This is a genomic window from Pseudomonas sp. TREG-RG-20F-10-E-6-01, from assembly GCF_022662455.1.
In the GTDB taxonomy this organism is placed as follows: domain Bacteria; phylum Pseudomonadota; class Gammaproteobacteria; order Pseudomonadales; family Pseudomonadaceae; genus Aquipseudomonas.
Genome location: NZ_JAKNQP010000016.1, coordinates 1 through 95,658 on the forward strand (window position 1 = coordinate 1; position 95,658 = coordinate 95,658).

At 58.5% G+C, this 95,658-nt stretch carries 106 protein-coding genes and 4 tRNA genes; 75 read left to right on the forward strand and 35 right to left on the reverse strand.

The window, feature by feature from the left end; genetic code table 11:
* Positions 1 to 162 precede the first annotated feature (162 nt).
* The 49 genes from birA to bfr all read left to right on the forward strand — a co-directional run bounded on the left by birA (position 163) and on the right by bfr (position 35,591).
* On the forward strand, positions 163 to 1,122 hold the full coding sequence (gene birA, locus L8K08_RS27220) for a bifunctional biotin--[acetyl-CoA-carboxylase] ligase/biotin operon repressor BirA (RefSeq protein WP_242201303.1): 960 nt from the start codon (positions 163 to 165) through the stop codon (positions 1,120 to 1,122).
* A complete protein-coding gene (locus tag L8K08_RS27225; RefSeq protein ID WP_242201305.1) occupies positions 1,112 to 1,861 on the forward strand; it encodes a pantothenate kinase in 750 nt (249 codons plus the stop codon). The genes birA and L8K08_RS27225 overlap by 11 nt, the downstream gene beginning before the upstream one ends.
* Positions 1,862 to 1,869: 8 nt before the next feature.
* On the forward strand, positions 1,870 to 2,316 hold the full coding sequence (locus L8K08_RS27230) for a hypothetical protein (protein ID WP_242201308.1): 447 nt from the start codon (positions 1,870 to 1,872) through the stop codon (positions 2,314 to 2,316).
* Between the two features lie 142 nt (positions 2,317 to 2,458).
* Positions 2,459 to 2,543, forward strand: a tRNA-Tyr gene (locus L8K08_RS27235).
* 24 nt (positions 2,544 to 2,567) lie between these two features.
* A tRNA-Gly gene (locus L8K08_RS27240) sits at positions 2,568 to 2,641 on the forward strand.
* A gap of 26 nt (positions 2,642 to 2,667) precedes the next feature.
* A tRNA-Thr gene (locus L8K08_RS27245) sits at positions 2,668 to 2,743 on the forward strand.
* A gap of 161 nt (positions 2,744 to 2,904) precedes the next feature.
* A tRNA-Trp gene (locus L8K08_RS27250) sits at positions 2,905 to 2,980 on the forward strand.
* Positions 2,981 to 3,025: 45 nt separating this feature from the next.
* On the forward strand, positions 3,026 to 3,394 hold the full coding sequence (gene secE / locus L8K08_RS27255) for a preprotein translocase subunit SecE (protein ID WP_003194658.1): 369 nt from the start codon (positions 3,026 to 3,028) through the stop codon (positions 3,392 to 3,394).
* A gap of 9 nt (positions 3,395 to 3,403) precedes the next feature.
* Entirely contained in the window at positions 3,404 to 3,937 is a 534-nt protein-coding gene (nusG, locus tag L8K08_RS27260; protein WP_003176436.1) for a transcription termination/antitermination protein NusG, read from the forward strand.
* A gap of 117 nt (positions 3,938 to 4,054) precedes the next feature.
* On the forward strand, positions 4,055 to 4,486 hold the full coding sequence (gene rplK / locus L8K08_RS27265; protein ID WP_003176435.1) for a 50S ribosomal protein L11: 432 nt from the start codon (positions 4,055 to 4,057) through the stop codon (positions 4,484 to 4,486).
* On the forward strand, positions 4,486 to 5,181 hold the full coding sequence (gene rplA, locus L8K08_RS27270) for a 50S ribosomal protein L1 (RefSeq protein WP_003232403.1): 696 nt from the start codon (positions 4,486 to 4,488) through the stop codon (positions 5,179 to 5,181). Before rplK ends, rplA begins: the two co-directional genes overlap by 1 nt.
* A gap of 199 nt (positions 5,182 to 5,380) precedes the next feature.
* On the forward strand, positions 5,381 to 5,881 hold the full coding sequence (gene rplJ, locus L8K08_RS27275; RefSeq protein WP_010174464.1) for a 50S ribosomal protein L10: 501 nt from the start codon (positions 5,381 to 5,383) through the stop codon (positions 5,879 to 5,881).
* 78 nt (positions 5,882 to 5,959) lie between these two features.
* Complete coding sequence (rplL, locus tag L8K08_RS27280) at positions 5,960 to 6,325, forward strand: 50S ribosomal protein L7/L12 (RefSeq protein ID WP_010566858.1); 366 nt, start codon at positions 5,960 to 5,962, stop codon at positions 6,323 to 6,325.
* Positions 6,326 to 6,545: 220 nt separating this feature from the next.
* A complete protein-coding gene (gene rpoB / locus L8K08_RS27285) occupies positions 6,546 to 10,619 on the forward strand; it encodes a DNA-directed RNA polymerase subunit beta (RefSeq protein WP_053258275.1) in 4,074 nt (1,357 codons plus the stop codon).
* Between the two features lie 64 nt (positions 10,620 to 10,683).
* Positions 10,684 to 14,883 (forward strand): DNA-directed RNA polymerase subunit beta', encoded by a 4,200-nt coding sequence (rpoC, locus tag L8K08_RS27290; RefSeq protein ID WP_015886137.1) that lies wholly within the window; start codon positions 10,684 to 10,686, stop codon positions 14,881 to 14,883.
* 216 nt (positions 14,884 to 15,099) lie between these two features.
* Positions 15,100 to 15,471 carry a 30S ribosomal protein S12 gene (rpsL, locus tag L8K08_RS27295; RefSeq protein ID WP_002555494.1) on the forward strand — a complete coding sequence of 124 codons (372 nt, stop codon included), beginning with the start codon at positions 15,100 to 15,102 and terminating at the stop codon, positions 15,469 to 15,471.
* Between the two features lie 118 nt (positions 15,472 to 15,589).
* Positions 15,590 to 16,060: a 30S ribosomal protein S7 gene (gene rpsG / locus L8K08_RS27300; protein WP_002555493.1), complete on the forward strand. Its 471-nt coding sequence runs from the start codon at positions 15,590 to 15,592 to the stop codon at positions 16,058 to 16,060.
* Between the two features lie 30 nt (positions 16,061 to 16,090).
* A complete protein-coding gene (fusA, locus tag L8K08_RS27305; RefSeq protein WP_106580215.1) occupies positions 16,091 to 18,196 on the forward strand; it encodes an elongation factor G in 2,106 nt (701 codons plus the stop codon).
* 30 nt (positions 18,197 to 18,226) lie between these two features.
* Complete coding sequence (gene tuf / locus L8K08_RS27310; RefSeq protein ID WP_003176426.1) at positions 18,227 to 19,420, forward strand: elongation factor Tu; 1,194 nt, start codon at positions 18,227 to 18,229, stop codon at positions 19,418 to 19,420.
* 159 nt (positions 19,421 to 19,579) lie between these two features.
* The gene (gene rpsJ / locus L8K08_RS27315; RefSeq protein WP_003186070.1) at positions 19,580 to 19,891 is read left to right on the forward strand and encodes a 30S ribosomal protein S10; all 312 of its coding nucleotides are present in this window, start codon (positions 19,580 to 19,582) and stop codon (positions 19,889 to 19,891) included.
* 81 nt (positions 19,892 to 19,972) lie between these two features.
* Positions 19,973 to 20,608 carry a 50S ribosomal protein L3 gene (gene rplC, locus L8K08_RS27320; RefSeq protein WP_003194649.1) on the forward strand — a complete coding sequence of 212 codons (636 nt, stop codon included), beginning with the start codon at positions 19,973 to 19,975 and terminating at the stop codon, positions 20,606 to 20,608.
* Between the two features lie 12 nt (positions 20,609 to 20,620).
* Positions 20,621 to 21,223 carry a 50S ribosomal protein L4 gene (gene rplD, locus L8K08_RS27325; RefSeq protein ID WP_017135963.1) on the forward strand — a complete coding sequence of 201 codons (603 nt, stop codon included), beginning with the start codon at positions 20,621 to 20,623 and terminating at the stop codon, positions 21,221 to 21,223.
* Positions 21,220 to 21,519, forward strand: a complete 300-nt coding sequence (gene rplW, locus L8K08_RS27330) for a 50S ribosomal protein L23 (RefSeq protein WP_002555488.1) — start codon at positions 21,220 to 21,222, stop codon at positions 21,517 to 21,519. Before rplD ends, rplW begins: the two co-directional genes overlap by 4 nt.
* Before the next feature lie 14 nt (positions 21,520 to 21,533).
* On the forward strand, positions 21,534 to 22,358 hold the full coding sequence (gene rplB / locus L8K08_RS27335) for a 50S ribosomal protein L2 (RefSeq protein WP_003210080.1): 825 nt from the start codon (positions 21,534 to 21,536) through the stop codon (positions 22,356 to 22,358).
* A 16-nt stretch (positions 22,359 to 22,374) separates the two neighbouring features.
* The gene (rpsS, locus tag L8K08_RS27340; protein WP_002555486.1) at positions 22,375 to 22,650 is read left to right on the forward strand and encodes a 30S ribosomal protein S19; all 276 of its coding nucleotides are present in this window, start codon (positions 22,375 to 22,377) and stop codon (positions 22,648 to 22,650) included.
* An 11-nt stretch (positions 22,651 to 22,661) separates the two neighbouring features.
* Positions 22,662 to 22,994 carry a 50S ribosomal protein L22 gene (gene rplV, locus L8K08_RS27345; protein WP_003103908.1) on the forward strand — a complete coding sequence of 111 codons (333 nt, stop codon included), beginning with the start codon at positions 22,662 to 22,664 and terminating at the stop codon, positions 22,992 to 22,994.
* A 13-nt stretch (positions 22,995 to 23,007) separates the two neighbouring features.
* Positions 23,008 to 23,694, forward strand: a complete 687-nt coding sequence (gene rpsC / locus L8K08_RS27350; RefSeq protein ID WP_003176422.1) for a 30S ribosomal protein S3 — start codon at positions 23,008 to 23,010, stop codon at positions 23,692 to 23,694.
* Between the two features lie 12 nt (positions 23,695 to 23,706).
* The gene (gene rplP, locus L8K08_RS27355; protein ID WP_003232424.1) at positions 23,707 to 24,120 is read left to right on the forward strand and encodes a 50S ribosomal protein L16; all 414 of its coding nucleotides are present in this window, start codon (positions 23,707 to 23,709) and stop codon (positions 24,118 to 24,120) included.
* Positions 24,120 to 24,311, forward strand: coding sequence for a 50S ribosomal protein L29 (rpmC, locus tag L8K08_RS27360; RefSeq protein ID WP_002555481.1), 192 nt, complete (start codon positions 24,120 to 24,122; stop codon positions 24,309 to 24,311). The genes rplP and rpmC overlap by 1 nt, the downstream gene beginning before the upstream one ends.
* Positions 24,312 to 24,313: 2 nt before the next feature.
* A complete protein-coding gene (gene rpsQ / locus L8K08_RS27365; protein WP_003176419.1) occupies positions 24,314 to 24,580 on the forward strand; it encodes a 30S ribosomal protein S17 in 267 nt (88 codons plus the stop codon).
* A 23-nt stretch (positions 24,581 to 24,603) separates the two neighbouring features.
* On the forward strand, positions 24,604 to 24,972 hold the full coding sequence (rplN, locus tag L8K08_RS27370) for a 50S ribosomal protein L14 (RefSeq protein ID WP_002555479.1): 369 nt from the start codon (positions 24,604 to 24,606) through the stop codon (positions 24,970 to 24,972).
* Positions 24,973 to 24,983: 11 nt separating this feature from the next.
* Complete coding sequence (gene rplX / locus L8K08_RS27375) at positions 24,984 to 25,298, forward strand: 50S ribosomal protein L24 (protein WP_007896770.1); 315 nt, start codon at positions 24,984 to 24,986, stop codon at positions 25,296 to 25,298.
* A 22-nt stretch (positions 25,299 to 25,320) separates the two neighbouring features.
* The gene (rplE, locus tag L8K08_RS27380; RefSeq protein ID WP_003194642.1) at positions 25,321 to 25,860 is read left to right on the forward strand and encodes a 50S ribosomal protein L5; all 540 of its coding nucleotides are present in this window, start codon (positions 25,321 to 25,323) and stop codon (positions 25,858 to 25,860) included.
* Positions 25,861 to 25,873: 13 nt separating this feature from the next.
* Positions 25,874 to 26,179: a 30S ribosomal protein S14 gene (gene rpsN, locus L8K08_RS27385; protein ID WP_003176414.1), complete on the forward strand. Its 306-nt coding sequence runs from the start codon at positions 25,874 to 25,876 to the stop codon at positions 26,177 to 26,179.
* Positions 26,180 to 26,387: 208 nt separating this feature from the next.
* The gene (rpsH, locus tag L8K08_RS27390) at positions 26,388 to 26,780 is read left to right on the forward strand and encodes a 30S ribosomal protein S8 (protein WP_010566853.1); all 393 of its coding nucleotides are present in this window, start codon (positions 26,388 to 26,390) and stop codon (positions 26,778 to 26,780) included.
* A gap of 12 nt (positions 26,781 to 26,792) precedes the next feature.
* A complete protein-coding gene (rplF, locus tag L8K08_RS27395; RefSeq protein ID WP_003176412.1) occupies positions 26,793 to 27,326 on the forward strand; it encodes a 50S ribosomal protein L6 in 534 nt (177 codons plus the stop codon).
* 10 nt (positions 27,327 to 27,336) lie between these two features.
* Positions 27,337 to 27,687: a 50S ribosomal protein L18 gene (rplR, locus tag L8K08_RS27400; RefSeq protein WP_003186037.1), complete on the forward strand. Its 351-nt coding sequence runs from the start codon at positions 27,337 to 27,339 to the stop codon at positions 27,685 to 27,687.
* Between the two features lie 3 nt (positions 27,688 to 27,690).
* Positions 27,691 to 28,191 (forward strand): 30S ribosomal protein S5, encoded by a 501-nt coding sequence (rpsE, locus tag L8K08_RS27405; RefSeq protein WP_003176409.1) that lies wholly within the window; start codon positions 27,691 to 27,693, stop codon positions 28,189 to 28,191.
* A gap of 2 nt (positions 28,192 to 28,193) precedes the next feature.
* On the forward strand, positions 28,194 to 28,370 hold the full coding sequence (rpmD, locus tag L8K08_RS27410; protein ID WP_003176408.1) for a 50S ribosomal protein L30: 177 nt from the start codon (positions 28,194 to 28,196) through the stop codon (positions 28,368 to 28,370).
* Positions 28,371 to 28,373: 3 nt separating this feature from the next.
* On the forward strand, positions 28,374 to 28,811 hold the full coding sequence (gene rplO, locus L8K08_RS27415) for a 50S ribosomal protein L15 (protein WP_003176407.1): 438 nt from the start codon (positions 28,374 to 28,376) through the stop codon (positions 28,809 to 28,811).
* Complete coding sequence (gene secY, locus L8K08_RS27420; RefSeq protein WP_016969470.1) at positions 28,812 to 30,140, forward strand: preprotein translocase subunit SecY; 1,329 nt, start codon at positions 28,812 to 28,814, stop codon at positions 30,138 to 30,140.
* Between the two features lie 27 nt (positions 30,141 to 30,167).
* A complete protein-coding gene (rpmJ, locus tag L8K08_RS27425) occupies positions 30,168 to 30,284 on the forward strand; it encodes a 50S ribosomal protein L36 (RefSeq protein WP_002555468.1) in 117 nt (38 codons plus the stop codon).
* A 129-nt stretch (positions 30,285 to 30,413) separates the two neighbouring features.
* Positions 30,414 to 30,770, forward strand: coding sequence for a 30S ribosomal protein S13 (gene rpsM / locus L8K08_RS27430; RefSeq protein WP_024077676.1), 357 nt, complete (start codon positions 30,414 to 30,416; stop codon positions 30,768 to 30,770).
* Positions 30,771 to 30,800: 30 nt separating this feature from the next.
* Complete coding sequence (gene rpsK, locus L8K08_RS27435; RefSeq protein ID WP_002555466.1) at positions 30,801 to 31,190, forward strand: 30S ribosomal protein S11; 390 nt, start codon at positions 30,801 to 30,803, stop codon at positions 31,188 to 31,190.
* An 18-nt stretch (positions 31,191 to 31,208) separates the two neighbouring features.
* Positions 31,209 to 31,829, forward strand: a complete 621-nt coding sequence (rpsD, locus tag L8K08_RS27440; RefSeq protein WP_003210056.1) for a 30S ribosomal protein S4 — start codon at positions 31,209 to 31,211, stop codon at positions 31,827 to 31,829.
* Between the two features lie 22 nt (positions 31,830 to 31,851).
* Positions 31,852 to 32,853: a DNA-directed RNA polymerase subunit alpha gene (gene rpoA, locus L8K08_RS27445; protein WP_003176403.1), complete on the forward strand. Its 1,002-nt coding sequence runs from the start codon at positions 31,852 to 31,854 to the stop codon at positions 32,851 to 32,853.
* Positions 32,854 to 32,894: 41 nt separating this feature from the next.
* Positions 32,895 to 33,281, forward strand: coding sequence for a 50S ribosomal protein L17 (rplQ, locus tag L8K08_RS27450; RefSeq protein WP_003176402.1), 387 nt, complete (start codon positions 32,895 to 32,897; stop codon positions 33,279 to 33,281).
* A 241-nt stretch (positions 33,282 to 33,522) separates the two neighbouring features.
* On the forward strand, positions 33,523 to 34,971 hold the full coding sequence (locus L8K08_RS27455; RefSeq protein ID WP_145162697.1) for a catalase: 1,449 nt from the start codon (positions 33,523 to 33,525) through the stop codon (positions 34,969 to 34,971).
* 155 nt (positions 34,972 to 35,126) lie between these two features.
* Positions 35,127 to 35,591 (forward strand): bacterioferritin, encoded by a 465-nt coding sequence (gene bfr / locus L8K08_RS27460; RefSeq protein WP_015886133.1) that lies wholly within the window; start codon positions 35,127 to 35,129, stop codon positions 35,589 to 35,591.
* A 66-nt stretch (positions 35,592 to 35,657) separates the two neighbouring features.
* On the opposite strand, the gene uvrA is transcribed toward bfr, so the two are convergent.
* Positions 35,658 to 38,492 carry an excinuclease ABC subunit UvrA gene (uvrA, locus tag L8K08_RS27465; protein ID WP_119742783.1) on the reverse strand — a complete coding sequence of 945 codons (2,835 nt, stop codon included), beginning with the start codon at positions 38,490 to 38,492 and terminating at the stop codon, positions 35,658 to 35,660.
* Between the two features lie 178 nt (positions 38,493 to 38,670).
* Here uvrA and L8K08_RS27470 point away from each other — a divergent pair, with 178 nt between their 5' ends.
* Positions 38,671 to 40,065 carry an MFS transporter gene (locus L8K08_RS27470; protein ID WP_106580217.1) on the forward strand — a complete coding sequence of 465 codons (1,395 nt, stop codon included), beginning with the start codon at positions 38,671 to 38,673 and terminating at the stop codon, positions 40,063 to 40,065.
* Between the two features lie 9 nt (positions 40,066 to 40,074).
* Positions 40,075 to 40,602, forward strand: coding sequence for a single-stranded DNA-binding protein (locus L8K08_RS27475; RefSeq protein WP_010467282.1), 528 nt, complete (start codon positions 40,075 to 40,077; stop codon positions 40,600 to 40,602).
* Positions 40,603 to 40,711: 109 nt separating this feature from the next.
* Here the strand turns inward: L8K08_RS27475 and L8K08_RS27480 are convergent, their stop codons facing one another.
* Positions 40,712 to 41,620 (reverse strand): LysR family transcriptional regulator, encoded by a 909-nt coding sequence (locus L8K08_RS27480; protein WP_242201311.1) that lies wholly within the window; start codon positions 41,618 to 41,620, stop codon positions 40,712 to 40,714.
* Between the two features lie 101 nt (positions 41,621 to 41,721).
* Here L8K08_RS27480 and tam point away from each other — a divergent pair, with 101 nt between their 5' ends.
* Positions 41,722 to 42,483 carry a trans-aconitate 2-methyltransferase gene (gene tam, locus L8K08_RS27485; RefSeq protein WP_242201312.1) on the forward strand — a complete coding sequence of 254 codons (762 nt, stop codon included), beginning with the start codon at positions 41,722 to 41,724 and terminating at the stop codon, positions 42,481 to 42,483.
* 21 nt (positions 42,484 to 42,504) lie between these two features.
* Here tam and L8K08_RS27490 read toward each other — a convergent pair whose 3' ends face one another.
* Positions 42,505 to 43,068, reverse strand: a complete 564-nt coding sequence (locus L8K08_RS27490) for a cysteine hydrolase family protein (protein ID WP_242201314.1) — start codon at positions 43,066 to 43,068, stop codon at positions 42,505 to 42,507.
* A gap of 239 nt (positions 43,069 to 43,307) precedes the next feature.
* Between L8K08_RS27490 and L8K08_RS27495 the strand changes: the two genes are divergently transcribed.
* Together L8K08_RS27495 and L8K08_RS27500 are read left to right on the forward strand one after the other, a co-directional pair.
* Positions 43,308 to 44,417 (forward strand): DUF3182 family protein, encoded by a 1,110-nt coding sequence (locus tag L8K08_RS27495; RefSeq protein ID WP_242201316.1) that lies wholly within the window; start codon positions 43,308 to 43,310, stop codon positions 44,415 to 44,417.
* The gene (locus L8K08_RS27500) at positions 44,407 to 45,162 is read left to right on the forward strand and encodes an alpha/beta fold hydrolase (RefSeq protein WP_242201318.1); all 756 of its coding nucleotides are present in this window, start codon (positions 44,407 to 44,409) and stop codon (positions 45,160 to 45,162) included. Before L8K08_RS27495 ends, L8K08_RS27500 begins: the two co-directional genes overlap by 11 nt.
* 111 nt (positions 45,163 to 45,273) lie before the next feature.
* Here L8K08_RS27500 and L8K08_RS27505 read toward each other — a convergent pair whose 3' ends face one another.
* The 5 genes from L8K08_RS27505 to L8K08_RS27525 all read right to left on the reverse strand — a co-directional run bounded on the left by L8K08_RS27505 (position 45,274) and on the right by L8K08_RS27525 (position 50,592).
* A complete protein-coding gene (locus L8K08_RS27505) occupies positions 45,274 to 46,230 on the reverse strand; it encodes a lysylphosphatidylglycerol synthase domain-containing protein (RefSeq protein WP_242201320.1) in 957 nt (318 codons plus the stop codon).
* Complete coding sequence (gene clsB / locus L8K08_RS27510) at positions 46,220 to 47,482, reverse strand: cardiolipin synthase ClsB (RefSeq protein ID WP_242201322.1); 1,263 nt, start codon at positions 47,480 to 47,482, stop codon at positions 46,220 to 46,222. Before clsB ends, L8K08_RS27505 begins: the two co-directional genes overlap by 11 nt.
* Positions 47,479 to 48,255, reverse strand: a complete 777-nt coding sequence (locus L8K08_RS27515; protein WP_242201324.1) for an endonuclease/exonuclease/phosphatase family protein — start codon at positions 48,253 to 48,255, stop codon at positions 47,479 to 47,481. Before L8K08_RS27515 ends, clsB begins: the two co-directional genes overlap by 4 nt.
* Positions 48,252 to 49,178 carry a DUF72 domain-containing protein gene (locus L8K08_RS27520; RefSeq protein WP_242201327.1) on the reverse strand — a complete coding sequence of 309 codons (927 nt, stop codon included), beginning with the start codon at positions 49,176 to 49,178 and terminating at the stop codon, positions 48,252 to 48,254. Before L8K08_RS27520 ends, L8K08_RS27515 begins: the two co-directional genes overlap by 4 nt.
* A 211-nt stretch (positions 49,179 to 49,389) precedes the next feature.
* Complete coding sequence (locus L8K08_RS27525) at positions 49,390 to 50,592, reverse strand: MFS transporter (protein WP_242201329.1); 1,203 nt, start codon at positions 50,590 to 50,592, stop codon at positions 49,390 to 49,392.
* Positions 50,593 to 50,769: 177 nt separating this feature from the next.
* Here L8K08_RS27525 and L8K08_RS27530 point away from each other — a divergent pair, with 177 nt between their 5' ends.
* Positions 50,770 to 52,899, forward strand: coding sequence for a mechanosensitive ion channel domain-containing protein (locus L8K08_RS27530; protein ID WP_242201331.1), 2,130 nt, complete (start codon positions 50,770 to 50,772; stop codon positions 52,897 to 52,899).
* Positions 52,900 to 53,012: 113 nt separating this feature from the next.
* On the opposite strand, the gene L8K08_RS27535 is transcribed toward L8K08_RS27530, so the two are convergent.
* On the reverse strand, positions 53,013 to 57,260 hold the full coding sequence (locus L8K08_RS27535; RefSeq protein ID WP_242201332.1) for a DEAD/DEAH box helicase: 4,248 nt from the start codon (positions 57,258 to 57,260) through the stop codon (positions 53,013 to 53,015).
* 166 nt (positions 57,261 to 57,426) lie between these two features.
* On the opposite strand from L8K08_RS27535, the gene L8K08_RS27540 reads away from it, so the two are divergent.
* Positions 57,427 to 58,311, forward strand: coding sequence for a sugar nucleotide-binding protein (locus tag L8K08_RS27540; protein WP_145162653.1), 885 nt, complete (start codon positions 57,427 to 57,429; stop codon positions 58,309 to 58,311).
* A 168-nt stretch (positions 58,312 to 58,479) separates the two neighbouring features.
* Here L8K08_RS27540 and L8K08_RS27545 read toward each other — a convergent pair whose 3' ends face one another.
* The 5 genes from L8K08_RS27545 to L8K08_RS27565 all read right to left on the reverse strand — a co-directional run bounded on the left by L8K08_RS27545 (position 58,480) and on the right by L8K08_RS27565 (position 62,539).
* Complete coding sequence (locus tag L8K08_RS27545; protein WP_242201334.1) at positions 58,480 to 59,178, reverse strand: OmpW family outer membrane protein; 699 nt, start codon at positions 59,176 to 59,178, stop codon at positions 58,480 to 58,482.
* 95 nt (positions 59,179 to 59,273) lie between these two features.
* A complete protein-coding gene (locus tag L8K08_RS27550; protein ID WP_242201336.1) occupies positions 59,274 to 59,795 on the reverse strand; it encodes a DUF3299 domain-containing protein in 522 nt (173 codons plus the stop codon).
* A gap of 11 nt (positions 59,796 to 59,806) precedes the next feature.
* Complete coding sequence (locus tag L8K08_RS27555; RefSeq protein ID WP_242201342.1) at positions 59,807 to 61,072, reverse strand: ABC transporter permease; 1,266 nt, start codon at positions 61,070 to 61,072, stop codon at positions 59,807 to 59,809.
* A gap of 1 nt (position 61,073) precedes the next feature.
* The gene (locus tag L8K08_RS27560; RefSeq protein ID WP_145162641.1) at positions 61,074 to 61,784 is read right to left on the reverse strand and encodes an ABC transporter ATP-binding protein; all 711 of its coding nucleotides are present in this window, start codon (positions 61,782 to 61,784) and stop codon (positions 61,074 to 61,076) included.
* Between the two features lie 149 nt (positions 61,785 to 61,933).
* On the reverse strand, positions 61,934 to 62,539 hold the full coding sequence (locus L8K08_RS27565) for a DUF2796 domain-containing protein (RefSeq protein ID WP_242201343.1): 606 nt from the start codon (positions 62,537 to 62,539) through the stop codon (positions 61,934 to 61,936).
* 132 nt (positions 62,540 to 62,671) lie between these two features.
* Here L8K08_RS27565 and L8K08_RS27570 point away from each other — a divergent pair, with 132 nt between their 5' ends.
* A complete protein-coding gene (locus L8K08_RS27570) occupies positions 62,672 to 63,013 on the forward strand; it encodes a hypothetical protein (RefSeq protein WP_242201345.1) in 342 nt (113 codons plus the stop codon).
* Here L8K08_RS27570 and trxA read toward each other — a convergent pair.
* The 3 genes from trxA to L8K08_RS27585 all read right to left on the reverse strand — a co-directional run bounded on the left by trxA (position 63,010) and on the right by L8K08_RS27585 (position 65,117).
* Positions 63,010 to 63,882 (reverse strand): thioredoxin, encoded by an 873-nt coding sequence (trxA, locus tag L8K08_RS27575; protein WP_145162632.1) that lies wholly within the window; start codon positions 63,880 to 63,882, stop codon positions 63,010 to 63,012. The two genes, L8K08_RS27570 and trxA, sit on opposite strands and share 4 nt — an antisense overlap.
* 126 nt (positions 63,883 to 64,008) lie before the next feature.
* The gene (locus L8K08_RS27580; RefSeq protein WP_242201347.1) at positions 64,009 to 64,665 is read right to left on the reverse strand and encodes a 50S ribosomal protein L11 methyltransferase; all 657 of its coding nucleotides are present in this window, start codon (positions 64,663 to 64,665) and stop codon (positions 64,009 to 64,011) included.
* Positions 64,662 to 65,117 (reverse strand): YbaY family lipoprotein, encoded by a 456-nt coding sequence (locus L8K08_RS27585; RefSeq protein ID WP_145162626.1) that lies wholly within the window; start codon positions 65,115 to 65,117, stop codon positions 64,662 to 64,664. Before L8K08_RS27585 ends, L8K08_RS27580 begins: the two co-directional genes overlap by 4 nt.
* Before the next feature lie 139 nt (positions 65,118 to 65,256).
* On the opposite strand from L8K08_RS27585, the gene nrdR reads away from it, so the two are divergent.
* The 11 genes from nrdR (at position 65,257) to L8K08_RS27640 (ending at position 73,467) form a co-directional block, all read left to right on the forward strand.
* Positions 65,257 to 65,727 (forward strand): transcriptional regulator NrdR, encoded by a 471-nt coding sequence (nrdR, locus tag L8K08_RS27590; protein ID WP_164487963.1) that lies wholly within the window; start codon positions 65,257 to 65,259, stop codon positions 65,725 to 65,727.
* On the forward strand, positions 65,724 to 66,860 hold the full coding sequence (ribD, locus tag L8K08_RS27595) for a bifunctional diaminohydroxyphosphoribosylaminopyrimidine deaminase/5-amino-6-(5-phosphoribosylamino)uracil reductase RibD (protein ID WP_242201348.1): 1,137 nt from the start codon (positions 65,724 to 65,726) through the stop codon (positions 66,858 to 66,860). The genes nrdR and ribD overlap by 4 nt, the downstream gene beginning before the upstream one ends.
* Positions 66,861 to 66,908: 48 nt before the next feature.
* Positions 66,909 to 67,571, forward strand: coding sequence for a riboflavin synthase (locus tag L8K08_RS27600; RefSeq protein WP_145162620.1), 663 nt, complete (start codon positions 66,909 to 66,911; stop codon positions 67,569 to 67,571).
* Between the two features lie 15 nt (positions 67,572 to 67,586).
* Complete coding sequence (ribBA, locus tag L8K08_RS27605; protein ID WP_242201374.1) at positions 67,587 to 68,678, forward strand: bifunctional 3,4-dihydroxy-2-butanone-4-phosphate synthase/GTP cyclohydrolase II; 1,092 nt, start codon at positions 67,587 to 67,589, stop codon at positions 68,676 to 68,678.
* 88 nt (positions 68,679 to 68,766) lie between these two features.
* A complete protein-coding gene (gene ribE / locus L8K08_RS27610; RefSeq protein ID WP_003194576.1) occupies positions 68,767 to 69,243 on the forward strand; it encodes a 6,7-dimethyl-8-ribityllumazine synthase in 477 nt (158 codons plus the stop codon).
* Complete coding sequence (nusB, locus tag L8K08_RS27615; RefSeq protein WP_017135996.1) at positions 69,240 to 69,740, forward strand: transcription antitermination factor NusB; 501 nt, start codon at positions 69,240 to 69,242, stop codon at positions 69,738 to 69,740. The genes ribE and nusB overlap by 4 nt, the downstream gene beginning before the upstream one ends.
* 18 nt (positions 69,741 to 69,758) lie before the next feature.
* Positions 69,759 to 70,724 (forward strand): thiamine-phosphate kinase, encoded by a 966-nt coding sequence (gene thiL / locus L8K08_RS27620; protein WP_242201376.1) that lies wholly within the window; start codon positions 69,759 to 69,761, stop codon positions 70,722 to 70,724.
* A gap of 57 nt (positions 70,725 to 70,781) precedes the next feature.
* The gene (locus L8K08_RS27625) at positions 70,782 to 71,507 is read left to right on the forward strand and encodes a transporter substrate-binding domain-containing protein (RefSeq protein WP_145162611.1); all 726 of its coding nucleotides are present in this window, start codon (positions 70,782 to 70,784) and stop codon (positions 71,505 to 71,507) included.
* 129 nt (positions 71,508 to 71,636) lie between these two features.
* Positions 71,637 to 72,254: a GTP cyclohydrolase II gene (ribA, locus tag L8K08_RS27630; RefSeq protein WP_017135999.1), complete on the forward strand. Its 618-nt coding sequence runs from the start codon at positions 71,637 to 71,639 to the stop codon at positions 72,252 to 72,254.
* Positions 72,251 to 72,670, forward strand: coding sequence for an MFS transporter (locus tag L8K08_RS27635; RefSeq protein WP_145162608.1), 420 nt, complete (start codon positions 72,251 to 72,253; stop codon positions 72,668 to 72,670). Before ribA ends, L8K08_RS27635 begins: the two co-directional genes overlap by 4 nt.
* Positions 72,667 to 73,467: a cobalamin-binding protein gene (locus L8K08_RS27640; RefSeq protein ID WP_242201377.1), complete on the forward strand. Its 801-nt coding sequence runs from the start codon at positions 72,667 to 72,669 to the stop codon at positions 73,465 to 73,467. The genes L8K08_RS27635 and L8K08_RS27640 overlap by 4 nt, the downstream gene beginning before the upstream one ends.
* A 90-nt stretch (positions 73,468 to 73,557) precedes the next feature.
* On the opposite strand, the gene L8K08_RS27645 is transcribed toward L8K08_RS27640, so the two are convergent.
* The 14 genes from L8K08_RS27645 to L8K08_RS27710 form a co-directional block, all read right to left on the reverse strand.
* Positions 73,558 to 75,459: a TonB-dependent receptor gene (locus tag L8K08_RS27645; RefSeq protein WP_242201378.1), complete on the reverse strand. Its 1,902-nt coding sequence runs from the start codon at positions 75,457 to 75,459 to the stop codon at positions 73,558 to 73,560.
* 140 nt (positions 75,460 to 75,599) lie between these two features.
* Positions 75,600 to 77,498 (reverse strand): 1-deoxy-D-xylulose-5-phosphate synthase, encoded by a 1,899-nt coding sequence (gene dxs, locus L8K08_RS27650; RefSeq protein ID WP_242201379.1) that lies wholly within the window; start codon positions 77,496 to 77,498, stop codon positions 75,600 to 75,602.
* Positions 77,499 to 77,608: 110 nt separating this feature from the next.
* Complete coding sequence (ispA, locus tag L8K08_RS27655) at positions 77,609 to 78,496, reverse strand: (2E,6E)-farnesyl diphosphate synthase (protein WP_242201380.1); 888 nt, start codon at positions 78,494 to 78,496, stop codon at positions 77,609 to 77,611.
* Positions 78,493 to 78,735 (reverse strand): exodeoxyribonuclease VII small subunit, encoded by a 243-nt coding sequence (locus L8K08_RS27660; protein WP_003176346.1) that lies wholly within the window; start codon positions 78,733 to 78,735, stop codon positions 78,493 to 78,495. The genes ispA and L8K08_RS27660 overlap by 4 nt, the downstream gene beginning before the upstream one ends.
* Positions 78,736 to 78,820: 85 nt before the next feature.
* Positions 78,821 to 79,951, reverse strand: a complete 1,131-nt coding sequence (locus L8K08_RS27665; RefSeq protein ID WP_242201381.1) for a Fic family protein — start codon at positions 79,949 to 79,951, stop codon at positions 78,821 to 78,823.
* A 226-nt stretch (positions 79,952 to 80,177) separates the two neighbouring features.
* The gene (locus L8K08_RS27670) at positions 80,178 to 80,591 is read right to left on the reverse strand and encodes a hypothetical protein (RefSeq protein WP_242201382.1); all 414 of its coding nucleotides are present in this window, start codon (positions 80,589 to 80,591) and stop codon (positions 80,178 to 80,180) included.
* Between the two features lie 259 nt (positions 80,592 to 80,850).
* Positions 80,851 to 81,246: a hypothetical protein gene (locus L8K08_RS27675; protein WP_242201383.1), complete on the reverse strand. Its 396-nt coding sequence runs from the start codon at positions 81,244 to 81,246 to the stop codon at positions 80,851 to 80,853.
* Positions 81,243 to 81,389, reverse strand: a complete 147-nt coding sequence (locus L8K08_RS27680; RefSeq protein WP_242201384.1) for a polymorphic toxin type 47 domain-containing protein — start codon at positions 81,387 to 81,389, stop codon at positions 81,243 to 81,245. Before L8K08_RS27680 ends, L8K08_RS27675 begins: the two co-directional genes overlap by 4 nt.
* An 8-nt stretch (positions 81,390 to 81,397) precedes the next feature.
* Positions 81,398 to 81,547 (reverse strand): RHS repeat domain-containing protein, encoded by a 150-nt coding sequence (locus L8K08_RS27685; RefSeq protein WP_242201385.1) that lies wholly within the window; start codon positions 81,545 to 81,547, stop codon positions 81,398 to 81,400.
* Between the two features lie 169 nt (positions 81,548 to 81,716).
* Complete coding sequence (locus L8K08_RS27690; RefSeq protein WP_242201386.1) at positions 81,717 to 82,070, reverse strand: hypothetical protein; 354 nt, start codon at positions 82,068 to 82,070, stop codon at positions 81,717 to 81,719.
* Positions 82,071 to 82,106: 36 nt separating this feature from the next.
* Positions 82,107 to 82,334, reverse strand: coding sequence for a hypothetical protein (locus L8K08_RS27695; protein WP_242201388.1), 228 nt, complete (start codon positions 82,332 to 82,334; stop codon positions 82,107 to 82,109).
* Positions 82,335 to 82,470: 136 nt separating this feature from the next.
* Positions 82,471 to 82,851, reverse strand: a complete 381-nt coding sequence (locus L8K08_RS27700) for a MerR family transcriptional regulator (RefSeq protein ID WP_242201390.1) — start codon at positions 82,849 to 82,851, stop codon at positions 82,471 to 82,473.
* Positions 82,790 to 83,434 (reverse strand): NAD(P)H-dependent oxidoreductase, encoded by a 645-nt coding sequence (locus L8K08_RS27705; RefSeq protein ID WP_242201392.1) that lies wholly within the window; start codon positions 83,432 to 83,434, stop codon positions 82,790 to 82,792. Before L8K08_RS27705 ends, L8K08_RS27700 begins: the two co-directional genes overlap by 62 nt.
* A 275-nt stretch (positions 83,435 to 83,709) precedes the next feature.
* On the reverse strand, positions 83,710 to 86,877 hold the full coding sequence (locus L8K08_RS27710; protein ID WP_242201393.1) for a hypothetical protein: 3,168 nt from the start codon (positions 86,875 to 86,877) through the stop codon (positions 83,710 to 83,712).
* Positions 86,878 to 87,483: 606 nt separating this feature from the next.
* Between L8K08_RS27710 and L8K08_RS27715 the strand changes: the two genes are divergently transcribed.
* From L8K08_RS27715 to L8K08_RS27745, 7 genes are all read left to right on the forward strand, one after another.
* Positions 87,484 to 88,065, forward strand: coding sequence for a YjfI family protein (locus L8K08_RS27715; protein WP_145162716.1), 582 nt, complete (start codon positions 87,484 to 87,486; stop codon positions 88,063 to 88,065).
* A gap of 16 nt (positions 88,066 to 88,081) precedes the next feature.
* Positions 88,082 to 88,780 carry a PspA/IM30 family protein gene (locus L8K08_RS27720; protein WP_145162567.1) on the forward strand — a complete coding sequence of 233 codons (699 nt, stop codon included), beginning with the start codon at positions 88,082 to 88,084 and terminating at the stop codon, positions 88,778 to 88,780.
* A 57-nt stretch (positions 88,781 to 88,837) separates the two neighbouring features.
* The gene (locus tag L8K08_RS27725) at positions 88,838 to 89,398 is read left to right on the forward strand and encodes a rhomboid family intramembrane serine protease (protein ID WP_242201394.1); all 561 of its coding nucleotides are present in this window, start codon (positions 88,838 to 88,840) and stop codon (positions 89,396 to 89,398) included.
* A gap of 160 nt (positions 89,399 to 89,558) precedes the next feature.
* On the forward strand, positions 89,559 to 90,233 hold the full coding sequence (locus L8K08_RS27730; RefSeq protein ID WP_242201395.1) for a DUF2491 family protein: 675 nt from the start codon (positions 89,559 to 89,561) through the stop codon (positions 90,231 to 90,233).
* 15 nt (positions 90,234 to 90,248) lie between these two features.
* The gene (locus L8K08_RS27735; protein ID WP_106580265.1) at positions 90,249 to 90,677 is read left to right on the forward strand and encodes a DUF350 domain-containing protein; all 429 of its coding nucleotides are present in this window, start codon (positions 90,249 to 90,251) and stop codon (positions 90,675 to 90,677) included.
* Positions 90,678 to 90,695: 18 nt separating this feature from the next.
* A complete protein-coding gene (locus tag L8K08_RS27740) occupies positions 90,696 to 91,409 on the forward strand; it encodes a DUF1190 domain-containing protein (RefSeq protein WP_159960212.1) in 714 nt (237 codons plus the stop codon).
* 12 nt (positions 91,410 to 91,421) lie between these two features.
* Positions 91,422 to 92,579 (forward strand): glutathionylspermidine synthase family protein, encoded by a 1,158-nt coding sequence (locus L8K08_RS27745; protein ID WP_242201396.1) that lies wholly within the window; start codon positions 91,422 to 91,424, stop codon positions 92,577 to 92,579.
* 156 nt (positions 92,580 to 92,735) lie between these two features.
* Here the strand turns inward: L8K08_RS27745 and ycaC are convergent, their stop codons facing one another.
* The 4 genes from ycaC to L8K08_RS27765 all read right to left on the reverse strand — a co-directional run.
* Positions 92,736 to 93,368, reverse strand: a complete 633-nt coding sequence (ycaC, locus tag L8K08_RS27750; protein WP_242201397.1) for an isochorismate family cysteine hydrolase YcaC — start codon at positions 93,366 to 93,368, stop codon at positions 92,736 to 92,738.
* A gap of 312 nt (positions 93,369 to 93,680) precedes the next feature.
* Positions 93,681 to 94,769, reverse strand: a complete 1,089-nt coding sequence (locus L8K08_RS27755; protein WP_242201398.1) for a macro domain-containing protein — start codon at positions 94,767 to 94,769, stop codon at positions 93,681 to 93,683.
* On the reverse strand, positions 94,766 to 95,410 hold the full coding sequence (locus L8K08_RS27760) for a DUF4433 domain-containing protein (protein WP_242201399.1): 645 nt from the start codon (positions 95,408 to 95,410) through the stop codon (positions 94,766 to 94,768). Before L8K08_RS27760 ends, L8K08_RS27755 begins: the two co-directional genes overlap by 4 nt.
* The coding region (locus L8K08_RS27765; RefSeq protein WP_242201401.1) for a DarT ssDNA thymidine ADP-ribosyltransferase family protein at positions 95,407 to 95,658 on the reverse strand (252 nt) is incomplete at its 5' end. The genes L8K08_RS27760 and L8K08_RS27765, both read right to left, overlap by 4 nt.

Below are 95,658 nucleotides of genomic sequence, written 5' to 3' on the forward strand. Positions count from 1 at the left end.
TAAAGGCTCGCGATGCGTGTCAACGATAATGTGTGCTTTCCTGGTAGGCGCAGCCTCCAGTCTTCCCGCTACCTCCGGGCTATGGGCGCTAAATCCCGGCCTTTCTATGCAATGGCCTTACGCATGGCTATCATGCGTGCCTCATTGTGAGGCGATACTTGCATGCTGACGTTGTTAGAACTTCTGAAAGATGGCCGATTCCATTCCGGAGAAGCGCTGGGTGCCGCCCTGGGTGTCAGCCGCAGTGCTGTTTGGAAGCAGCTCCAGCACCTTGAGGCAGAGCTGAATTTGCCTATTCATAAAATTCGCGGCAAGGGGTATCAACTGGCTTCGCCACTGGTGTTCCTGAGCAAAGAAGAAATTGCAGTGAATGCCGCTTCTTTGGCATGGCCCGTTCACATCTCTGACTCAATCGACTCCACTAATGCTGAAGCGTTGCGTCTTGTCGACGCCGGCGTTGCTGCGCCATTTCTGGTGCTTGCTGAGCAGCAGACAGCCGGCAGGGGGAGGCGAGGTCGCACGTGGGTGAGTCCATTCGCTCAGAATGTCTACTACAGCCTTGTATTGCGCATCGAGGGTGGGCTGCGGCAGTTGGAGGGTCTTAGCCTCGTAGTGGGATTGGCGGTCATGCAGGCGTTGCGTGATTCAGGTGTGCAGGGCGCGGCACTGAAGTGGCCAAACGACGTCCTCGTAGGGCGCAAGAAAATTGCCGGCATCTTGCTTGAGTTAGTGGGTGACCCTGCAGACATCTGCCACGTGGTGCTCGGGATAGGCATTAACGTGAACATGCAGCAGGCTGCTGAGGTAGATCAGCAGTGGACCTCGGTGCAATTGGAAACATGCTCGCCTGTCGATCGTAATTACCTGGTTGCACGGCTAAGTCTACAGCTGCAAAGTCACCTGGAGCGCCACAAGGCCTTTGGCTTTACTGCGTTGCAGGAGGAGTGGGAGCGAAATCATTTGTGGCAGGGTAGGGCCGTGACTCTCATTGCGGGCGTCAATCAGATTGATGGGGTTGTGCTGGGGATTGATCACCAGGGCGCGCTGCGTCTGGACGTCGATGGTGTCGAGAAAATATATAGCGGTGGTGAGTTAAGCCTGAGGCTGCGCGATGATTCTTGAGCTCGACTGTGGAAATAGCTTTATTAAGTGGCGGGTACTCGAGGCGCAGAGCGCTGGCGCCCGCGCAGAGGGTGTTGTCGGTTCAGATCTCGCATTAATAGAAAGTCTGACCGCCATTCCGGGTCTGCTGCTGACACGATGCCGTCTGGTGAGTGTTCGTGCTTCAGAGGAAACTGGAAAGTTGGTTGAAGCATTGCAGGAGGCTTTTGGTGTCACAGTGTCTTGCGCTGCCTCAGCAAGAGAAATGGCGGGAGTGCGCAACGGTTATGAAGAATACGAGCGCCTCGGTCTTGATCGCTGGTTGGCAATGCTTGGCGGTTTCAAGTTGGCGCCGGGTGCTTGCTTGGTGCTCGACTTCGGTACCGCAGCGACTGCGGACTTTATCGCTGCTGATGGTGAGCATCTAGGAGGCTTTATATGCCCTGGAATGCCTCTGATGCGCAGTCAGTTGCGAACACACACCCGCAAGATCCGCTACGACGATGCCGCGGCTGAGCAGGCCATGGAGCGTCTTTCCCCAGGTCGAACCACTGTTGAGGCCGTTGAGCGTGGCTGCGCCCTCATGCTTCGAGGGTTTGTATTGACCCAGCTTGAGTTGGCTCGGCGCTATTGGGGGGATGATTTCACAGTTTTCCTGACGGGTGGGGATGCTGACCTGGTCTCGGATGCCGTACCGCAGGCTCGTTTTGTACCGGATCTCGTTTTTGTGGGGCTGGCGATGGCGTGCCCTTTGTCCTGAGGTTTTTTATGCGTTGGCTGTTTTTGCTCTTGCTCGTTCTCAATGCCTTCTATTACATCTGGCATCAACAAGAGGCGCCGTTGCGCGCCAAGGACGTTACGCCTCTGAGCCTCTATCGCGGCTCTCAGCAAGACATCCGGCTATTGAGTGAATCTTCTGATTCGGTTGTCCGCCGTGATCGGGCAAACGCCCCTGAGCCACAAAATACATGCTTATACATAGGTGGCTTTGCTGATAAGCGACAAGCGCAGTTGCTTGAGCAGCGTCTGATGAGCCTGGATATAAAGGTCAAGGTGCAACTGCTCGATGTGCCGGGCACTACCGGCTATTGGCTTCGTGTGTCCCCTGAAAGCAGGCGACTGGCCGATGATCTGTCCTTTGAAAACCTTGCTAAGGAATTCAATGAGTTAAAACATAAAATAATGTTGTGCGAAGGCGTTGCAACTGTCGAATAGTTTGCATAGAATGGCGCCCGCTTCGCAGTGAAGACCTTTACGGTCTACAGCGTGAAGCGAAGGTCAACGCAGCTAACCTCATATTTTTAATGAGAAAATGCTTGACAGAAGGCCGGCGTGATGTAGAATGCCGGCTCGCTTAGGAGGGGTTCCCGAGCGGCCAAAGGGATCAGACTGTAAATCTGACGTCTACGACTTCGAAGGTTCGAATCCTTCCCCCTCCACCATTTTTAGCGTGAGCTGCAAGCTCCGCGGGTATAGTTTAGTGGTAGAACCTCAGCCTTCCAAGCTGATGATGCGGGTTCGATTCCCGCTACCCGCTCCAAGTTTGCAGGTTGTGCACGGTGTTTTGCTCTTGTAGCTCAGTTGGTAGAGCACACCCTTGGTAAGGGTGAGGTCAGCGGTTCAAATCCGCTCAAGAGCTCCATATAACAAGGCAGATATGAAAATATCTGCCTTTGTTTTAACAGCTACCTCGGCTTGATGGTGTTTTGCCTGGCTTTGATGTTGGGTGGTTTCAAGTCTCTTGGGGTTGGTTGTTGTAAAGTCTTTTTCAGGCCTGCATAATGGTCGGCCTGATTTTGTTTTAGGTCAGTAGCTCAATTGGCAGAGCGACGGTCTCCAAAACCGTAGGTTGGGGGTTCGATTCCCTCCTGACCTGCCAGATTCACGTGGTGTGTCTGGCTTTCTTTTCACAGGATCTTCATAGATGACTCCTAAGGCTGAAGCTCAAAGCTCTCGTTTCGATCTGGTCAAGTGGCTTGCTGTAGTCGCATTGGTGGTCGTAGGCGTTGTTGGCAATCAGTACTATTCTGCTTCGCCGATCCTGTACCGCGTACTTGCTTTGCTTGCCCTTGCTGCTGTAGCTGCCTTTGTAGGCCTGCAGACTGCCAAGGGCAAGTCTTTCGCAGTCCTGGTAAAGGAAGCTCGCACAGAAATCCGTAAAGTCGTTTGGCCGACTCGCCAAGAAACCACGCAGACCACGTTGATTGTTGTGGCTGTTGTTCTGGTTATGGCGTTGCTGTTGTGGGGGCTTGATTCCCTGCTCGGCTGGCTTGTTTCCTTGATTGTTGGCTAAGGGTGTCCCGTGGCTAAGCGTTGGTACGTTGTGCATGCTTACTCGGGTTACGAGAAGCATGTCATGCGCTCTTTGCTAGAGCGCGTAAAGCTGGCAGGCATGGAAGATGGCTTCGGCGAAATTCTGGTTCCCACTGAAGAAGTGGTTGAAATGCGGAATGGCCAAAAGCGTAAAAGCGAACGCAAGTTCTTCCCTGGCTACGTGCTGGTTCAGATGGACATGAATGAAGGTACTTGGCACTTGGTCAAGGACACTCCTCGTGTCATGGGTTTCATCGGCGGTACTGCTGATAAGCCTGCTCCGATCACTGACAAAGAGGCAGAAGCAATTCTGCGTCGTGTTGCTGACGGCAGCGACAAGCCTAAGCCGAAGACGTTGTTCGAGCCGGGTGAGGTTGTTCGTGTCACAGATGGTCCGTTTGCTGATTTCAACGGCACCGTCGAAGAAGTTAACTACGAAAAGAGCCGGATCCAAGTGGCAGTGCTCATTTTCGGTCGTTCTACTCCGGTAGAGCTGGAGTTCAGCCAGGTCGAAAAGGTCTAGCTGAGCAAGCATCCCAACCCCGCAGCCCTAGGCTGTGGGGTTTTGTCGTCACTGGGATAAACGCGCAAGTAACCGGGGAGCCTTTCGAGGCGTTTGAACCCGTAATTGGAGTGCCTCATGGCCAAGAAGATTACCGCTTACATCAAGCTGCAAGTGAAGGCCGCTCAGGCCAACCCAAGTCCACCTGTCGGCCCAGCTCTGGGTCAGCACGGCGTGAACATCATGGAATTCTGCAAGGCCTTCAACGCCCGTACTCAGGGTCTTGAGCCAGGTCTGCCGACTCCAGTGATCATCACTGTATACAGCGACCGTAGCTTCACTTTCGAAACCAAGTCGACCCCGGCTTCGGTTTTGCTGAAGAAGGCTGCAGGTCTGACTAGCGGTTCCGCTCGTCCTAACACCGTTAAGGTTGGCACCGTAACTCGTGCTCAGCTGGAAGAAATCGCGAAAACCAAAAACGCGGATCTGACTGCAGCTGATATGGATGCAGCCGTGCGTACCATCGCCGGTTCTGCTCGTAGCATGGGCCTTAACGTGGAGGGTGTGTAATGGCTAAGCTGACCAAGCGCCAAAAGGCTATCGCCGGCAAAATCGAAGCAGGCAAGGCCTACAACTTTGTAGACGCTGCTGCCCTGCTGACCGAGCTGTCGACTGTCAAGTTCAGCGAGTCCGTTGACGTTGCTGTAAACCTGGGTGTTGACCCACGTAAATCCGATCAGGTCGTTCGTAGCGCTACTGTGCTGCCACACGGTACTGGCAAGACTGTACGTGTTGCTGTCTTCACCCAAGGCCCGGCAGCTGAAGCTGCTCTGGCCGCCGGCGCTGATCGCGTTGGCATGGACGACCTGGCTGCCGAAATGAAAGGCGGCGACCTGAACTACGACGTAGTTATTGCCTCCCCGGATGCAATGCGCGTTGTAGGTCAGTTGGGTCAGATCCTCGGTCCACGTGGTCTGATGCCTAACCCTAAAGTCGGCACCGTAACGCCAGACGTAGCTACCGCGGTTAAAAACGCCAAGGCTGGTCAGGTTCGTTATCGCACCGACAAAAACGGCATCATTCACACCTCCGTTGGCAAAGTCGGCTTCGATGCCGTCAAGCTGAAGGAAAACGTTGAAGCCCTGATCGCTGATCTGAAGCGTATCAAGCCAGCTTCCTCGAAAGGTATCTACGTCAAGCGCGTTACCCTGAGCACCACTATGGGCCCAGGTCTGGTCATCGACCAAGGCTCGCTGGACGTATAAGACACAAGTTGGCGCGAGAGATCGCGCTGATTGAAAAAATTGGGGTCCCTGCCTGGCGGGGGCTATCCAAGACCGTAGGCGGCGCAAGTCTTAAACCACAAGCCTACGCAGATGGTGCTCCCGGTTCCTTACCGAATCAGACACCAAAACGACATCCGGCTTCGGCCAGATGAAACGGTAACAAGCAGGAGTTAAACCCGTGGCAATTAATCTCGAAGACAAGAAGGCCATCGTCGCTGAAGTCAACGAGGCTGCCAAAGCTGCTCTGTCCGCTGTCGTGGCTGATGCCCGTGGTGTGACAGTAGGCGCTATGACCGGACTCCGTAAAGAGGCTCGTGAAGCTGGCGTATACGTACGTGTTGTACGTAACACCCTGCTCAAGCGCGCTGTTGCTGACACTGAATACAGTGTTCTCAACGACGTGTTCACCGGCCCGACTCTGATCGCGTTCTCCAAAGAGCATCCGGGCGCTGCTGCCCGTTTGTTCAAAGAATTCGCCAAGAGTCAGGATAAGTTCGAGATCAAGGCAGCTGCGTTCGAGGGCAAGTTCCTCGCAGCTAACCAAATCGACGTACTGGCAACACTGCCGACCCGTAACGAAGCTATTTCGCAGCTGATGAGCGTGATTCAAGGCGCTACCAGCAAGCTGGCTCGTACTCTGGCTGCAGTTCGCGAGCAAAAAGAAGCTGCCGCAGCCTAAGGCTGAGCACCTCCTTTCGCGTATTTTTGTTTATTTCGATGGCCGCGTAGGCCGTCCCCCAATTCAGGAAATACAGTAATGTCTATCTCCCAAGAAGATATCCTCAACGCCGTAGCTGAAATGTCGGTTCTGCAGGTTGTTGAGCTGATCAAAGCTTTCGAAGAAAAATTCGGCGTTTCCGCTGCCGCTGCTTCCGCTGGCCCAGCTGTTGCTGCTGTTGCTGCTGAAGAGCAAACCGAATTCAACGTCATGCTGCTGGAAGCTGGCGAGAAGAAAGTAAACGTGATCAAGGCAGTTCGTGAACTGACCGGTCTGGGCCTGAAAGAAGCCAAGGCTGTAGTTGACGGCGCTCCTGCCCAGGTTCTGGAAGCAGTGTCCAAAGACGCCGCTGACAAAGCCAAAGCAGTGCTGGAAGAAGCAGGCGCTAAAGTCGAGCTGAAGTAAGCATCGACCTTGCGTCTCCAGCCCAAGCGTTAAGCTGAAGGCTGATGGCTGGTGGCTCTTGCCACCGGCCTTTTTCCGTTCTTGGCTGTCGACTCGGTCGCCGCCACTAACGCGCTGTAGCCACCCGATGCGGTGGTGCAAACCATGGGGTTTGCGAGATTTTCTGGCTGCTCCCGTCGGGAGGGGCCAAACAAGCAGGTGACCAAGCTGGGGAACGCTGATGGCTTACTCATATACTGAGAAAAAACGTATCCGCAAGGACTTTAGCAAGTTGCCGGACGTCATGGATGTCCCGTACCTTCTGGCTATCCAGCTGGATTCGTATCGTGAATTCTTGCAAGCGGGAGCGACTAAAGATCAGTTCCGCGACGTGGGCCTGCATGCGGCCTTCAAATCCGTTTTCCCGATCATCAGCTACTCCGGCAATGCTGCGCTGGAGTACGTCGGTTATCGCCTGGGCGAACCGGCATTTGATGTCAAAGAATGCGTGTTGCGCGGTGTTACGTACGCCGTACCTTTGCGGGTAAAAGTCCGTCTGATCATTTTCGACAAAGAATCGTCGAATAAAGCGATCAAGGACATCAAAGAGCAAGAAGTCTACATGGGCGAAATCCCATTGATGACTGAAAACGGTACCTTCGTTATCAACGGTACCGAGCGCGTTATCGTTTCCCAGCTGCACCGTTCCCCGGGCGTGTTCTTCGACCACGACCGCGGCAAGACGCACAGCTCCGGTAAGCTCCTGTACTCCGCGCGGATCATTCCGTACCGCGGTTCGTGGTTGGACTTCGAGTTCGACCCGAAAGACTGCGTGTTCGTACGTATCGACCGTCGTCGCAAGCTGCCGGCCTCGGTACTGCTGCGCGCGCTCGGCTATACCACCGAGCAAGTGCTGGATGCCTTCTACACCACCAACGTGTTCAGCCTGAAGGATGAAACCCTCAGCCTGGAACTGATTGCTTCGCGTCTGCGTGGTGAAATTGCTGTCCTGGATATCCAGGATGAAAACGGCAAGGTCATCGTTGAAGCCGGCCGCCGTATTACTGCGCGCCACATCAACCAGATCGAAAAAGCCGGTATCAAGTCGCTGGACGTGCCTTTGGACTACGTTCTGGGCCGCACCACCGCCAAGGTCATCGTTCACCCGGCGACAGGCGAAATCCTGGCTGAGTGCAACACCGAGCTGAACACCGAGATCCTGGCAAAAATCGCCAAGGCCCAGGTTGTTCGCATCGAGACTCTGTACACCAACGACATCGACTGCGGTCCGTTCATCTCTGACACACTGAAGATCGACTCCACCAGCAACCAATTGGAAGCGCTGGTCGAGATCTATCGCATGATGCGTCCTGGTGAGCCACCAACCAAAGACGCTGCCGAGACCCTGTTCAACAACCTGTTCTTCAGCCCTGAGCGCTATGACCTGTCTGCGGTCGGCCGGATGAAGTTCAACCGTCGTATCGGTCGTACCGAGATCGAAGGTTCGGGCGTGTTGTGCAAGGAAGACATCGTCGCGGTACTGAAGACTCTGGTCGACATCCGTAACGGTAAAGGCATCGTCGATGACATCGACCACTTGGGTAACCGTCGTGTTCGCTGCGTAGGCGAAATGGCCGAAAACCAGTTCCGCGTTGGCCTGGTACGTGTAGAGCGTGCGGTCAAAGAGCGTCTGTCGATGGCTGAAAGCGAAGGCCTGATGCCGCAAGACCTGATCAACGCCAAGCCAGTGGCTGCGGCGGTGAAAGAGTTCTTCGGTTCCAGCCAGCTCTCGCAGTTCATGGACCAGAACAACCCGCTCTCCGAGATCACCCACAAGCGCCGTGTTTCCGCACTGGGCCCGGGCGGTTTGACGCGTGAGCGTGCAGGCTTTGAAGTTCGTGACGTTCACCCGACGCACTACGGTCGTGTTTGCCCGATCGAAACGCCGGAAGGTCCGAACATCGGTCTGATCAACTCCCTGGCCGCTTATGCGCGCACTAACCAGTACGGCTTCCTCGAGAGCCCGTACCGCGTAGTGAAAGACGCTCTGGTCACCGACGAGATCGTGTTCCTGTCCGCCATCGAAGAAGCTGATCACGTGATCGCTCAGGCTTCGGCCACGATGAATGACAAGAAAGTCCTGATCGACGAGCTGGTAGCTGTTCGTCACTTGAACGAGTTCACCGTTAAGGCGCCGGAAGACGTCACCTTGATGGACGTTTCGCCCAAGCAGGTAGTTTCTGTTGCAGCGTCGCTGATCCCGTTCCTGGAACACGATGACGCCAACCGTGCGTTGATGGGTTCCAACATGCAGCGTCAAGCTGTACCGACTCTGCGTGCTGACAAGCCGCTGGTAGGTACCGGCATGGAGCGTAACGTAGCGCGTGACTCCGGCGTTTGCGTCGTGGCTCGTCGTGGCGGCGTGATCGACTCTGTTGATGCCAGCCGTATCGTGGTTCGTGTTGCCGATGACGAAGTTGAAACTGGCGAAGCCGGTGTCGACATCTACAACCTGACCAAATACACCCGCTCGAACCAGAACACCTGCATCAACCAGCGTCCGCTGGTGAGCAAGGGTGATCGCGTTCAGCGTAGCGACATCATGGCCGACGGCCCGTCCACCGACATGGGTGAACTGGCTCTGGGTCAGAACATGCGCATCGCGTTCATGGCATGGAACGGCTTCAACTTCGAAGACTCCATCTGCCTGTCCGAGCGTGTTGTTCAAGAAGACCGCTTCACCACGATCCACATCCAGGAACTGACCTGTGTGGCACGTGACACCAAGCTTGGGCCAGAGGAAATCACTGCAGACATCCCGAACGTGGGTGAAGCTGCACTGAACAAACTGGACGAAGCCGGTATCGTTTACGTAGGTGCTGAAGTTGGCGCAGGCGACATTCTGGTGGGTAAGGTCACTCCGAAAGGCGAGACCCAGCTGACGCCGGAAGAGAAGCTGTTGCGTGCCATCTTCGGTGAAAAAGCCAGCGACGTTAAAGACACTTCCCTGCGTGTACCTACCGGTACCAAGGGTACTGTCATCGACGTACAGGTCTTCACCCGTGACGGCGTCGAGCGTGATGCTCGTGCACTGTCCATCGAGAAGACTCAACTCGACGAGATCCGCAAGGACCTGAACGAAGAGTTCCGTATCGTTGAAGGCGCGACCTTCGAACGTCTGCGTTCCGCTCTGGTAGGCCACAAGGCCGAAGGCGGCGCAGGTCTGAAGAAAGGTCAGGACATCACCGACGAAATCCTCGACGGTCTTGAGCACGGCCAGTGGTTCAAACTGCGCATGGCTGAAGATGCTCTGAACGAGCAGCTCGAGAAGGCTCAGGCCTACATCGTTGATCGTCGCCGTCTGCTGGACGACAAGTTCGAAGACAAGAAGCGCAAACTGCAGCAGGGCGATGACCTGGCTCCAGGCGTGCTGAAAATCGTCAAGGTTTACCTGGCAATCCGTCGCCGCATCCAGCCGGGCGACAAGATGGCCGGTCGTCACGGTAACAAAGGTGTGGTCTCCGTGATCATGCCGGTTGAAGACATGCCGCACGATGCCAATGGCACCCCGGTCGACGTCGTCCTCAACCCGTTGGGCGTACCTTCGCGTATGAACGTTGGTCAGATCCTTGAAACCCACCTGGGCCTCGCGGCCAAAGGTCTGGGCGAGAAGATCAACCGTATGATCGAAGAGCAGCGCAAGGTCGCAGACCTGCGTAAGTTCCTGCACGAGATCTACAACGAGATCGGCGGTCGCAACGAAGAGCTGGACACCTTCTCCGACCAGGAAATCCTGGATCTGGCGAAGAACCTGCGCGGCGGCGTTCCAATGGCTACCCCGGTGTTCGACGGTGCCAAGGAAAGCGAAATCAAGGCCATGCTGAAACTGGCAGACCTGCCAGAAAGCGGCCAGATGCAGCTGTTCGACGGCCGTACCGGCAACAAGTTTGAGCGCCCGGTTACTGTTGGCTACATGTACATGCTGAAGCTGAACCACTTGGTAGACGACAAGATGCACGCTCGTTCTACCGGTTCGTACAGCCTGGTTACCCAGCAGCCGCTGGGTGGTAAGGCTCAGTTCGGTGGTCAGCGTTTCGGGGAGATGGAGGTCTGGGCACTGGAAGCATACGGTGCTGCTTACACTCTGCAAGAAATGCTCACAGTGAAGTCGGACGATGTGAACGGTCGGACCAAGATGTACAAAAACATCGTGGACGGCGATCACCGTATGGAGCCGGGCATGCCCGAGTCCTTCAACGTGTTGATCAAAGAAATTCGTTCCCTCGGCATCGATATCGATCTGGAAACCGAATAACACGTGACGCGAATCGAGAGCGGGGCTGTTTAGCCCGCTCTCTGCTCCGCCAGGAGGAAAGGCCTTGAAAGACCTACTGAATTTGCTGAAAAACCAGGGTCAAGTCGAAGAGTTCGACGCCATCCGTATTGGATTGGCATCGCCTGAGATGATCCGTTCGTGGTCGTTCGGTGAAGTTAAAAAGCCGGAAACCATCAACTACCGTACGTTCAAACCTGAGCGTGACGGCCTGTTCTGCGCCAAGATCTTTGGCCCGGTAAAGGATTACGAGTGCCTGTGCGGTAAGTACAAGCGCTTGAAGCACCGTGGTGTGATCTGCGAGAAGTGCGGCGTTGAAGTTGCACTGGCCAAAGTTCGTCGTGAGCGCATGGCGCACATCGAACTGGCTTCGCCGGTTGCCCACATCTGGTTCCTGAAATCGCTGCCGTCGCGTATCGGCTTGCTGATGGACATGACCCTGCGTGATATCGAACGCGTTCTCTACTTCGAGAGCTATGTCGTTATCGATCCAGGCATGACCACCCTTGAAAAAGGTCAGCTGCTGAACGACGAGCAGTACTTCGAAGCGCTGGAAGAGTTCGGCGACGATTTCGATGCCCGCATGGGTGCCGAAGCTGTCCGTGAACTGCTGCACGCTATCGATCTGGAGCACGAGATTGGCCGTCTGCGCGAAGAAATTCCGCAAACCAACTCCGAAACCAAAATCAAGAAACTGTCCAAGCGTCTGAAGTTGATGGAAGCCTTCCAGGGTTCCGGCAACTTGCCAGAGTGGATGGTGCTGACCGTTCTGCCGGTTCTGCCGCCAGACCTGCGTCCGCTGGTACCGTTGGATGGTGGTCGCTTCGCGACTTCTGACCTCAACGACCTGTACCGCCGCGTGATCAACCGTAACAACCGCTTGAAGCGCCTGCTTGATCTGTCCGCTCCGGACATCATCGTGCGCAACGAAAAGCGTATGTTGCAAGAAGCTGTCGATGCCTTGCTCGACAACGGTCGTCGTGGCCGCGCTATTACCGGTTCGAACAAGCGTCCTCTGAAATCCCTGGCTGACATGATCAAGGGTAAGCAGGGTCGTTTCCGTCAGAACTTGCTCGGTAAGCGTGTTGACTATTCCGGTCGTTCGGTAATTACCGTAGGCCCGACCCTGCGTCTGCACCAGTGCGGTCTGCCTAAGAAGATGGCACTTGAGCTGTTCAAGCCATTCATCTTCGGCAAGCTGGAAATGCGCGGTCTCGCGACCACCATCAAAGCGGCCAAGAAAATGGTCGAGCGCGAACTGCCAGAGGTTTGGGACGTTCTCGCTGAAGTGATTCGCGAACACCCGGTTCTCCTCAACCGTGCACCGACCCTTCACCGTCTGGGTATCCAGGCGTTTGAACCGGTACTGATCGAAGGTAAGGCTATCCAGCTGCACCCTCTGGTCTGTGCTGCGTACAACGCCGACTTCGACGGCGACCAAATGGCCGTGCACGTACCGCTGACACTGGAAGCTCAGTTGGAAGCGCGTGCGTTGATGATGTCGACCAACAACATTCTGTCGCCAGCCAACGGTGAGCCAATCATCGTTCCGTCGCAGGACGTTGTATTGGGTCTGTACTACATGACCCGTGAAGCGATCAACGCCAAAGGCGAAGGCCGTGTGTTCGCTGACCTGCAAGAAGTTGACCGTGTGTTCCGTGCCGGCGAAGCCGCACTGCACGCCAAGGTCAAAGTGCGGATCAACGAAACCGTCAACGACCGTGACGGCGGCAGCGTGACCAACACCCGTATCGTCGACACCACTGTCGGCCGTGCGCTGTTGTATCAAGTTGTGCCAAAAGGTCTGTCGTACGACGTCGTCAACCTGCCGATGAAGAAAAAGGCGATCTCCAAGCTGATCAACCAGTGCTACCGCGTGGTTGGTTTGAAAGAGACCGTGATCTTCGCTGACCAGTTGATGTACACCGGTTTTGCTTACTCGACTATTTCCGGCGTTTCCATCGGTGTTAACGACTTCGTTATCCCGGATGAAAAAGCTCAGATCATCGGTGCTGCTACCGATGAAGTGAAAGAAATCGAGAGCCAGTACGCCTCCGGCCTGGTAACCCAGGGCGAGAAGTACAACAAAGTGATCGACCTTTGGTCCAAGGCCAACGACGAAGTGTCGAAGGCGATGATGGCTAACCTCTCGAAAGAGAAGGTTATCGACCGTCATGGCGTAGAAGTCGATCAAGAGTCGTTCAACTCGATGTACATGATGGCCGACTCGGGCGCACGGGGTTCTGCTGCGCAGATCCGTCAGCTCGCCGGTATGCGTGGCCTGATGGCCAAGCCGGACGGCTCCATCATCGAGACGCCGATTACTGCGAACTTCCGTGAAGGTTTGAGCGTACTTCAGTACTTCATCTCCACTCACGGTGCTCGTAAGGGTCTTGCGGATACCGCGTTGAAAACCGCTAACTCCGGTTACCTGACACGTCGTCTGGTAGACGTTGCACAAGACTTGGTTGTGACTGAAGTTGACTGCGGCACCGAACACGGTCTGCTGATGACTCCGCACATCGAAGGCGGCGACGTTGTAGAGCCGTTGGGTGAGCGCGTACTGGGTCGAGTAATCGCCCGTGACGTATTCAAGCCAGGTACCGAGGAAATTATCGTTCCTGCCGGCACCCTGGTAGACGAGAAGTGGGTCGAGTTCATCGAGCTCAACAGCATCGACGAAGTGATTGTTCGCTCGCCGATCAGCTGCGAAACCCGCTACGGCATTTGTGCCAAGTGCTACGGCCGTGACTTGGCTCGTGGTCACCAGGTGAACATCGGTGAAGCGGTCGGCGTTATCGCTGCCCAGTCCATCGGTGAGCCGGGTACCCAGCTGACCATGCGTACGTTCCACATTGGTGGTGCGGCAAGCCGGACCTCCGCAGCCGACAGCGTTCAGGTCAAAAATGGCGGTACCGTCCGTCTGCACAACCTGAAACACGTTGAGCGAGTGGATGGCCACCTGGTTGCTGTGTCCCGTTCCGGTGAGCTGGCAATCGCTGATGACTACGGTCGTGAGCGTGAGCGTTACAAGCTGCCGTACGGTGCTGTGATCTCGGTTAAAGAAGGTGACAAGGTCGACGCTGGCGCAATCGTGGCCAAGTGGGATCCGCACACTCACCCAATCGTTACCGAAATGAAAGGTACCGTGACCTACGTGGGCATGGAAGAAGGCATCACGATCAAGCGTCAGACTGACGAATTGACCGGTATGACCAACATTGAAGTACTCGACGCCAAAGACCGTCCAGCTGCAGGCAAAGATATCCGTCCTGCTGTGAAGATGGTTGATGACAACGGCAAGGACTTGTTGCTGCCAGGCACTGACGTTATCGCTCAGTACTTCCTGCCAGCCAACGCCCTGGTCGGTGTGGCGGATGGTGCGAAGATCGCGATCGGTGATGTTATCGCGCGTATCCCGCAAGAAACTTCGAAGACCCGTGACATCACCGGTGGTCTGCCGCGTGTTGCCGACTTGTTCGAAGCTCGTCGTCCGAAAGAAGCGTCGATTTTGGCTGAAGTCAGCGGCACCATCGCGTTCGGTAAAGAGACCAAGGGCAAGCGCCGTCTGGTCATTACCCCGAACGACGGTAGCGATCCGTATGAAGAGCTGATTCCGAAGTGGCGTCACCTGAACGTCTTCGAAGGCGAACAGGTAAACCGCGGCGAAGTTATCTCCGACGGCCCAAGCGATCCACACGACATCCTGCGTCTGCTGGGTGTGAGTGCGCTGGCCAAGTACATCGTTAACGAGATCCAGGACGTTTACCGTCTGCAAGGCGTGAAGATCAACGATAAGCACATCGAGACCATCCTGCGTCAGATGCTGCGTAAAGTTGAAATCGCTGAATCCGGCGATTCCAGTTTCATCAAGGGCGACCAGATGGAACTGACTCACGTACTGGTAGAAAACGAACGTCTGGGCGCGGAAGACAAATTTGTCTCCAAGTTCACTCGTGTGTTGCTGGGTATCACCAAGGCGTCGTTGTCCACTGAGTCGTTCATCTCGGCGGCCTCCTTCCAGGAGACCACTCGTGTACTGACCGAAGCAGCGGTAACCGGCAAGCGCGATTACCTGCGCGGCCTGAAAGAAAACGTGGTCGTGGGTCGTTTGATCCCGGCAGGTACCGGTTTGGCTTACCACAGCGAGCGCAAGCGCCGCCGTGATGCTGACAAACCGCTGCGCGTAAGCGCCAGTGAAGTGGAAGCTGCACTGACCGAAGCGCTGAACTCAAGCGGTAACTGAGTTCTGCGGTAAATAAGTCTGGGCCCTGGCAGCCCCATTCGTCGGATCGAGGCAATTTTGCCCCGGTTCGATGAGAGGGGAGGTCGGGGCCTTGCCTTGACTGGGGACAAGATCCTCTTTAGACTCTTGTACCCCTAAATTTGGCGGGAATTCGTTCCTGCCATTTTGCTTTTCTTGCAAGACAATAGCGTCGCAAGACAACAGTGGAGCTAGTAGATGGCAACTATCAACCAGCTGGTACGTCAGCCGCGTAAGCGTATCGTCGAGAAATCCGACGTACCTGCGCTGCAGAACTGCCCGCAACGTCGTGGCGTATGCACTCGCGTGTATACCACTACGCCGAAAAAACCTAACTCGGCACTGCGTAAAGTATGCCGTGTGCGCCTGACCAACGGTTTCGAGGTTTCCTCGTACATCGGCGGTGAAGGCCACAACCTGCAAGAGCACAGCGTGGTACTGATCCGCGGCGGTCGTGTAAAAGACTTGCCAGGTGTTCGTTACCACACCGTACGCGGCTCCTTGGATACTTCCGGCGTTAAAGGTCGTAACCAGGGTCGTTCGAAGTACGGTACCAAGAAGCCTAAGTAGTAGCGGCTTTTTGTAAAACTGAATCATCTTATTTTCTGAGTCGATAAGAGTAAGGTCGGATGCGTCCCGAAAGGGCACTGATTCCGAGCGAACCTGAAGACCGTTTGAGGGCTTATCCATGCCAAGAAGACGCGTAGCAGCCAAGCGCGAAGTGCTTGACGATCCAAAATACGGAAGCCAAATTCTGGCCAAGTTCATGAACCACGTGATGGAAAGCGGCAAGAAAGCCGTTGCCGAGCGTATCGTTTATGGCGCGCTGGAAAAGGTTAAAGAGCGCAAGAACAGCGACCCCCTGGAAATCTTCGAGAAAGCTCTCGACGCCATCGCTCCGCTGGTCGAAGTGAAGTCGCGCCGTGTAGGCGGTGCTACTTACCAGGTTCCGGTCGAAGTTCGTCCGTCCCGTCGTAACGCTCTGGCAATGCGCTGGTTGGTAGACTTCGCCCGTAAGCGCGGCGAGAAGTCTATGGCTCTGCGTTTGGCTGGCGAACTGTTGGACGCTGCTGAAGGTAAAGGTGCTGCTGTTAAGAAGCGTGAAGACGTGCACCGTATGGCTGAAGCTAACAAAGCTTTCTCGCACTACCGCTTCTAATCTTAGCTTCACTAATTTTGCGAGGGCTTTATGGCTCGTACTACTCCGATTAGCCGCTACCGTAACATCGGTATCGTTGCTCACGTGGATGCTGGTAAAACCACCACCACCGAGCGCGTACTGTTTTACACCGGCAAAAGTCACAAAATGGGCGAGGTGCATGACGGCGCCGCGACCACAGACTGGATGGTTCAGGAGCAGGAGCGTGGTATTACCATTACTTCTGCTGCTATTACCGCCTTCTGGAAAGGTTCCGAGAAGCAGTACAAAGACGAGCACCGCTTCAACGTAATCGATACCCCAGGCCACGTAGACTTCACCATTGAAGTTGAACGTTCCCTGCGTGTACTCGACGGCGCTGTCGTTGTGTTCTGCGGTACCTCGGGTGTTGAGCCTCAGTCGGAAACCGTATGGCGTCAAGCCAACAAATACGGCGTTCCTCGTCTTGTTTACGTAAACAAGATGGACCGTGCTGGTGCTAACTTCCTGCGCGTGATCGGTCAGATCAAGCAGCGTCTGGGTCATACTCCGGTGCCAATCCAATTGGCTATCGGTTCCGAAGACAACTTCCAGGGTCAGATCGACCTGATCAACATGGAAGCTGTTTACTGGAATGATTCCGACAAAGGTATGGTTCCTGTTCGTAAGCCTATCCCTGCAGAACTGCAGGAGCTGGCTGACGAGTGGCGCAACAACATGGTTGAGGCTGCTGCCGAAGCCAGCGAAGAGCTGATGAACAAGTACCTCGAAGGTGAAGAACTCACCAACGCGGAAATCAAGGCCGCTCTGCGTCAGCGTACTATCGCTGGTGAGATCGTCTTGGCTGTTTGCGGTTCTTCGTTCAAGAACAAGGGCGTTCCCCTGGTTCTCGATGCTGTGATCGACTACCTGCCTGCTCCAACCGACATTCCTGCTATCAAGGGTACCAACCCTGATAACGAGGAAGAAGAGATGGAGCGTCATGCAGACGACAGCGAGCCGTTCTCGGCCCTGGCGTTCAAGATCGCTACCGACCCATTCGTGGGTACCTTGACCTTCGTCCGCGTTTACTCGGGCGTGTTGGCATCCGGCGACGGCGTGATCAACTCGGTTAAAGGTAAGAAAGAGCGCGTGGGTCGTATGGTGCAAATGCACGCAAACGCCCGTGAAGAGATCAAGGAAGTACGCGCTGGTGACATCGCGGCCCTGATCGGCATGAAGGACGTCACCACGGGTGAGACTTTGTGCGACGCTGCTAAGCCAATCATCCTGGTTCGCATGGACTTCCCGGAGCCGGTTATTTCGGTTGCCGTAGAGCCTAAGACCAAGGATGACCAGGAAAAAATGGGTATCGCTCTGGGCAAACTTGCTCAGGAAGATCCATCTTTCCGCGTCAAGACTGATGAAGAGACTGGTCAAACGATCATCTCCGGCATGGGCGAGCTGCACCTGGACATCCTGGTTGACCGGATGCGCCGTGAGTTCAACGTCGAAGCCAACATCGGTAAGCCTCAGGTTTCCTATCGTGAGCGCATCACGAAGAACTGTGAAATCGAAGGCAAGTTCGTTCGTCAGTCCGGCGGTCGTGGTCAGTTCGGTCACTGCTGGATCCGTTTTGCTCCTGCTGACGAAGGTCAGGAAGGTCTGCAATTCGTGAACGAAGTAGTTGGTGGTGTTGTTCCTAAGGAATACATCCCGGCTATCCAGAAGGGTATCGAAGAGCAGATGAAGAACGGTGTTGTTGCCGGCTATCCGCTGATCGGCCTGAAAGCAACCGTTTTTGACGGTTCTTACCACGACGTCGACTCCAACGAGATGGCGTTTAAGGTGGCTGCTTCCATGGCAACCAAGCAACTGGCCCAGAAGGGCGGTGGTGAGTTGCTTGAGCCAATCATGGCGGTAGAAGTTGTTACACCTGAAGACTATATGGGTGATGTCATGGGCGACCTTAACCGTCGTCGCGGCATGATCTTGGGTATGGAAGACACGGTTTCCGGCAAAGTGATTCGCGCCGAGGTTCCGTTGGGTGAGATGTTCGGTTATGCGACCGACGTTCGCTCCATGTCTCAGGGTCGCGCAAGCTACTCTATGGAATTCAAAAAATACAACACAGCTCCGGCGCACATCGCTGAAACTGTATCCAAAAAACAAGGCTGATTCAGTCCTTTAGGCAAGGAGTTAATTGTCGTGGCTAAAGAAAAATTTGATCGTTCCCTACCGCACGTCAACGTTGGCACCATCGGTCACGTTGACCACGGTAAAACCACTCTGACTGCTGCTCTGACTCGCGTTTGCTCCGAAGTATTCGGTTCCGCAATCGTTGATTTCGATAAAATCGACAGCGCACCAGAAGAGAAAGCTCGTGGTATCACCATCAACACCGCGCACGTTGAATACAACTCGCTGATCCGTCACTACGCTCACGTTGACTGCCCAGGTCACGCTGACTATGTGAAGAACATGATCACCGGTGCTGCTCAGATGGACGGCGCAATCCTGGTTTGCTCGGCCGCTGATGGTCCGATGCCACAAACCCGTGAGCACATCCTGCTGTCCCGTCAGGTAGGCGTTCCGTACATCGTGGTTTACCTGAACAAGGCTGACCTGGTAGACGACGCTGAGCTGCTGGAACTGGTTGAGATGGAAGTGCGCGATCTGCTGAGCACTTACGACTTCCCAGGCGACGACACTCCGATCATCATCGGTTCTGCTCGTATGGCTCTGGAAGGCAAAGACGATAACGAAATGGGCACCACGTCCGTTCGTAAACTGGTTGAAACTCTGGACAGCTACATCCCAGATCCAGTTCGTGTTATCGACAAGCCGTTCCTGATGCCAATCGAAGACGTATTCTCGATCTCCGGTCGCGGTACTGTTGTAACTGGTCGTATCGAGCGCGGTATCGTTAAGGTTCAAGATCCACTGGAAATCGTTGGTCTGCGTGACACTACCGTCACCACCTGCACCGGTGTTGAAATGTTCCGTAAGCTGCTCGACGAAGGTCGTGCTGGCGAGAACTGCGGCGTTCTGCTGCGTGGTACCAAGCGTGACGACGTTGAGCGTGGCCAGGTTCTGGTTAAGCCAGGTTCGGTTAAGCCGCACACCAAGTTCGAAGCTGAAGTGTACGTGCTGAGCAAAGAAGAAGGCGGTCGTCACACTCCGTTCTTCAAAGGCTACCGTCCACAGTTCTACTTCCGTACTACTGACGTGACTGGTAACTGCGAACTGCCGGAAGGCGTTGAAATGGTTATGCCAGGCGACAACATCAAAATGGTTGTTACCCTGATCAAAACCATCGCAATGGAAGACGGTCTGCGCTTCGCTATCCGTGAAGGCGGCCGTACCGTTGGTGCTGGCGTTGTAGCTAAAATCATCGAGTAATTATCTCTTCTGAGATAGCCTTGATGTTTTGAAGAGGCCCCCGCTCAGCGGGGGCCTTTTTTATTGGGTTGACACCTATCTGGGCCGTCTATAGAATTGCGCCTCCTTTTAACGGGCGTATTGCGCTCGCTGGGAATAGCAGCCGGAGTCTGAAATCCAATGCAAAATCAGCAAATCCGTATCAGGTTGAAGGCTTTTGACCATCGCCTGATCGACCAATCCACCCAGGAAATCGTGGAAACCGCGAAACGTACTGGTGCTCAAGTGCGTGGTCCAATTCCACTGCCTACCCGTAAAGAGCGGTTCACCGTTCTGGTCTCCCCGCACGTCAACAAAGACGCGCGTGACCAGTACGAGATCCGTACTCATAAGCGCGTACTGGACATCGTCCAGCCAACGGATAAAACCGTTGATGCACTTATGAAGCTCGATCTGGCGGCCGGTGTGGAAGTACAGATCAGCCTCGGCTAAGACTTGGGTCTTAGTCGTGTAACGCTCTGAAATGGGCGGCCATAGCGGGTGAAAGCCCCGTACACTCATGAGGTTTACAACATGACTATTGGTGTAGTCGGTCGTAAATGCGGTATGACCCGTATTTTCACCGAAGAAGGTGTCTCCATTCCGGTCACGGTCATTGAGATCGAACCGAATCGCGTCACCCAGTTCAAAACTGAAGAAACCGATGGCTATCGTGCAGTGCAAGTCACTGTCGGCGAGCGTCGTGCTTCGCGCGTGACTGCTGCTCAAGCAGGTCACTTCGCTAAAGCAAACGTTGCAGCTGGTCGCACTGTTATGGAGTTCCGTCTCGAAGACGGCGACTACCAGGCTGGCGATCTGATCAACGCTGAAATCTTCGCCGCTGGTCAACTGGTTGATGTAACCGGTCAGTCCAAAGGTAAAGGCTTCCAGGGTACGATCAAGCGTTGGAATTTCCGTGGTCAAGACAACACTCACGGTAACTCCGTTTCCCACCGCGTCCCGGGCTCTATTGGCCAGTGCCAGACTCCTGGTCGTGTATTCAAGGGCAAAAAAATGTCCGGTCATATGGGCGCTGAGCGCGTGACCGTGCAGTCCCTCGAAGTAGTGCGCGTCGACGCTGAACGCAATCTGTTGTTGGTCAAGGGTGCTGTTCCTGGCGCTACTGGCGGCAACCTGGTTGTACGTCCAGCGGCCAAGGCTCGCGGTTAAGGGGAAGCTGACATGCAATTAAATGTAAATGACGCTCAAGCGATCGAAGTTTCCGAACTGACATTTGGCGGCGAATTCAACGAGACGCTGGTTCACCAAGCAGTCGTGGCCTACATGGCCGGCGGCCGTCAGGGTAGCAAGCAGCAAAAGACCCGTTCCGACGTACGTGGTGGCGGTAAGCGCCCTTGGCGTCAGAAAGGTACTGGCCGTGCTCGTGCCGGTACTATCCGTAGCCCAATCTGGCGTGGCGGCGGTACCACTTTCGCAGCTCGTCCTCAGGATCACACTCAGAAGCTCAACAAGAAGATGTACCGCGCAGCACTGCGCTCCATCCTTGCTGAACTCGTGCGTACTGATCGTCTGGTCGTGGTTCAGGACTTCGCTGTTGAAAGTCCAAAAACCAAAGATCTGCTGGGCAAACTGAACAACATGAGCCTGACCGACGTTTTGATCGTGTCTGAAGCTGTTGATCAGAACCTGTACCTGGCTGCTCGTAACCTGCCACACGTTGATGTACGTGACGTGCAAGGTTCCGATCCAGTTAGTCTGATCGCATACGACAAGGTGTTGATCACCGTGTCGGCCGTGAAGAAATTCGAGGAGCTGCTGGGATGAACCAGGAACGCGTATTTAAAGTTCTGCTTGGCCCGCACGTTTCCGAAAAGGCTACGGTTCTGGCTGACAAGAAAGGCCAGTTCGTTTTCAAGGTTGCAACTGACGCAACCAAGCTGGAAATCAAGAAGGCCGTCGAAAGCCTGTTCAGCGTGAAAGTTGAGCGTGTTACTACCCTGAATGTTCTGGGTAAGAGCAAGCGCACTGCTCGCGGTCTGGGCAAGCGTAATGACTGGAAGAAGGCAGTTATCTCCCTTCAACCAGGCCAAGATCTCGATTTCAGCAGCAGTGCTGAGTAAGGAAGGGGTGCATCATGGCAATCGTTAAATGCAAACCGACTTCCCCTGGCCGCCGTTTTGTGGTCAAGGTGGTCAACCAGGAGCTGCATAAAGGCGCTCCTCACGCACCGCTGCTCGAGAAGAAATCGAAGACTGGTGGTCGTAACAACAATGGTCGTATTACCACTCGTCACATCGGTGGTGGCCATAAGCAGCATTATCGTCTGGTCGACTTCCGTCGCAACGACAAAGATGGCATCGCTGCCACTGTCGAGCGTATCGAATACGATCCAAACCGTACTGCTCACATCGCTCTGCTGCTGTACGCAGATGGCGAGCGTCGCTACATCATCGCCCCTAAAGGCGTGAGCGCTGGCGACCAGCTGATCGCGGGTGCTTTGGCACCGATCAAGCCGGGCAACGCTCTGCAACTGCGCAACATTCCAGTTGGTAGCACCGTACACGGCATCGAATTGAAGCCAGGTAAAGGCGCGCAAATCGCTCGTTCCGCTGGTGCTTCGGCTCAGCTGATCGCTCGTGAAGGTGTCTACGTGACCCTGCGTCTGCGTTCTGGTGAGATGCGTAAAGTGCTGGCTGAATGCCGCGCGACCCTGGGTGAAGTCTCGAACTCCGAGCACAGCCTGCGTTCGCTGGGTAAAGCTGGTGCCAAACGCTGGCGTGGCGTTCGCCCAACCGTTCGTGGTGTTGCCATGAACCCGGTTGACCACCCACACGGTGGTGGTGAAGGTCGTACCTCTGGTGGTCGTCATCCGGTATCGCCATGGGGCTTCCCGACTAAGGGCGCGAAGACTCGTGGTAATAAGCGTACCGACAAAATGATCGTCCGTCGTCGCAAGTAAATAGAGGGATACGACAGTGCCACGTTCTCTGAAAAAAGGTCCTTTTATTGATCTTCACCTACTGAAGAAGATCGAAGTGGCGGCGGAAAAGAACGATCGCAAACCAGTTAAGACCTGGTCGCGTCGTTCGATGATCCTGCCACAAATGGTCGGTTTGACCATCGCAGTACACAACGGTCGTCAACACGTCCCAGTTCTCGTTAACGAAGACATGGTCGGCCACAAACTAGGCGAGTTTGCCGGTACCCGCACTTATCGTGGGCACGTGGCAGACAAGAAAGCCAAGCGTTAAGGGGTAAGGAAATGGAAGTAGCCGCTAAGTTGTCGGGCGCTCGAATCTCCGCCCAGAAAGCCCGCTTGGTCGCCGACCAGATCCGCGGGAAGAAGGTGGGCGAAGCGCTCAACCTGTTGGCTTTCAGCAGTAAGAAAGCCGCCGAGATCATGAAGAAAGTGCTGGAGTCGGCCGTAGCCAACGCCGAGCATAACGAAGGCGCAGACGTTGATGACCTGAAGGTCAGCACCGTTTTCGTCAACGAAGGGCGTTCGCTGAAGCGCATCATGCCACGTGCCAAAGGCCGTGCTGATCGCATCGTCAAGCGGTCTTGCCATATCACTGTCAAGGTTGCTGACAAGTAACGGAGTCGAAGAGATGGGTCAGAAAGTACATCCCATTGGCATTCGCCTGGGAATCGTCAAGGAGCACACCTCCGTCTGGTACGCAGACGGTCGGACTTATGCGGACTATTTGTTCGCTGATCTGAAGGTGCGTGAGTATCTCCAAGACAAACTAAAAAGCGCGTCCGTAAGCCGTATCGATATCCATCGTCCGGCACAAACTGCACGTATCACCATCCACACCGCTCGTCCAGGTATCGTTATCGGGAAGAAAGGTGAAGATGTTGAGAAACTGCGTCAGGACCTGACCAAGCAAATGGGTGTGCCTGTGCACATCAATATCGAAGAGATCCGCAAGCCGGAGCTCGACGGTATGCTGGTTGCGCAGAGCGTAGCTCAGCAGCTGGAGCGTCGCGTAATGTTCCGTCGCGCTATGAAGCGCGCCGTGCAGAACGCCATGCGCATTGGTGCCAAAGGCATCAAAATCCAAGTGAGCGGTCGTCTCGGCGGTGCTGAAATCGCACGTACTGAATGGTATCGCGAAGGTCGTGTGCCACTGCACACCCTGCGTGCCGACATCGACTATGCCAACTACGAAGCTCACACCACTTACGGTGTGATCGGTGTAAAGGTTTGGATCTTCAAAGGCGAAGTAATTGGTGGTCGCCAAGAAGAACTGAAACCACAAGCACCAGCGCCTCGTAAAAAAGCTGCTAAGTAAGGGGTACGCCAAATGTTGCAACCTAAGCGTACGAAGTTCCGCAAGCAGATGACAGGCCACAACCGTGGTCTGGCACAGCGCGGTAGCAAAGTCAGCTTCGGCGAGTTCGCGCTGAAGTCTGTAGCTCGTGGTCGTCTCACCGCTCGTCAGATCGAGTCAGCGCGTCGTGCTCTGACCCGTCACGTAAAACGTGGCGGCAAGATCTGGATCCGTGTATTCCCGGACAAGCCGATCTCCAAAAAGCCTCTCGAGGTTCGGATGGGTAAAGGTAAGGGTAACGTGGAATACTGGGTAGCCCAGATTCAGCCAGGCAAAGTCCTGTATGAAATCGAGGGTGTAACTGAAGAGCTGGCGCGTGAGGCTTTTGCCCTGGCTGCTGCAAAGCTGCCGCTCGCCACCGCCTTTGTTAAACGGACGGTGATGTGATGAAAGCGAATGAACTTCGTGAAAAATCCGCACAGCAGCTGAACGAGCAACTGCTCGGCTTGCTGCGCGACCAGTTCAATCTGCGTATGCAGAAAGCAACTGGCCAGTTGGGGCAGTCTCATCTGCTCTCGCAAGTTAAGCGTGACATCGCTCGCGTGAAGACTGTGCTCAACCAGCAGGCAGGTAAGTGATCATGGCTGAAGCCGAAAAGACTGTCCGTACGCTGACTGGCCGTGTTGTCAGCGACAAGATGGACAAAACCATCACCGTTTTGATCGAGCGTCGCGTTAAGCACCCGATCTACGGTAAATATGTTAAGCGTTCGACTAAGCTGCACGCGCACGACGAAACCAATCAGTGCCACATCGGCGACAAAGTCACTATTCGTGAAACTCGTCCGCTGGCCAAGACCAAGTCTTGGGCACTGGTTGATGTTCTCGAACGCGCTGTGGAAGTCTAAGGACTAGGGGTCGGAGAAATTATATGATTCAGACTCAATCCATGCTCGATGTGGCCGATAACAGCGGCGCTCGCCGTGTTATGTGCATCAAGGTGCTGGGTGGCTCCCATCGTCGTTACGCTGGTATCGGTGACATCATCAAAGTTACCGTCAAGGAAGCAATTCCTCGCGGTAAAGTGAAAAAAGGCCAAGTGATGACTGCTGTTGTAGTCCGCACTCGTCACGGCGTACGCCGTGCAGATGGCTCCATTATCCGCTTTGATGGCAACGCTGCTGTTCTTCTGAACAACAAGCAAGAGCCGATCGGCACCCGTATCTTTGGGCCAGTGACCCGTGAACTTCGTACTGAGAAGTTCATGAAGATCGTCTCGCTCGCCCCAGAAGTGCTGTAAGGAGATCCGACATGCAAAAGATTCGTCGTGACGACGAGATCATCGTGATCGCCGGCAAAGACAAAGGTAAGCGCGGTAAGGTGCTGAAGGTTCTTGCTGATGACCGTCTGGTCGTTGGTGGTCTGAACCTGGTCAAGCGTCATACCAAGCCTAACCCGATGTCGGGCGTACAAGGCGGTATCGTCGAGAAAGAAGCGCCACTGCACGCTTCTAACGTCGCCATCTTCAATGGCGAAACCAACAAGGCTGATCGTGTTGGTTTCAAAGTAGAAGACGGTAAGAAAATTCGTGTCTTCAAGTCGACCCAAAAAGCGGTTGATGCTTGAACACTGCTAGGTAGATAAGACCATGGCACGACTACAAGAGATTTACCGGAAGGAAATCGCCCCCAAGCTTAAGGAAGAACTTAAGCTCGGGAACGTGATGGAAGTTCCGCGCGTTACCAAAATCACCCTGAACATGGGTCTGGGCGAAGCGATCGGCGACAAAAAAGTCATCGAGCACGCTGTTGCTGACCTGGAAAAGATCACCGGTCAAAAAGTCGTTGTGACTTACGCTCGGAAATCCATCGCTGGCTTTAAAGTCCGTGAAGGTTGGCCGATCGGCGTCAAAGTGACTCTGCGCCGTGAGCGTATGTACGAATTCCTGGATCGTCTGCTGTCGATCTCCCTGCCTCGGGTTCGCGACTTCCGCGGCCTGAATGCCAAGTCCTTCGATGGTCGTGGTAACTACAGCATGGGCGTGAAAGAGCAGATCATCTTCCCGGAAATCGACTACGACAAGATCGATGCTCTCCGCGGTCTGGACATCACCCTGACCACCACTGCCAAGAACGATGATGAAGGTCGCGCCCTGTTGCGTGCTTTCAAATTCCCGTTCCGCAACTGATTGGAGTAGGACCATGGCCAAGATGAGCATGAAAAACCGCGAGCTGAAGCGTCAGCTCACGGTTGCCAAGTACGCCAAGAAGCGTGCAGCACTGAAAGCAATCATCGTTGATCTGAACGCAAGTCCAGAAGCGCGTTGGGAAGCTACAGTTGCTCTGCAGAAGCAGCCACGTGACGCAAGCGCTTCGCGCATGCGTAACCGCTGCCGCCTGACCGGTCGTCCACACGGCGTTTACCGCAAGTTCGGCCTCGGCCGTAACAAACTGCGTGAAGCGGCAATGCGTGGTGACGTACCAGGTCTGGTTAAAGCCAGCTGGTAAGTACTTTCGAAGTCCGGGTGGTCTGCGTCGCAAGATACTGACCACCGGTGACCTTGAATCTGGAACAAGCCCCTTTTGGGGCTTGTTTCATTTCCGGAGTGTGTCTAGAATACCCGGCTCGCCTGAGCCCGTGTTTTCTATGCTCGGAGATTCTCGGCGACATATGTAGCCGCAAGGCTAATTTTTTTGTATTAGGAGCGTCTAGCCCATGAGTATGCAGGACCCGTTAGCGGACATGCTAACTCGTATCCGTAATGCCCAGATGGCTGAAAAGTCCGTCGTAAGCATGCCATCTTCCAAGTTGAAGGTAGCTGTTGCCAAAGTCCTGAAAGACGAAGGCTACATTGCGGGTTATCAGATCAGCAGCGAAACAAAGCCACTGCTGTCCATCGAGCTGAAGTACTTCGAAGGCCGTTCGGTCATCGAGGAAGTGAAGCGCGTTAGCCGTCCAGGCCTGCGTCAGTACAAGTCCGCTGAAGATCTGCCGAAAGTTCGTGGCGGTCTGGGCGTGTCTATCGTCTCCACCAACAAAGGTGTGATGACGGATCGTGCTGCGCGCGCTGCCGGTGTCGGCGGCGAAGTTCTTTGCACTGTGTTCTAAGGGGGGATAAGCATGTCTCGCGTCGCTAAGAACCCCGTTAAGCTGCCAGCCGGTGTCGAAGTAAAATTCGCAGGCCAACAGCTTTCGGTGAAGGGTGCCAAGGGCACTCTTGAACTGAACATCCATTCGTCCGTTGAGATCGTTGAAGAAGCTGGTGAGCTGCGTTTCGCTGCTCGCAATGGCGATCAACAAACTCGCGCAATGGCCGGTACCACGCGTGCGTTGGTAAACAACATGGTCCAAGGCGTAAGCCAAGGCTTCGAGCGTAAGCTCCAGCTGGTCGGTGTTGGTTACAAAGCGCAAGCAAAAGGCACGGTTTTGAACCTGGCCCTTGGCTTCTCGCACCCAGTGGATTACGAACTGCCGGAAGGCATCACCGCTGAGACCCCTAGCCAGACCGATATCCTGATCAAGGGTATTGATAAGCAGCTGGTAGGTCAGGTGGCCGCTGAGATCCGCGACTTCCGTCCACCAGAGCCGTACAAAGGCAAAGGTGTGCGCTACGCGGACGAAGTCGTCCGTCGTAAAGAAGCCAAGAAGAAGTAGGGCATAGCAAATGACCGACAAAAAAGTTACTCGACTGCGTCGCGCTCGCAAAGCACGCCTGAAAATGCACGAACTCGAAGTCGTGCGTCTCTGCGTGTTCCGCTCGTCGCAGCACATCTACGCCCAGGTCATCTCGGCCGACGGCAACAAAGTCCTGGCAAGCGCCTCGACTTTGGATAAAGAACTGCGTGATGGTGCCACTGGCAACATCGACGCGGCCACAAAGGTTGGCCAGCTGGTCGCTACGCGTGCTAAGGCCGCTGGCGTCTCGCAAGTGGCTTTCGACCGCTCTGGCTTCAAGTACCACGGTCGCGTGAAAGCGCTGGCTGATGCTGCTCGTGAAGCTGGGCTGGAGTTCTAAGTTATGTCAAATAACGACCAAAAGCGCGACGAAGGCTACATTGAGAAGCTGGTTCAAGTTAACCGCGTAGCCAAAACCGTTAAAGGCGGCCGTATCTTCACTTTCACCGCGTTGACCGTGGTTGGTGATGGTAAAGGGCGCGTTGGCTTCGGCCGTGGCAAGTCACGTGAAGTGCCTGCCGCGATCCAGAAGGCAATGGAAGCTGCTCGTCGCAACATGATCCAAGTTGATCTGAACGGCACCACTCTGCAGTACGCAATGAAGTCCGCTCATGGCGCTTCGAAGGTGTACATGCAGCCTGCTTCTGAAGGTACCGGTATCATCGCTGGCGGCGCTATGCGTGCTGTCCTCGAAGTTGCTGGCGTTCAGAACGTTCTGGCCAAGTGCTACGGCTCGACTAACCCGGTAAACGTGGTTCACGCCACTTTCAAAGGTTTGAAAGCTATGCAATCTCCTGAGTCCATCGCTGCCAAGCGTGGTTTGACTGTCAAGGAGATCTTCTGATCATGGCTACCGTTAAAGTAACGCTGATCAAAAGCATGACCGGCCGCATTCCTAACCACAAACTGTGCGTTAAGGGTTTGGGTCTGCGTCGCATCGGTCACACTGTAGAAGTCCAGGATACTCCCGAGAATCGCGGGATGATCAACAAGGCTTACTACATGCTGCGTGTAGAGGGTTAATCGATGAAACTCAATGATCTGAGTCCAGCGCCGGGTTCCCGTCGCGAAAAGCATCGTCCGGGCCGTGGTATCGGTAGCGGTTTGGGTAAGACTGGTGGCCGTGGCCACAAAGGTCAAACCTCCCGCTCCGGTGGCACCATCGCTCCAGGCTTTGAAGGCGGCCAACAGCCGCTGCATCGTCGCCTGCCTAAGTTCGGTTTCGTTTCCCTGAAGGCTATGGACCGCGCAGAAGTGCGTCTGTCCGAGCTGGCTAAAGTGGAAGGCGACATCGTTACTGTGCAGACCCTGAAAGATGCCAACGTGATCAACGTCAACGTACAGCGTGTGAAAATCATGCTGTCCGGTGAAGTGACTCGCGCTGTCACTATCGGCAAGGGAATCGGCGCCACTAAAGGTGCGCGTTCGGCTATCGAAGCAGCTGGCGGCAAGTTCGAGGAATAAATGGCTAAGCAAGGTGCTCTCTCAGCGCTCGGCAAAGGCGGTATGTCTGAACTTTGGGCTCGTCTGCGTTTTCTGTTCCTGGCGATTATCGTCTACCGAATAGGCGCACACATCCCGGTTCCAGGTATCAATCCGGACCGACTCGCAGACCTGTTTCGACAGAATGAGGGGACCATTCTTAGCTTGTTCAACATGTTTTCCGGCGGCGCGCTGGAACGGATGAGCATCTTTGCACTGGGGATCATGCCGTACATTTCGGCATCGATCATCATGCAACTGATGACCGCCGTCAGCCCGCAGTTGGAGCAGTTGAAGAAGGAAGGTGAAGCTGGCCGTCGCAAGATTAGCCAGTACACCCGCTACGGCACTGTCGTCCTCGCCCTGGTTCAAGCTATCGGCATGTCCGTTGGCCTGGCAGGGCAGGGCGTTGCGTTCACTGGTGACTTTGGCTTCTATTTCGTCGCGGTATCCACTTTTGTGGCTGGTGCGATGTTCATGATGTGGCTGGGTGAGCAGATTACTGAGCGTGGTGTTGGTAACGGTATCTCGATGTTGATTTTCGCAGGTATCGTCGCCGGTCTTCCGAGAGCAATTGGGCAGTCTTTCGAGTCTGCACGTCAGGGTGATATCAATATCTTCGCTCTGGTTGCTATCGGTTTGCTGGCAGTAGCGATTATCGGTTTTGTGGTGTTCATTGAGCGTGGCCAGCGTCGTATTGCTGTTCACTACGCCAAGCGTCAGCAGGGCCGTAAGGTTTTCGCTGCGCAGACCAGCCACTTGCCGCTGAAAGTGAATATGGCCGGTGTTATTCCGGCAATTTTCGCGAGCAGCATTTTGCTGTTTCCGGCTTCGTTGGGTACCTGGTTTGGTCAGTCTGAAAACATGGGCTGGCTGCAGGACCTCTCTCAGTCGATCGCTCCTGGTCAGCCGTTGAATATTCTGCTGTTTAGTGCAGGGATTATTTTCTTCTGCTTCTTCTATACGGCGTTGATGTTCAATCCGAAAGACGTAGCGGAAAACCTGAAGAAGTCCGGTGCCTTTATTCCGGGTATTCGTCCAGGTGAGCAGTCTGCGCGCTACATTGATGGCGTTCTGACTCGTTTGACCCTGTTCGGTGCTCTATATATGACGGCCGTGTGCTTGTTGCCCCAGTTCCTGGTGGTTGCAGCAAACGTTCCGTTCTACCTTGGCGGGACCTCGTTGCTGATCGTGGTCGTGGTTGTGATGGACTTCATGTCCCAAGTACAATCGCACCTCGTTTCGCACCAGTACGAATCCCTGATGAAGAAAGCCAACCTGAAGGGTTACGGCAGCGGCATGTTGCGCTGAGTACCCATAAGGTTCGAGGAGTTGGTGATGAAAGTTCGTGCATCGGTGAAAAAGCTGTGCCGTAACTGCAAGATTATTCGCCGCGAAGGTGTTGTTCGAGTAATTTGCAGCGCGGAACCGCGTCACAAACAGCGCCAAGGCTGAGTGTGATCCGCTTGAAGCCCGGCAGCTAGTGCGCTGCCGGGTTGATTATTTGTTATTACAGCGATATTATCTCGCGCCCTATTTCTTGGCTTCCGGGGCGTAGGTAGCTGTCAATTGGAGTCCCACTGAATGGCCCGTATTGCAGGCGTTAACATTCCAGATAACAAGCACACTGTTATCTCGCTGACCTACATCTATGGTGTTGGTCGCACTACTGCGCAGAAAATTTGCGCAGTTGCTGGGGTAAACCCAGCCGCTAAGATCAAGGATCTGAGCGACGAGCAGATTGAATTGCTGCGTGGCGAAGTGGCGAAGTTCACCACTGAAGGTGACCTGCGTCGCGAAATCAACATGAAAATCAAGCGTTTGATGGACCTCGGTTGCTATCGCGGTCTGCGTCATCGTCGTGGTCTTCCAGTACGCGGTCAGCGTACCAAGACTAACGCGCGTACCCGTAAAGGTCCGCGTAAGCCGATCCGCAAGTAATCGCCCCAGCGAATCGACAGGAAAATTATCATGGCAAAACCTGCTGCTCGTCCTCGTAAAAAAGTTAAAAAGACAGTGGTTGATGGCATCGCCCACATCCATGCATCTTTTAACAACACCATCGTGACCATCACCGACCGTCAAGGTAACGCGCTGTCTTGGGCTACCTCTGGTGGTTCGGGTTTCCGCGGTTCCCGCAAGTCCACCCCGTTTGCTGCTCAAGTAGCCGCTGAACGTGCTGGTCAAGCTGCGCTGGAATACGGCCTGAAAAACCTCGACGTCAACGTCAAAGGTCCAGGTCCAGGTCGTGAGTCTGCTGTCCGTGCTTTGAACGGCTGTGGCTATAAGATCGCCAGCATCACCGACGTGACGCCAATCCCGCACAACGGGTGCCGTCCGCCGAAGAAGCGCCGCGTGTAATCCAGGAGATTGTAAAGAATGGCTCGTTACATTGGTCCAAAATGCAAACTCGCTCGTCGCGAAGGCACCGATCTCTTCCTGAAGAGCGGCGTGCGCGCGATCGAATCGAAGTGCAACATTGAAGCAGCACCTGGTATCCACGGCCAACGCCGCGGTCGCCAGTCCGATTACGGCACCCAACTGCGTGAAAAGCAGAAGGTCCGTCGTATTTATGGCGTTCTCGAGCGTCAGTTCAGCGGCTACTACAAAGAAGCTGCTGGCAAGAAAGGTGCAACTGGTGAAAACCTGCTGCAACTGCTCGAATGCCGTCTGGACAACGTTGTATACCGTATGGGCTTTGGTTCGACTCGTGCCGAATCCCGTCAGCTGGTATCGCACAAATCCGTCAGCGTAAACGGCCAAACCGTTAACGTCCCGTCTTACCAGGTTCGTGCTGGTGACGTGGTCGCGATTCGCGAGAAAGCAAAAAACCAACTTCGCATTGTCCAAGCTCTCGATCTGTGTGCCCAACGTGGCCGCGTAGAATGGGTAGAAGTAGACACTGAGAAGAAGTCGGGCGTTTTCAAGAACGTTCCTGCTCGCAGTGATCTGTCCGCCGACATCAACGAAAGCCTGATTGTCGAGCTCTACTCCAAGTAAGGGCTAGAAAATAGGTGCATCCATGCAGATTTCGGTAAATGAGTTCCTGACACCCCGCCACATTGATGTGCAGGTTGTCAGTCCAACCCGCGCCAAGATCACTCTCGAGCCTCTCGAGCGTGGTTTTGGCCACACCCTGGGCAACGCGCTGCGCCGCATCCTGTTGTCCTCAATGCCCGGCTGTGCAGTAGTCGAGGCCGAGATTGACGGTGTGCTCCACGAGTACAGCGCCATCGAAGGTGTACAGGAAGACGTAATTGAAATCCTGTTGAACCTTAAAGGTCTGGCTATCAAGCTGCACGGCCGTGACGAAGTTACGCTGACCTTGTCGAAGAAGGGTTCGGGGGTGGTTACCGCTGCCGATATTCAGCTGGATCATGATGTCGAGATCGTTAACCCCGATCACGTAATCGCTAACCTGGCGTCTAACGGCGCCCTGAACATGAAGCTCACTGTAGCTCGTGGTCGTGGTTATGAACCGGCCGACTCGCGTCAGAGCGATGAAGACGAAAGCCGCAGCATTGGTCGCTTGCAGCTTGACTCTTCGTTCAGCCCGGTTCGCCGTATCGCATACGTGGTGGAAAACGCCCGTGTCGAACAGCGTACTAACCTGGACAAGCTGGTTATTGATCTGGAAACCAACGGTACTCTGGATCCTGAAGAGGCTATCCGCCGCGCTGCAACCATTCTGCAACAGCAGTTGGCTGCGTTCGTCGACCTCAAAGGTGACAGCGAACCAGTGGTAATCGAGCAGGAAGACGAGATCGATCCGATCCTGCTTCGCCCGGTTGACGATCTGGAACTGACTGTACGTTCGGCTAACTGCCTTAAGGCGGAAAACATTTACTACATCGGTGACCTGATTCAGCGTACCGAAGTAGAACTGTTGAAGACTCCGAACCTGGGCAAGAAATCCTTGACTGAAATCAAGGACGTTCTGGCCTCCCGCGGTCTGTCCCTCGGCATGCGCCTCGACAACTGGCCGCCTGCAAGTCTTAAGAAGGACGACAAGGCGACTGCCTGATCGTCGTAATCACCGAACGTGAGTTTGGTAAGGAATGAACCATGCGTCATCGTAAAAGTGGTCGTCACCTGAGCCGTACCAGCTCGCACCGCAAGGCCATGTTCCAAAACATGGCGGTGTCGCTGTTCGAGCACGAGCTGATCAAAACTACACTGCCGAAAGCTAAAGAACTGCGTCGCGTTGCTGAGCCGCTGATCACTTTGGCCAAGACAGACAGCCTGGCTAACCGCCGTCTGGCTTTCGACCGTACTCGTTCGAAAGCTATCGTTGGTAAGCTCTTCAACGACCTGGGCAAGCGTTACGCTACCCGTGAGGGTGGCTACCTGCGCATCCTCAAGTGCGGTTTCCGCGCTGGCGACAACGCGCCTATGGCGTACGTCGAGTTGGTTGATCGTGCTACTGCCGGCGAAGCTGTATCCGCCGAGTAAGACGACAGTCTGCAACGAAGAACCGGGCCTAGTGCCCGGTTTTTTGTGCGCGTCTAAAAAACCACCTGGATTTCCTGCGTCGCTGCCCGCGCTTCTATCAACCCATCGCCGTTTGCGCGGATGGCTCATTAGTTATTCTCTATCAAAGGCCATGATTTAATGCATTTGATGGTGTCATCTTGATGGTCGATACTTCCTCCAAGCCGATTAGCCGGCAGTTCCGAGTCTGACCTGAGGAAGATTGAGCATGAGTAAAGTCCTTACTACCGCCAGCGGTGCGCCCGTTGCCGATAACCAGAATTCCCGTACCGCCGGCCCGCGCGGTCCTTTGCTGCTCGACGATTTCCACCTGATCGAGAAGCTCGCACACTTCAACCGTGAAAACATTCCTGAGCGCCGCGTGCACGCCAAAGGCTCGGGTGCTTACGGTACTTTCACCGTTACTCAAGACATCACTCAGTACACCAGCGCGAAACTGTTCGAGTCTGTCGGAAAACAAACACCGACGTTTCTGCGATTCTCCACTGTCGGCGGCGAGCGCGGTTCGGCCGACACTGAGCGCGATCCTCGCGGTTTTGCCCTCAAGTTCTACACCGAAGAAGGTAACTGGGACATCGTGGGCAACAACACGCCCGTGTTCTTCATCCGTGACCCGCTGAAATTCCCGGACTTTATCCACACCCAAAAGCGCTTGCCCCAAAGCAACCTGAAAAGTGCGCAGATGATGTGGGATTTCTGGTCGCACTCTCCGGAAGCGTTGCATCAAGTCACCATCCTCTTTTCGGATCGCGGCATTCCTGACGGCTACCGTCACATGCACGGCTTTGGCAGTCACACTTATAGCCTGATCAACGCTCGTGGTGAGCGTCACTGGGTTAAGTGGCACTACAAGACCAAGCAAGGGATCAAGAACCTGGCACCCGCTGAAGCTGCGCGCCTGGCCGGTACAGACCCTGATTACGCACAGCGTGATTTGTTTGGTGCGATTGAGCGGGGTGACTTCCCGAAATGGCGTGTCTGCATTCAGATCATGACTGAAGCCCAAGCTAACGCTCACTACGAGAACCCCTTCGATGTGACTAAGACCTGGTCGCAGAAAGAGTTTCCCCTTATCGAAGTCGGCGAGCTGGAGCTCAACCGTAACCCGCAGAACTACTTTGCTGAAGTAGAGCAGGCCGCGTTTGGCCCAAGCAACATGGTGCCGGGTGTCGGCCTGTCACCTGACCGCATGCTGCAAGGCCGCGTATTCGCTTACGCCGATGCTCACCGCTACCGCGTGGGTACCAATCACCAGCAATTGCCGGTGAACGCCCCACGCAACCCGGTAAACAGCTACCAGCGTGATGGTTCGATGGCCTTCGGCAGCAATGGTGGCGCAGCGCCTAACTATGAGCCAAACAGTTACGCTGATGCGCCCAAGCAAGCGCCACAGTATGCAGAACCCGCCCTGGCCCTGAGCGGTGCCGCTGATCGCTACGATCACCGTGAGGACACCGACTACTACAGCCATGCCGGTGCACTGTTTCGCTTGATGGACGAGAGTCAAAAAGCCCTGCTGGTCAGCAACATTGCCGGTGCAATGGCCGGCGTCACCAGCGATGTGGTTCAGCGCCAACTGCAGCATTTCTTCAAAGCTGACCCGGCTTATGGAGACGCAATCGCAAAGGCATTGGGTGTAACGCTTAGTTAAGTCTAAACGATAAGCAGAACCGCCCTCATTTGGGCGGTTTTTGCGTTATTTCAGCCACTTTTCTCCGGAAATCTTCACTTTTCTGCCGTTGGTCCCGTGACCTTCGGGTCATCATGGTTCAAACTACAGACTTTCAAGCAGGGAGATGTAGGGCGATGCAAGGTCACCCCGACGTAATCGATTACCTCAACACGTTGCTGACGGGCGAACTGGCAGCTCGTGACCAATATTTCATCCATTCGCGCATGTACGAAGACTGGGGCTTTACCGAGCTCTACGAGCGTATCAACCACGAAATGGAAGAAGAGGCACAGCACGCTGACGCGCTGATGCGCCGTATCCTGATGCTCGAAGGCACGCCGCGTATGCGCCCCGACGACCTGGATGTGGGCACCACGGTGCCTGACATGCTCGCAGCCGATCTTCGCCTCGAGTACAAGGTGCGCGCCGCACTCTGCAAGGGCATCGAGCTCTGTGAGCAGCACAACGACTATGTGACCCGCGAAATTCTCCGCGTGCAGCTCAACGACACCGAAGAAGATCACACCTACTGGCTGGAAAAGCAGTTGGGCCTGATCAAGCTGGTTGGCCTGGAGAATTACCTGCAATCGCAGTTCTGATTCCCGGCTACAAAAAAGCCCCTGTCACCGCAAAGTGACAGGGGCTTTTTAATGCGCCCGAAAAAATCAGGCTTTATCGCGTGCCAGCAACGGCTTCAAGTAATAACCGGTATGTGACTGCGGCATCTCGGAAACCTGCTCCGGTGTGCCCACCGCAATGATCTGGCCGCCCTTGGAGCCGCCTTCCGGCCCCAGGTCCACCAGCCAGTCGGCAGTCTTGATCACATCCAGGTTGTGCTCAATAACCACCACTGTATTGCCGTGGTCACGCAAGCGGTGCAGTACGTCCAGCAATTGCTGGATATCGGCGAAGTGCAGACCCGTGGTCGGCTCATCGAGGATATACAAAGTCTTGCCAGTGTCCCGCTTGGACAGCTCACGAGACAACTTCACCCGCTGCGCCTCGCCGCCGGACAAGGTTGTCGCCGATTGACCCAGCTTGATGTACGACAGGCCCACATCCATTAACGTTTGCAGCTTGCGCGCCAACGCAGGAACCGCGTCGAAGAACACCCGAGCTTCCTCGATGGTCATCTCCAGAGTTTCGTGGATGCTTTTGCCCTTGTACTTGATCTCCAGGGTTTCGCGGTTATAACGCTTGCTCTTGCACACGTCACACGGCACGTAGATGTCCGGCAGAAAGTGCATCTCTACCTTGATCAGGCCATCGCCCTGGCAGGCTTCGCAACGCCCGCCCTTGACGTTGAACGAGAACCGGCCCGGCCCATAACCCCGCGAGCGGGATTCGGGTACGCCAGCAAACAGCTCGCGGATTGGGGTGAACAAGCCTGTATAGGTCGCCGGGTTGGAGCGTGGTGTACGGCCGATTGGGCTTTGGTCGATGTCGACGACTTTGTCCAGATGCTCCAGGCCCTTGATGCTGTCGTGCGCGGCCGCTTCCAGGGTGGTCGCGCCGTTCAAGGCGGTGGCACTCAGCGGGAACAGCGTGTTGTTGATCAGTGTCGACTTGCCCGAGCCGGAAACACCGGTCACACAGGTCAAAAGACCCAGCGGAATTTCCAGGTCGACGTTGCGCAAGTTGTTACCGCGTGCGCCCTTCAGGTGCAGCGCCATTTTCTTGTTGCGTGGCGTACGTTTGGCCGGCACTTCAATCTTCACGCGGCCAGACAGGTACTTGCCGGTCAGAGAGTCCGGGTGAGCCATCACCTCGGCAGGCGTGCCCTCGGCAACAATATGGCCACCGTGTACACCCGCGCCCGGGCCGATGTCGACCACGTAGTCCGCCAGGCGAATCGCGTCTTCATCGTGCTCGACCACGATCACGGTGTTGCCGATATCCCGCAGGTGCTTCAGCGTCCCCAGCAGGCGGTCGTTGTCCCGTTGGTGCAGGCCAATCGACGGTTCATCGAGGATGTACAGCACGCCCACGAGGCCAGCACCAATCTGGCTGGCCAAGCGAATCCGCTGAGCTTCACCGCCAGACAACGTGTCCGCACTGCGATCCAGCGACAGGTAGTCCAGGCCAACGTTAACCAGGAACTGCAGACGCTCACGGATTTCCTTGAGGATCTTGTCCGCAATTTCCCCACGGCGGCCGGTCAGCTTGAGTACACCAAAATATTCACAGGCATCGCCAATCGGCAGGTTGGTCACGGCCGGCAGTGTCTTCTCGCCCACCCACACATGCCGCGCCTCGCGACGCAGACGCGTGCCGCGGCAATCCGGGCAAGGCTGAGTGCTGAGGAATTTGGCCAGCTCTTCACGCACGCTCGCCGACTCAGTCTCGCGGTAACGACGCTCCAGGTTCGGCACGATGCCTTCGAATGGGTGCGAGCGTTTGACGATATCGCCACGGTCGTTCAGGTACTTGAAGTCGACATTCTGCGAGCCGCTGCCGTGCAGGATGACCTTCTGCTGCTCGGCCGGCAGCTGGTTGAACGGCACTTCCAGGCTGAATTTATAGTGCGAGGCCAATGACCCCAGCATCTGGAAGTAATAGACGTTACGCCTGTCCCAGCCGCGAATCGCGCCCTCCGCCAAAGTCAGCTCACCGTTGACCAGGCGCTTGATGTCGAAGAACTGTTTAACGCCCAGGCCATCGCAGGTCGGGCAAGCACCGGCCGGGTTGTTGAAGGAAAACAGCTTGGGTTCCAGCTCGCTGATGGCGTGGCCGCAGATCGGGCAGGCAAAGCGCGCGGAGAAGATAACCTCTTCACCCGGCTCGTCGTCCATCGGTGCAACCAGCGCAATACCATCCGCCAGCTTCAGCGCGGTCTCGAACGATTCGGCCAAACGCTGCTGCAAGTCGGCGCGCACCTTGAAGCGGTCGACCACCACATCAATGGAATGCTTTTTCTGCTTGTCGAGCTTCGGCGCTTCATCCAGCTCATACAGCTTGCCGTTGATGCGCGCGCGCACAAAACCTTGCGCACGCAGCTCTTCGAAGACCGAAAGGTGTTCGCCTTTACGCTCGCGAATCACCGGCGCCAGCAACATCAGCTTGGCGCCTTCCGGCTGGGCCAGCACCAGGTCGACCATCTGGCTGACGGTCTGGGCTTCCAGCGGAATATCGTGGTCCGGGCAGCGCGGAATACCCACACGCGCATACAGCAGACGCAGGTAGTCGTAGATTTCGGTGATGGTGCCCACGGTAGAGCGCGGGTTATGGGAGGTTGACTTCTGCTCGATGGAAATTGCCGGCGACAGGCCTTCAATGGTGTCGACGTCAGGCTTTTCCATCATCGACAGGAATTGCCGGGCATAGGCCGACAGCGATTCCACGTAGCGACGCTGACCTTCGGCATACAGCGTGTCGAACGCCAGGGACGATTTGCCGGAGCCGGACAGGCCGGTGATGACGATCAGTTTGTCCCGGGGCAGGGTCAGGTCGATGTTCTTCAGGTTGTGGGTTCTAGCCCCACGAATCAGGATCTTGTCCAAGATGGCCTCGCACGGCGGGCGTAAATAATGCAGGAGTATACGGCTAAAGACTGGATGAATATACACTGTCAAAGTGCCGGTTGCAGCCTTACATGAAAGCTGCGCGGCAAAGCGCCGCATATACCCTCTCAATCGATGGGACTGGTAGAATCGCCGCCGGTTCACACGAGGTTTTTCCATGCACGATCCCCACAGCGAACGCATGAGTAGCGGCGAGACCCGAGCAGCAAGCGGTCTGGCCCTGGTGTTCGCCTTCCGTATGCTTGGCATGTTTATGGTGTTGCCGGTGCTGGCGACCTATGGAATGGATCTCGCAGGCGCGACCCCCGCCCTGATCGGCCTGGCGATTGGCGCCTATGGCCTGACCCAGGCGCTTTTCCAGATTCCGTTCGGGATCATTTCCGACCGCATCGGCCGGCGCCCAGTGATTTACCTGGGGCTCATCGTGTTCGCGCTCGGCAGCGTGCTTGCCGCGCAGTCGGATTCGATCTGGGGCGTGATCGCCGGGCGCGTGCTGCAGGGCGCCGGCGCAATTTCTGCGGCCGTCATGGCGCTGCTCTCGGACTTGACCCGCGAACAACATCGCACCAAGGCCATGGCCATGATCGGCATGACCATCGGCCTGTCGTTCGCGGTGGCCATGGTGGTGGGTCCATTGCTGACGCGCGCCTTTGGTTTGCACGGGCTGTTCCTGGCCACGGGCGGCATGGCGTTGTTCGGGATCGTGATCGTGGCCTTCATGGTGCCGCGCTCCACCGGCACCTTGCAGCACCGTGAGTCCGGCGTCGCACGCAAGGCATTGTTGCCGACGCTCAAGCACCCGGACCTGCTCCGTCTGGATTTAGGTATCTTCGTGTTGCACGCGATGCTGATGTGCAGCTTCGTCGCGCTGCCCCTGGCCCTCGTCGAAAAAGCCGGCCTGCCCAAGGAGCAGCACTGGTGGGTCTACCTGACAGCCTTGCTGATTTCGTTCTTCGCCATGATCCCGTTCATCATCTACGGCGAGAAGAAACGCAAAATGAAACGAGTTCTCCTGGGCGCCGTCGCGACATTGATGCTCACTGAGCTATTCTTCTGGGAGTTCGGCGACAGCCTGCGGGCGCTGGTAATCGGCACGGTGGTGTTCTTCACCGCATTCAACCTGCTGGAGGCTTCGCTGCCTTCGCTGATCAGTAAAGTTTCACCGGCCGGTGGCAAGGGCACGGCGATGGGGGTTTATTCCACCAGCCAGTTCCTCGGCTCCGCGCTTGGCGGCATCATGGGCGGCTGGATGTTCCAGCATGGCGGTTTGTCGGTTGTGTTCCTGGGATGCGCAGGTCTGGCTGCCCTCTGGCTAGCCTTTGCTGTTACCATGCGCGAACCTCCCTATGTGACGAGCCTGCGTTTGCCGTTATCGCCAGAAGCGATCCGCGAAGCCGGTCTGGTTGAGCGCCTTAAGGCCGTCGCTGGGGTTACGGATGCTGTGGTTATTGCTGAAGAAGCCGCCATCTACATCAAATTGGACACCGAATTATTGGATCGCGCGACGCTCGAGCAACTGGTCAACCCAGTGCCGACAGCGCGCCCAGCTTAGGAGAACGTTATGGCCCGTGGGGTTAACAAAGTCATATTGGTCGGTACATGCGGCCAGGATCCCGAAGTTCGCTACTTGCCTAACGGTAACGCCGTGACCAACCTGAGTCTGGCGACCAGCGAACAGTGGACTGACAAGCAGACCGGCCAGAAGGTCGAGAAAACCGAATGGCACCGCGTGTCGATGTTCGGCAAGGTTGCAGAGATCGCCGGCGAGTACCTGCGCAAAGGTTCGCAGGTTTACATCGAAGGCAAACTGCAAACCCGCGAGTGGGAAAAAGACGGCATCAAGCGTTACACCACTGAAATCGTGGTCGACATGCAAGGCACCATGCAACTGCTCGGCGGCCGTCCACAGCAGGGCGACCAACAAGGCGGGGGCAACAACTACCAGCAGTCCGCTCCGGCCCCACGCCAGCAGGCTCCGCGTCCGCAGCAGTCGGCACCGCAGCAGTCGCGTCAGGCGCCGCCTCCACAACAGGCCGCCCCACAGCCTGCTCCGGATTTCGACAGCTTTGATGACGATATCCCGTTTTAATCGGTAACGTCTTCGCTGAAAGCCCCGCGAGCCATGCTCCCGGGGCTTTTTCTTTGCCCTCAACAACTGATCCCAAGCCGCTTGGCAGCAAAGGTTCTGCCGCCGACGCTCAGGCGTCCGTCGCGGCGGCGCTGACCACCATCTGCTTGAAGCGCTGCAATACCGCCGAGCCGTCACCGACCCGCGTCGCCAAATGCAATGGCGCCACCAGGCTTTGGCAGTCCGTCAGTTCGCGATAAACAATGCCATCCCCCCTTAACCGCTGCATGGACGCTGGCACGATGGAGACGCCAAGGCCCGCCGCCACCAGGCTCAATGTCGCGGTCATGCGCGGCGCTTCCTGGACCACCTGCGGGCTGAAACCCGCTTCACGGCAGGCCACCAGAATCGCGTCATACAAACCCAGTCCGACGCGACGCCGATAGAGCACGAAGGCTTCAGTGGCCAGTGCCGCCAGGGGCAGGGGAGTTGCGGCGTCGTTTGCCAGCGGGTGGTCGGTAGGCAGCGCCAGTAGCATCGGCTCCACCAGAATGGGCTGGTCCTGCAGCGTTTGACTGCCGCTGAGCGGCGAGCGGATAAACGCCGCGTCGAGTCTTTCATGGGCCAGCGCGTCCAGCAGCTCGCCGGTACCCGCTTCTTCCAGGGCCACCGAGACGCCGACAAACGTTTCGCGAAACACGCGCAAAACGCTCGGCACGAACGGGTGCAATGCCGCCGAACTGGTAAAACCGATAGCCAACCGACCACGCTCACCGCGGGCGGCGCGCCGCACGATATCGGCGATCCCATCGGCACGCGCCAAGACTTCTCGTGCTTCATCCAGCAACGCCAGGCCGGCAGTCGTGGGGCGCACGCCGCGCGGCAGGCGCTCCATCAATGTCACGCCTAGCTCGGCCTCAAGGCTTTGCAGCATTCGGGTCAGCGGGGGTTGTTGCATGCCTAAGCGTTGCGCCGCGCGAGTGATATAGCCTTCCTCGGCAATCGCCACGAAGGCTCTGAGTTGGCGAAGTTCCAGCATAGGGATACTTTCAAGGTATGGGAGGTTGCCAATCCTGGCATTTGTTCTCATGGCTCACAAGATTTAGGCTGTGGCCACTCTCGAAAAGAAGGAAAGCCGTGATGACCTGGTCAGCCAAGCAATACACGATGTTTGAACAGCAGCGCACCCGCCCGGTTCGTGACCTGGTCGCGGCCATTCCAGATAGCCCGGTAAAAACTGCGGTCGACCTCGGTTGTGGCCCCGGTAACTCCACCGAAGTTCTGGCCGAGCGTTTCCCACAGGCGCACGTCACCGGCATGGACAGTTCCGGCGACATGCTGATCGATGCACGCAAACGCCTGCCGGCGCTGAACTTCGAATTGGCCGACATCGGCACCTGGGCACCGGCACAGCCGTGTGACGTGATTCTGGCCAACGCTTCGCTGCAATGGCTGCCGGACCACGCCACGCTGTATCCGCACTTGGTCAATCAGCTGACGCCCGGCGGCACCCTGGCCGTGCAGACCCCCGACAACCTGGACGAGCCTGCCCACCGCTTGGCGCGCGAAGTTGCTGCCCAGGGCCCATGGGCGGCGAAGATCGGTTCGGTCAAACACAATGAACGGCACGCGGCGAGCTATTACTACGAGCTGTTGAGCAAGCACTGCAGCACTGTCGATGTGTGGCGCACCACCTACCTGCACCCACTGGCGGATCACGCCGCTGTGGTGGAATGGTTCAAGGGGTCGGCATTACGGCCCTTTCTTGCACCGTTGACCGAGCGCGAAAAAGTCGCCTTTCTGCATGAATATCAGGCGCGGATTGCCCAAGCATATCCAGCACTGGGCGATGGCACTGTGTTGCTGCCGTTCCCTCGCCTTTTCATCATCGCGACTCGTTAAGGCTCGGTACACAAGTGGCGGTCATGCCGTCGCCGCTTGTGCCTTCAAGTACTCATCCGTCGACACCACGTCTGCGTAGGCAAAAGCCAGTGAAGCCATATAGGCCCCATGCACCTGGGCTGCCGGAATCACTTGCCCGTTAAATTCCAGGTCCCGTGTCGCACACGCGTCATGCAGCAGCGTGACCTTGTAGCCCAGGTCCGCCGCAGCCCGCACCACAGCGTCGATGCACATATGGCTCATGTTGCCCGCCACAACCACTTCGGTGATGGCCCGTTGCTCCAGCAACGCCCGCAGATCTGTCCCGCGAAACGCATTCACAAAATGCTTGAGCACCACCGGCTCATTCGCCTCGTTCACGGCCTTGGCATGCAGGTGCGCGCCCTCGGAACCCGGTGTGAAAAAGGGCGCGTCCTCGGAGGTGAACTCATGGCGCACGTGTATCACCGCGTCGCCCGCCTGACGAAAGGCCTGCAGCACCTGTGCTGCGTTGTCTGCCGCCGCGTCCACGCCGTCGAGCGGCCACTTGCCCGCAGGGAAGTAGTCGTTCTGAATGTCGATGAGGATGAGCGCTTGCTTGGCCATGGGTGATGTCTCGTTGCAGAGGAATGGGCCCGGTATCTTAGCTGGCGCCAGCCGCAGCGGCTGAGGGAATCGTGCAGAACGCCGCCTGTTCAACCGCCTGTCGTGCAGAATAAGACAGGCCAACTGCCATCGCTTTTTAAGCAACTGATTGATTTAAAGACGCTCTTTCCGGAAACCGCCTTGGCCTGATCCCTGCAACCATTGGTGTACACACATGGCGGGATAGCCAAGGGGGACGCATGACCCCGACTCAACGCAAGAAGCTGGTAGTTGCTCATTCCACGCGAGCGGGCGCGCCGCAGCACGAGGTTGAAACCAACCGCGCGCTGGCGCGGTGGCTGGCACAGATTCTGGGGCTGAAATTCGGCGGCAGTTACGACCCGCAGCAACATGCCGGGCGTGACGTGTATGTGCTGCCAACGCAAACCCTGGTGGGCGCCGCCCAGGCGCGGGCGCTGAAGGTAAGAGGCCCAGAGGATGTGTGGGGCGGTTACGTCGACTACGATTTCATCTGCACCAAAGCCATCACCCATGGCCTGCTGAGCCCCGAAGCGAAGGCGCCGGAAGGCTGGTCGCCGGCGTTTGCCGAGCGGGTGCGCCCGGTCGTCCTTGATGGCCTTAGCGTCTTTGCCCTCGAAGACGCATTGCCCGCCGCCACGCGCTTGCTTTACAGCGGGCCGATCCGCCTGAAGCCTGTGCATGCCTGCGCTGGTCGGGGGCAGGAAGTTATCCACAGTCTCGACGAGTTCGAAGCGCTGCTGGCGCGGCCCGACGTGGCAACGCTTTTTACCGAAGGCGTGGTGCTCGAGCAGGACTTGCACGAGGTGATCACCCACAGCGTGGGCCAGAGTTTTATCGGCGGTCACGTCATCAGCTATTGCGGCGAGCAGTACCTCACTGAGGATGGGCAGGGCGAAGCGGTCTACGGCGGCTCCGACTTACTCGTCGTGCCTGGCGCCTACGCCGACCTGTTGAAGCTCGACCTGCCCGACGACGTGCGCGAGGCCATCGAACAAGCCCAGGTTTTCGACACGGCCGCCGATGAGGCCTACCCTGGTTTCTATGCCTCGCGCCGCAACTACGACATTGCCCAAGGCCTGGACAGTGACGGCCAACGCCGCAGCGGCGTGCTCGAACAATCCTGGCGCATGGGCGGCGCCAGCAGCGCGGAAGTCGCGGCGCTGCAAAGCTTCATCAATAACCCGAGCCTGCGCGCCATCCACGTTTCATCGGTGGAAACCTACGTGGACCAACCGCTGCCGGCGGACGCCATCGAGGTGTACCGCGGCCCTGCAGACAACAGCGACTTTCTTCTCAAGTACGTGACGGTTAAATCTTATGACGGCTAGAAGTGAAAGCATTGCGATCGACATCGACGACGAACAAATGAGCGGGACATTCCTGAGCCCCAAATCCAAAGTGCCAGGCGTGTTGTTTGTGCACGGCTGGGGCGGTAGCCAGGAGCGCGACCTCGAGCGTGCCAAAGGCATTGCCGGCCTGGGCTGCGTATGCCTGACCTTTGATTTGCGCGGCCACGCCGGCACCGGTATTCCATTGTCGCGCGTCACCCGCGAAGACAACTTGCGCGACCTGCTGGCGGCCTACGACCGCTTACTGTCGCACCCGGCCATCGACACCTCGGCCGTGGCGGTGGTGGGCACCAGTTATGGGGGTTACCTGGCGGCAATCCTCACCTCACTGCGCCCGGTGCGCTGGCTGGCGCTGCGCGTGCCGGCGCTGTACCGCGACCAGGAATGGCTCAAGCCCAAGCGCGATCTGGATAAGGCCGATCTGATGGATTACCGCAGTACGCTGGTACACGCCGAAACCAACCGCGCCCTGCATGCCTGCGCGAAATTCACCGGCGATGTGCTGATTGTCGAGTCGGAAACCGACGACCACGTGCCCCACGCCACCATCATGAGTTACCGCGCGGCGTGCCAGCAGACTCACTCCTTGACCCACCGCATCATCGACGGCGCCGATCATTCGTTGAGTGATCCGGTGTCTCAGCAGGCCTACACCTCAATCCTGGTGGACTGGATTACCGAAATGGTAGTGGGCGAGCGGTTAAGCATCATCCAGGCCCGATAAAGCGTTGCCCTCTCAAGCGTCATCGCGGGCAAGCCCGGCGCCCACAGTGGAATGCATTCCAACTGTGGGAGCGGGCTTGCCCGCGATGACACCGGTCCTGCCAACACTGCATCAAGCCGGTGTCTTTTTAACCCGCAACGCCTTGGCCTTAGCCTCCACCGCGAGGTACATCACCAGTGCAATCAGCAGCGGCAGAATAAAGTAGATCGCCCGGTAGGCAATCAACCCGGCAAGCAAGCTGCCGCGCGACGCCTCATGCTGCAGCAAGCCGATAAACACCGCCTCCAGCACCCCAAGCCCCGCCGGGATATGCGTAACCACGCCGGCAATCGCGCTGATCAGCAACACGCCCAACACCAGTGGATAGTCCAGCTTGGCCGGCAACAAGGTGAAGATCACCGCCGCCATCAGTGACCAGTTCAGCGCGCCCATTGCCAGCTGTAAATAGGCCATGCGCAGCGACGGCAGGTTGATCTCGATGCCTTTGATCGACCACGCGCGCTTTGTTGAAAACCGGCAGGCTGCCAGGTAGCCGAGGCTGACCAACACCAGCAACACACCTATGCCTTGCAAGGCCAGGGTGCTGACTTTCCACCCGGGCGGCATCGTCACCAAACCGCTGCTGAACACCACACCGGCCAGCGCCATATAGCCGAACCAATTGGTGGCCAGGCTCAGCCCAAGAATCTTGGCGATATTGCCGGTGCTTACCCCGAGCCGCGAATACAGCCGGTAACGCATGGCTATCCCGCCGACCCACGCGCTCAGGTTGAGGTTGAACGCGTAGCTGATGATTCCCACCGGCAGGATTTGCTTCCAACCCAGCGGTTGGCGGATGTAGGTGCGGCCGATGAGGTCGAAACTGGCGTAGACGAGAAAACTGCACAGGGTCAGCGCGCCGGCGATCAACAACGTGCGCAGCTTGAAGTCGCCGAGTGTCTGCAGCACTTCGCTCCAGTCGATGCGCCTTGCCAGCAGGGTGAACAGCGCGATCAACACCAGGAAGAAGACGACCGTCAGCGGCTTCTTCCAGCGTTTGAGTCGTGAACCACCGGCTTCAGAGGTCATGGGCCTGGCTCTCGAAGGGTTTCAAACGCGGTTTATGCGCGGGCAGCCAGCCCGTCAGCACGGGGAAGTGGCGCATCACATGAAAAACCAAAAAACCCACGGTCAACCGCCATAACCACAGGCGTGGCTTGCGGTTTTCCGGCATGGTCTTGCAATGCTCGTGGGCGAGCAGTTCCAGGCGTTCATACAGCTGCTGGTTGAACGCGCGGTCGCGAATCAACACGTTGGCTTCCAGGTTCAGGGACAGGCTCAATGGGTCCAGGTTGCTTGAGCCTACGGTGCTCCACTCGTCGTCCACCAACGCGACTTTGCCGTGTAGCGGGCGCTGGCAATACTCATGGATCACCACGCCGTCCTTGAGCAAATAGTCATAAAGCATGCGCGCCGCCAGCTTGGCCAACAGCACGTCGGGCTGGCCCTGCATGATCAGTTGCACGTGCACGCCACGGCGCGCGGCATTGCGAATCTCGCGCAGCAGGCGGTAGCCGGGGAAGAAGTAGGCGTTGGCAATCACCACGCGTTTTTGCGCCTTGCTCAAGGCGTGGATATAGGCCTCTTCGATATCGTCGCGGTGTTGCACGTTGTCGCGGTAAATCAAACGTACCAGGCCGTCCTCATTGGCCGTTGTCCACGGTGTCGGCCGTTGCTGGCGCCGTCGCCAGCCGCGCCGCGTGCGCACTTGGCGGCCGCTTTGGGCCAGGGCGAAATGATGCAGGTCGGCGACCGCAGGGCCGGTCACGCGCACGGCATAATCCTGCTTGGCTTCGGGGCCGAAATCGCCCAGATGGTCGGCAGAAAAATTGATCCCGCCGATAAACGCCACGGTGGCGTCCACCACCACGATCTTGCGGTGCAGGCGACGGAACCAGTTGGTGCGAATCCCCAGCGTTTTCGACGCCGGGTCAAACATCTGCACCAGCACGCCAGCCTCGGCCAGCTCACCGAGAAACGCCGGGCTCAGCTCGCCGCAGCCAAACCCGTCGAGGCTGGCCACCACCTTGACGCCACGCTGCGCCGCCTCAATCAGGATGCCTTTGAGCTCATGGCCGACCTTGTCTTCGAACAGAATAAAGGTCTCCAGCAGGATCTCCCGCTGGGCCTCGCGCATCGCGTCGAAAACCCTGGGGAAGTAAGTTTCGCCATTCTCCAGCAACTCAAGACGGTTGCCACTCTGCCAGCCGTAATCGACATCACGCGCCTTGGCGTCATCGGGCGGCTGGTCGGTGGCAATGTGCTCTACCGCGACGGTCATAACTCGATCTCCACCGACAATGGCACATGGTCTGACAGATGCGACCACGGCCGGGTAGTCAGTACCTTGGGGTTGTGAATTTTCAGGTTGCGCACATAGATGCGGTCCAGCGGTAACAGCGGCAGGCGCGCCGGAAACGTGCGCGCGTGCTTGCCCGTGGCTTCAACAAACACTTCTTTGAGACCGCTCTGGCTCAGGTCGGCCTTTTGGCGCCAGTCATTGAAATCACCGGCCACCACCAGCGGCGCGTCGGCCGGGATTTCGCTTATGCGTTGTTCCAGCAAACGCAATTGCTGCTGACGATGCACCTCGCGCAAGCCCAAGTGCATGCAGATCGCATGCACCTCTTGGCCCGTGCCGGGCAGGCGCAATACGCAATGCAGCAGCCCGCGGCTTTCATGGCCGCTTTGCGAGATGTCGAGGTTGTCGTAGCGCACGATCTGGAATTTGGACAGCAACGCGTTGCCGTGGTCGCCATGCGGGTAGACCGCGTTGCGCCCGTAAGCGAACTGCGGCCAGATGCTGTCGGCCAGGAACTCGTATTGCGGCATCTTCGGCCAGTCCTGGTAGCGCTGGGGATGGCGTTCGTGAGTGCCGTGGATTTCCTGTAAAAACACCATGTCGGCGCCCACGCTGCGCACCGCTTCACGCAGCTCGGGCAGGATGAAGCGGCGGTTCAGCGCGGTGAAACCCTTGTGGATGTTCACCGTCAGCACTTTGAAGCGCGTGATGGCGGTGGTGGGCGTGGCGGGGATCAATTCCGGATGAGTCATGGCAGCACCGCGGGTTCCGGCAACTTGCCGGGCTCGGTGGCCAAGTGCTTATCCAGCTCGAAGCGCTGCAACAGTTGGCGCGCATCGAAGGGCGCGCGCACTTTGATGTCGTTGTCGAAATAGCAAAAAATATCGCGTTGCTTGCGCGCGCGTGGCGTGTGTTTCGGGTCGACCAACTGCGCATCCGCCGGTTGTTTGCCCTGGCGCCAGCGATCGATGCGGTCACCCCAACGCTTGATCGCCTCGGCGGTGTAGCCGCTGGCGTAGAGCTTTTTGTCACCGTGCAGGCGCAGGTACAGGAAGTTGGCGGTGACGTCTTCGATATACGGCCACTTGCCGGCGGTATCGGCGACCACCAGTGCCACGCCGTGCTTGTCCAGCATCTGCACAAACTCCGGTACTGCAAAACTCTTGTGGCGAATTTCCACCGCATGACGCAGCGGCTTTTTGCCATGGGCTTGCATGCTCGCCTTGCCGTTCAGGCGCGGCTCGTGCTCGCGGGCGAGGGCGGCGGCCTGTTGGGTGTCGGTGGGGAGTTGCTGAAGAAAGGCTTCAAACAGCGGCGGGTCGAATGTGAAGCTGGGCGGGAATTGCCAGAGAATTGGCCCGAGTTTTTCTTTCAGTTCCAGCACCCCGGAAGCAAAGAAATTGGCCATCGGCTTGTGCACATCGCGCAAGCGCAGAATGTGGGTGATATAGCGCGGTGCCTTCACGCTGAACATGAAATTATCAGGCGTGTCGGCGTACCACTCGGCATAACGCTTGGGTGTTTGCAGGGCGTAAAACGAGCCGTTGATTTCGATGCTGTTGACGGCGCGTGACGCAAATTGCAATTCGCGTTTCTGGGTCAGGCCCTCGGGGTAGAAATCCCCCCGCCAGGGCGTGTAGCGCCAGCCGGAAATGCCGATGTGAATCGCCGCCATAATTGCTCCCGTGGATGTAGGGTCAAGTGACCTCCGTTTTGGGATGACTGCGGTTTTTGTCGGAAAGTTTCGCCGTTCCTACAGACGGTACGAGGTAAAGAATGTGGGCGCGGGCTGCCTGCGATAGCGGTAGGTCAGGCGATGAATGCGACGCTGGCATACCGCAATCGCGGCAAGCCCGCGCCCATATTGGATGTGTGGCGTGGCTGAATCAGTGCCCGACTACCGTGCGCGTCGAACTGTCGGCATACACCGGCCCCAACCGGTCCAGTCGGCCACTCCACGCCGTCAGTGCCAGGGCCACCAACACCACTGAGCCGCCGATCCACGCGGTGTGGATCAAGCCCATGTGCGCCACGATCAAGCCCCCGGCCCAGGCGCCGCCGGCGATTCCGAGGTTGAACGCCGCAATGTTCAAGCCCGACGCCACATCCACCGCCTGCGGGGTGTGACGTTCAGCCTGGCGCACCACGTACACCTGCAGGCCCGGCACATTGCCGAAGGCGACCGCGCCCCACACCAGCACGGTGGCCAGCGCCAGCCAGGGGTTGCTGGCGGTCAGGGTGAGGATGAACAGCACCGCCGCGAGCAGGGCGAAGATGATTTTCAACGCGCTGATCGGGCCGCGTTTATCGGCCAGCTTGCCGCCCCAGATATTCCCCACCGCCACCGAGATGCCGTACACCAGCAGCACCAGGCTGACGGTGCCGGCGCTGAAGCCGGAAATGTCCTGAAGGATCGGCGCCAGAAAGGTAAACGCGATGAACGAGCCGCCGTAGCCGATGGCGGTCATGGCGTACACAAGCAGCAAACGTGGCTGCTTGAGCACTTGCAGTTGTTGCAGCAACGAGGCGGGTTTGCGGTGGGCGATGCTGTTCGGCACATAGATCAGGCTGCCGACAAACGCGATCACCCCCAGGGCCGAGACAGCGAGGAACGTTTCCCGCCAGCCGAAGTGCTGGCCGATAAACGTGCCCAGCGGCACGCCGGTGACCAGTGCAACGGTCAAGCCGGTAAACATGATCGCAATCGCGCTGGCGGCTTTTTCCTTGGGCACCAGGCTGGTGGCGATGGTCGAGCCAATCGAGAAAAACACCCCGTGGGCCAGGCCGGTGACGATCCGCGCCAGCACCAGCGATTCATAACTCGGCGCCTGCCAGGCCAACAGGTTGCCGAGGGTAAACAGCACCATCAGCGACAACAGCAGCCCTTTGCGCGGCACCTTGCCGGTGAGGGCGGTGAGCACCGGCGCGCCAATGGCAACGCCCAAGGCGTACAGGCTGACCAGCAAGCCGGCGGACGGCAGGTCGACGCCCAGGTCGGCGCCGATGGTAGGTAACAGGCCAACGATGACGAACTCGGTCGTCCCGATGGCAAAAGCGCTGAGGGTCAGCGCGAGCAAGGCAATGGGCATGGCTGCAACTCCGATGGGTGTGATTCAGGAGCGCAGTGTCGGGATTTGGCCTGTGCGGAAAAAGACAGGGATCGGCATTTGATAGTTGACCGGGAGGCAAAGATGCCCAATGGCGGGGAACGATCAAGGCTCAAACCCGTCAGTTCCTTACAGACCCTGCTGATGGAGCCCGGTGTTTTGCTGAATTTAAAGACTGCATTACTGCTTGGTGCGCTGCTGCTGTGTGGCAATGGCGCGCTGCAAGCTGCTACGTCTGCGGCCGCCGCAGCGCCGGCCAAGCCTGCCGCAGCGGCTGAACCGGCCAAACCGGAGTTGCTGGTCGAGGGCGGCCTGTTGGGCGCCATCAGTTCCAGCATTGACGATGTACAAGACAAGCTCGACCTCAACCAGAACCTCATCGACGCCTGGCGCTTGCGTGCCGATCGCGCGGCGGATGAGGTGGGGCGCCTGGTCGACCAGACGGCTGAGCGCTCGCCGTGGAGCGTGGCCGGCGACTTCCTGCTGCTGTCCGGCGTCTGGGTTGGCGCCTTTGCGGTGTTGACCCTGCTGGGGCACTTTGTTGTGCAGCGCTTGAGTCGGCGGCATTTTGTCGAGCGACGCGAACGCTTGCTGGCAGTCTTGGGGTATGTGGTGCCCTACACTATCCCCGCGCTCATCTGTCTGCCGCTGACCCTCTACGTCAGCCACTTCCTGGCCTCGTCGGTGGGCCGCGCGCTGGCGCTGTGTTTTGCCTACGCCACCAGCAGCGGCATCTTTTCCACGTCGATGTTGCTGTGCGTGATCGTCATGTTCAATCTCGGCCACAAGCGCCCGGCCGTGCAGATCATTCGCAACTACTGCCCCAAGCCGCTGTTTCTGATCGGCTTCCTGGCCGCCCTCAGCGACGCGCTGACCAGCCCGCAGATCGCCCGGCAGTTGGGTGGCAATATCACCAGCAGCATCGCGGTTTTCACCGGCCTGTTCGCGGCGGTGATTTTCGGTGTATTGGTGGTGCGCCTGCGCCGGCCGGTGGCGCATTTGATCCGCAATCGGCCACTGGCCCAGCGCCTCAAACACCCTGCGCTGCAGCAATCGCTGCGAGTGTTTTCCGGGCTGTGGTACTGGCCGATTCTGTTGATGGTGCTGGTCTCGGCGATCAACCTGATCGGCGCTGGCGACGATAACCAGAAGGCGCTGCGCTGTGCGCTGTTCACCACGATTTTGCTGATCGGCACGGTGTTTCTCAGCACCGTGCTGCAACACCTGTTCAAGTCCCGCAGCCAGGTGGCGATCCAGCGCAGCAGCGCCTACAAGGAGCGCTTCCTGAGCCTGTTGCACGCGATCTTGCGCATCGCCATGGCCATCGCGTTTATCGAAATTCTGGGGCGTATCTGGGGCATCTCGCTGTTCGAATTTGCCCAGCGCAACTCGGTGGGCCGCGCGATCAGCGACTCCCTGAGCAGCATCGGCCTGATCCTGCTGATGACCTGGCTGTTCTGGGTGGTGCTCGACACCGCGATTCAGGAAGCGCTGAAACCGCCGGTCAATAAACGCTCCAGCCGTCAGCCGAGTACGCGGGTCAAAACCATCCTGCCGCTGCTGCGTAACGCGGTGAAAATCATCCTGGTGGTGATCTGCGCGATCACCACCATGGCCAACCTTGGCATCAACGTTGCGCCGCTGCTGGCCGGTGCCGGTGTGGTTGGTCTGGCCATCGGTTTTGGCTCGCAGCAATTGGTGCAGGACGTGATCACTGGCCTGTTCATTATCATCGAGGACACGCTGTCCATCGGCGATTGGGTCGTGCTCGACTCCGGCCACGCCGGTACCGTCGAAGGCCTGACCATCCGCACGTTGCGCCTGCGTGACGGCAAGGGTTTTGTGCACTCGGTGCCGTTCGGGCAGATCAAGGCGGTCACCAACCAGTCGCGGCAATTTGCCTATGCGTTCTTCTCGGTGCAGTTCACCTACGACACCGATGTGGACAAGGCCGTGGACCTGATCCGCGAGGCCGGGCAATCGATTCGCGATGACGTGTTCCTCAAGTACAACCTGCAAGGGCCGCTGGAGGTGTTTGGCGTCGACAAGATGGACCTCAACGGCGTGGTGCTGACCGCGCAATTCCGCACGGTGTCGGGCGGGCAATACGCGGTGAGCCGCGCGTTCAACCAGCGCTTGAAAAAGCTTGTGGATAACTGTGATGAGGTGCACTTCGCGCAAACTTATCCACAGCAGGTCTTGCTGCCCAAGCGCACGGCGCAGGTGGATGAGCCGGATGAGGAAGCGCCGGCTTCGGTGGTGTTGACGGAACAGCCCAGGCCTCAATAATTCGGGTGGCTGTGCGGGCCTCATCGCAGGCAAGCCAGCTCCCACAGTGGGGATGCGTTCCCATGTGGGAGCCGGGCTTGCCCGCGATGAGGCCGGTGAGGCCAATCCAGGTTTCAATGCCTGATCAACTTCTCCTGCACCGCCAACTGATCCACCTCCACCCATATCTGCTGCTTGCCGCCGACCATCACCGCCGCCGGCAGCCCGTCGCGGTACACCACCCGATTGCCACTCACCGCCGGCACTTTACTGCCCGGCAGCAGCGTGCCCTCCAGGTTCAGCGGATCAGCCCCGCACACCGCAATGAAGCTGCCGTCATGCGGCCGGCGGCGGACTTCGCGCAATGACGCAATTGCCTCCGGCAACGCAAACTGCTCGCCCGCCAGCCCACTGACGAACCGCCCGCCGCGGATCTCCCCGCGCGCTTCGAGCCGATGGAAAGTACGCAGCAATTCGCGCCAGCTCGGCAACCAATCCGCCTCACGCTCCAGCAACCGCCAGAACACCACGCCATAGCGGCGCAGCAAGGTCATCGCCACATGCTCCAGCGTCTCGGCCGAATGTGGCCCGGCGGCGCTCGGTGAACGGCGCAGCAAAGCCCAGCGCCCGGCGTCGTCCATGCCGCCGATAAACGCCCCGCGTCCGCGCCGGCTGCTGCGCGCCTGGCGTTTGCTGGCGGGTGTGGTCAGCGCGCGCAGGCCGGCGAAGCTGTCGGCATTCACCAGCCCTGCGCCCACCAGTTCCTGCAGCGCCGTCTCCAGTTCGCTGCGCAGCAGATGGGCTTCGTGCACCAGTTCGTCGAAAAACAGCGCGCCATGTTCACGCAGCGCCACGTGGACTTTCTGCGCCTTGGGCGACAGCGTGGTGCTGTCGGTCATCTCGGTCAGCCCGCTCCACAGCGGCACTTGGCTGCGCGGCAGCAACACCACCGGTGTGCTGCGCAGGGCCATCGCGCCAGCCTTGTTGCTCAGCCGCGTCCACACCAGCTTGCCGCTGCGGCACAAGTCATCGAGCCAGGTGGATGAGTAATCCTTCAGGCGCGCGCTGAGCAGGTCAGTGTCCCAGGCCGAGGTGGCGGCGGCGTAGCCTTCAAATTGCGCGACAATCTGCGGCAACATGGCGCTGCCCTGGCCGCGTGTGCCCTCGGACAGGTGCTGCCAATCGAACAGAAAGCGCATGAAATCCTGCAGCGCCACGGGCTCGATTTCCCGGCGCAGGCGCTTGACCGTGTAGCGATGAATGCGCGCGAGCAAATGCCGTTCGCACCACTGTTCTTCGCTGGCGCCAGGGCTGAAACGGCCGCGCAGCACGTAGCCTTCCTGCTCCAGGCGAGCGAGTGCCTGGGTTACGTCCGCCACCGGCAGGGCCAATGGCGCGGCGATCTCGATCAGGCTCAGCGGGCCGAACCCGCCGAGGCGGGCGCGCAGCACTTCGACCAGCGCATCATCAGTGGTCCAGGGTTCATCGAAGCCCGGCAGCAACGGCAAGTCGTTGGGATAGATAGCCTGCAAACAGCTCAAGCGTTCCACCGCCACCCACAGGCCATTGCTCAATGCATAGGCGCGCCCACCCTTGGCCAAGGCCTGCAGCCACTCGGCCCATTGCGGCGTGACCTCGTGAGTGGCAATGCAGGCCAGGCTCATCAGCGCTTCGTGCATTTCGTCCAGGCCATTGGGCGCCGGCCAGGCTTCCTCGCGCACGCCGGCGATGGCCTCGGCATCCAGCGCGCCGAGGTCGTCGGTGCTGTGCGGGTCGCTCCAGCGCCGGTTGAGCACGGCTTGGGTACGGCGTTCCTCCAAGGGGGCGTCGTCGAGAAAGGTGTAGGGGCGCGCGCTGAGAATTTCCGCGGCCATGGGCGAGGGCGCCGGCAGGTCACGGCTGATCAGCCGCACTTCGCCGCTTTCCATGCGCCGCAGCAGCGCCAGCCAGGCGTTGCTGTCCAGGGCGTCGTGCAGGCAGTCGTCGAGGGTCTGCTCCACCAAGGGGTGCTCGGGCACTTCGCGCTCGCCGGCGAGGTTTTCCAGGCAGGCGATCTGGTCGGGAAACACGTTGGCGATCAGGTCTTCGCTTTTCATGCGCTGGATCTGCGGCGCCACTTTGCGCCCGCCGGTATAACGCGGCAACGCCAGTGCCACACCGGCGTTCCAGCGCCAGCGCACGCCGAACAGCGGCGCGTCCAGCACAGCCTGGATCAGGACGTGCTCGGCGCTGTTGCTGTTCAGATACCGCCACACGTCATCCAGCTCGAAACTGTGGCTGGTCGACAGCGACAGCACGATTGCATTTTCACTGGCCGCCGCCTGCAATTCGACATTGAACGTGCGGCAAAAACGCTTGCGCAACGCCAGGCCCCAGGCGCGATTGATCCGGCTGCCAAACGGCGTGTGAATGATCAGTTGGGTGCCGCCGGACTCGTCGAAAAACCGCTCCATGATCAACGTGTCCTGGGACGGCAGCGCGCTCAGGGCCAGGCGTGCTCGGGCCAGGTAATCGAGGATCTGCTCGGCGCTGGTGTGGTTCAGGCCAAGGGTGCCGGTGAGCCAGTCGAGGGCCGCTTGCAAGTCGCCGGGCGTGGCGCTGAGCAGCGCGTCGAGCTGGCCTTGAAACCGCGCCACCGCCGCCGACAATTCGTTGCTGCGCCCCGGCGCCTCGCCCAGCCAGAACGGAATGGTCGGCGGCTGGCCATGGGCGTCCTCAACCCGCACCTTGCCGGCTTCGACCCGCAAAATTCTGTAGGACGTATTACCGAGCTGGAAGATATCCCCGGCGATGCTTTCCACCGCGAAGTCTTCGTTGACGCTGCCGATGTTCAGGCTCTGCGGCTCCAGCAGCACGCTGTAGTCGGCGTTGTCGGGGATGGTGCCGCCGCTGGTCACGGCGGTCAGCTTGGCGCCACGGCGGCCGCGCAGGGTGTGGGTCACGGCGTCGCGGTGCAGGTAGGCGCTACGGATGCCCTGGCGGCCGTTATAGCCCTCGGCGAGCATCTGCAACAGCGCCTGGTAATGGCGCTGATCCAGCGCGGCGTAGGGCGAGGCGCGGCGAATGAGATCGAGCAATGCGGGTTCCGACCATTCCTGGGCGCTGACTTCGGCGATGATCTGCTGGGCCAGTACATCCAGCGGCGCGACCGGAATCTGCAAGGTGTCCAGCTCACCCCGGCGCACGCAGTCGAGCAGGGCGGCGCACTCGATCAAGTCGTCGCGGGTGGTGGCGAACAGGCGCCCCTTGGGCGTGCCGCCGACCTGGTGCCCGGAACGGCCAACGCGTTGCAGGAAACCATTGATTGAGCCGGGCGAGCCGATCTGACACACCAGGTCGACGTCACCGATATCAATCCCCAGCTCCAGGGACGCAGTGGCGATCAGCACTTGCAACTCGCCGGCCTTGAGCCGTTGTTCGGCGTCCAGGCGCAGCTCTTTGGCCAGGCTGCCGTGGTGCGCGGCCACGGCGGTTTTGCCCAGGCGCTCGCTCAAGTGCCGCGCCAGGCGTTCGGCCAGGCGCCGGGTGTTGACGAAAATCAGCGTGGTGCGGTGTTCGCGCGCCAACTCGGCGAGGCGGTTGTAGACCAGTTCCCACACGTCGTTGGCCATGACCGCCGAGAGCGGCACCGGCGGCACTTCGATATCCAGGTCACGCGGGCGGGCGTGGCCGATATCGACAATTGCGCAGGGGCGGTCGGTGCCGACCAAAAAGCGCGACACCGCCTCGATGGGCTTTTGCGTGGCAGACAGGCCAATGCGGGTCAGCGGTTCGGCGCACAGGCCCTGCAGGCGTTCCAGGCTCAGGGCCATATGGCTGCCGCGTTTGCTGGCGGCGATGGCGTGGATTTCATCGACGATCACCGTGCGCGTGCTGGCGAGCATGTGCCGGCCGGAGTCCGAACCCAGCAGCACGTAGAGCGATTCCGGGGTGGTCACCAGAATATGCGGCGGGCGCTTGCGCATCTGTGCGCGGTCTTTTTGCGGGGTGTCGCCGGTGCGCACGGCGGTGCGGATCACCAAGGGCGGCAAGCCCATCGCCTGCAGCTGCGCGGTGATGCCGGTGAGCGGGTTTTGCAGGTTGATCTGGATGTCGTTGGACAATGCCTTGAGCGGCGAGACATACACCACCAGCGTCTCGTCCGGCAGTTGCCCGCCATTCGCCAGGCCTTGGTGCACCAGGTCATCCAGCACGGCGAGGAATGCCGTCAAGGTCTTGCCGGAACCGGTGGGCGCCGCGATCAGGGTGGAGCGGCGCTGGCGAATCAGCGGCCACGCCTGGGCCTGGGCGCTGGTCACCGAGGGGAAAGCGTTGCGGAACCAGGCGCTGACAGCGGGGTGAAAGCCGTTCAAGACCGTGTCCGTGGTTTCAGGAAGGTTCATACCCCTTATATGCAACCGGCGGTGCCAAGTTGCAAGCCCGCACTTTATCCGTGACGGTTGCGCTACAAACCCGCAAAATGCAACGATTCTGGAATAAACCTACGGCCGGCTTCATCCGCCTGCCGACAATAACCATCGTTCCAAACAGACCGGGCCTGCACACTCTATGCGAATGCGCCTTATGTTACTGGGCGGCGGGAATGCCCTCGGGCAAGCGCTGATTCGCCTCGGTGCAGAGGAAGACATCGGTTTCCTCGCACCCAAACCGCCCCAAGACGGCTGGGATGCCGCGAGCCTTACCCAATTGCTCGACGACACCCGTCCCGATGCGTTGATCAACCTCGCCTACTATTTCGACTGGTTTCAGGCCGAAGCGGTCAGCGAAACCCGTTTGGCCTCTCAGGAATTCGCCATCGAGCGCCTGGCCGAGCTGTGCCAGCACCACAACATTACCTTGCTGCAACCGTCCAGCTACCGCGTGTTCGATGGCTCCCGCGCCACCGCCTACAGCGAAAAAGACGAGCCGGTGCCCTTGGGCCTGCGTGGCCAGGCGTTGTGGCGCATCGAGCAAAGCGTGCGCGCTACCTGCCCGCAACATGTGCTGCTGCGTTTTGGTTGGCTGCTGGATGACAGCGTCGACGGCACCCTCGGGCGCTTTTTGGCGCGGGCCGAGAAGCCGGATGAGTTGCTGATGGCCGATGATCGCCGGGGTAACCCGACGCCCGTGGACGATGCCGCGCGGGTGATCATCTCGGTGCTCAAGCAACTTGATTGCGCGGCGCCGCTGTGGGGCACGTATCACTACGCCGGCCATGAGGCGACCACACCGTTGGCGCTCGGCCAGGCGATCCTTACCGAAGCGCGTAATTTCCACCCACTGGCGATCGAATCGCCTACCGCCCAGGCTCACGCGGCACGCCCGGATGCAGCAGATGAACCGCAACACGCGGTGCTGGCCTGCAAGAAAATCCTGCACACCTTCGGCATCAAGCCTCGGGCATGGCGGGCGGGGTTACCGGCGTTGCTGGATCGGTTCTACCGCCACAGCTGACACCGCACAAAACCAAAATGTGGGAGCAGGTTTTGTGTGGGAGTTGGCTTGCCTGCGATCGCATCACCTCGGTATCACTGATACACCGAGGTGTCTGCATCGCGGGCAAGCCCGACTCCCACACAAGCCTGCTCCCACAGGGGTTATGCAGTGTTAGTTGAACCGGATTTAGAACTTGTAGCCGATACCCACCATGTAAACCATCGGGTCAACGTCCACATTGACCTTGGCACGTGTGCCCTGGCCCAGCGCATTGTTGTCCACGGTGGCCTTGGTGCTGATGTCGATGTAGCGCGCCTGGGCGTTGATCATCCACTTGTCGTTGATCATGTAGTCGGCGCCGATCTGCGCGGCCCAGCCCCAGGAGTTTTCGGCCTTGAAGTTGCTGAAACCGGCTTGTTCGGCGCGGCTGCTGACGTGCTCGTCGTAGATCCAGGTGTAGTTGATACCGGCGCCCACGTACGGCTGAAAGGCGGATTTGCTATCCATCGGGTAGTACACGACGCTCAGGGTTGGCGGCAGGTGCTTGAGGGTGCCGAGCTTGCCGTTGGCGGCGCCGAGGGCGGTGTTCTTGATCTTCACATCGTGCTCGAACGGCGTGGCCGCCAGCAGTTCGATACCGACGTGGTTGGTCAGCATGTAGGCGAAGTTCAAACCCAGTTGGGTGTCGCTGCTCATGGTCGCCTTGCCGCCCAGGTTGGTGCCCGTCAATGGGCCCTGATCAACCTTCACATGGCCACTTTCAGCTTCCGGATTCACGGTAATTGCACCGGCGCGAATCAGAATGTCGCCCGCTTCGTGAGCGTGTGCGACCGGGGCGGCGAGGGCGAGCGCGAAGAGGGACGCGCCGAGCAGAGACTTGTTCATGGGAGCTCCAAAAGGACGTTAAAATTTGTACGTCCAATGGTAAAGATCGTTCCGTTCGATCCTTTGACTCAGCTCAATGAAAGGACGATCAGCCCCTATTCCTGCAGCTCGTAGACATAAATCTTGTCCGCATCCATTTGATAACCGGCGTCGGCCAGTTCGCTGGATGACGGCTTGACCTGCATCGCGCCTTCGATCCAATACGGCTGATACAACTCATCGAGTTTCACCCCGACTTCGCTTTTCACATGCACGATCTGGTTCGACGGCGGCGGCGGTACATGGATGCACGCGCCGAAATACGGCACCAGCAAAAACTCGGTGGTGCGGCCTTCTTCGCTGACTTCCAGCGGCACGATGTAACCCGGCAAGCGGATGTGCTTACCGTCCAGGCTTTGCACCACCGGCGCGTTGGGCAAGTCTTGCTTGGCGGCCGGCGCCGACTCGACCGACAGCGCGTCGGCCATGTTCGACAGGTCGTGCAGCGGTTTCATGTTGGGGATTTCCGGCGGCGCGTCCGGCGGGATCATCTCCTGCCATGACAGATCCTTCGGCTGGTCTTCGGCCCAGATGGGCACTGCCACCAACATCAACATTGCAAACAGGGCACGACGCATCGAAGCCTTCCTCATAAACGTATGGACAGGCCATCGGCCAGTGATTGTCGATAGGCGCGCCACGCGGGCACGCTGCCCATCAACAGCGCCGCGGCGAGAATGCCGGCGAGCAAGGTCCATTCATATTCGCTCGGCCATGACATCGGCAGGTCCAGCCCGTAATTGGCCTGCAAATACCCGCGCGAGGCGGCGATGCACAGGTACAGCAGACCAACGCCCGCCACCACGCCAGACAGCGCCAGGGCGAAGGCTTCAAAGATCAGCAGCGTTGCGATATGCCACGGCCGCGCGCCCACCGAGCGCAAAATGGCCATTTCGCGGCGGCGCTCGTTGAGGCTGGTGAGGATCGCCGTGAGCATGCCGATCAAACCGGTCAGCACCACGAACAGCGAGATCACGAACAGCGCTTTTTCGGCGGTGCCCATCATGCTCCACAACTCTTGCAGGGCCACGCCTGGCAATATCGCCAGCATCGGCTCGCCGCGAAATTCATTGATTTCGCGCTGCAGGGCGAAGGTGGAAATCTTGTTGTTCAGGCCGAGCATGAACGCGGTGATGGCCTGTGGCGTGAGGTCCATGTTGCGCGCCTGATTGGCGCTGATGCGGCCTTTGCCCTGGGCCGGCACGCCGTTGTGCCAGTCGATGTGAATGGCTTCCATGCCACCGAGGCTGATGTGCAGCGTGCGGTCCACCGGCGTGCCGGTACGTTTCAAAATGCCGACCACGGTGAACGGTTTGTCATCGTGTTTGACCAGGCTGACCACCGCGACACCATGGGCCAGCACCAGCTTGTCGCCCAGCTTGTAATGCAGCGCCTCGGCGACTTCGGCGCCGAGCACCACTTCAAACGGGTCGGTGGCAAAGGCGCGGCCGCTGGCCAGTTCGAGGTTCTGTTTGCGGCCGTACTGGTAGTGCTCGAAGTAGGATTGGTTGGTGCCCATCACCCGATAGCCGCGGTGCGAGTCGCCGAGGGAAATCGGGATCGCCCATTTCACCTGCGGGCTGGCGGCGAAGTGCTCGTAGCTGTCCCAACGGATGTTGTTGGTGGCGTTGCCGATACGGAACACCGAGTACAGCAGCAAGTTGACCGAGCCCGAACGCGCGCCGACGATCAGGTCGGTGCCGCTGATGGTACTGGCAAAACTGTTGCGCGCCTCAACCCGCACGCGCTCCACCGCGAGCAACAAACAGACTGACAGCGCGATGGCAAAGGCGGTGAGGATCGCGGTAAAGCGGCGGTTAGCCAGGCTGGCCATGGCTAGACGAAACAAATACATCTCAAACCTCTGCGGGCGTGGCGGCGCGATTGAGTTCGGCCAGCGACAGGTGGCGGTCGAACAGCGGCGCGAGGCTCTGGTCATGGCTGACAAACAGCAAGCTGGCGCCAGCGTCGCGGCATTCGGCGAACAGCAACTGAATGAAAGCCTCGCGGGCGTCGTAGTCCAGCGCCGAGGTGGGCTCGTCGGCGATCACCAGTTCCGGTTGGCCGATCAGCGCGCGGGCGGCGGCGACGCGTTGTTGTTGGCCGATAGACAGTGAGTCGGCGCGGCGCTCAAGCAGGTTGTTGTCGTTGAGGCCCAAATGCGCGAGTAAGGTCGCGGCGGCCTGGTCGACGCTGCCGTGGCGCTGAACCGCGCGTTGCGCGCGCAGCTTGGAAAAGTGGCAAGGCAGCTCGACGTTCTCGCGCACCGACAGAAACGGCAGCAGGTTGAATTGCTGGAAGATGTAGCCGGTGTGGTCCACGCGAAAGCGGTCGCGGGCGCCGGCCGAGAGTTCGGTCAGCTCCTGGCCGAGCAGGCGGATGCTGCCCCGGCTGGGTTTCTGCACGCCGCCGAGCAGGCCGAGCAGCGTGGTTTTGCCGCTGCCGCTCGGGCCTTTGAGAAACAGGGTTTCGCCGGCTTGCAGGCTAAACGCTGGGATGTCCAGCAACTGTGGGTGACCGGGCCAGTTGAAGCCCAGGTCAGACAGTTCGATCAGTGCTTGGGTCATGTGAAATCAATATCGCCTGGTTGTGGAGCGTGGCGCCGATCCAATGTGGGAGCTGGCTTGCCTGCGATGACGGCGGCACATTCAATATGGATGTGTCTGTTATACCGCTATCGCAGGCAAGCCAACTCCCACATTGACCGTGTTTCAAATCAGAACTTCAGGGTGGCTGCGGTGGCCGTTGCTTCCACACCTTGCTGGCCGCTTGGGCCGATCAGTTGTACCTGAATCTTCTGAGTGGCGGGGAAGGTCTTGAACACCTGGGTCAGGTCGAGGTTGCTCAAGGCCGTCGGCGTGGCGCAGGTGAACTGGTAGTGGGCGTGGATTTCACTGTGGTCATGATGATGTTCGTGGGCGGCTGCGCCTTTGCCGTCGGTGGCGTGGTCATCGTCGTCGTCATCATGATCGGCTTCAGGCTTGTCGCCGAACAACGGGCTGTTGAGTTCCTGGGTGCTGATCACACAACCGGCCGGCTTGGGCAGGTTGAACAGGGCCAACGGGTTTTCCAGCTGTTTGCGCACTGCAGCGACTTTGGCTTTGTCGGCCGGCGTGCTGGCCTGGTGTTCAAAACCCACGAGGTTCATGGCCGGGCTGTCAAATTCCAGCTCAAGCGCCTGACCGTCGAGTACCGCATTGAGACGGCCGACGCCATGCTCGTGGGCGCCGAGGCTGCCGTGCTCATGTTCGTGATCATCGTGAGCATGGGCAACTGCCAGTGGCAGCAGGGCAAACGGCAAAGCAAGCAGCAGACGGCGCATGAGAAGGCTCCAGAACATGAAAGTTTTGTTATGTGATCTTATAACAATAGTGACAGAGTTTGACCGCCCGCTTGGCGTTGCGCAAGCCGCGTGGGAGCATGCCCGTCAGAAAAAAGTGCAGGAGTAGGGACGATGTTGCGAATTCGTGGAACGGTCGGCGACGTGCCGGTGGACTTGACCCTGGAGCTGGACGACGGCGATTGGGCGCGCTTGGGCGCCCAGTTGCAGGCCGCGCCTACACCGAGCGCGTCCGCTGCCGCGCCGGTCAAACACAATGATGATCTGTGGCAGAACGCCCAAGACCTGTTGCGCAAGGCCGGGCAACTCAACGGGCTGGAACTGCTCGATCAGCTGGAAGGCTTGGCCGGTGACGCCGCATCAGGCAAGCGTCTGCTGGTGCGCTTGCGCCATAACGCCAAGGTGAAAGTGACCAGCGGCGGGGATACGCCGCTGTACAGCTGGATCGGCGATTAGTACAGCGCAGCAAACAACTTGCGGCGGTACGCGGTGACCAGCGGGTGGTCATTGCCGAGCAGTTCAAACACCTGCAGCAAGGTCTTGTGCGGCAAGCCTTCGCTGTAGCTGCGGTTGCGGATAAACAGCTTGAGCAAGCCTTCCAGCGCCGCGTCGTATTGCTGACGTGCCAGCTGCTGAATCGCCAGCTGATAGGCCGCCTCATCATCCTGCGGGTTTTGCGCCAGACGGCTTTTCAAGTCGGCGGCGTCCGGCAGCTCGGCGGCCTGGCGCAGGAAGGTGATTTGCGCCTTGGCGCCGGCGAGGGCGGCTTTGTGGTCATCGCTTTTCACGGCGTCGAGCACGGCCTGGGCTTCGCCCAGTTCACCGCGCTCGGCCAGGCAGCGCGCGTACAGGATCAGCGCTCCGGCGTTGGTGTTGTCTTCGCCCAGCATCGTCACCAGGACCGCTTCGGCATCGCTGATGCGGCCTTCGGCAAACAGCGCCTGGGCCTGCTCCAGCGGATCAGCCGCCGCCGGTGGTGGCATCTGCACGTGCGGCTCCAGCATTGCGCGCACCGCCGACTCCGGCTGCGCGCCGGCAAACCCGTCCACCGGCTGGCCGTCCTTGAACAGCACCACGGTGGGCAGGCTCTGAATGCCAAAACGCGCGACGATATCCTGCTCAGCCTCGCAATCGACCTTGGCCAGCAGCAACTCACCCTGATAACTCTCGGCAATTTTCGCCAGCATTGGCATCAACGCTTTGCACGGCGCGCACCACTCCGCCCAGAAATCCACCAGCACGGGTTTCTCGAAGGAGTTCTGGATCACTGCCTGGTCGAAGTTGGCGGTGGTGACGTCGAAGATGTACGGCGTGGGCTCACTCATGGGGCGTCTCGAATAAAGCGGGAATGGGGCAACTATAAGGTGATGGAGTCCAGATCGCTATCGCGGGCAAGCCGCTCCCACACTTGACCGCGTTCCCTTGTGGGAGCGGGCGTGCCCGCGATGGCCTCAAGCGCGCCGCGAATGGTACAGGCTCACCTTGCGAAACTCCCAAGGCTCGGCCAGGTCTGGCAGGGTCAGTGCCTCAAGGATTTCCAGGCGTTGATAAGCCGGGTGCTGGAAGTCGCGCACGCGCGAATCTGCTACCAGTGCTTCACGGCCGCGCGTCAGGAAATGGTCGAGCAGCGGCAGGTTGGCGCGGTCGTAAAGCACGTCGGCCACCAGGATCAGGTCGAAGCGATCGGCTTCGGCGAAAAAGTCGGCTGAATAACCTAGGGTCACACCGTTGAGTTCGGCATTCGCCCTGCAGGATGCCAACGCCAGCGGGTCTAAATCACACGCGACCACTTCCAGCGCGCCCGCCTTGACGGCGGCAATCCCGGCCACGCCAGAGCCTGCGCCAAAATCCAGCACGCGCTTGCCGGCAACCCACTCGGGGTGCGCCGCCAGGTAGCGCGCCAGCGCCAGACCGCTGGCCCAGCAGAAACTCCAATAGGGCGGCTCATGCAGGATGCGCCGGGTTTCTACGGGGCTGAAGGCGCGGTCCATATTGTCCGCGTCCAGCAGCCACAACGACAGCTCGGTGCCCGGCAGCGGGCAGGGCACCAGTTGCGCGTCGCCGATCAGCTCGCTCAGGGCGCGTTGCAGGTCCAGCGGTGGCGTCATGGCGCCGGGACGAGTTGCAGCGGGCCGGTGGCCTGGGTAATTGCCTGGGTGATGCGCACGGCGGGCAGGTGCAGGATCAACTGGCCGGACTGGCTGGCGCGACCGCGCAATTCAACCCGCGCACCGGCCGGGAAGGCTTCCGGGTTAAAACGCAGGCGGAACGCCAGGGGCTTGCCATTGCCGGTCAACACGCTGCTGGCGAGCAGCTGTTGCGGGCGGTTGCGCTCGTCAATCACCAGCAGGGCCAGTTCGACTTCGGCGTTGGCCGGCACGCCGTTGAGGGTGCCGTTGATTTCGCGCTGGTAAGCCGGCAACGGGCCGAGGTCTTCAATGCCGGGCACTTTTTTCTCTTGGGCGGGCGTCGGTTGAGGCGCCGAAGGCTTGGGGGCTTCGCTGCTGCAGGCGACCAGAAAACTGAACAGGGCGAGTAAAACAAGTGGTCGTAACTGCATGTACGGCTCCAGAAAGGGCAAAATCCGTGGCTTTAAAATAAAGAAACATATAAGCCTGCCTATATACCGTAAAGGCTATGGCTTGTCTTGCCACAGGGATGCGCTACCATGGCCCTCCCTTTTTTTGTTGCCTGCCACCATGCACTGTCCCTTCTGCGGTGCCAACGACACCAAGGTCATTGACTCGCGTCTGGTCGCCGAGGGCGATCAAGTACGTCGCCGGCGCGAATGCCTGGCCTCTGGCTGCGGTGAACGTTTCACCACCTTCGAAACCGCCGAACTGGTATTGCCACGTCTGATCAAGTCCGACGGCAGCCGCCAGCCTTTCGACGAAGACAAACTGCGCGCCGGTATGCAGCGCGCCCTGGAAAAACGCCCGGTGAGTGTCGAGCGGCTGGAGGCGGCGCTGGTGCATATCAAGCACAAGCTGCGTGCGACCGGCGAGCGCGAGGTCAAGAGCCTGGTGGTTGGAGAGCTGGTGATGGGCGAGCTGCAAAAGCTCGACGAAGTCGCCTATATCCGTTTCGCCTCGGTGTATCGACGCTTCCAGGACCTCAACGAGTTCCGCGAAGAAATCGACCGCCTGGCCCGTGAGCCTGCCAAAAAATGAACCCTCCGTCTGCCGAACAAGCTGTCCTCGACGCCCATTACATGGCCCGCGCCCTCGAATTGGCGCGCAAGGGCGTGTACACCACCCACCCCAACCCGCGTGTGGGCTGCGTGATTGTGCGTGACGGGCAGATTGTCGGCGAAGGCTGGCACGAGCGCACCGGCGCACCGCATGCCGAACCGAATGCCCTGCGCGCTGCCGGTGCCAAGGCGCGTGGCGCCACGGTGTACGTAACCCTGGAGCCGTGCAGCCACCACGGGCGCACGCCGCCGTGTGCCGATGCACTGGTGACTGCCGGTGTGGCGCGCGTGGTGGCCGGGATGCAGGACCCGAACCCGGAAGTGGCCGGGCGTGGCATGCAGCGCTTGGCGCAAGCCGGTATCGAAACCCGCAGCGGCGTGCTGGAAAGCGAAGCGCGCGCGCTGAACCCGGGCTTCCTCAAGCGCATGGAGCACGGCCTGCCGTTTGTGCGGGTCAAGCTGGCGATGAGCCTGGACGGCCGCACCGCGATGGCCAGCGGCGAAAGCCAATGGATCACCGGCCCGGCCGCCCGCGCCTCCGTACAGCGCCTGCGTGCCGAGGCCAGTGTGGTGCTGACCGGCGCCGACACGGTGCTGGCCGATGGCGCGCGTCTGACGGTACGCGCCGCCGAGTTGGGCCTGGACGATGAAACCACCGCACTTGCGATGTCACGCCCGCCGTTGCGCGTGTTGATCGACGGGCGCCTGCGGGTGCCGCTCAATGCGCCGTTTTTCAAGGCCGGCCCGGCGTTGGTCATCACCTGCGTGACCGCGGAAAACCAGTTCCCCCGTGGCCCCGAATGCCTGGTGGTGCCGGGCGTTGACGGTCAGGTTGACCTGCGCTCGGCCCTGGTGGCCCTGGCCGCCCGTGGCGTCAACGACGTGCTGGTGGAAGCCGGCCCGAGCCTGGCCGGTGCGTTCGCCCAGCAAGGGCTGGTGGACGAGTACGTGATATTCGTCGCCGGCAAGTTCCTCGGCTCCGCCGCCCGGCCTCTGCTGGACTGGCCGCTTGAGAAACTGGCCGATGCCCCCCCACTCAAGATCACTGACATGCGCGCTGTAGGCGACGACTGGCGAGTCACTGCCATCCCTATGCCAGCAGCGAGCGTATAATTCCCGGCCCGCGCTTGAGCGACAGCCCCTCGTTTTCAGGAGAACGAAATGTTCACCGGCATTATCGAATCCATCGGCAGCATCCGTGCAATGACTCCCAAAGGCGGCGACATCCGCCTGCTGGTTGAAACCGGCAAGCTGGACCTGGGCGACGTCAAGCTGGGCGACAGCATCGCCGTCAGCGGCGTGTGCCTGACCGTCATCGAGCTGCCTGGCAACGGCTTTGCCGCCGACGTCAGCCGGGAAACCCTGGACTGCACCGCGATGAACGACCTCAAGGCCGGCAGCCCGGTCAACCTGGAAAAAGCCCTGACCCCGACCACGCGCCTGGGCGGCCACCTGGTCAGCGGCCATGTCGATGGCGTCGGCGAAGTGGTGTCCCGCAGCGAAAACGCGCGGGCCGTGGAATTTCGCATCCGCGCACCCAAAGAGCTGGCCAAGTACATCGCCCACAAAGGCTCGATCACCGTCGACGGCACCAGCCTGACCGTGAACGCCGTGAATGGCGCCGAATTTGAACTGACCATCATTCCCCACACCCTGAGCGAAACCATCATGGCCTCGTACCAGCCAGGTCGCCGGGTGAATCTGGAAGTCGACTTGCTTGCCCGTTACCTGGAGCGCCTGCTGTTGGGCGATAAGGCCGCAGAGCCTACTGCCGGGAACATCACTGAAAGTTTTTTAGCCGCTAACGGCTACCTTAAATCCTGACCAAGGGGGTGCCGCGTGGCGCTCAATAGCATCGAAGAACTGGTTGAAGACATCCGCCAAGGCAAGATGGTCATCCTGATGGATGACGAAGACCGTGAAAACGAAGGCGACATCATCATGGCCGCCGAGGCCTGCAAGGCTGAGCACATCAACTTCATGGCCAAGCACGCGCGTGGACTGATCTGCATGCCTATGAGCCGCGAACGCTGCGAGTTGCTCAAGCTGCCCTTGATGGCGCCGCGCAACGGGTCGGGTTTCGGCACCAAGTTCACCGTATCGATTGAAGCGACCACCGGCGTGACCACCGGTATTTCTGCGGCCGACCGCGCGCGCACCGTGCAAGCCGCCGCCGCCAAAGACGCCAAGGCCGAAGACATCGTCAGCCCCGGCCACATCTTCCCGCTGATGGCCCAGCCAGGCGGCACCCTCGCGCGTGCCGGCCACACCGAAGCCGCCTGCGACCTGGCGCGCATGGCCGGTTTCGAGCCGAGCGGGGTGATCTGCGAAGTGATGAACGACGACGGCACCATGGCTCGTCGCACTGAACTTGAAGCGTTTGCGGCTGAACACAACCTCAAGATCGGCACGATTGCCGACCTGATTCATTACCGCATGATCCATGAACGTACCGTTCAGCGGATTGCCGAGCAGCCACTGGACAGCGAACTGGGCCAATTCAATTTGGTGACCTACCGTGATTCAGTGGAAGGTGACGTGCACATGGCCCTGACGCTGGGGAACATTTGCGCCGAAGAACCGACCCTGGTGCGTGTGCACAACATGGACCCGCTGCGCGACCTGCTGATGGTCAAGCAGCCCGGCCGCTGGAGCCTGCGCGCCGCCATGGCTGCGGTCTCCGAGGCAGGCAGCGGTGTGGTGCTGTTGCTCGGCCACCCGTTGGACGGCGATGTATTGCTGGCGCATATCCGCGAAACCGCCGACCACGTGCCGGTGAAAAAACCGACCACCTACAGCATCGTCGGTGCGGGTTCGCAGATCCTTCGTGACCTGGGCGTACGCAAAATGCGCCTGATGAGCGCGCCAATGAAATTTAATGCGATATCCGGTTTCGACCTGGAAGTTGTAGAATACGTGCCCTCCGAATAAAGGCCGGCGTTTTTTGCCCCTTGTTCGCGGTTAAATCATCACTGAGGGACGCACTTTTCGCGTCCCGGCTCTTTAAGAGATTTGTCGAATGACCCTGAAGACCATCGAAGGTACCTTCATCGCCCCCAAAGGCCGCTATGCCCTGGTGGTTGGCCGCTTCAACAGCTTCGTGGTTGAAAGCTTGGTAAGCGGTGCCGTTGACGCCCTGGTTCGCCACGGTGTGAGCGAGAGCGATATCACTCTCATCCGTGCCCCTGGCGCCTTCGAAATTCCACTGGTTGCGCAAAAAGTTGCTCAGCAGGGTGAATACGCGGCGATCATCGCCCTAGGCGCGGTCATTCGTGGCGGCACCCCGCATTTCGAATACGTGGCCGGCGAATGCACCAAGGGCCTGGCCCAAGTGTCCATGGAGTTCGGCGTGCCTGTCGCTTTCGGCGTGCTGACCGTAGATTCCATCGAGCAAGCCATCGAGCGTTCCGGCACCAAGGCCGGTAACAAAGGCGCTGAAGCTGCCCTGTCCGCGCTGGAAATGGTCAGCCTGCTGTCGCAGTTGGAGGCCAAGTGATTTCCGACGAGAGCGATCAGTTCAACCCCCAAGATCCGCGCCCTGCGGATGCCGGCAAGCCGTCCAAAAGCGAGAAGCGCCGTAAAGCGCGTCAACTCGCGACTCAGGCGCTGTACCAGCGTCTGATGGCCGGCGCTTCGCTGAACGAAATCGAAGCGCAGTTCCGCGTCGATAACGACTTCACGTTTGCCGACCAGAGCTACTTCCACGACATCCTGCACGGTGTGCATGCCAACCTGACCGAGATCGACACGGCGCTGGCGCCTTGCCTGGACCTGACGATCGAAGAGCTGGACCCGGTTGAACTGTGCGTAATGCGCCTGTCCACCTGGGAACTGCTCAAGCGCGTTGACGTGCCGTACCGCGTAGTGATCAACGAAGGGATCGAGCTGGCCAAAGTCTACGGTTCGACCGACGGCCACAAGTTCGTCAACGGCGTGCTCGACAAGCTGGCCCCGCGCCTGCGTGAAGCCGAAGTGAAGGAACACAAGCGCTAAGTCGCGCTGACCTTCCCAATGGGTGAGTTCGAGCTGATCCGCAACTACTTCGCCGCCGCGCCCTGTGCGCAGGGCGGCGAAGGCATTGCCCTTGGGATCGGCGACGACTGCGCCTTGCTGGCGCTCCCCGCCGGGGAGCAGCTGGCAATCTCCACCGATACCTTGGTGGCCGGCGTGCATTTTGCCGACCCGTGTGACCCGTTCCTGCTCGGCCAGCGCTCGCTGGCCGTGGCAGTGAGCGACTTGGCCGCCATGGGCGCCCATCCGCTTGCCTTTACCCTTGCCCTGACAACGCCGACGGTCGATGCCGATTGGCTGCAACGCTATGCCCAGGGTTTGAACGCCATGGCGCAAAGCTGCGGCGTCGGCCTGGTGGGCGGCGACACCACGCGCGGGCCGCTGAGCCTGACCCTGACCGTGTTTGGCCGTGTGCCGGCTGGGCAGGCGTTGACGCGCAGCGGTGCGCAACCGGGTGACTTGCTGTGTGTAGGCGGTGAGCTGGGCAATGCTGCCGGTGCGTTGCCGCTGGTACTGGGCCAACGCACGGCAGACGCCGCTGTCGCCGAGCCGCTGCTGGCGCACTACTGGTCGCCACAACCGCAACTGGCGTTGGGCCTGGCGCTGCGGGCAAAGGCCACATCGGCCATGGATATCTCCGACGGGTTGTTGGCCGATTGCGGGCATATCGCCAAGGCGTCGGCTGTCAGCCTGGTGATTGAGCGTCAGCAATTGCCGTTGTCTGCGGCCTTGCTGGCGTTTCTAGGTGATGACCAGGCGCGCGTGGCGGCCCTGAGCGGGGGCGACGACTACGTATTGGCGTTCACGTTGCCGCCGGCCGAGCTGGCGCCGTTGCAGGCTGCTGGTTGGCCGATCCACGTGATCGGTCGGGTCGAGGCCGGGCAGGGCGTCACCTTGCTCGATGCCACTGGGCAAGACATCACACCGGCCGTGCGTGGCTATCAGCATTTTCACGAAACACCGTAAGCCAGCGACCTGCGCTACCCTCTATACGGATATTACGGTGTGTGGGGTTGTGTCGTTATGGATGTACGCCGTTGGCTGCTGGTGGTGCTGTGTGCACTTGCCTCGCTGGTCCAAGCAGATGAAGGCCCGGTCCCCGGCAAGATCACGCTGGCCAGTGAGGAATGGAACGACTACACCAACAAAGATGGCAGCGGCCTGGCCTGGGACGTATTGCGCCAAATCTTCGAGCCCGCCGGCATCACCCTGCAAGCCCGCAGCGAGCCCTATACCCGCTCGGTCGGCCTGGCCCAGCGCGGCGAGGTGGATGGCTGGGTCGGTGCCTATCGCGATGAAGCCAGCGGCGTGTTGTACCCGCACTGGAATTTCGACTCGGACCACATCTACGCCCTCGGGCTGGCAACGACGCCGACGCCAAGCCTCGCCACGCTGGGCAATTACCGCCTGGCCTGGGTACGCGGCTACAAGTACGAGGAGTACTTGCCCAACCTGCGTCACTTCAACCAGATCGAACGCCGAGACGGCATCCTGCCGATGCTGCAGCACGGCCGCGCCGACTTCTACATCGACTCGCTCACCGAAGCCAGGTACGTGCTTGGTCAGGCGGACGATCCTTCGCAGTTCAGGCTCACGCCTATCGCCGAGCTGCCGCTTTACATAGGCTTTGCCGACACTGAGCGCGGCCGGGCCTTGATGGCGGTGTATGACCAGCGCATGGAGGCTTTGGTCAAAAGCGGCGAACTGAAGCCGATTTTCGGACACTGGAAGCAGCCTTACCCGTTCTGACCTGCATAGAACCGGGACGAAGGCCAATCGAACCGATTGATCTTTATCAGCGATAATTCAGCTTAAGCGTCTGTAGGAACCTGCTGTTACAATGGCGCCCTCTGTGAAATCTGAAATCAGGAGCACACGGTGCCCGTCGTTTTCGTCGCCGCTTCCAAGCTGCCTACCCCTTTTGCCACGTTCACCATGAACGGCTTTCTCGAAGAGGCCACTGGCCGCGAGCACGTCGTGCTCAGCCTGGGTGACATCGCCGACGGCGCGCCGGTGCTTGGCCGCGTGCACTCCGAGTGCCTGACCGGCGACGCATTGTTCAGCCAACGCTGTGACTGCGGTTCGCAACTGGAAGCCGCCATGCGCGCCATCGCCCGCGAAGGCCGTGGCGTGCTGCTGTACCTGCGCCAGGAAGGCCGTGGCATCGGCCTGATGAACAAGATCCGCGCCTACGAGCTGCAAGACGGCGGCGCCGATACCGTCGAAGCCAACGAACGCCTGGGCTTTGCCGCTGACCAGCGTGACTATGCGATCTGCCTGCCGATGCTCGAGCACCTGGGCGTGAAATCCCTGCGCCTGATGACCAACAACCCGCGCAAGGTCAAAGCCTTGACCGAGATGGGCATCACCGTGGCCGAGCGCGTGCCGCTGCACACCGGGCAAAACCCGCACAACAAGCTCTACCTGGCGACCAAAGCCAGCAAGCTCGACCACATGATGGGCAACGAGCACCAGGGCGAGGTCGACCGCGCGTGACCCGTGGCCAGGTGAAACGGCGACTGTCCTTCAACTGGTGGCAGTACCTGGCCCTGGCATTGCTGCCGTTGTTCGTGATCAACCTGGTGTTCGGCCAGGCCCAATCCCTGCTTCCCGTATTGGCCATGCCGTTCTTTATTGCCGGCGTGGCCTCGATGTTTTTGAGCCTGCGTTATTTTAACGGCTATAAACACGCGCTGATCGCCACCGCCAAAGCCCTCGATACTGCCGAAGAACCGGCTGCCTGGATCACCCTCGCGGCCCGTCGTCGCACGGCCTTGCTGGTCGCGGCCCTACCGGCCTGGATCGGCGCGTTGGCGGTGTTTGTCGGCCTGGAAGCGGTGCCGCTGTTTTTGCTGGCGCTGTCCACCCTGGTGCTGTTTTACCTCTACCGCATCCCGCGTCAATTGGGATGATGCGCTACTGGCTGGCGGTGCTGCTGTTGGCATTCAGTGCCCAGGCGCTGGCGGTCCAGCGCGTCGTCAGCCTGGCGCCTTCACTCTCTGAAATCGTGGTTGAACTGGGCGCCGCCGATTTGCTGGTGGGCGTGCTTGACGGCGGCGAACGCCCGGCGGTGCTGGCCGAAGTGCCGTCGGTTGGGCATTACGGACAACTGAACATGGAACGCCTGCTCAGCCTCAAACCGGACCTGATCCTGTTGTGGCCCGGCAGCGTCGGCCCGGCGCAGCGTGAGCAATTGCAGCGTCTGAATATTCCCGTGTATGTCGCCGAACCCCATAGCCTCGAACAACTGACCACCCAGGTTCAAGCGATCGCCGAGCAATTGGGCCGCGCCGACGCCGGTCGGCAATTAGCCGCGCAGTTGCGTCAGCGCCTGGCCGAACTGCGCCAACGCTATCAGCGTGCCGAGCCGCTGCGGGTGTTTTATCAGGTATGGAACCAGCCGCTGTACACCGTGGGCGGCGGGCAGATCATCAGCGACGCGCTGAGTGTGTGCGGCGCGCGCAATGTGTTCGATGACCTGCAGCTGCCGGCGCCGCAGGTCAGCATCGAGTCGGTGTTGCAGCGCAATCCCGAGGTGATTCTGGCCGGGGATCAGCCGCAGTTGAACGCCTGGAAGGCCTGGCCGCAGGTGACCGCCGTGGCGCAGGGACGCTTGCTGTTGGTGCCGGACAAAGGCCTCGAGCGGCCCAGCGGGCAGATGGTGGAGGCGGTGGCGCGGTTGTGTCAGGTGATTGCACCGAGCCGGTAAGGCCGCATGCGCGAGCAAGCCCGCCCCCACATTTGAACGATGACTGCCTTCAAGCGGTAGAGCGCGCCGGCTCGCAAAGACAGGCGCTGGTCAAATGTCCGGCGTCCACGTCACCCCAACCATCCAGGTTCGGCCTTCTTCCCGGTAATGCTGATTGTTCTGGAAGTTCGGGTCCTGATAGTTGTACATCGCCCGGGCGTAGCGCTTGTCCAGAACGTTATCGACCTTCAACGACAGCAACACTTCCCGGTTCAACGCCCAACTGCTACGCAGCCCCAGCAAGGCATAACCGCCCAGGCGATTGCGGTTGTCTTCAGCGTCATAGCTGCGGCTGATGGCTTGCCAGCTGGCCCCTACGCCCAACGTGTCGAATTGCCGGTCCAGGTCCAGGCTCAAGGTGCGCCGCGCGCGACGCGCCAGGGTGTAGCCGGTATCGCGGTCGCGCGGGTCGACGAATGCGACGCCCAGGTTGCCCTGCCAACCCCACAGTTCTTGCTTGAGCGCCGCCTCAAAGCCGTTGATACGCGCCGACGCCACGTTTTGCGGCTTGCCGGTGCTGTCGAGGATGATCGCGTTGCTTAACTGGGTGCGATACAGCGAGGCTTCCAGGCGCGTGCTGTCACTCAGTTGGCTGCGCCATTGCAGCTCGTAGCTCTTTGACGTTTCGGGCTGCAAGTTGGGGTTGCTGTACTTCGTGTCAGGGTAATAAAGGTCGTTGAAGGTCGGCGCGCGAAAGCCTTCGCTGTAGCTCAGCAGCACGTCATTGTCGGGGTTGATCGGCACGGTGAGGGTGCCGCTCCAGCTGTTCTGGCCGCCGAACTGCTGGTTCTGGTCGCGGCGCAGGCCCAGTTCGGTGGAGAACCACTCGCCGTGGAAGCGATGCTGCACAAAGGCGGCCCGGTTCCAGCGGCTGTTTTCGGTGAAGGTGGTTGAACCGTGGAAACGGTCTTCGTACCAGTCGCCGCCGACGATCAAGCTGTTCTGGTCATTCAGCGTCAGGTCGTTTTGCCAGTTGACCGAGTCGCGATAGGTATTGAACACGCTGAAATCATCGCTGAGCGTATCGCGCTTGGTATCGAGGTTCTCGCTGTGGCCCAGTTCCAGGCGCGACTGCCAGTGCGCATTGAGCTTGGCGTCGACATAACCGCTGGCGCTGCTCACGGTGTAATCGGTGTAGGGTTTCTGCCCGACAGTTTGCCCGGAAGCCGCGTCGTAGCGGCCGAAGCTGTTGTCGTACTCTGACTTCCCACGGTTATCCAACAGATTGAAACCAACCTCCAGTTCGTCGCTGAAAGCATGGCTGAGGTTGAGGCTGATGGATTGATTGCGATAGGCATCATGGTCGCCGTCGCTGGGAAACGACGCGCGCGTTGAGTTGATACCCGCTGTGTCATCCAGGCTCGCGCCCAGGTTGAAACGCGTGTGTTCATCACCGCCGGAAAGACCGACGCTGCGCTCCCAGGTCTGGTGGCTGCCAAACCCCAGTTTCAAGCGTGGCTGCAGGCCTTGCTCGGCATTACGCCGAGTGAATATCTGGATCACGCCGCCAATCGCATCACTGCCGTAGATCACCGAGCGCGAGCCGCGCAGCACTTCCACGCGTTCAATCTGATCGACGTTCAGGTATTGCAGCCCGCTGTCGCCGGAGGTGGTGTTGGCGATGCGCTGGCCATCGACCAGCACCAGGCTTTGCGCGGATTTGGTGCCACGAATATAGATGCCCGGCAAACTGCCACGGCCGCCGGTGGGTGCCACTTGTACGCCGGGTACGCGGCTGAGCAGGTCGGTCACGCTGGTGGGTTGCAGGCGGTCGATGTCATCACGGGTGAACACGGTGTTGGCGGCGCTGCTGTCGTTGCGCGCCTGGACCTGGCGGTTGGCGCTGATGACTACATCGGGGAGTTTCAGTGCGTCGTCACGCTCGAAGCTGTCGGCCAGCAGGTCGGGGGCGGGGAGCAGCAGCAAGGGCAGGGCAAGGCGAAGACGGTTCATGGGCTGTCCATAGCATTTATCAGCAATACAAAACCAATGTGGGAGCTGGCTTGCCTGCAATGCAGGCACCTCGGTTTGTCAGTAAAACCGAGGTGATGCTATCGCAGGCAAGCCAGCTCCCACATTTTTTGAGCCGGTTTCTACAGGCCTAGCAGTGCCATGCGCGCGCGCACCGACGCTTCGATACCCGCCTCGTCCAGCCCACACTCTGCCAGCATCTGCGCCGGCTTGGCGTGTTCGACGTACACATCCGGCAAGCCCAGGTGCAGCACCGACTTGAGGATGTTCTCCCGCGCCAGGAACTCGCTGACTGCCGCACCGGCGCCGCCCATGATGGCGTTTTCTTCGACGGTCACCAGCAGCTCATGGCTAGCGGCAATGTCGCGTACCAGGGCTTCGTCCAACGGTTTGACGAAACGCATGTCGACCACGGTGGCGTCGATCTTCTCAGCGACTTTCAGCGCTTCGGCCAATTGCACGCCGAACACCAGAAACGCCGTCTTGCTGCCCTGGCGCCGCACAATCCCTTTACCGATCTCGATCGGCTCCAGGTCTTTCTCGATTACTGCATTCGGGCCATTGCCGCGCGGGTAACGCACGGCGGCCGGGCCGTTGTACAGGTGGCCAGTGCTGAGCATCTTGCGAAGTTCGTTCTCATCACTCGGCGTCATCACCAGCATGCCGGGGATGCAGCGCAAGTAGGACAAATCGAAACTGCCGGCGTGGGTCGGGCCGTCTTCGCCGACCAGGCCGGCGCGGTCGATGGCAAACAGCACGTCGAGGTTTTGCACCGCCACGTCGTGAACCAGTTGGTCATAACCGCGCTGCAGGAAGGTGGAGTAGATCGCGACCACCGGCTTGGCGCCTTCACAGGCCATGCCGGCGGCGAACGTCACGGCGTGCTGCTCGGCAATCGCCACGTCGAAATAGCGCAGCGGGAAACGCTCGCTGAACGCCACCAGGTCGGAGCCTTCCTTCATCGCCGGAGTGATGCCCACCAGGCGCGAGTCGGCCGCGGCCATGTCGCACAGCCACTCGCCAAACACACCGGAGTACTTGGGCCCGCTGGCCTTTTTCGGCGCGGCGGCGGGGGCGTTGAGCGGTTCGAGTTTGGTGATCGCGTGGTAGCCGATCGGGTCAACTTCGGCCGGGGCGAAGCCTTTGCCTTTCTTGGTGACGATGTGCAGGAACTGCGGGCCCTTGAGGTCACGCATGTTGCGCAACGTGGCGATCAGGGTTGGCAGGTCATGGCCATCGATGGGGCCGATATAGTTCCAGCCCAGTTCTTCGAACAGGGTGCCGGGCACCAGCATGCCCTTGGCGTATTCTTCGGTGCGGCGGGCAATTTCCCACGCGCCGGGCAGACGCGAGAGCACCTTTTTGCTGCCTTCGCGCATGCTGGCATAGGTGCGGCTGGAAAGAATTTTTGCCAGGTAATTCGACAGGCCACCGACATTGCGCGAAATCGACATGTCGTTGTCGTTGAGGATCACCAACATGTTGGCGTTCACTTCCGGCGCATGGTTCAGGGCTTCGAAGGCCATGCCGGCGGTCAACGCGCCATCACCGATCACCGCGATTGCCTTGCGATCGCTGCCTTGCAGGCGGGCGGCAATGGCCATGCCCAGCGCTGCGCTGATAGAGGTGCTGGAGTGGCCGACGCCAAAGGTGTCGTACTCACTCTCGGCGCGACGCGGGAAGGCGGCCAGGCCGTCCTTCTGGCGCAGGGTGCCCATGCGCTCGCGACGGCCGGTAAGGATTTTATGCGGATACGCCTGGTGGCCCACGTCCCACACCAGCCGGTCGTCCGGGGTGTCGAACACGTAATGCAGGGCGATGGTCAGCTCGATGACGCCCAGGCCGGCACCAAAATGCCCACCGGTCTGACCGACCGTGTAGAGCAATTCCAGGCGCAACTCATCGGCCAGGGTTTCCAGCTCGGCTTCACCCAGTCGACGCAGGCCGTCCGGCGTGGCAGCACGGTCGAGCAGTGGCGTGGACGGGCGTTTGCGGGGAATCTCTTGAAACGTCGTGGGCATCAGGCGAATCGTTATAGGTATAGAAGAGGCGGCAGTTTACCTCAAGCGGTGCAAACTGCCCACGCAGAGCGCCGAACTTGGCCGATATGCGGCTGCAATGGCCGCAATTCTCAGTGGCGGCGTTCGACGATATACCGCGCCAGGTCGCGCAGAGGCTCGGACGCCGCGTCGAAAGGTCGCAGGGCATCCAGGGCTTGGTCGCGCAGTTCCAGGGCATACGCCTTGGCCGCTTCAAGGCCAAGCAAGGCCGGATAGGTCGGTTTGTCGCGTGCGGCATCCGCGCCTTGGCGTTTGCCCAGGGTAGCGGTGTCACTTTCGACGTCGAGAATGTCGTCCTGCACCTGAAACGCCAGGCCGACAGCCCGGGAATAGGTCTGCAGGGCGGCCAATTGCGCAGCGTCGGCACGGCCACTGGCCAACGCACCCAAGTGCACGGCGGCTTCGATCAGCGCGCCGGTCTTGTGGCGATGCATATGTTCCAGGGCCTGTTGATCCAGCTTGAGGCTGACCGAACCCATGTCGATCGCTTGCCCGCCGACCATACCGGCCGGGCCTGCGGCCAGGGCGAGGGCGGTCACCATGCGCAGGCTGTTTTCTGCGTTCACGCTATTTAAGCGCGGGTCGAGCAGGGCGCTGAACGCCAGGCTCTGCAGGCCATCGCCGGCTAAAATGGCATAGGCTTCGTCAAAGGCTTTGTGGGTGGTCGGCTGGCCGCGACGTAAATCGTCGTCGTCCATCGCCGGCAAATCGTCATGCACCAGGGAATAGGCGTGAATCAGCTCCACCGCACACGCCGCGCCATTGGCCTGCTCGGCCGGCGCGCCCAGCGCTTCACACGCCGCATACGCCAGCAACGGGCGCACACGCTTGCCGCCATTCATCACGCTGTAGCGCATGGCATCGTAGAGACGCTTCATTTCCGGGCTTGGCGCAACAAACAAGGGCTCGAGCGCCGCGTTGACCCGGGCTTGGCTACTGGCCTGATACGCGTCGATCATTCCGGCTGTTCCGCATCGAAAGGTTCTTCGGCCAACTCCCCGTCACGTTCCAGCAGAACCTGGACCTTCTGCTCCGCCTGCGCCAACGCGCTCTGGCAGTCGCGCGTCAGGCCGATGCCTTGCTCGAACGCCGTCAACGAGTCTTCCAGCGACAACTCGCCGTTCTCCAGACGCTCGACCAGTGTTTGCAGGTCAGCGAGGGATTGTTCGAAATCGAGTGCAACTTTTTTGCGGGCCATGGCGGCTATTCCGGTAGACGGTAAACCGGCGCGACACTAGCAGACATGGGGATTGTGGGCAAATGAGCGGGTGGCTTCAGTCGCTTCAGCCATTGATTTGATAGCGCGTACTACGGCCTCCGCCAGGCAAACGGACCAGGCAGTTTTTTTCCAACAGATCAGTAAGATGCCGGGTTGCGGTGGCCTTGGACACCTTCGCCACTGCCTGGTACTGCGCGGCGTTGATACCGTGTTCGAAGCCTTTTTCACCGCCGTCGAGCAGGCGGTTGAGTACCTTGATCTGTTCGGCAGATAACGAGAGGTCGCGGTGCTGCTGCCAAAACCGGGTCTTGGCCAGAACTCGGTCAATTCGCGCCATCGCCTGCTCCAGGCTGCGCAGCAAGGTTTTCAGGAACCATTCCAGCCAAGCGGTGATATCCAGTGTGGCCTTCTGGCTGGATTCCAATGCGTTGTAGTAACCGGCGCGATCCTCAAGAATGCTGGCTGACATGGCATAAAAACGGATGGCCTGATGCTCGCCTTGTGCCAATGCCAAGTCAGTGATTGCGCGGGTCAGGCGACCATTGCCGTCATCGAACGGATGCAGCGTGACAAACCAGAAGTGCGCGACGCCGGCGCGAACCAACGGGTCCAGCTCTGGCTGGTTGCGGCTGGTTTCGAACCATTCGAGGAAGTCATCCAGCGCTTGCTCCAGTCCCCGGCGCGGTGGCGCCTCGAAATGGACCGTCGGCCGATCCAGTCGCCCCGAGACTACCTGCATGGGCTCATCTCCCCTCAGAGCGCCGACATTGAGCGCGCGCGCGGCAAAGCCCGCTTCCGGGGTCGGGAACAACCAGTGATGCCAGTTCAATAAGCGCGCAAGGGTGAACGGCTGTGCGAATTGTTTGGTGGCGTCCATCATCAATTCGGCGAGGCTTTCACTGCGGCGGCTCACCTGTCCATCTTGCTGTGCCTCCAGGCCCAAGCGGAGCGCCAAAGAGGATCGCACGGAGCCGACATTCAGCTGCTCGCCTTCGATTGCCGAAGACGTCAGGATGTTTTGCAGCAAAGCATCCAGCTCATTCTGCGCACTGACCGCCTGACTAACGGAGCCGAGCATGCCTAACAGCTTGCCTTGGGCTTGCGTGCACTCGCGCAGCAAGACAGCCAGGCGTCCGGGCTGCCAATGGAAGTGGGGCCAGTCAGTGTGTTGCCAGATCCAGGAAGGAGAATCCATGAAGGCGTGCCTAGGTGCGTGAGCCGAATAAATGGGCTATTCGGCTCATTCAGTGAGCCGATTGTGCATTCTATTCGGCTCATCGTGCTGTTTTCAAACTATTCGAGAGAGTCATTAGCCGCTTGCTCCAAGCCTCGGCGTGGATATGCTTCAAAATCTAGAGCTTTGCGCTGGACGCCTTTTTGTGAATACAAAAAGGCGATGGGGGCTGATCTCACTGTCAGGCTCAGCGAAAGCTAGCGTCAATTCTTTGAACTTTTAATTTAATAAAGTGCTCGTTACATTCGGGGTGTTCGTAGTGGATATCTTCATCGCTCAGCGAAGTGAAAGTAAGAAAAGTCTCATTGAGTAGCTCTCCGTAGAGGAAGTAGCAATAACCATAATTCGCCTTTTCAACCAGTATTTTCCTCGGTTCAACCCGTTCAATCTCGTAGTCGTCGGAAAGGTTTAGGGTGAGTTCTATGTCGTAGGTTTCTCCAACTTCGATAGTGTAGGGGCAGTAGCTGACAAAACAGTTTATAGTTGTTCCCTCAATGAGAAATATCACATCATCATTTGCATGCTTATTGAGTGCTATCACTTTTCCTTTTTTATAGTGGTTTGTTATAGGGTCTGATGACTTTTCCAGTAGAGTAATCATTTGTCGTCCTTCAGAAGTCTTTTTGGCATAAAGAGGGGGATACGGTTTGTTTTATTTCTCGCCGGTTCTCATATGAATCCTGCGATGGAGGTCCGTGCGATAGCAGTGGTGATGTTTGCCTGGGCGATCAGCGATTCGGTGCTGGAGAGGTGTTTAAAAAACTGGGCGGGTGGAGGTTGGTGCGGTTGGATACGTATTTTCATTTGCCGTTTTGTTCGGTGTCGGGGTTGTTGATGGCCGCGTGAGGGGAAGTTGTTTTTCAGGGATAAGCCCAACTAACGCAATCATGGTCGTCCACGTAGATCAAAAATCCAAAGCTCATGTCCGTCACCCAGAATGGGTATCCAGTGGTATCAGATAAAATACGCTCAAGTTGTTGGGGAGAGGCGATTTCCCATGCTCTATAGGACGTGTCGAACACAACGAAAATCAACTGATTACTTTGAATGTGCTTTGATACCTCTTGCCAGAAATCAGGGTTGTACTCCGTGCGGTTAACCCGTAACTGAGTTGGATCAAGATGGTTGGCACTCTCGCAGAAAAACACGTTGCCAAGAGATGCGATTAATATATCTAAGTCTTTGGGGGCAAGTTTTCTACTCTGAATACCTAAGTTTTCTAAGCTTTCGTCGATCTCTGCTTCTAGGTAACTCATTGTGCAATACCAATCTTGGAGCGGTTGACGGGGGTTAGATTCAGCAAGATATGGCCTCTTTTGGCACCTCCGTTACCGCGCTTTCCGGCAGTCTGGTAGCCAATATGAGGTGAGCGTGGGCCGTTGGTACTCGGGACCAGCAAAGGGTTATCTATATGTTGTCGACGGTTTTGCTGATGCGCCGACCAAATGGGTCATAGCGGTAGCTGGCTGTTTGCCCGTTGGGTTGGGTGATGCTAATTAGCCGGTGCTGACGGTCGTAGCGATATTCGGTGACGAGTTGATTGGGCGCCGGGTTCACTCATTTTTTGAGGGTGAACCTTGGTATCTGGTGAGTAGGTTTGTTGTGATGAGCAGGCTTATTGTGGCGAGCAGGCTTGCCCTGGGTTTGGCTTGGGAAACGCGTAGGGTTTATTGGGGCTGCTTCGCAGCCCAACGCGAGCAAGCTCGCTCGCCAACAACGTTACGGTTTATGCGTTTGTTTTTAAGTTGTAACGTATAAGGCACTCAAGCAATACTTTCATGAACTGTCTTTTATCAATGATTTCGTCATTGAAGTAAGTGTCGAAAAGGTAAAAAACAGCTTCGAATGTTTCCTCAGTATTTAGAAAGTATTCTAGGGTCTGAATGTGTCGCTGTCTTTCTTCATGTTTATATTTGATAAATTCTGGTCTGGTCAGCTTGTCAAACAGGTCTTTAAGCTCTTTCGAGTTGTTAACATCTGTGAAAGCAATAAGCTCCTCTCTGTCAGGGTTTCTTGCATTTTCGATGCAATATGTAAAAAGCAGACCTTGGATTGTTGAAAGGCTTGGTTTAATTTTCATTCGAAATCCGTAAAGGCTGTTATGGGGTTTCCGTCTTCATTCAAAAAAACTCTGGCTTTTTTCTGTTTTCCATATTCGTAGCCGTCCCGTTTGTATCCTTCTCCGATTATCTTTCCCATGTTCATTGGTGCTGTCCGCTGCATGGCTGACCGAATCCAGCGCCCGCGCATACCAGGCGCCCATCTGCTGGCGATACTCCGCCAGGCTCTGATGGAAGCCATTGAGCTCATGTTCGATAAAGGCAATGTGGGCGGCGTGGGTCATCCGTGACGTCTCGGCAAAAGGGCAAGGCGTCGGAGCATGCCGCAGGAAAAAGCGCTTGGATGAACGGCTGGAAAAATCAGAAAGGGACTGCGCAGAGAACGAAAAGGTCGGTGTCAACTCAAGGCTAAGGGCTACCTCAACTAGCGAAAATGCTTATTGACTGGCACTGCCCTTGCGCGTCCTTGAGCTGCGCTTCAAACGCCATCAACTCCGCCTGCACCTGCTGCAACCTGGCAATCTGCCCGGCCAGTTCGCGCTTCTTGCTGGCGATGGCCTGGTCTGCACGCTCCCAAGGCAAAACATCGCCCTCGTGCCCGTGCAGAATTCCCTGCAACTCCTTGAGCTTGAACCCCAACTGCTGGGCGCACTTGATCAACGCCAGCAGCTCGACACTTTGCGCCGAATAGACCCGATAACGCCCCTCCCGCTGCGGCGCTGGCAACAGGCCTATCGCCTCATAGTGACGAATCGCCTTGATGGTCGTGCCCGACAGTTGCGCGGCTTTGCCGATGTACATGAAAACTCCCTTTTCCCATTAGTCCGCCAGCCTGAGTCAGCCACTTTTCCCGCTGCGCTGGCGTAGAGCCCAACAGCGGCCCGAACATCAACGTTTTGGTCGGCTTGATGCCGCAAAACGCCAGTGTGGTGCTGCGCACCTGATGAATGCCGGGCATGCGGTAGAACCAGCGGTAATACCACGGCGGCGTGTCCAGGGTCACCAACACGTGCGCGGTTCGGCCGAGCAGCAGCTTGTCAGGAAACGACTTGCCTTCGCGGTATTTAAAGGCAAAGCCGGGTAGGAAAATACGGTCGATGAACCCTTTCAATAACGCCGGGATGCCACCCCACCAGATCGGAAAAACGAATGCCAGATGGGTGGCCCAGAGGATGTCGGACTGGGCGTTGAGCAAGTCAGGTTCCAATGGTTGGATCTGTGTGTAGCCGTGGTGAAGCACGGGGTCGAAAGTGAGGTCGCCCAAGGTTAGGACGCGTACCTGGTGGCCGGCGACTTTTGCACTGTGGATGTAGGCATCGGCCAATGCTGAGCAGAAGCTCGTGCCGCAAGGGTGGCCGAGGATGACCAGGATGCGCTGGGGCATAGGGTGATGTCCTGAAAAGGGAGCTTTCAGGGTAGGGTGTGCCGTATAGGGGAGAGTCAAGTGCCGGACCATGCCGCGCGTCAAGGCGCTCAGTTAAGCGAACGCAATACTCAAAGCCGCGAAGATCAACTGCGGGAGCGGGCTTGCCCGCGAAGACGTCGGCCCAGCAAACAATGATGTTGGCTGAACCAGCGCTTTCGCGGGCAAGCCCGTTCCCACAGGGATTTACGCTTGACTGAACAGCATGGGCTTGGCTGATAAATGCCTACGCAACATCAAGCCGTGTGCTTGCTCCCCGTCTCCATGTCCGTGCTGCCCCAAGGCCGCCAGTCGTCGGTGTGCCGTTCACTGCCATGCGGCCCGCTGGAGCTGGTGCCGCCTGCGAGGAATTTCTCCCACAGGTTTTTGCTGTCCGGGTCGCTGTCTTTGTGCAGGTAGGGCGCCAGTCGCGCCAGCGAGCTGCCTTTTTTGTCTTCGGTTTCCTGGAAGTGTTTCCACTCGTCCGACTGATACTCGAACATCGACTTGTCGTCCGGCGTGTCGCGGCCGCCGTACATGTAGGTGGCATAGCGCGCGTATTCGAGCTTGTCGCCCCAGTCGTCCTTGGTCACGCCGGCGTCGGCGAGGTCTTTGAAGAACTTGCCTTGGGAATCGGTGAGTTTTTGCATTTTGGCATGCTCGACCGCCTCGGCAATCAGGGTGCCTGCGACCCCGAAGATAACACCCGCCACGGCGAAAACCGGACCCGCCACACGGGCGCCGATGGCGAGCCCGCGTATCACCGTCGCGGCAACATCACCGGCCAGTTTGCCTGCCAGGTGAGCACCTTTGGGGGCGAACATCGCGATGGTATTGGCGATCGCCATACCCGTACCGGACGCACCTCCACCCAGCGTGAAGGCAGCGTCAGTTTTTTCCAGTGCGGTCTTGGCGTTTTTCAGTTTGCGCGCGCCGGAAACGATGTCCATCACGCCGCCGGTCAAGTCCAGGCCGGAGCCGCCCATAAACCGCAGGAACGAGCGCCCGGAGGCGATCGCAATTTCGGATTTGGACGCCGGCGTACCTTTGCCGGGGAGGTCCTTGACGCCCATGTGTTCGCCCAGGGTTTTGGCGGCGCTGTCGTACTCCTTCACCTCATCGGCCGATAGATTGCCCACGTCGAGTTTCTTGAGAGTGTCGGAAGCTTCCTTGACGCGGGTGCTGATGGATGCGGCCAGCGCGTCAGATTTTTCTGTGGTTTTCTTGCCCCAGATGTCCGGAAGATTCTCATCGATCAGGCCGAGCCATTCAGTGGCCTTGATTTTTGCCGGACCTTTACCGTCTTTGTCCACGTCAGGTTCATAGGGTTTGGTGCCACCCAGGGTTTCCACAATGTTCGAACCGAACTTGAGGAAGTCGTTAGTGAAGCTCAAGCCGGCGACCAGGTCTTTCGCGGCGGCGATCTTCTGGTCATCGGTCATGTTGCCGCCGCCATTGGCGAGCTGCAGCGCGCCGCTGACCAGGTTCATGGTGCCCGCCATGGCACTGAGCCCGCCGGTGGAGCTGGCGGTGTGCAGCACTGTCTTCAGGGAGCCAGCGGCCGCTTCGCGATTAGCGCCCAGGCCCTTCAATTGTGTGTCGACCACCTTGTCGATGGCTTTCGGGTCGCCGCTGGCAGCCGCGAGACGAATGGCCGCTGCGATCTGTTTGTTCTCTGCCGGTGTCAGCCCTTTGATATGGCCGTCGAGGATGTCGATCTCATCCTTCATCTTTTTGTACATGTCGTAGGCTTTGTCGCCCTTGTCCAGGCCACCCAGGGCGGCGTTGATACCGCCCTTGATCATCGTGAACGAGGCCTTCAGCCCACTTTCGGTATTTTCCGGCGAGACCTTATCGGGGTTTTCCATGTAGGTGTTGAGCTGGTGCGTCATCATGTTCTGGTCGAACGTCTGTTTGCGTGCGGTGTAGCTGTCCGGTTCGAGAATGCGCAGCGACTCGAAATAGCGGTCTACATCCAACTCGGCCATCTCCGATTTCTTCGGATCGCCCGAGTCGTTCATCGCGATGACATATTCTTCGAAGTTCAAGTTGGCATCACGGGTGCCGTCTTTGAAGAGGGCCGGGAATACTTGTTCGCGCACTTCATTCAACCGATCTTGCGACAAACTACCGACACTTTTCTGTAGTTCTGCGTCGTAGCGATCCTTAATCCCTTCCTTGCCCATCAACGTGGAAATTTCTTTGGCGAGTTTGTCCTCGTCGACCATCTCTTTGACGTCTTTGCCGTTCAACTGCGTCGGCGTCTTATCCGTCTCACGGTAAGTGCCGCTGCCCAGGTTGATGCTCTCCGCGTAGCCGTACAGTTCGTAGCCGTTGTCCAGCGCGGCCTGGGCGTCCATCAGCTTGACGATCTTGGCTTCATCCGAGTCTTCGGCCAGCTTGCCGCTCTTGATGTCATCGCGAATGCCCTGCACAAAGTTCTCGGCCGTCTGGCCGCCCACGGTCTTGTCGTTGGGCAACTCCATGTCCATCAGGCCTTCGGCGCCGAAGGTCGGGATGTTGTATTTGTCGCGCAGGGCCTGCACGTCTTCGGGCTCATCAGGCGGCGCGGCCTTGTCGGTGTGCGTCGCGTCTTTGACGTGCATCAGGTCGCCTTTGAGGCTCGAATAGCCGTACTTGCCGAAATCCTGCAAGCGCCCGGCCTCGGTGCCATGGCGGGCTTCCTTGTCTTTGGTGAAGCCATCAATGCTGTCGTTGTCTTTATTCCTGGCGTCGATACCGGTGAGCAAATGGCCGTTTTCATCGATGCTCACCACATGTTCCAGCACCTGGGTGGCGCGGTACGCGGCGTCGGCGTCGTTCTCGAAATCGCCCACTTGCTTCTTGAGGTTGTCCTTCACGTCACTCTGATTGCCGAGGTTTTTCAGCAGCGGTGTGGCGTCGATAATCTCCTTGGCCGAGCGCGTGTCACCGTCGGGGCGCTTCTGCTGGTCGCCCAAATCCGACTTCACCACCTCGCCGCGCAGGCTGGAATAGCCATACTTGCCGAAATCCTGCAGCCGGCCCGCCTCAGTGCCATGCCGCGCCTCGCCATCTCTGGTGAAGCCGTCGATGCTGTTGTTGCCCACATCCTTGCCATCGGTCAGCTTGCCGTCTTCGTCGATGTATTCGACATGCTCCAGCACCTTGGAGGCGCGATAGGCGGCGTCCGCGTCTTTCTCAAAATCGCCGACCTGCTTTTTAAGGTTGTCCTTCACTCCGCTTTGATTACCGAGCTGGGCGAGCAGCGGCGTGTCATCAATAATTTGCTGGGCCGAGCGGGTATCACCTTCGGGGCGTTTCTGGCCTTTACCCAGCTCGTCCTTGGGTGCTGATGCTTTTTCGACGGATTTTTCCCAGGCAGCGACGGAGCTTTTTTGAGTGACCGCTGCGTCCTTTGGGGTCGTTTCTACCTTCGCTACCATGGTACTTCTCCTGATCTAATTATTACGCCTGCCACTTTTAAAACGCGCAGGGCCGCACAACTTCCCAGGTAACTTACCCGAGGCGGTTTACTGAATAACGAGAGGGCGACCTTAGTTGGTTGGCCGCTGGGCGTTGCTGCTGTGAAAGATGACGTCACGGAACTTAGCACGGACTTTTAGCCCATTCGCAAAGCCTTCACAACAATTCACAACGGCGAGGTTATTTCGGAACATTTATGGAGTAGGGCGGGTATTGGCAAGAGAGCCTAGCGTTCAACACGGGCTTAACGTAGAGCGCGGCAAGCTGGGTGGTGGTGCGCCGCTCCCGCCCAAGAACCGTTCATCAGATTTCAATGCCGGCAGAGGCATTCTTGAGCTGAGGGTGCTTTTTGACCGGCGCGACGCACCAGGAAAAATCTCACGCGTGAGCTATTGAGCATCGCCAACATTGCCTGTAGATTTTCTCACGCGTGAGTTTTTCACAACGAGGTCAGCACCATGAAAAGCAGCTCTCCATCGAGCCCGCCAGCAGGGCCCGATCCTGATTCAGCAAGCCGCAAGGGAGAGCGCTTGAAGTCGCCCGCGAAAAAACCATCGAGCTTTTACATGAAGCAGATGCGCGCGGGCCTGACGGCTGCCGGTTATGTGAAACACGAGACTTGGGTGCTTCCCGAAAACCGAAGCCTGCTCAAGCAAATGGAGAAACAGCTTCGCCAACCGATTCTGGCTGGCTCATTCATGTCGGAGAATTTCATGAGCGCAGGTACTAACTGGAATATCGATCGCCTCTTCACAGCGCTTCAGGCCTTGGATGAAGTGGTTTCCAACGACATTACGCTTTCTCTCGTTCAGGGCGCCGAGTCCAGCATCAAGCTGGAAATGAACGACTTCGGGGGCTTGCCGATTTACATCGCGGTGGTCGGCGAACAGATCATCGTGGACACCGTGCTGGTCGACGTCGAGTCCATCAATGACGTAACGGCATTCAATGACGCGGTGCTGCGCAGCCGCGAAATGTTCCCGCTTTCGTCGATCGGCATCGAGTCCATGCCTAACGGCCAAGTTGTTTACAACATGTTCGGTGCGTTGAGCTCCGACTCCAGCCTGACCAACATCGTGACTGAGGTGAAAACCCTGGTCGACAACGTGCAGCGCGCCAGCGAAGCCTTCGAACGTTTCTTCAATTAAGTATCGGGAGTATCCAATGACTCAGTCCATCTGGAGCAAATTGTTCACCGCGCTGCGTGGCGGTGCCAGCGAAGTCGGCGAATCGATCGTCGACCAACAAGCCCTGCGCATCCTCGACCAGGAAATTCGCGACGCCGACACGGCGCTGGCCAACGCCAAGCGTGAGCTGGTGAGCATCATGGCCAAGCACAAACTGGCGACTGATCGCGTCGGCGAGTACGACGCCAAGATCAAGGACTTGGAGTCCAAGGCCATGGCCGCTATCCAGGCCAATCGTGAAGACCTGGCCATGGAAGTGGCCGAAGCCATTTCGACCCTGACCAACGAACGTGACGTCGAGCAAAAGCAGGCCACCGAGTTCGGCGGCTACGCCGACGGCATGCGCAAAGACATCACCAAAGCCGAAAGCCGGATCAAAAGCCTGCGCCAGCAAGTGGACATGGCCAAGGCGCGCGAAAGCGTACAGAAGGCCCAGGTCAGTGCGTCCATCGCCAGTGGTGGCGCCAACGGCAAGCTGGAAACCGCCGTCGGTACCCTGAATCGCTTGCAGGCCAAACAGCAGCAACGTGCCGCTGAACTGCAAGCTCAGGATGAACTGGCTGAGGCATCCACGGGCACCGACCTGGAGCGCAAGCTGCGCGACGCCGGCATCACGCCGGACACAGGCAGCGCCAATGCGATTCTGGAACGCCTGAAGCAAAAGTCGGCCGAGTAAGCCGCGCCGAAGCAAGAAGGGCAGGCGCTGCCCTTCTTTTTTTACATCGAGGTCAGGATGGATGCCCTGAAGGGTTTCAAGACAATCGCAGGCGTGGCGCTGTTGATGGTCGCGCTGCAACTGGTCAATGTGGCGACCGGTTACAGCCTCATGGCATTCGGCCTGATCCCAAGAACGGTGCAGGGGCTGCTCGGCATCCTCACCTCACCGTTTTTGCACGCGTCGTTTGCTCATCTGAGCGCAAACCTGATCGCCTTTTTGGTCCTGGGCACCTTGGTCATTGTCGAAGGAATCCATCGGTTCATTGCCGTCAGTGCGATCATTATTTTGCTGGGCGGGTCGCTGGTCTGGCTGTTCGGTTTCAGCGGCGTACATATCGGTGCCAGCGGCTGGGTATTCGGCCTATGGGCCTACCTTTTGTCTCGCGCCTGGTTCCACCGAAGCTGGAGCAACCTGATAACGGCCGGTGTTGTAGCGGTGCTGTATGGTGGCCTGATCGTGGGTTTCCTGCCTCGTCAGGGGATCTCGTTCGAGGGGCACTTCTTTGGCGCGTTCGCCGGGTTTATTGCAGCCAAGGTACTTCTATCCTCGCCGCGCAGCAGGTTTAATGCCGGGTGAACGCACTTGAGCCTCCACACGCCGAGGCGATCTTGTCATCCGCAATCAAATACCCAGGGAGTCAGGGGCCAAATGTCGATGTTTCTTTTGTTGCGCCTGCGCGCCGCGTCCCTCTTTCCCCGCTTCTGCATCGCCTCCGCTCGCCTCAAGGAAATCTCCAATGGGATGGTTTAAACAATTGATGGGGCTTGAGGCCCCGAAAGCGAATACAGCGTCGCAATGGACAGCCGGCAACACCCATCCGGTCACCGGGCCACTGGGCCTGGCACCCGGCAAAGGCGTGATGTTCGACGCGAGCCTGAAATTGTTGCTCGATGAAAAAACCACGGTAGTGATCCCCGGCTCCCAGGAAATCTGGGCCAACGGCACCGTAGACCTCGGCCAGTCGACCTGGCTGTCGCGCTATTACATGAACGACGAAGATTACTGGCTGCAGGTGCACACCACCGGCGAGATCGCCGGGCAGGTCGAGTCGGTGATCCTGTTCAACTACCTCAGTGTCGTCACGATCAGCAGTGAAGCGGAACTGCGTCGACTGGCCGGGCCACAGAGTCTGATCGGGCTGCCGACCTACACCCACAACGGCGTCGAATACGCCCGTGTGTGGGGCAGCGAGGCTGGCCAGACAGAGCTGGTGGCGATGACCGAACAGGTTGTAAACCCCGAGGACGCCTACAGCGTCGAGCACCGTTCGATGCTTTACGCCCGCGACACCGGCCTGACTGATCGTCGCGAGTTTCTGCTGTTTTCCGTCGAAGAAGACGCAGAGGGCACCGTCAGCCTGAGTACGTCGCTGGGCATTTCGCTGTACACAACCGACCTGACTACGCTTTAAAAAAGGAAAACCCCCATGCTGGAAGCTCTCTCTATCTCCCTGAACAAAGCCGCTGTGTTTGGCTTTGTCACCTACATCCTCGGTGCGGCTGTGCTGTTCGCACTGTTCCAGTTCATCTACACCCGCATCACGCCGCACAAGGAGTTCGAACTGATCCGTGCGGGCAACGTGTCGGCTGCGGTCGCCTTGGGCGGCGCTATCATCGGTTTCGCTATTCCGGCCAGCAACGTGATTGCCTATTCGATCAGCCTCCTCGACTTCGTCGTCTGGGCGGTGATCGCCGCCGTCGTCCAACTGTTGGCGTTTCTGCTGACCAGCCTGGTACTTAAAGGCACGTCCGAGCGCATCAAGAATGGCGAACTCGCCGCCGGCATCTACGTGGCCGCCGTGTCCATCAGCGTCGGCATGTTGAATGCCGCGTGCATGACGCCTACCCAGAACTGATCGCGCACGGAGCTCCCGATGAAACGAAGCAAGTACGTCCAGTTGTCGCTGGCAGCGTCGGTCGCGATGGCGATATCCGGCTGCGGGCCGACCGAAAAAACCTACGATTTGCAAAAGAAGTACAACTTCCAGTCGGTTCAGCAATGCGCCGATGAAAAGCTTCCAGTGGACGTGTGCTCGGACGCCTACATGACGGCCATGGCCGAGCATCGGCGCATTGCCCCGGTGTACGACAGCCAGGCCGATTGCGATGCCGACTTTGTCGCCAACTGGTGTCAGCAGGACTCCAACGGCAAGTTCATCCCCAAACTGGGCGGTTTCGAACTGACCGCCGCCGGCCAGGTGACGCAATCCCAGGTCGATGCGGCCAACGCGCAAGTCGGCGGCGCCCAAGCGAACAGTGGCGGCTCAGGCTTCTCCACCAGCAGTCTGCTGACGGGCCTATTGATCGGCAACATGCTCAGCAACAATCGCAACAGCTACCGCTCCGAACCGGTGTACCGCTACCGCGATGATCGCGGCGATTACGGTTCTTCAACGCTCAACCAGCGGGTCTCGAATGGGGCGACATTCGGCCGGTCCAACCAGGCCAGGTACGGCAGCAGCAATTACACCAACACGCTGCGCTCCTCCAGCAAGCCGGTGTCCGTGGCGTCCTCGACCTCCCGTGGCGGCTTTGGCAGCAAAGCCAGCGCCCGCAGCGGCTGGGGCGGCGGCGGGTCGAGCAGTTAAGGAAACCGGGCCATGAAAAAGATCCACTGCGCAGAGCGTCATGACTGGAAACGGACCGCCGACAGCCTCGGCTTTCTGTTCCACACCATCGACGACGAACCCTACTGGGACGAAAGCGCCTACTACCAGTTCACGCTCAAGCAAATCGAGCGCGACCTCGAAGACCCGACCACCGAGATCCATGACATGTGCATGGACCTCGTGGCCCGCGTGGTGCAGAGCGAAGAGCTGTTGGAGCGCCTGAGCATTCCCGCGCCGTTCTTCGACATGATCCGAACCTCATGGCTCGAAGGCCACCCGCACCTGTACGGGCGCATGGACTTTTCCTACAACGGCAGCGGGCCCGCCAAGCTGCTCGAACTCAACTACGACACACCGACCAGCCTCTACGAGGCGGCGGCGTTTCAATGGGGCTGGCTGGAACAATGCATCGAACGCGGCCTGCTGCCCAAGCACGCTGACCAGTTCAACAGCATCGACACCAAACTGCATCAGGCCTTCGCCCAATTGCAGGTCAACCAGCCGTTCTACTTTGCCTCGATGAAAGACTCGGTCGAAGACAAAGGCACCACCGACTACCTGCGCCTGGTCGCAGAAAAAGTCGGCATCGAATCACGCCACATCGACATCGAAGACATCGGCCTGACTGCCGAAGGCCGTTTCGTCGACCTGGAAGATCGCTGGATCCCGCACCTGTTCAAACTGCACGCCTGGGAATTCATCTTCCACGAGCCCTTCGGCGCCGCGATTGCCCAGTGCGATACCCAGTTCTTCGAGCCCGCCTGGAAATCCATCCTCTCCAACAAAGGCATCCTGCCGCTGCTGTGGGAATTCAACAAAGGCCACCCCAACCTGCTCGCGTCCCACCTGGATACCGATCCCGGCAAAGCCGTGCCAAAGGGCTGGGTGCGCAAGCCGTTCTTCTCCCGCGAAGGCGCCAACATCGAACTGCACACCGCCGACGGCCTGATCGTAAAAGAAGACGGCCCCTACACCGACGCGCCGTTCATCCTCCAGGAGTTTGCGCCGCTGCCGCGCTTTGGTGACAGCTACACGCTGATCGGCTCCTGGGTGATCGGCGATCAAGCCGCCGGCATCGGCGTGCGCGAAGACAACAGTTTGATCACCAAGGACTCAAGCCGGTTTCTCCCGCACCTGATCCTCGACTGATCGCGCGGGCTTGCCCCAATACTCAAAGCAGCAAAGAACAAATGTGGGAGCGGGCTTGCCCGCGAAGACGGTGTCTCAGCCGCCGAATATATCGACTGACTCACCGCCATCGCGGGCAAGCCCGCTCCCACAGGTTTTTGGGAAACCCTGTCAACCTCAGCCCTGACGCGCCGTCACCGCCGCATACCCATTCATCAAATTTCGATAGTTAGGAATCCGCTGGGACAACAAATTTCCCAACCCTTCCATGTCATTGCGCCAGTCGCCCTGCAACTCACACGCCACCGAAAACCAATTCATCAACTGCGCACCGGCCTGCGTCATGCGGCTCCACGCCGCCTGCTGCACCGTGGTATTGAAGGTGCCCGACGCATCCGTCACCACAAACACCTCAAACCCCTCCGCCAGCGCCGACAACGTCGGGAACGCCACACACACATCCGTCACCACACCCGCAATGATGATCTGCTTGCGCCCAGTCGCCTTGACCGCCTTAACGAAGTCCGCGTTATCCCACGCATTAATCTGACCAGGGCGAGCGATATACGGCGCTTCCGGGAACATTTCCTTCAGCTCCGGCACCAACGGGCCATTAGGGCCTTGCTCGAAACTGGTGGTGAGGATCGTCGGCAAGTTGAAGAACTTGGCCAGGTCGGCCAGGGCCAGCACGTTGTTCTTGAACTCGTTGGGGGAGAAGTCCTGCACCAGCGAGATCAGACCGGTTTGGTGGTCGACCAGCAGAACTACGGCGTCGTCTTTGTTCAAGCGGCTGAGGGTTGGAGTGCTCATGGTTGAAATCCTTTTTTGGTTGGGTTGGTTGGGCGTTGCGTTCAACATGGGCACAGATTAATGGGTGGGAGGTGGGGGATAAATCGGGTGGGGTGAGTCTTACTGTCAACTCAAACGGGACAGTTGTGAAAAATGGAGATTCGAGTCGGTGCAGTGCGAAGAGGCGGGGGAGGATGAGTTTGTAGGGCGGGATTTTTTAGCAGGAACCAAGAAGCCGATTTGAGTAAATCGGGGGTTAGGCTTTCTAACGAGTGAATCTGAAAAGTTATATTTGTGCAGGCTGCTGACAACCTGCACAAAGAATACTTATATCTAGCAGGTGGCCATTTGAGGCTTGAAAGCGCTGGAGGTAAGCCGTTTTAGTGCAATATCAAGCGCTTGATCGTCAAACAGCTTGGTTTTGCGAGTAGCAGCACTGGAGCCGCCATCCCACTGTTTCAATGCTTCACGCACCGCTGTAACAGTCGGGGGAACGTCTTCCTGGCTAAGCAACCAGTCGACTGTCGCTAACAGTTCCATGCCAAAGGGCGACTCAAAGCCATCGATCAATTCGGCGGTAAGCTCAAGGGCTTGTGAGTACTCCTTGGCCTCCGTCTTCAGATAGGTTTGGAGGAAGGCTTTTCGGTCTTGATCAAACCAGATCACATCGCTGATACCTGCATCGCTGATGCGCTTGTCGCAATGCAGGTAGCTGCCATCCAGGTTATCGAGCAGATGCTCCAACCGATTGGCATATGGCCCGTATTTATGAGCAACAAACTTTAGATCCAGTGGGTTTTTTGCATCCGGCAGCTTCTCAATGGCGCGCTCTAAGAACCAAGCCAGCTTCTGAATCTCAAGCAGGCTGCATTCCATACCTAAAACCCAGTAGCGTCGAACCAGTTCCGCAATGAGTGCACGGGCGGGGGTGAGCTTCTCCACACCACTGCGCTTGGCGACATTCAGATACTGATTGGAGGGTTCAAATACCAGCACATCGACATCCAGATCACTCAAGACATCAACAATTTGCTCGCGAACTTCCAGCCATTTCAGTCCACCATTACCCGCACCCAGAGGTGGAACCGCCACAGACTTAACATGGTTTTCGATCAGAAAACGACGTAGGTCGTGTAGACCCTCGGTTATCCAAGCCATTTGCGATGGCGATCGCCAGTGACGTTTGGTCGGGAAGTTAACAATCCATTGAGGACCGTCCAGTTCGTTGACCGCAGTCACATGAACCTTACCGGTCTCTACCTCGCCAGCCTTGCAGGCTGCTGCATACAGGCGATAGTTTTCCGCAAAGCGCTCTTTGAACATCAGCGCGATACCCTTGCCCATCACGCCCACGGTATTCACCGTGTTGACGAGAGCTTCGGTATTGGCTTCCAAAAGGTTGCCTTGGGTGAATCTGATCATTGGAAATACCATCCCGGACGCGCATGCACAGACAACGTCAGGCCTCTGGCGGCAACGTCCTGCTGTATGCGTTCTTTCATCGCATCGGTGTAACACATGATGCCAAGGAGTCCTGTAATCGGTAGGTGGTGGTGAATCAGCGCTTCGGCCTGATAACGCTCCATCTTGCGAGGGTCATCGGGGTCACGTTTGAAGTCGCGTCGTTGAAGGATAGACCAATCGATCTCATGAAGATTTTCCGGATCGCTGTAATAGTCTGTCCAATCCGGGTAAGCGTGTGCGTTTGTGAAGACGAACGGTAGGCCAAGTTCAGCGACGCGGTGCAGGCTGGAGACCAGAATCACGATCTCGTCATTGCTGCGCTGCTGAACGCTCCACCCGGAGTGGATGTTTTTCATCATCACAGAGAACGGGGTGAAGTAGAAGGGCACGTAGTCGGCCAATACGCCAGCAGGCTCGATAGGAACACAGCGTGTGCGGCGTTTGTCGATCAAGTCAGCGTTGCCAATGTTCACGTACTGCGGTGCCTGCACCTCGGAGCTGGCGCAGTGCAGGCCGTTGTCCAGAATCCAGGGCAGATTATCGCGGTGGACTATCCGCCAAATCAGCGCTTTTTCTGGATTCAGACTGCTATAAATCATCTAAGAAACATTCCCCGATTCACTCCGATTTGTACATTAACACCGGCCTCGCGCATTTTAGCCACGCATAGGGCCTCAACCTCGGCGTTTGAAACAAAAACCTTAAAGAAATCGTTTGGGGAAACGACATCAGGCGATAGGCACTCTGCCATACAGATGCTTTTGCAGTGTGGATCGTGGTAGTCCCTGGCATTCATGACGTCCCAATTGATTGCTTCGAAGCCTTCGGCATAGTCGAGCAATTGAAT

Excerpts from the sequence above, each read along its gene's own strand:
- L8K08_RS27520 (WP_242201327.1), bottom strand. The coding sequence starts at position 49,178 with ATGGCGGCGATTCACATCGGCATTTCCGGCTGGCGCTACACGCCCTGG.
- rpsN (WP_003176414.1), top strand. The coding sequence starts at position 25,874 with ATGGCCAAGATGAGCATGAAAAACCGCGAGCTGAAGCGTCAGCTCACG.
- rplL (WP_010566858.1), top strand. The coding sequence starts at position 5,960 with ATGTCTATCTCCCAAGAAGATATCCTCAACGCCGTAGCTGAAATGTCG.
- L8K08_RS27505 (WP_242201320.1), bottom strand. The coding sequence starts at position 46,230 with ATGACCTCTGAAGCCGGTGGTTCACGACTCAAACGCTGGAAGAAGCCG.
- rplW (WP_002555488.1), top strand. The coding sequence starts at position 21,220 with ATGAACCAGGAACGCGTATTTAAAGTTCTGCTTGGCCCGCACGTTTCC.
- thiL (WP_242201376.1), top strand. The coding sequence starts at position 69,759 with ATGGGTGAGTTCGAGCTGATCCGCAACTACTTCGCCGCCGCGCCCTGT.
- rpmC (WP_002555481.1), top strand. The coding sequence starts at position 24,120 with ATGAAAGCGAATGAACTTCGTGAAAAATCCGCACAGCAGCTGAACGAG.
- tam (WP_242201312.1), top strand. The coding sequence starts at position 41,722 with ATGACCTGGTCAGCCAAGCAATACACGATGTTTGAACAGCAGCGCACC.
- L8K08_RS27675 (WP_242201383.1), bottom strand. The coding sequence starts at position 81,246 with ATGAGTTACCTAGAAGCAGAGATCGACGAAAGCTTAGAAAACTTAGGT.
- clsB (WP_242201322.1), bottom strand. The coding sequence starts at position 47,482 with ATGACCGTCGCGGTAGAGCACATTGCCACCGACCAGCCGCCCGATGAC.
- L8K08_RS27645 (WP_242201378.1), bottom strand. The coding sequence starts at position 75,459 with ATGAACCGTCTTCGCCTTGCCCTGCCCTTGCTGCTGCTCCCCGCCCCC.
- rpsK (WP_002555466.1), top strand. The coding sequence starts at position 30,801 with ATGGCAAAACCTGCTGCTCGTCCTCGTAAAAAAGTTAAAAAGACAGTG.
- ispA (WP_242201380.1), bottom strand. The coding sequence starts at position 78,496 with ATGATCGACGCGTATCAGGCCAGTAGCCAAGCCCGGGTCAACGCGGCG.
- rpsL (WP_002555494.1), top strand. The coding sequence starts at position 15,100 with ATGGCAACTATCAACCAGCTGGTACGTCAGCCGCGTAAGCGTATCGTC.
- nrdR (WP_164487963.1), top strand. The coding sequence starts at position 65,257 with ATGCACTGTCCCTTCTGCGGTGCCAACGACACCAAGGTCATTGACTCG.
- L8K08_RS27225 (WP_242201305.1), top strand. The coding sequence starts at position 1,112 with ATGATTCTTGAGCTCGACTGTGGAAATAGCTTTATTAAGTGGCGGGTA.
- rplE (WP_003194642.1), top strand. The coding sequence starts at position 25,321 with ATGGCACGACTACAAGAGATTTACCGGAAGGAAATCGCCCCCAAGCTT.
- rpsC (WP_003176422.1), top strand. The coding sequence starts at position 23,008 with ATGGGTCAGAAAGTACATCCCATTGGCATTCGCCTGGGAATCGTCAAG.
- rpoA (WP_003176403.1), top strand. The coding sequence starts at position 31,852 with ATGCAGATTTCGGTAAATGAGTTCCTGACACCCCGCCACATTGATGTG.
- L8K08_RS27545 (WP_242201334.1), bottom strand. The coding sequence starts at position 59,178 with ATGAACAAGTCTCTGCTCGGCGCGTCCCTCTTCGCGCTCGCCCTCGCC.
- L8K08_RS27580 (WP_242201347.1), bottom strand. The coding sequence starts at position 64,665 with ATGACGCCACCGCTGGACCTGCAACGCGCCCTGAGCGAGCTGATCGGC.
- bfr (WP_015886133.1), top strand. The coding sequence starts at position 35,127 with ATGCAAGGTCACCCCGACGTAATCGATTACCTCAACACGTTGCTGACG.
- L8K08_RS27560 (WP_145162641.1), bottom strand. The coding sequence starts at position 61,784 with ATGACCCAAGCACTGATCGAACTGTCTGACCTGGGCTTCAACTGGCCC.
- L8K08_RS27640 (WP_242201377.1), top strand. The coding sequence starts at position 72,667 with ATGATGCGCTACTGGCTGGCGGTGCTGCTGTTGGCATTCAGTGCCCAG.
- L8K08_RS27585 (WP_145162626.1), bottom strand. The coding sequence starts at position 65,117 with ATGCAGTTACGACCACTTGTTTTACTCGCCCTGTTCAGTTTTCTGGTC.
- L8K08_RS27475 (WP_010467282.1), top strand. The coding sequence starts at position 40,075 with ATGGCCCGTGGGGTTAACAAAGTCATATTGGTCGGTACATGCGGCCAG.
- ribE (WP_003194576.1), top strand. The coding sequence starts at position 68,767 with ATGACCCTGAAGACCATCGAAGGTACCTTCATCGCCCCCAAAGGCCGC.
- rplX (WP_007896770.1), top strand. The coding sequence starts at position 24,984 with ATGCAAAAGATTCGTCGTGACGACGAGATCATCGTGATCGCCGGCAAA.
- rpsM (WP_024077676.1), top strand. The coding sequence starts at position 30,414 with ATGGCCCGTATTGCAGGCGTTAACATTCCAGATAACAAGCACACTGTT.
- rplV (WP_003103908.1), top strand. The coding sequence starts at position 22,662 with ATGGAAGTAGCCGCTAAGTTGTCGGGCGCTCGAATCTCCGCCCAGAAA.
- L8K08_RS27665 (WP_242201381.1), bottom strand. The coding sequence starts at position 79,951 with ATGGATTCTCCTTCCTGGATCTGGCAACACACTGACTGGCCCCACTTC.
- L8K08_RS27730 (WP_242201395.1), top strand. The coding sequence starts at position 89,559 with ATGGGATGGTTTAAACAATTGATGGGGCTTGAGGCCCCGAAAGCGAAT.
- rpsH (WP_010566853.1), top strand. The coding sequence starts at position 26,388 with ATGAGTATGCAGGACCCGTTAGCGGACATGCTAACTCGTATCCGTAAT.
- L8K08_RS27625 (WP_145162611.1), top strand. The coding sequence starts at position 70,782 with ATGGATGTACGCCGTTGGCTGCTGGTGGTGCTGTGTGCACTTGCCTCG.
- L8K08_RS27570 (WP_242201345.1), top strand. The coding sequence starts at position 62,672 with ATGTTGCGAATTCGTGGAACGGTCGGCGACGTGCCGGTGGACTTGACC.
- rplC (WP_003194649.1), top strand. The coding sequence starts at position 19,973 with ATGACTATTGGTGTAGTCGGTCGTAAATGCGGTATGACCCGTATTTTC.
- rpsG (WP_002555493.1), top strand. The coding sequence starts at position 15,590 with ATGCCAAGAAGACGCGTAGCAGCCAAGCGCGAAGTGCTTGACGATCCA.
- rpsE (WP_003176409.1), top strand. The coding sequence starts at position 27,691 with ATGTCAAATAACGACCAAAAGCGCGACGAAGGCTACATTGAGAAGCTG.
- L8K08_RS27490 (WP_242201314.1), bottom strand. The coding sequence starts at position 43,068 with ATGGCCAAGCAAGCGCTCATCCTCATCGACATTCAGAACGACTACTTC.
- L8K08_RS27600 (WP_145162620.1), top strand. The coding sequence starts at position 66,909 with ATGTTCACCGGCATTATCGAATCCATCGGCAGCATCCGTGCAATGACT.
- ribD (WP_242201348.1), top strand. The coding sequence starts at position 65,724 with ATGAACCCTCCGTCTGCCGAACAAGCTGTCCTCGACGCCCATTACATG.
- L8K08_RS27705 (WP_242201392.1), bottom strand. The coding sequence starts at position 83,434 with ATGCCCCAGCGCATCCTGGTCATCCTCGGCCACCCTTGCGGCACGAGC.
- L8K08_RS27725 (WP_242201394.1), top strand. The coding sequence starts at position 88,838 with ATGGATGCCCTGAAGGGTTTCAAGACAATCGCAGGCGTGGCGCTGTTG.
- rpsD (WP_003210056.1), top strand. The coding sequence starts at position 31,209 with ATGGCTCGTTACATTGGTCCAAAATGCAAACTCGCTCGTCGCGAAGGC.
- rplF (WP_003176412.1), top strand. The coding sequence starts at position 26,793 with ATGTCTCGCGTCGCTAAGAACCCCGTTAAGCTGCCAGCCGGTGTCGAA.
- L8K08_RS27710 (WP_242201393.1), bottom strand. The coding sequence starts at position 86,877 with ATGGTAGCGAAGGTAGAAACGACCCCAAAGGACGCAGCGGTCACTCAA.
- ycaC (WP_242201397.1), bottom strand. The coding sequence starts at position 93,368 with ATGAGCACTCCAACCCTCAGCCGCTTGAACAAAGACGACGCCGTAGTT.
- L8K08_RS27555 (WP_242201342.1), bottom strand. The coding sequence starts at position 61,072 with ATGTATTTGTTTCGTCTAGCCATGGCCAGCCTGGCTAACCGCCGCTTT.
- L8K08_RS27565 (WP_242201343.1), bottom strand. The coding sequence starts at position 62,539 with ATGCGCCGTCTGCTGCTTGCTTTGCCGTTTGCCCTGCTGCCACTGGCA.
- rpsJ (WP_003186070.1), top strand. The coding sequence starts at position 19,580 with ATGCAAAATCAGCAAATCCGTATCAGGTTGAAGGCTTTTGACCATCGC.
- L8K08_RS27525 (WP_242201329.1), bottom strand. The coding sequence starts at position 50,592 with ATGCCCATTGCCTTGCTCGCGCTGACCCTCAGCGCTTTTGCCATCGGG.
- birA (WP_242201303.1), top strand. The coding sequence starts at position 163 with ATGCTGACGTTGTTAGAACTTCTGAAAGATGGCCGATTCCATTCCGGA.
- rpmJ (WP_002555468.1), top strand. The coding sequence starts at position 30,168 with ATGAAAGTTCGTGCATCGGTGAAAAAGCTGTGCCGTAACTGCAAGATT.
- L8K08_RS27550 (WP_242201336.1), bottom strand. The coding sequence starts at position 59,795 with ATGCGTCGTGCCCTGTTTGCAATGTTGATGTTGGTGGCAGTGCCCATC.
- L8K08_RS27755 (WP_242201398.1), bottom strand. The coding sequence starts at position 94,769 with ATGATCAGATTCACCCAAGGCAACCTTTTGGAAGCCAATACCGAAGCT.
- L8K08_RS27480 (WP_242201311.1), bottom strand. The coding sequence starts at position 41,620 with ATGCTGGAACTTCGCCAACTCAGAGCCTTCGTGGCGATTGCCGAGGAA.
- L8K08_RS27500 (WP_242201318.1), top strand. The coding sequence starts at position 44,407 with ATGACGGCTAGAAGTGAAAGCATTGCGATCGACATCGACGACGAACAA.
- rpoB (WP_053258275.1), top strand. The coding sequence starts at position 6,546 with ATGGCTTACTCATATACTGAGAAAAAACGTATCCGCAAGGACTTTAGC.
- L8K08_RS27535 (WP_242201332.1), bottom strand. The coding sequence starts at position 57,260 with ATGAACCTTCCTGAAACCACGGACACGGTCTTGAACGGCTTTCACCCC.
- L8K08_RS27745 (WP_242201396.1), top strand. The coding sequence starts at position 91,422 with ATGAAAAAGATCCACTGCGCAGAGCGTCATGACTGGAAACGGACCGCC.
- trxA (WP_145162632.1), bottom strand. The coding sequence starts at position 63,882 with ATGAGTGAGCCCACGCCGTACATCTTCGACGTCACCACCGCCAACTTC.
- L8K08_RS27515 (WP_242201324.1), bottom strand. The coding sequence starts at position 48,255 with ATGACTCATCCGGAATTGATCCCCGCCACGCCCACCACCGCCATCACG.
- rpmD (WP_003176408.1), top strand. The coding sequence starts at position 28,194 with ATGGCTACCGTTAAAGTAACGCTGATCAAAAGCATGACCGGCCGCATT.
- L8K08_RS27735 (WP_106580265.1), top strand. The coding sequence starts at position 90,249 with ATGCTGGAAGCTCTCTCTATCTCCCTGAACAAAGCCGCTGTGTTTGGC.
- rplB (WP_003210080.1), top strand. The coding sequence starts at position 21,534 with ATGGCAATCGTTAAATGCAAACCGACTTCCCCTGGCCGCCGTTTTGTG.
- rpsQ (WP_003176419.1), top strand. The coding sequence starts at position 24,314 with ATGGCTGAAGCCGAAAAGACTGTCCGTACGCTGACTGGCCGTGTTGTC.
- rplD (WP_017135963.1), top strand. The coding sequence starts at position 20,621 with ATGCAATTAAATGTAAATGACGCTCAAGCGATCGAAGTTTCCGAACTG.
- L8K08_RS27540 (WP_145162653.1), top strand. The coding sequence starts at position 57,427 with ATGCGAATGCGCCTTATGTTACTGGGCGGCGGGAATGCCCTCGGGCAA.
- L8K08_RS27720 (WP_145162567.1), top strand. The coding sequence starts at position 88,082 with ATGACTCAGTCCATCTGGAGCAAATTGTTCACCGCGCTGCGTGGCGGT.
- rplA (WP_003232403.1), top strand. The coding sequence starts at position 4,486 with ATGGCTAAGCTGACCAAGCGCCAAAAGGCTATCGCCGGCAAAATCGAA.
- L8K08_RS27715 (WP_145162716.1), top strand. The coding sequence starts at position 87,484 with ATGAAGCAGATGCGCGCGGGCCTGACGGCTGCCGGTTATGTGAAACAC.
- L8K08_RS27695 (WP_242201388.1), bottom strand. The coding sequence starts at position 82,334 with ATGACCCACGCCGCCCACATTGCCTTTATCGAACATGAGCTCAATGGC.
- rplN (WP_002555479.1), top strand. The coding sequence starts at position 24,604 with ATGATTCAGACTCAATCCATGCTCGATGTGGCCGATAACAGCGGCGCT.
- L8K08_RS27670 (WP_242201382.1), bottom strand. The coding sequence starts at position 80,591 with ATGATTACTCTACTGGAAAAGTCATCAGACCCTATAACAAACCACTAT.
- rplP (WP_003232424.1), top strand. The coding sequence starts at position 23,707 with ATGTTGCAACCTAAGCGTACGAAGTTCCGCAAGCAGATGACAGGCCAC.
- fusA (WP_106580215.1), top strand. The coding sequence starts at position 16,091 with ATGGCTCGTACTACTCCGATTAGCCGCTACCGTAACATCGGTATCGTT.
- rplR (WP_003186037.1), top strand. The coding sequence starts at position 27,337 with ATGACCGACAAAAAAGTTACTCGACTGCGTCGCGCTCGCAAAGCACGC.
- L8K08_RS27740 (WP_159960212.1), top strand. The coding sequence starts at position 90,696 with ATGAAACGAAGCAAGTACGTCCAGTTGTCGCTGGCAGCGTCGGTCGCG.
- rplO (WP_003176407.1), top strand. The coding sequence starts at position 28,374 with ATGAAACTCAATGATCTGAGTCCAGCGCCGGGTTCCCGTCGCGAAAAG.
- dxs (WP_242201379.1), bottom strand. The coding sequence starts at position 77,498 with ATGCCCACGACGTTTCAAGAGATTCCCCGCAAACGCCCGTCCACGCCA.
- L8K08_RS27470 (WP_106580217.1), top strand. The coding sequence starts at position 38,671 with ATGCACGATCCCCACAGCGAACGCATGAGTAGCGGCGAGACCCGAGCA.
- secY (WP_016969470.1), top strand. The coding sequence starts at position 28,812 with ATGGCTAAGCAAGGTGCTCTCTCAGCGCTCGGCAAAGGCGGTATGTCT.
- rplQ (WP_003176402.1), top strand. The coding sequence starts at position 32,895 with ATGCGTCATCGTAAAAGTGGTCGTCACCTGAGCCGTACCAGCTCGCAC.
- L8K08_RS27660 (WP_003176346.1), bottom strand. The coding sequence starts at position 78,735 with ATGGCCCGCAAAAAAGTTGCACTCGATTTCGAACAATCCCTCGCTGAC.
- L8K08_RS27690 (WP_242201386.1), bottom strand. The coding sequence starts at position 82,070 with ATGAAAATTAAACCAAGCCTTTCAACAATCCAAGGTCTGCTTTTTACA.
- secE (WP_003194658.1), top strand. The coding sequence starts at position 3,026 with ATGACTCCTAAGGCTGAAGCTCAAAGCTCTCGTTTCGATCTGGTCAAG.
- L8K08_RS27230 (WP_242201308.1), top strand. The coding sequence starts at position 1,870 with ATGCGTTGGCTGTTTTTGCTCTTGCTCGTTCTCAATGCCTTCTATTAC.
- L8K08_RS27760 (WP_242201399.1), bottom strand. The coding sequence starts at position 95,410 with ATGATTTATAGCAGTCTGAATCCAGAAAAAGCGCTGATTTGGCGGATA.
- L8K08_RS27700 (WP_242201390.1), bottom strand. The coding sequence starts at position 82,851 with ATGTACATCGGCAAAGCCGCGCAACTGTCGGGCACGACCATCAAGGCG.
- rplK (WP_003176435.1), top strand. The coding sequence starts at position 4,055 with ATGGCCAAGAAGATTACCGCTTACATCAAGCTGCAAGTGAAGGCCGCT.
- L8K08_RS27495 (WP_242201316.1), top strand. The coding sequence starts at position 43,308 with ATGACCCCGACTCAACGCAAGAAGCTGGTAGTTGCTCATTCCACGCGA.